Annotated in this window: 94 protein-coding genes, 1 tRNA gene and 1 pseudogene; 43 read left to right on the top strand and 53 right to left on the bottom strand. The window is 62.9% G+C overall.

Annotated features, from left to right (window positions below):
• Positions 1-257: pseudogene (locus tag AC19YT_RS02305) on the top strand (hypothetical protein); the annotation flags it as partial.
• Between the two features lie 213 nt (positions 258-470).
• On the opposite strand, the gene tyrS reads toward AC19YT_RS02305, so the two are convergent.
• Positions 471-1,670, bottom strand: coding sequence for a tyrosine--tRNA ligase (gene tyrS, locus AC19YT_RS02300; RefSeq protein ID WP_500609642.1), 1,200 nt, complete (start codon positions 1,668-1,670; stop codon positions 471-473).
• Positions 1,671-1,880: 210 nt separating this feature from the next.
• Here tyrS and AC19YT_RS02295 point away from each other — a divergent pair, with 210 nt between their 5' ends.
• Both AC19YT_RS02295 and AC19YT_RS02290 read left to right on the top strand, forming a co-directional pair.
• The gene (locus AC19YT_RS02295) at positions 1,881-3,302 is read left to right on the top strand and encodes a peptidoglycan DD-metalloendopeptidase family protein (protein ID WP_095108995.1); all 1,422 of its coding nucleotides are present in this window, start codon (positions 1,881-1,883) and stop codon (positions 3,300-3,302) included.
• Positions 3,303-3,305: 3 nt separating this feature from the next.
• Positions 3,306-4,397, top strand: coding sequence for an anhydro-N-acetylmuramic acid kinase (locus AC19YT_RS02290; protein WP_500609641.1), 1,092 nt, complete (start codon positions 3,306-3,308; stop codon positions 4,395-4,397).
• A 62-nt stretch (positions 4,398-4,459) separates the two neighbouring features.
• On the opposite strand, the gene erpA is transcribed toward AC19YT_RS02290, so the two are convergent.
• Together erpA and argC are read right to left on the bottom strand one after the other, a co-directional pair.
• Positions 4,460-4,810, bottom strand: coding sequence for an iron-sulfur cluster insertion protein ErpA (gene erpA, locus AC19YT_RS02285; RefSeq protein WP_095108993.1), 351 nt, complete (start codon positions 4,808-4,810; stop codon positions 4,460-4,462).
• A gap of 153 nt (positions 4,811-4,963) precedes the next feature.
• On the bottom strand, positions 4,964-5,998 hold the full coding sequence (gene argC / locus AC19YT_RS02280) for an N-acetyl-gamma-glutamyl-phosphate reductase (protein WP_095108992.1): 1,035 nt from the start codon (positions 5,996-5,998) through the stop codon (positions 4,964-4,966).
• 135 nt (positions 5,999-6,133) lie between these two features.
• On the opposite strand from argC, the gene hemJ reads away from it, so the two are divergent.
• The 6 genes from hemJ to coq7 all read left to right on the top strand — a co-directional run bounded on the left by hemJ (position 6,134) and on the right by coq7 (position 10,563).
• Complete coding sequence (hemJ, locus tag AC19YT_RS02275; protein ID WP_500597219.1) at positions 6,134-6,565, top strand: protoporphyrinogen oxidase HemJ; 432 nt, start codon at positions 6,134-6,136, stop codon at positions 6,563-6,565.
• A gap of 34 nt (positions 6,566-6,599) precedes the next feature.
• A complete protein-coding gene (locus AC19YT_RS02270) occupies positions 6,600-7,568 on the top strand; it encodes an NAD(P)H-dependent flavin oxidoreductase (protein ID WP_500609640.1) in 969 nt (322 codons plus the stop codon).
• 83 nt (positions 7,569-7,651) lie between these two features.
• On the top strand, positions 7,652-8,461 hold the full coding sequence (locus AC19YT_RS02265; RefSeq protein ID WP_500609639.1) for a DUF805 domain-containing protein: 810 nt from the start codon (positions 7,652-7,654) through the stop codon (positions 8,459-8,461).
• 130 nt (positions 8,462-8,591) lie between these two features.
• Entirely contained in the window at positions 8,592-9,380 is a 789-nt protein-coding gene (locus AC19YT_RS02260; protein ID WP_500609638.1) for an SDR family NAD(P)-dependent oxidoreductase, read from the top strand.
• Positions 9,381-9,445: 65 nt separating this feature from the next.
• A complete protein-coding gene (locus AC19YT_RS02255; RefSeq protein ID WP_017128660.1) occupies positions 9,446-9,784 on the top strand; it encodes a histidine triad nucleotide-binding protein in 339 nt (112 codons plus the stop codon).
• Between the two features lie 131 nt (positions 9,785-9,915).
• Positions 9,916-10,563, top strand: coding sequence for a 2-polyprenyl-3-methyl-6-methoxy-1,4-benzoquinone monooxygenase (gene coq7, locus AC19YT_RS02250; protein ID WP_095108987.1), 648 nt, complete (start codon positions 9,916-9,918; stop codon positions 10,561-10,563).
• A gap of 64 nt (positions 10,564-10,627) precedes the next feature.
• On the opposite strand, the gene speD is transcribed toward coq7, so the two are convergent.
• Both speD and AC19YT_RS02240 read right to left on the bottom strand, forming a co-directional pair.
• Positions 10,628-11,422 carry an adenosylmethionine decarboxylase gene (gene speD, locus AC19YT_RS02245; RefSeq protein ID WP_095108986.1) on the bottom strand — a complete coding sequence of 265 codons (795 nt, stop codon included), beginning with the start codon at positions 11,420-11,422 and terminating at the stop codon, positions 10,628-10,630.
• A gap of 241 nt (positions 11,423-11,663) precedes the next feature.
• Positions 11,664-12,086, bottom strand: coding sequence for an OsmC family protein (locus AC19YT_RS02240; RefSeq protein WP_095108985.1), 423 nt, complete (start codon positions 12,084-12,086; stop codon positions 11,664-11,666).
• A gap of 230 nt (positions 12,087-12,316) precedes the next feature.
• On the opposite strand from AC19YT_RS02240, the gene crp reads away from it, so the two are divergent.
• Positions 12,317-12,961, top strand: coding sequence for a cAMP-activated global transcriptional regulator CRP (crp, locus tag AC19YT_RS02235; protein ID WP_095108984.1), 645 nt, complete (start codon positions 12,317-12,319; stop codon positions 12,959-12,961).
• Here crp and AC19YT_RS02230 read toward each other — a convergent pair.
• The 4 genes from AC19YT_RS02230 to AC19YT_RS02215 form a co-directional block, all read right to left on the bottom strand.
• Entirely contained in the window at positions 12,958-13,659 is a 702-nt protein-coding gene (locus AC19YT_RS02230; protein WP_500609637.1) for a lipoate--protein ligase family protein, read from the bottom strand. The two genes, crp and AC19YT_RS02230, sit on opposite strands and share 4 nt — an antisense overlap.
• A gap of 64 nt (positions 13,660-13,723) precedes the next feature.
• Entirely contained in the window at positions 13,724-14,560 is an 837-nt protein-coding gene (gene trpC / locus AC19YT_RS02225; RefSeq protein ID WP_500609636.1) for an indole-3-glycerol phosphate synthase TrpC, read from the bottom strand.
• Positions 14,557-15,606: an anthranilate phosphoribosyltransferase gene (gene trpD / locus AC19YT_RS02220; protein WP_500609635.1), complete on the bottom strand. Its 1,050-nt coding sequence runs from the start codon at positions 15,604-15,606 to the stop codon at positions 14,557-14,559. Before trpD ends, trpC begins: the two co-directional genes overlap by 4 nt.
• A 9-nt stretch (positions 15,607-15,615) precedes the next feature.
• Complete coding sequence (locus tag AC19YT_RS02215; RefSeq protein WP_095108980.1) at positions 15,616-16,209, bottom strand: aminodeoxychorismate/anthranilate synthase component II; 594 nt, start codon at positions 16,207-16,209, stop codon at positions 15,616-15,618.
• Between the two features lie 409 nt (positions 16,210-16,618).
• Between AC19YT_RS02215 and estP the strand changes: the two genes are divergently transcribed.
• Positions 16,619-18,529 carry an esterase EstP gene (estP, locus tag AC19YT_RS02210; protein WP_500609634.1) on the top strand — a complete coding sequence of 637 codons (1,911 nt, stop codon included), beginning with the start codon at positions 16,619-16,621 and terminating at the stop codon, positions 18,527-18,529.
• 63 nt (positions 18,530-18,592) lie between these two features.
• On the opposite strand, the gene trpE is transcribed toward estP, so the two are convergent.
• The 9 genes from trpE to AC19YT_RS02165 form a co-directional block, all read right to left on the bottom strand.
• A complete protein-coding gene (gene trpE, locus AC19YT_RS02205; protein WP_095108978.1) occupies positions 18,593-20,074 on the bottom strand; it encodes an anthranilate synthase component I in 1,482 nt (493 codons plus the stop codon).
• Positions 20,075-20,145: 71 nt separating this feature from the next.
• Complete coding sequence (locus tag AC19YT_RS02200) at positions 20,146-20,964, bottom strand: phosphoglycolate phosphatase (RefSeq protein WP_095108977.1); 819 nt, start codon at positions 20,962-20,964, stop codon at positions 20,146-20,148.
• A complete protein-coding gene (gene rpe / locus AC19YT_RS02195) occupies positions 20,961-21,635 on the bottom strand; it encodes a ribulose-phosphate 3-epimerase (protein ID WP_095108976.1) in 675 nt (224 codons plus the stop codon). Before rpe ends, AC19YT_RS02200 begins: the two co-directional genes overlap by 4 nt.
• Before the next feature lie 317 nt (positions 21,636-21,952).
• Entirely contained in the window at positions 21,953-22,777 is an 825-nt protein-coding gene (locus tag AC19YT_RS02190) for an ABC transporter permease (RefSeq protein ID WP_095108975.1), read from the bottom strand.
• Between the two features lie 16 nt (positions 22,778-22,793).
• A complete protein-coding gene (locus AC19YT_RS02185) occupies positions 22,794-24,041 on the bottom strand; it encodes an ABC transporter permease (protein WP_095108974.1) in 1,248 nt (415 codons plus the stop codon).
• A 120-nt stretch (positions 24,042-24,161) separates the two neighbouring features.
• On the bottom strand, positions 24,162-25,205 hold the full coding sequence (locus AC19YT_RS02180) for an ABC transporter substrate-binding protein (RefSeq protein ID WP_095108973.1): 1,044 nt from the start codon (positions 25,203-25,205) through the stop codon (positions 24,162-24,164).
• 47 nt (positions 25,206-25,252) lie between these two features.
• On the bottom strand, positions 25,253-26,377 hold the full coding sequence (locus AC19YT_RS02175) for an ABC transporter ATP-binding protein (RefSeq protein WP_500597231.1): 1,125 nt from the start codon (positions 26,375-26,377) through the stop codon (positions 25,253-25,255).
• 281 nt (positions 26,378-26,658) lie between these two features.
• Positions 26,659-27,288, bottom strand: coding sequence for a response regulator (locus tag AC19YT_RS02170; protein ID WP_003210977.1), 630 nt, complete (start codon positions 27,286-27,288; stop codon positions 26,659-26,661).
• Positions 27,289-27,357: 69 nt separating this feature from the next.
• A complete protein-coding gene (locus AC19YT_RS02165; protein ID WP_095108971.1) occupies positions 27,358-29,751 on the bottom strand; it encodes a PAS domain-containing sensor histidine kinase in 2,394 nt (797 codons plus the stop codon).
• A gap of 74 nt (positions 29,752-29,825) precedes the next feature.
• Between AC19YT_RS02165 and AC19YT_RS02160 the strand changes: the two genes are divergently transcribed.
• Complete coding sequence (locus AC19YT_RS02160; RefSeq protein WP_500609633.1) at positions 29,826-30,812, top strand: alpha/beta hydrolase family protein; 987 nt, start codon at positions 29,826-29,828, stop codon at positions 30,810-30,812.
• 189 nt (positions 30,813-31,001) lie between these two features.
• Here the strand turns inward: AC19YT_RS02160 and AC19YT_RS02155 are convergent, their stop codons facing one another.
• The 3 genes from AC19YT_RS02155 to AC19YT_RS02145 are packed head-to-tail and all read right to left on the bottom strand — an operon-like array spanning position 31,002 to position 33,461.
• Entirely contained in the window at positions 31,002-31,769 is a 768-nt protein-coding gene (locus AC19YT_RS02155) for a TerB family tellurite resistance protein (RefSeq protein ID WP_500609632.1), read from the bottom strand.
• Between the two features lies 1 nt (position 31,770).
• Positions 31,771-32,445, bottom strand: a complete 675-nt coding sequence (gene murU, locus AC19YT_RS02150) for an N-acetylmuramate alpha-1-phosphate uridylyltransferase MurU (RefSeq protein WP_500597237.1) — start codon at positions 32,443-32,445, stop codon at positions 31,771-31,773.
• A complete protein-coding gene (locus AC19YT_RS02145) occupies positions 32,442-33,461 on the bottom strand; it encodes an aminoglycoside phosphotransferase family protein (RefSeq protein WP_500609631.1) in 1,020 nt (339 codons plus the stop codon). The genes murU and AC19YT_RS02145 overlap by 4 nt, the downstream gene beginning before the upstream one ends.
• Positions 33,462-33,591: 130 nt before the next feature.
• Here AC19YT_RS02145 and AC19YT_RS02140 point away from each other — a divergent pair, with 130 nt between their 5' ends.
• The 11 genes from AC19YT_RS02140 (at position 33,592) to AC19YT_RS02090 (ending at position 47,703) form a co-directional block, all read left to right on the top strand.
• The gene (locus AC19YT_RS02140) at positions 33,592-36,417 is read left to right on the top strand and encodes an LPS-assembly protein LptD (RefSeq protein ID WP_500609630.1); all 2,826 of its coding nucleotides are present in this window, start codon (positions 33,592-33,594) and stop codon (positions 36,415-36,417) included.
• Positions 36,398-37,714 (top strand): peptidylprolyl isomerase SurA, encoded by a 1,317-nt coding sequence (surA, locus tag AC19YT_RS02135; RefSeq protein ID WP_141233976.1) that lies wholly within the window; start codon positions 36,398-36,400, stop codon positions 37,712-37,714. Before AC19YT_RS02140 ends, surA begins: the two co-directional genes overlap by 20 nt.
• Complete coding sequence (gene pdxA / locus AC19YT_RS02130) at positions 37,711-38,700, top strand: 4-hydroxythreonine-4-phosphate dehydrogenase PdxA (RefSeq protein WP_095108965.1); 990 nt, start codon at positions 37,711-37,713, stop codon at positions 38,698-38,700. Before surA ends, pdxA begins: the two co-directional genes overlap by 4 nt.
• Positions 38,697-39,515, top strand: a complete 819-nt coding sequence (gene rsmA, locus AC19YT_RS02125) for a 16S rRNA (adenine(1518)-N(6)/adenine(1519)-N(6))-dimethyltransferase RsmA (RefSeq protein ID WP_500609629.1) — start codon at positions 38,697-38,699, stop codon at positions 39,513-39,515. Before pdxA ends, rsmA begins: the two co-directional genes overlap by 4 nt.
• A 123-nt stretch (positions 39,516-39,638) precedes the next feature.
• A complete protein-coding gene (apaG, locus tag AC19YT_RS02120; RefSeq protein WP_500609628.1) occupies positions 39,639-40,019 on the top strand; it encodes a Co2+/Mg2+ efflux facilitator ApaG/CorD in 381 nt (126 codons plus the stop codon).
• On the top strand, positions 40,019-40,891 hold the full coding sequence (locus tag AC19YT_RS02115) for a symmetrical bis(5'-nucleosyl)-tetraphosphatase (RefSeq protein WP_095108962.1): 873 nt from the start codon (positions 40,019-40,021) through the stop codon (positions 40,889-40,891). Before apaG ends, AC19YT_RS02115 begins: the two co-directional genes overlap by 1 nt.
• A 31-nt stretch (positions 40,892-40,922) precedes the next feature.
• On the top strand, positions 40,923-41,252 hold the full coding sequence (glpE, locus tag AC19YT_RS02110; protein ID WP_095108961.1) for a thiosulfate sulfurtransferase GlpE: 330 nt from the start codon (positions 40,923-40,925) through the stop codon (positions 41,250-41,252).
• 286 nt (positions 41,253-41,538) lie between these two features.
• The gene (locus AC19YT_RS02105) at positions 41,539-43,461 is read left to right on the top strand and encodes a PrkA family serine protein kinase (RefSeq protein WP_095108960.1); all 1,923 of its coding nucleotides are present in this window, start codon (positions 41,539-41,541) and stop codon (positions 43,459-43,461) included.
• Positions 43,462-43,578: 117 nt separating this feature from the next.
• Complete coding sequence (locus AC19YT_RS02100; RefSeq protein WP_095108959.1) at positions 43,579-44,850, top strand: YeaH/YhbH family protein; 1,272 nt, start codon at positions 43,579-43,581, stop codon at positions 44,848-44,850.
• A complete protein-coding gene (locus AC19YT_RS02095; RefSeq protein ID WP_095108958.1) occupies positions 44,847-46,409 on the top strand; it encodes a SpoVR family protein in 1,563 nt (520 codons plus the stop codon). Before AC19YT_RS02100 ends, AC19YT_RS02095 begins: the two co-directional genes overlap by 4 nt.
• Before the next feature lie 64 nt (positions 46,410-46,473).
• Complete coding sequence (locus AC19YT_RS02090) at positions 46,474-47,703, top strand: multifunctional CCA addition/repair protein (protein WP_500609627.1); 1,230 nt, start codon at positions 46,474-46,476, stop codon at positions 47,701-47,703.
• Between the two features lie 41 nt (positions 47,704-47,744).
• On the opposite strand, the gene folK is transcribed toward AC19YT_RS02090, so the two are convergent.
• Both folK and folB read right to left on the bottom strand, forming a co-directional pair.
• Positions 47,745-48,263, bottom strand: a complete 519-nt coding sequence (gene folK / locus AC19YT_RS02085) for a 2-amino-4-hydroxy-6-hydroxymethyldihydropteridine diphosphokinase (RefSeq protein ID WP_095108956.1) — start codon at positions 48,261-48,263, stop codon at positions 47,745-47,747.
• Positions 48,254-48,607 (bottom strand): dihydroneopterin aldolase, encoded by a 354-nt coding sequence (gene folB, locus AC19YT_RS02080; RefSeq protein ID WP_095108955.1) that lies wholly within the window; start codon positions 48,605-48,607, stop codon positions 48,254-48,256. Before folB ends, folK begins: the two co-directional genes overlap by 10 nt.
• Positions 48,608-48,681: 74 nt before the next feature.
• Here folB and plsY point away from each other — a divergent pair, with 74 nt between their 5' ends.
• Complete coding sequence (gene plsY, locus AC19YT_RS02075) at positions 48,682-49,251, top strand: glycerol-3-phosphate 1-O-acyltransferase PlsY (RefSeq protein ID WP_095108954.1); 570 nt, start codon at positions 48,682-48,684, stop codon at positions 49,249-49,251.
• A 43-nt stretch (positions 49,252-49,294) separates the two neighbouring features.
• Here plsY and tsaD read toward each other — a convergent pair whose 3' ends face one another.
• Entirely contained in the window at positions 49,295-50,320 is a 1,026-nt protein-coding gene (tsaD, locus tag AC19YT_RS02070) for a tRNA (adenosine(37)-N6)-threonylcarbamoyltransferase complex transferase subunit TsaD (protein ID WP_095108953.1), read from the bottom strand.
• Positions 50,321-50,519: 199 nt separating this feature from the next.
• Between tsaD and rpsU the strand changes: the two genes are divergently transcribed.
• The 13 genes from rpsU (at position 50,520) to AC19YT_RS02005 (ending at position 68,816) form a co-directional block, all read left to right on the top strand.
• Complete coding sequence (rpsU, locus tag AC19YT_RS02065) at positions 50,520-50,735, top strand: 30S ribosomal protein S21 (protein ID WP_002551877.1); 216 nt, start codon at positions 50,520-50,522, stop codon at positions 50,733-50,735.
• 481 nt (positions 50,736-51,216) lie between these two features.
• Positions 51,217-53,178, top strand: a complete 1,962-nt coding sequence (gene dnaG / locus AC19YT_RS02060; protein WP_095108952.1) for a DNA primase — start codon at positions 51,217-51,219, stop codon at positions 53,176-53,178.
• A gap of 67 nt (positions 53,179-53,245) precedes the next feature.
• Complete coding sequence (gene rpoD, locus AC19YT_RS02055) at positions 53,246-55,096, top strand: RNA polymerase sigma factor RpoD (protein ID WP_095108951.1); 1,851 nt, start codon at positions 53,246-53,248, stop codon at positions 55,094-55,096.
• A gap of 110 nt (positions 55,097-55,206) precedes the next feature.
• Positions 55,207-58,950: a bifunctional diguanylate cyclase/phosphodiesterase gene (locus AC19YT_RS02050; protein WP_500609626.1), complete on the top strand. Its 3,744-nt coding sequence runs from the start codon at positions 55,207-55,209 to the stop codon at positions 58,948-58,950.
• Between the two features lie 15 nt (positions 58,951-58,965).
• Positions 58,966-59,042 (top strand) — tRNA-Ile (locus AC19YT_RS02045).
• A 111-nt stretch (positions 59,043-59,153) separates the two neighbouring features.
• The gene (locus AC19YT_RS02040; protein ID WP_095108949.1) at positions 59,154-59,615 is read left to right on the top strand and encodes an Lrp/AsnC family transcriptional regulator; all 462 of its coding nucleotides are present in this window, start codon (positions 59,154-59,156) and stop codon (positions 59,613-59,615) included.
• Positions 59,616-59,783: 168 nt separating this feature from the next.
• Positions 59,784-61,475, top strand: coding sequence for a flavin monoamine oxidase family protein (locus AC19YT_RS02035; protein ID WP_095108948.1), 1,692 nt, complete (start codon positions 59,784-59,786; stop codon positions 61,473-61,475).
• Positions 61,476-61,487: 12 nt separating this feature from the next.
• Positions 61,488-62,282, top strand: coding sequence for a carbon-nitrogen hydrolase family protein (locus tag AC19YT_RS02030; protein WP_095108947.1), 795 nt, complete (start codon positions 61,488-61,490; stop codon positions 62,280-62,282).
• A 38-nt stretch (positions 62,283-62,320) separates the two neighbouring features.
• Positions 62,321-64,753 carry a pyrroloquinoline quinone biosynthesis protein PqqF gene (gene pqqF, locus AC19YT_RS02025; RefSeq protein ID WP_500609625.1) on the top strand — a complete coding sequence of 811 codons (2,433 nt, stop codon included), beginning with the start codon at positions 62,321-62,323 and terminating at the stop codon, positions 64,751-64,753.
• Between the two features lie 114 nt (positions 64,754-64,867).
• Entirely contained in the window at positions 64,868-65,620 is a 753-nt protein-coding gene (gene pqqC, locus AC19YT_RS02020; protein WP_095108945.1) for a pyrroloquinoline-quinone synthase PqqC, read from the top strand.
• Positions 65,617-65,892 (top strand): pyrroloquinoline quinone biosynthesis peptide chaperone PqqD, encoded by a 276-nt coding sequence (gene pqqD, locus AC19YT_RS02015; RefSeq protein WP_095108944.1) that lies wholly within the window; start codon positions 65,617-65,619, stop codon positions 65,890-65,892. The genes pqqC and pqqD overlap by 4 nt, the downstream gene beginning before the upstream one ends.
• Before the next feature lie 4 nt (positions 65,893-65,896).
• Positions 65,897-67,027, top strand: a complete 1,131-nt coding sequence (gene pqqE / locus AC19YT_RS02010; RefSeq protein WP_371856234.1) for a pyrroloquinoline quinone biosynthesis protein PqqE — start codon at positions 65,897-65,899, stop codon at positions 67,025-67,027.
• The gene (locus tag AC19YT_RS02005) at positions 66,993-68,816 is read left to right on the top strand and encodes a S9 family peptidase (RefSeq protein ID WP_500609624.1); all 1,824 of its coding nucleotides are present in this window, start codon (positions 66,993-66,995) and stop codon (positions 68,814-68,816) included. Before pqqE ends, AC19YT_RS02005 begins: the two co-directional genes overlap by 35 nt.
• A gap of 31 nt (positions 68,817-68,847) precedes the next feature.
• Here the strand turns inward: AC19YT_RS02005 and AC19YT_RS02000 are convergent, their stop codons facing one another.
• From AC19YT_RS02000 to AC19YT_RS01980, 5 genes are all read right to left on the bottom strand, one after another.
• On the bottom strand, positions 68,848-69,006 hold the full coding sequence (locus tag AC19YT_RS02000; protein ID WP_095108941.1) for a YqaE/Pmp3 family membrane protein: 159 nt from the start codon (positions 69,004-69,006) through the stop codon (positions 68,848-68,850).
• An 86-nt stretch (positions 69,007-69,092) separates the two neighbouring features.
• Positions 69,093-69,413, bottom strand: a complete 321-nt coding sequence (locus tag AC19YT_RS01995) for a helix-turn-helix domain-containing protein (protein WP_095108940.1) — start codon at positions 69,411-69,413, stop codon at positions 69,093-69,095.
• A complete protein-coding gene (locus AC19YT_RS01990; RefSeq protein WP_095108939.1) occupies positions 69,406-69,762 on the bottom strand; it encodes a type II toxin-antitoxin system RelE/ParE family toxin in 357 nt (118 codons plus the stop codon). The genes AC19YT_RS01995 and AC19YT_RS01990 overlap by 8 nt, the downstream gene beginning before the upstream one ends.
• Before the next feature lie 238 nt (positions 69,763-70,000).
• Positions 70,001-71,200, bottom strand: a complete 1,200-nt coding sequence (locus AC19YT_RS01985; RefSeq protein ID WP_095108938.1) for an aminotransferase class III-fold pyridoxal phosphate-dependent enzyme — start codon at positions 71,198-71,200, stop codon at positions 70,001-70,003.
• Positions 71,197-71,895, bottom strand: coding sequence for an MOSC domain-containing protein (locus AC19YT_RS01980; protein ID WP_095108937.1), 699 nt, complete (start codon positions 71,893-71,895; stop codon positions 71,197-71,199). The genes AC19YT_RS01985 and AC19YT_RS01980 overlap by 4 nt, the downstream gene beginning before the upstream one ends.
• 102 nt (positions 71,896-71,997) lie before the next feature.
• Between AC19YT_RS01980 and AC19YT_RS01975 the strand changes: the two genes are divergently transcribed.
• Positions 71,998-72,924 carry a LysR family transcriptional regulator gene (locus AC19YT_RS01975; RefSeq protein WP_500597262.1) on the top strand — a complete coding sequence of 309 codons (927 nt, stop codon included), beginning with the start codon at positions 71,998-72,000 and terminating at the stop codon, positions 72,922-72,924.
• Positions 72,925-73,156: 232 nt separating this feature from the next.
• Here the strand turns inward: AC19YT_RS01975 and AC19YT_RS01970 are convergent, their stop codons facing one another.
• From AC19YT_RS01970 to bioB, 10 genes are all read right to left on the bottom strand, one after another.
• The gene (locus tag AC19YT_RS01970) at positions 73,157-74,935 is read right to left on the bottom strand and encodes an acyl-CoA dehydrogenase C-terminal domain-containing protein (RefSeq protein WP_500597264.1); all 1,779 of its coding nucleotides are present in this window, start codon (positions 74,933-74,935) and stop codon (positions 73,157-73,159) included.
• A gap of 373 nt (positions 74,936-75,308) precedes the next feature.
• Entirely contained in the window at positions 75,309-77,105 is a 1,797-nt protein-coding gene (locus AC19YT_RS01965; RefSeq protein WP_500609623.1) for an acyl-CoA dehydrogenase C-terminal domain-containing protein, read from the bottom strand.
• 90 nt (positions 77,106-77,195) lie between these two features.
• Positions 77,196-78,485 carry a GGDEF domain-containing protein gene (locus AC19YT_RS01960; RefSeq protein ID WP_095108933.1) on the bottom strand — a complete coding sequence of 430 codons (1,290 nt, stop codon included), beginning with the start codon at positions 78,483-78,485 and terminating at the stop codon, positions 77,196-77,198.
• A 300-nt stretch (positions 78,486-78,785) separates the two neighbouring features.
• Entirely contained in the window at positions 78,786-80,591 is a 1,806-nt protein-coding gene (locus tag AC19YT_RS01955; RefSeq protein WP_095108932.1) for a phenylacyl-CoA dehydrogenase, read from the bottom strand.
• Positions 80,592-80,842: 251 nt separating this feature from the next.
• Positions 80,843-81,109, bottom strand: a complete 267-nt coding sequence (locus tag AC19YT_RS01950; RefSeq protein WP_095108931.1) for a pyrroloquinoline quinone biosynthesis protein PqqE — start codon at positions 81,107-81,109, stop codon at positions 80,843-80,845.
• Between the two features lie 118 nt (positions 81,110-81,227).
• Entirely contained in the window at positions 81,228-81,908 is a 681-nt protein-coding gene (gene bioD / locus AC19YT_RS01945; RefSeq protein WP_095108930.1) for a dethiobiotin synthase, read from the bottom strand.
• A complete protein-coding gene (bioC, locus tag AC19YT_RS01940; protein ID WP_500597268.1) occupies positions 81,905-82,717 on the bottom strand; it encodes a malonyl-ACP O-methyltransferase BioC in 813 nt (270 codons plus the stop codon). The genes bioD and bioC overlap by 4 nt, the downstream gene beginning before the upstream one ends.
• Positions 82,710-83,441, bottom strand: a complete 732-nt coding sequence (locus AC19YT_RS01935; protein ID WP_500609622.1) for an alpha/beta fold hydrolase — start codon at positions 83,439-83,441, stop codon at positions 82,710-82,712. The genes bioC and AC19YT_RS01935 overlap by 8 nt, the downstream gene beginning before the upstream one ends.
• Complete coding sequence (bioF, locus tag AC19YT_RS01930) at positions 83,434-84,612, bottom strand: 8-amino-7-oxononanoate synthase (RefSeq protein WP_095108927.1); 1,179 nt, start codon at positions 84,610-84,612, stop codon at positions 83,434-83,436. Before bioF ends, AC19YT_RS01935 begins: the two co-directional genes overlap by 8 nt.
• Before the next feature lie 79 nt (positions 84,613-84,691).
• Entirely contained in the window at positions 84,692-85,747 is a 1,056-nt protein-coding gene (gene bioB / locus AC19YT_RS01925; protein WP_095108926.1) for a biotin synthase BioB, read from the bottom strand.
• A gap of 90 nt (positions 85,748-85,837) precedes the next feature.
• Here bioB and AC19YT_RS01920 point away from each other — a divergent pair, with 90 nt between their 5' ends.
• The 4 genes from AC19YT_RS01920 (at position 85,838) to trxC (ending at position 89,842) form a co-directional block, all read left to right on the top strand.
• Positions 85,838-86,578 carry a ComFC family protein gene (locus AC19YT_RS01920; RefSeq protein ID WP_500609621.1) on the top strand — a complete coding sequence of 247 codons (741 nt, stop codon included), beginning with the start codon at positions 85,838-85,840 and terminating at the stop codon, positions 86,576-86,578.
• A 62-nt stretch (positions 86,579-86,640) separates the two neighbouring features.
• Positions 86,641-87,405 (top strand): TOBE domain-containing protein, encoded by a 765-nt coding sequence (locus AC19YT_RS01915; protein WP_500609620.1) that lies wholly within the window; start codon positions 86,641-86,643, stop codon positions 87,403-87,405.
• A 147-nt stretch (positions 87,406-87,552) separates the two neighbouring features.
• Positions 87,553-89,337: an SLC13 family permease gene (locus AC19YT_RS01910; protein ID WP_500609619.1), complete on the top strand. Its 1,785-nt coding sequence runs from the start codon at positions 87,553-87,555 to the stop codon at positions 89,335-89,337.
• Positions 89,338-89,404: 67 nt separating this feature from the next.
• Complete coding sequence (gene trxC / locus AC19YT_RS01905) at positions 89,405-89,842, top strand: thioredoxin TrxC (protein WP_095108922.1); 438 nt, start codon at positions 89,405-89,407, stop codon at positions 89,840-89,842.
• Positions 89,843-89,861: 19 nt separating this feature from the next.
• Here the strand turns inward: trxC and AC19YT_RS01900 are convergent, their stop codons facing one another.
• Together AC19YT_RS01900 and AC19YT_RS01895 are read right to left on the bottom strand one after the other, a co-directional pair.
• Positions 89,862-90,632: a ParA family protein gene (locus AC19YT_RS01900; protein ID WP_095108921.1), complete on the bottom strand. Its 771-nt coding sequence runs from the start codon at positions 90,630-90,632 to the stop codon at positions 89,862-89,864.
• A gap of 301 nt (positions 90,633-90,933) precedes the next feature.
• Positions 90,934-91,827 (bottom strand): LysR family transcriptional regulator, encoded by an 894-nt coding sequence (locus tag AC19YT_RS01895; protein WP_095108920.1) that lies wholly within the window; start codon positions 91,825-91,827, stop codon positions 90,934-90,936.
• A 120-nt stretch (positions 91,828-91,947) separates the two neighbouring features.
• Here AC19YT_RS01895 and AC19YT_RS01890 point away from each other — a divergent pair, with 120 nt between their 5' ends.
• Positions 91,948-93,222, top strand: coding sequence for an MFS transporter (locus AC19YT_RS01890; RefSeq protein WP_500609618.1), 1,275 nt, complete (start codon positions 91,948-91,950; stop codon positions 93,220-93,222).
• Here AC19YT_RS01890 and AC19YT_RS01885 read toward each other — a convergent pair.
• The 12 genes from AC19YT_RS01885 to gbpA are packed head-to-tail and all read right to left on the bottom strand — an operon-like array spanning position 93,215 to position 104,073.
• Positions 93,215-93,655 (bottom strand): type II secretion system protein M, encoded by a 441-nt coding sequence (locus tag AC19YT_RS01885; RefSeq protein ID WP_095108918.1) that lies wholly within the window; start codon positions 93,653-93,655, stop codon positions 93,215-93,217. The two genes, AC19YT_RS01890 and AC19YT_RS01885, sit on opposite strands and share 8 nt — an antisense overlap.
• On the bottom strand, positions 93,652-94,737 hold the full coding sequence (gene gspL, locus AC19YT_RS01880) for a type II secretion system protein GspL (RefSeq protein ID WP_500609617.1): 1,086 nt from the start codon (positions 94,735-94,737) through the stop codon (positions 93,652-93,654). Before gspL ends, AC19YT_RS01885 begins: the two co-directional genes overlap by 4 nt.
• Positions 94,734-95,582, bottom strand: a complete 849-nt coding sequence (locus tag AC19YT_RS01875) for a type II secretion system minor pseudopilin (RefSeq protein WP_500609616.1) — start codon at positions 95,580-95,582, stop codon at positions 94,734-94,736. The genes gspL and AC19YT_RS01875 overlap by 4 nt, the downstream gene beginning before the upstream one ends.
• Positions 95,579-96,121, bottom strand: coding sequence for a type II secretion system minor pseudopilin GspJ (gene gspJ / locus AC19YT_RS01870; protein WP_500597278.1), 543 nt, complete (start codon positions 96,119-96,121; stop codon positions 95,579-95,581). The genes AC19YT_RS01875 and gspJ overlap by 4 nt, the downstream gene beginning before the upstream one ends.
• The gene (gene gspI / locus AC19YT_RS01865) at positions 96,118-96,483 is read right to left on the bottom strand and encodes a type II secretion system minor pseudopilin GspI (RefSeq protein WP_500609615.1); all 366 of its coding nucleotides are present in this window, start codon (positions 96,481-96,483) and stop codon (positions 96,118-96,120) included. Before gspI ends, gspJ begins: the two co-directional genes overlap by 4 nt.
• The gene (gspH, locus tag AC19YT_RS01860) at positions 96,476-96,943 is read right to left on the bottom strand and encodes a type II secretion system minor pseudopilin GspH (RefSeq protein ID WP_500597280.1); all 468 of its coding nucleotides are present in this window, start codon (positions 96,941-96,943) and stop codon (positions 96,476-96,478) included. Before gspH ends, gspI begins: the two co-directional genes overlap by 8 nt.
• A gap of 3 nt (positions 96,944-96,946) precedes the next feature.
• A complete protein-coding gene (gspG, locus tag AC19YT_RS01855) occupies positions 96,947-97,402 on the bottom strand; it encodes a type II secretion system major pseudopilin GspG (protein ID WP_095108913.1) in 456 nt (151 codons plus the stop codon).
• Positions 97,403-97,405: 3 nt separating this feature from the next.
• Positions 97,406-98,614, bottom strand: a complete 1,209-nt coding sequence (gene gspF / locus AC19YT_RS01850; RefSeq protein WP_500597282.1) for a type II secretion system inner membrane protein GspF — start codon at positions 98,612-98,614, stop codon at positions 97,406-97,408.
• A complete protein-coding gene (gspE, locus tag AC19YT_RS01845) occupies positions 98,614-100,080 on the bottom strand; it encodes a type II secretion system ATPase GspE (protein ID WP_095108911.1) in 1,467 nt (488 codons plus the stop codon). The genes gspF and gspE overlap by 1 nt, the downstream gene beginning before the upstream one ends.
• Complete coding sequence (gene gspD, locus AC19YT_RS01840; protein WP_500609614.1) at positions 100,077-101,996, bottom strand: type II secretion system secretin GspD; 1,920 nt, start codon at positions 101,994-101,996, stop codon at positions 100,077-100,079. Before gspD ends, gspE begins: the two co-directional genes overlap by 4 nt.
• Positions 101,989-102,585, bottom strand: a complete 597-nt coding sequence (locus tag AC19YT_RS01835) for a type II secretion system protein N (protein WP_500609613.1) — start codon at positions 102,583-102,585, stop codon at positions 101,989-101,991. The genes gspD and AC19YT_RS01835 overlap by 8 nt, the downstream gene beginning before the upstream one ends.
• 24 nt (positions 102,586-102,609) lie before the next feature.
• Positions 102,610-104,073, bottom strand: coding sequence for an N-acetylglucosamine-binding protein GbpA (gbpA, locus tag AC19YT_RS01830; RefSeq protein ID WP_500597289.1), 1,464 nt, complete (start codon positions 104,071-104,073; stop codon positions 102,610-102,612).
• Between the last annotated feature and the right edge of the window lie 88 nt (positions 104,074-104,161).

Raw genomic sequence — 104,161 nt, 5'->3', positions numbered from 1 at the left:
CTCAGCAATCGTTGGTTACATCTTTGATTTCTCGCGGAGTAACTTGTGATGCTGATAATCTTGTTGACTATCAGTCTGACTCCACAAGCACCCACACGAATTGCTTGATTCAGTTGTTAAAGAGCGGGTGGTTAAGATCTTTCGTCTCAACCGAGGCGCGCATTCTACAGCAGCCTCTGTTGCTGTCAAGCGGTTATTTTAAGAAGCTTTCAAAGTTTCGCTGGGAAATCTTTAACAACTTCAACCACTTGCGCTGACGATCACTCGTTAGCGGGAGGCGAATTCTACAGCGTTACTCGCTGCTGTCAACACCTCTTTTTCAACTCCTTTCGGGCTTCGATGACCTGAAGCTCTGCGCTGTCGAAACCTGCATAACTCTTTGTTTACCAAGGAGTTTTCCGTTTCGACTGCGCCGGAAGTGGGGCGAATTATAGACAGATATAAATCGCCGTCAACCGTTAATTCAGGGTTTATTCAGCTTTAAGCGTAATACGCGCAAATGCCTTCTTCCCCGCCTGGCAAACATAGGTAGCGCCCAGCTCGCATATAAAGGTGCGATCCACGACCTCACCATCAATACGCACACCACCAGACCCCAAGAGGTCACGCGCCACTGCCGAGTTTTTCACCATGCCTGCTTTATTAAGAACAGCAGCGATCGGCATCGCTTCGGCAGCCGTCAACTCGATTTCCGGCAGATCATCCGGCAGTTCGCCATCCTTCATGCGATTACCTGCCGCACGATGCGCGCTTGCGGCTGCCTCTTCGCCATGGAAGCGCGCGACGATTTCTTCCGCCAACTTGATCTTGACGTCACGAGGATTGGCGCCCGCCTCGACATCTGCCCGCAGCGCATTGATCTCATCCATGGAGCGAAAGCTGAGCAATTCAAAGTAGCGCCACATCAGCGCATCGGGGATCGACACCAACTTGCCGTACATCACACCCGGCGCTTCCTGGATCCCAACATAGTTACCCAGGGATTTGGACATCTTCTTGACGCCATCCAACCCTTCCAGCAAAGGCATAGTCAGAATGCATTGAGCCTCCTGACCGTAGGCACGCTGCAACTCACGCCCCATTAATAGGTTGAACTTCTGATCGGTGCCACCGAGCTCAATATCCGCGCGCAGGGCAACCGAGTCGTAGCCCTGAACCAATGGATAGAGGAACTCGTGGATAGCGATAGGTTGATTGGTGGAGTAACGCTTATCGAAGTCGTCGCGCTCGAGCATGCGAGCAACGGTGTACTGGGAGGTCAGGCGAATGAAGTCCGCAGGCCCCATCTTGTCCATCCAAGTGGAGTTGAAGGCAACCTCCGTCTTGGCCGGATCCAGGATTTTGAACACCTGAGTTTTGTAGGTCTCGGCGTTGTCGAGCACTTGCTCGCGAGTCAAGGGCGGGCGCGTGGTGCTTTTGCCGCTCGGATCACCGATCATGCCGGTGAAGTCGCCGATCAGAAAAATCACCTGATGGCCCAGATCTTGGAACTGGCGCAGCTTATTAATAAGCACGGTATGCCCCAGGTGCAGGTCCGGGGCGGTCGGATCGAAACCGGCCTTAATACGTAAAGGCTGGCCACGCTTGAGCTTCTCGATCAGCTCAGCCTCGACCAACAGTTCTTCCGCACCACGTTTGATCAGCGCTAGCTGCTCTTCAACCGACTTCATAACAGACCCGCAAGGCTCAGATTCAAAGGGAACCAACCATACAAGATCAGGGACTAATTACAAGTTTTGCCCGGCGCACAGAAGGCAATCCACGAAGTCGGCGTTCACGCGCTTGCGTCACAGATGATTTGGTTATATTTTATACAGTTATTTCGTCTTCATCATGTCATTCATCTTTTCCAATTCATCTTCTCAAAGTCAAAATTACCTATGACCACTGAACCGTCTAAAGCGCCGCCGCTTTATCCGAAGACCCACCTGCTCGCTGCAAGTGGCATCGCCGCCCTCCTCAGCCTGGCGCTCCTGGTATTTCCGTCCAGTGATGTAGAAGCTAAACGAACGACCTTGAGTCTTGAGTTGGATAGCCCTGCTGAGCAACTGACACAAGACCAAGACACTGCCGACGCCGCCCAAGCCACAACTGAAGTGTCAGCATCGCCATTCGCCCAGATCGAAAGCAGCGATCAAGACGCCTCGCAAACCGCTCAAGCGGCCCCGGCGCCAGTGGTCACCGAAGAGAAAGCAGCACCCAACCATAGAGAAGTAGTGGTCGCCAAGGGCGATACGCTTTCCACCCTATTCGCCAAGGTTGGCCTGCCCACCACTGCCGTGCATGAAGTACTGGCCAGCGGCAAGCAGGCCAAGCAGTTCACGCAGCTCAAGCACGGCCAGAAACTCGAATTCGAGCTGGGCGCAGACGGTCAGTTGAATAACCTGCACAGCAAGATCAGCGACCTGGAAAGCATCACGCTGACAAAGGGCGCCAACGGATATGCGTTCAATCGCATCACCGCCAAACCCACCGTGCGCTCAGCCTACGTCCACGGCGTAATCAACAGCTCTCTCTCGCAATCGGCCGCTCGCGCCGGCCTCTCGCACAAGCTGACCATGGATATGGCCAGCGTATTTGGCTACGACGTCGACTTCGCCCAGGATATTCGCCAGGGCGACGAGTTCGATGTGATCTATGAGCAGAAAGTCGTCAACGGCAAGACCGTCGGCACCGGCCCTATCCTCTCCGCACGCTTCACCAACCGCGGCAAGACCTACACCGCCGTGCGCTACACCAACAAGCAAGGTTCCAGCAGCTATTACACCGCCGATGGCAATAGCATGCGCAAAGCCTTTATCCGCACCCCTGTGGATTTCGCCCGTATCAGCTCCCGCTTCTCCATGGGCCGCAAACACCCGATCCTGAACAAAATCCGCGCCCACAAGGGCGTAGACTACGCCGCACCCCGTGGCACCCCGATCAAGGCCGCCGGCGATGGTAAGGTCCTGCTGGCCGGGCGTCGCGGTGGCTACGGCAACACAGTCATCATCCAGCACGGTAACGCCTACCGTACGCTGTACGGCCACATGCAGGGCTTCGCCAAAGGCGTCAAGACCGGCGGCAACGTCAAGCAAGGCCAGGTGATTGGTTATATCGGCACAACCGGCCTGTCCACCGGCCCGCATTTGCACTATGAGTTCCAGGTCAACGGCGTCCACGTCGATCCGCTGGGCCAGAAGCTGCCCATGGCCGACCCCATCGCCAAAGCCGAGCGCGGCCGTTTCCTGCAACAGAGCCAACCGCTGATGGCACGCATGGACCAAGAGAAAGCCACTATGCTGGCTTCGAGCAAGCGCTAAGCCATGTCGCTCTATATAGGCGTGATGTCCGGGACCAGCCTCGATGGCCTGGACATCGCGCTGATCGAGCAAGCCCCCGCGATCAAGCTGGTCGCCACCCACTACATCCCCATGCCCGAGGCCATGCGCAGCGAGTTGCTGGGCCTATGCACCAGCGGCCCTGACGAGATCGCTCGCTCCGCCATCGCCCAGCAGCATTGGGTGGAGTTGGCCGCGCAAGGCATTCATCGCCTCCTCGAGCAGCAAAAACTTAACCCCCAAGATATTCGGGCGATTGGCAGCCATGGGCAAACCATCCGCCATGAACCTGCCCGTGGTTTCACGGTGCAGATCGGTAACCCCGCGCTGCTGACTGAACTGACGGGCATCACGGTCGTCAGCGATTTCCGCAGCCGCGACGTGGCCGCTGGCGGCCAGGGCGCGCCGTTGGTGCCAGCCTTCCACGAAGCTCTGTTTGAACGCAGCGCAGGCAATCGGGCGGTATTGAATGTCGGCGGTTTCAGTAACCTGAGCCTGATTGAAGCGGGCAAACCCGTCGCCGGGTTCGATTGCGGCCCGGGAAATGTCTTGCTGGATGCGTGGATTCATCACCAACGCGGCGAGCATTTCGACCGCGACGGCCAGTGGGCCGCCAGTGGCTTGGTGGATCCGCACCTGCTGAACGCGCTGCTCAGCGACCCGTTCTTCCAAGGGACCGGCCCCAAGAGCACCGGCCGCGAGGTGTTCAACCTCGTTTGGCTACAGGCACACCTGGCGCGGTTACCGTTACTGCCCAGTGAAAACGTGCAAGCGACCCTGCTGGAGCTGACCGCACGCACCATCGTCGAGTCGCTGCAGACCGCTCAAAGCGATACCCAAGAACTGCTGGTCTGCGGTGGTGGCGCCCACAATGGGGCACTAATGGCACGCCTTGCAGGCCTGCTGCCTGGCGCGAAAGTCAGCAGCACCGCCGCTTACGGCGTTGACCCCGACTGGGTCGAAGCCATGGCCTTTGCCTGGCTGGCACATTGCTGCCTGGAAGGCATCGCCGCCAACCGCCCCAGCGTCACCGGCGCTCGCGGACTACGGGTGCTCGGCGCCATCTACCCCGCCTGAACGCCACATAGCAAAACGCCGCAAGCCCTGACGGGAGTGCGGCGTTGAGTAGACGCTGTGGATCAGATCGAGAATGAAGAGCCACAACCGCAAGTAGTCGTGGCATTCGGGTTCTTAATCACGAAACGCGAGCCTTCCAAACCTTCCTGGTAATCCACCTCGGCACCTGCCAGGTACTGAAAACTCATCGGATCAACCACCAGGCTGACGCCCTCGCGCTCGATGATGGTGTCGTCATCGGCCACGTCTTCATCGAAAGTAAAACCGTATTGAAACCCTGAACAACCGCCGCCCGTAACGAATACGCGCAGCTTCAAGCGATCATTACCCTCTTCATCGACCAGGCTCTTCACCTTGTGCGCTGCACCGTGGGTGAATTGCAAAGCCGTGGGGGTGAAGGATTCGACGCTCATGCTGATATCTCCCGGCGTTACGCCGCCATATTGCGTGATGGCGCGTATTATCCGCTTCTCCCAGAAAAACGGTCAACTATTATGGCCGCAGTGGCAAGCTTCAAGCCGCGAGCCTCAGGCTTGCAACGTGAAGCTCGCGGCTTGCATCTACTGTTAGGGCAACATGCCTGCGTGGGACAGGCCCAGCTTCTCGTCCAGGCCAAACAGGATGTTCATGTTCTGCACGGCCTGCCCCGAAGCACCCTTGACCAGGTTATCAATCACCGACAACACCACCACCAAGTCACCGTCCTGCGGGCGATGCACCGCGATACGGCAGACGTTGGCGCCACGCACACTGCGGGTTTCCGGGTGGCTGCCGGCCGGCATCACATCGACGAACGGCTCATTGGCATAACGCTTCTCGAACAGCGCTTGCAGGTCGACGGAACGGTCCACCACCGTCGCGTAGAGGGTGGAGTGAATGCCGCGGATCATCGGTGTCAGGTGCGGCACGAAGGTCAGCCCGACCTCTTTGCCTGCTGCACGGCGCAGGCCCTGGCGGATTTCCGGCAGGTGACGGTGGCCTTTGACCGCATAGGCTTTCATGCTTTCCGACGTTTCAGAGTACAGCGAGCCGACACTGGCACCACGCCCTGCACCGCTGACGCCCGACTTACAGTCGGCGATCAGGCGGGTGGTATCCGCCAACCCCGCCTCCAACAACGGCAGGAAACCCAGCTGGGTGGCGGTCGGATAGCAGCCCGGCACAGCGATCAGGCGCGCTTGCTTGATTTGCTCGCGGTTGACCTCCGGCAAGCCGTACACCGCTTCTTCCAGCAACTGCGGGGCGCCGTGGGGCTGGTTGTACCACTTGGCCCACTCATCGGCGTCCTGCAGGCGGAAGTCGGCAGACAGGTCGATCACCTTAGTGCCCGCGGCCAGCAGCTCGCCCGCCAGGGCATGGGCGACGCCGTGCGGGGTGGCGAAAAACACCACATCGCAAGCCGCCAGGGTCTTGGTGTCCGGCACGCTGAATGCCAGGCCATCGTAGTGGCCGCGCAGGTTCGGGTACATGTCGGCAACGGCCAGGCCTGCCTCGGATCGCGAAGTGATGACCACCACTTGCGCCTGCGGATGCTGCGCCAACAGACGCAGCAGTTCGACACCGGTGTAACCCGTGCCGCCGACGATACCGACCTTGACCATAAACCTGCCCTCAACGAACCCACTGGAAAGCCGTCGATAATAGGGGCCGCGCCGTTCGGCCACAACCGCCAAGGTGACGGGCACACGCCCAAGCCTCTACTATCGCGCCTACCGTGAACCTGGGAATAACTAAAAATGCTTTATCTATGGCTCAAAGCCTTTCACATCGTCAGTGTCGTCTGTTGGTTTGCCGGCCTGTTCTACTTGCCGCGCCTGTTCGTGTATCACGCGCAAAGTGAGGACGCCGTTAGCAAGGAACGCTTCAGCATCATGGAGCGCAAGCTGTACCGCGGCATCATGGGGCCCGCCATGGTGGCGACGCTGATCTTCGGCGGCTGGCTGATTAGCCTCAACCCCAGCGCCTACTTTGGCCAGGGTGGCTGGATGCACGCCAAGCTGACCCTGGTCGTGCTGCTGATCGGCTACCACCACATGTGCGGCGCGCAGGTAAAACGTTTCGCCCGTGGCGAAAACACCCGCAGCCATGTCTTTTATCGCTGGTTCAATGAGGTCCCGGTTCTGATATTGCTGGCTATCGTCATTTTGGTCGTTGTACGGCCGTTCTAATACCTATCAGTCACAATCACTTGGGGTACTTCCAATGTCGCTGCCCGCTCTGCTCGAACAACGCTTGCGCCTGCCTGTGGTGGCCGCACCTATGTTCCTGATTTCCAACCCGCAACTGGTGCTCGCCTGCTGCCGTAATGGCGTGGTGGGCAGTTTCCCGGCGTTGAACCAACGCGAAAGCAGCGGTTTCAAGGCCTGGCTGGAGGAAATCGAAGCCGGGTTGGCGCAGATGGAGAACCCCGCCCCCTACGCCGTCAACTTGATCGTGCACCACAGCAACCCGCGCCTGGAGGCCGACCTGGCGATCTGCATCGAGCACAAGGTGCCGATCATCATCACCAGCCTGGGGGCGGTGAAGGAGTTGGTAGACGCGGTACACAGCTACGGCGGCTTGGTGTTCCACGACGTCACTACCCGGCGCCACGCCGAGAAAGCCGCGCAAGCAGGCGTCGATGGCTTGATCGCCGTTGCCGCCGGGGCGGGTGGACATGCGGGCACCTGGAGCCCGTTTTCGTTGATTGCCGAGATCCGTCAGTTCTTCGACAAGACCTTGCTGCTGGCCGGGTGCCTGAACCACGGCCACGAAATTCTCGCCGCTCAAGTCCTGGGGGCGGACCTAGCCTACTTCGGCACGCGGTTTATCGGCACCACCGAAAGCCACGCGCCGGATGCCTACAAGGAGATGCTGCTCAGCTCAAAAGCTGCCGACATCGTGCACACCGCCGCCGTGTCTGGCGTGCCGGCCAGTTTCATGCGCCAGAGCCTGGAAAACGCCGGGTTCGACATGGCGGCCTTGCAGGGCAAGGGCGAGGTCAACTTCGGCTCTAAGCTCAAGCCCCTGAGCGATGAAGCCAAGGCTTGGAAAACCGTGTGGTCAGCAGGCCAGGGCGTGGGCGAAATCACCGACCTGCCCAGCGTCGATCAACTGGTTGCACGCCTGGACCAGGAATACCGCACCGCCCAGGCCCTGGCGGCCAAACTGCCGGAACGCTGGCCGCAGTAATCTGAAATGATTTTTCGGCCAGCCCAACTCGGCTGGCCTTAAACTCTGCGGCCCTTTCCTATCCCCAGACAAGGATGCCCTGCATGAGTGAAACCCGTTACCGGATCGTCTTCGATGGCAAACTGCTGAACGGCGTCGAGCCCACCACCGCCAAACTCAACCTGGCGCAGCTATTCAAAAGTGACCTCGCCGCCGTCGAAGACCTGTTCAACGGCACCCCGGTGGCACTCAAACGCGACCTCAGCCACGTGGATGCACTCTCCTACCTGGATGCGCTGCACAAAACCGGCATCGACCCGCGCATCGAAGCGCAAGAGCCGGAAGTTGAGGCGCCCATCGTTCCCGCCGCTGCGCTAACGCTCGCTACGGCACCTGCGCCAGTGGCAGACCCAGTACCGCCCTATGCGCCACCGCAACCGAGCATCGCCCCACGCACCGGCAAATACGATGAGCTCAAGGTATTCACCGTCCAGGGACGTATCGGGCGCCTGCGTTATCTGGCCTGGACCATGGCCGCGCTGCTGGTGGGTGTGCTTCCGCTACTCATCACCTCGTTCCTGTTCTCCACGGATCGCTTGATCGTGGGGACGCTGTTCGGCCTGCTGGTGCTCATCCCCTATGTCTTTGCGAACATCGCCATCAGCGTGAAACGCCTGCACGACCTCGGTTGGTCAGGGTGGCTGTGGCTGCTGAACTTTGTACCCGTTGTGGGCAGTTTTTTTCCGCTGGTGATTGCCGTGTTGCCGGGCAACGAAGGCGATAACCGCTACGGCCCACCACCGCCGGCGAACACGACATCGGTCAAAGTGCTCTGCCTGCTGTGGCTGGTGTTGCTCGCGCTGTTCATCCTGGTGGCCGTCACCGGCATTCTCGCCACGCTGCTGACGCTATAAAGCTGACCCTCGTTGCCACAGCAATCCGGCAATACACACCGGCGAACCTGTAGACTCTGCGCAGAATGAACACCCGCGGCCCCGCTGACATCACCGTCATCGGGGCCGCGCCGTTGCGATGGAGAATTGCATGACCCGTTACGCTCTGATCTCTGGCGCCTCCAGCGGCATAGGTCTGGCCATGGCCGAAGCGCTGGCAAGGCGCGGCCGTAACCTGCTTCTGGTGGCCCGCCAGCGTGACCCGTTGGAAGCCATCGCCACCGAGCTGACCCAGCGCTTTGGCGTGGAAGTGCTGTTCCGCGCCTGCGACCTGGGCGAGCCGCTGCGCTTGTCCGGTTTTTTGCTGGAGCTCGAAGAAGGCGACCGACAGATAGACCTGCTGGTCAATTGCGCCGGCATGGCCACCTGCGGCCCATTCCTGGCACAGGACTGGATGACCGAGCAAGACCTGATCGAAGTGAACATCCTGGCCACCACACGCATGTGCCACGCCCTCGGCAACGCCATGGCCCTGCAGGGCGGCGGGCAGATCCTCAATGTCGCCTCGCTGGCCGCGTTCGCGCCTGGGCCATGGATGAGCAGCTACAGCGCCAGCAAGGCGTATGTGCTGAGTTTTTCCGAAGGCCTGCGCGAAGAACTGAAAAAGTGCGCGGTAAAGGTTTCGGTACTGTGCCCCGGCCCTACCCGCACGGCGTTTTTTTGCAACGCGCAACTCGATGCCAGCAGGCTGGAAAGCCGCAATCGCCTGATGAGCCCCGAGGAAGTCGCGCTGTACACCGTGCGCGCCCTGGACAAGAACCGCGCCATCATCATCCCCGGGCGGCGCAACCGCTGGCTGGCGTTCCTGCCACGCCTCGGCCCGCGCTGGCTGACCCGCATCCTCACCGGCGCCGCCAACAAAGCCTGTTGCCCGCGGTAACAGGCTGGGCGCACGCCGGGCGCGTGGGTACACTCAACCCCGACTTTCACCATGGAGAGATAGCTGTGGATACTCTGTTCACCAAAATCATCAACCGGGAAATACCCGCGAAGATCATCTACGAAGACGACCAGGTCCTGGCCTTCCACGATATCGCGCCCCAGGCACCGGTCCACTTCCTGGTGATCCCGAAAAAACCGGTACGCACCCTCAACGACCTGACCGAAGACGATAAGGCCCTGGCCGGCCATATTCTGTTCACAGCTCAGCGCCTGGCCCTGGAATTGGGCTGCGAGGAAGGTTTTCGCGTCGTGATGAACTGCAACGAGCTAGGCGGCCAGACCGTGTACCACATCCATATGCACGTCCTCGGCCAGCGCCAGATGAACTGGCCACCGGGCTGATCCTCACCGCCCAAGCTCCCCGAGCCTGCCCTCACCGGCAGGCTCCCGCTCCTCAACGGCAATGACCCAGCGCAAACCTTCCCACGCCTACTGGGTTAAACTGCCCGCCGTGTTTCTTCCCGGAGGTCAGCATGACTACCCAACGTCACTACTCGCCCATTGACCGTCTCCTGCTCCAAGCCGATACCGCGATGCGCACCCTGCTGCCGTTCAGCGGCCAGCCGTACCGCCCATCGCCCGCCCTGTTGCAACCAGACGCCGCGATGAGCGACGAGGACACCCGCCACGTCGCCGGCCTGATGCGCATCAACCACACCGGCGAGGTCTGCGCCCAGGCGCTGTACCAAGGCCAGGCCCTCACCGCGAAACTGCCGCAGGTGCGTGCCGCCATGGAGCATGCCGCCGAGGAAGAGATCGATCACCTGGTCTGGTGCGAACAGCGCATCCGCCAACTGGGCAGCCATACCAGCATCCTCAACCCGCTGTTCTACGGCATGTCGTTCGGTATTGGCGCGGTGGCGGGGCTGATTAGCGACAAAGTCAGCCTGGGCTTCGTGGCCGCCACCGAGCACCAGGTGTGCAAGCACTTGAACGAACACCTGGAGCAATTACCGGCCGAAGATGAAAAATCCCGGGCCATCCTCGAACAGATGCGCATCGACGAAGAACACCACGCCGAAAGCGCCCTGGAGGCTGGCGGTTTCCGCTTCCCGGCACCGGTCAAGTTCGGCATGAGCCTGCTGGCCAAGGTCATGACCAAAAGCACCTATCGGATCTGATCCAGCGCTTTTACAGGCAAAAAAAGGGGCGCCACCAGGGCGCCCTTCTTTTTGCCTGGAGAAATCAGCTCGGCATATTGCGCGCGTAGAAGATTTCCAGCATTTCGTGCTTGACCCGCTCAGTCACCTGGGCGCGTTGTTCGGTGGACAAGTTGCTGGTGGCGTCGCCGAACAGGTAGTTGTCCAGCTCGAAGTCCTTGAGCAGCATCTTGGTGTGGAACATGTTCTCTTGATAAACATTCACGTCGGTCATCTGGTAGCCGTCGCGGGTGTCTTCGGAAAGGTAGTTCTGGATCGAGTTGATCTCGTGGTCGATGAAGTGCTTGCAACCTTCGACATCACGGGTAAAACCGCGCACGCGGTAGTCCACGGTGACAATGTCTGACTCGAACTGGTGAATCAGGAAGTTGAGCGCCTTAAGCGGTGAAATGACACCACAGGTCGACACGTCGATATCCACGCGGAACGTCGCGATACCGTCTACCGGGTGGATTTCCGGGTAGGTGTGAACCGTGATGTGGCTCTTGTCGAGGTGGGCCAGGATGATTTCTGGGATTGGCCCCGGAGACTCTTCAATCTGACTCTCGGTCGGGGTCACCGGCTCTTCGGAAATCAGGATGGTCACACTGGCGCCTTGGGGATCGTAATCCTGACGGGCGATGTTCAGGATGTTGGCACCAATGATATCGACAACTTCCGTGAGGATCTGCGTGAGGCGTTCTGCGTCGTACATCTGGTTGATGTATTCAACGTATGCCTGCTGGTCTTGCGGGGTTTCCGCATAGCAGATGTCATAGATGTTGAAGCTCAAGGTCTTTGTGAGGTTGTTGAACCCATGGAGCTTGAGTTTGCTTTTCACCGTTTAAAAACTCTCTATATGAACTGCGGCCCGGCCGCGTTATCAAGCATGCCCGTCAGATACTTGCGCAGTACCTGCGTAGGACGGTTAACACCTCTTCGCGATGGCGATTTTGGTTGTCTGTTCGGACCAGCGGCTTGCCCTGCGGCAATCACGGCCCTGAAAAAAGTGGCGCATTATGCAGACCTCAGCAAGTGACCGCCAGAGTCTGCACCGCATTTATGAAGCCTTGAGTGTCGATTCAGCCCAACTCGACGATCTCGTAGTCATGGCTGATGGCAACGCCGGCGGCCCCCAGCATGATCGACGCCGAGCAATACTTCTCGGCCGACAGCTCGATGGCACGCTTAACTTGGGCTTCCTTCAGCCCACGGCCCTTGACCACGAAATGCAGATGGATCTTGGTGAACACTTTCGGGTCTTCGCTCGCACGCTCGGCCTCGAGAAAGGCTTCGCAGCTTTCCACGGCTTGGCGGGATTTCTTGAGGATGCTAACCACGTCGAAGTTGCTGCAACCGCCCAGGCCCAGCAGCAGCATTTCCATGGGCCGCACGCCCAGGTTGCGGCCACCGCTTTCGGGCGGGCCGTCCATGACCACCACATGGCCACTGCCCGATTCGCCCAGGAACATGGCTTCCCCAGCCCATTGAATACGTGCCTTCATGGCCAAGACTCCACTGTAAAAAAAGGGTCGCCAGCTTAGCACAGGGCCCTGGAACGGCTGTGTTTTGCACCCGGCAGGAAGTTGCGGCGACGATAGATAAAATCCGATTCTTCTCAGAATGTGTCTGTTAAGCTGGCGCCAAATGAATGGCGCGCTTTCGACAACCTGTAATCTCTCGCCCTCAACAAAAAACAATTGAAACCACCGTGCAGTCTTTTCGGGATACAACCATGGTTGCTATTGCCCCAACCCCCAAGATTAAGAACCTCGACAAGCTGTTGATGCACTGTCAGCGCAAACGCTACCCGGCCAAGAGCAACATCATTTGCGCGGGCGATCGCTCGGACACCCTGTTCTTCCTTATAAAGGGCTCGGTAACGATCCTGATCGAAGACGAAGATGGCCGGGAGATGATTATTTCCTACCTCAACCCGGGGGATTTCTTCGGCGAGTTGGGTCTTTTTGAAGAGGCCGGCCATGAACAGACACGCAGCGCCTGGGTTCGGGCCAAGGTCGAGTGCGATGTGGCGGAAATCAGCTACAACAAGTTCCGCGAACTGTCGCAGCAAGACCCGGACATTCTCTATGTGCTCAGCGGCCAGATCGCCCAGCGCCTGCGCAACACCACGCGCAAGGTGGGCGACCTGGCTTTTTTCGACGTGACCGGGCGCGTGGCCCGTTGCCTGCTGGAGCTGTGCAAACAGCCCGACGCCATGACCCACCCTGACGGGATGCAGATCAAGGTGACCCGTCAGGAAATCGGGCGGATTGTCGGGTGCTCGCGGGAAATGGTCGGTCGCGTCCTCAAGGATCTGGAAGAGCGCAACCTGGTCAGCGTCAAAGGCAAAACCATGGTGGTGTTCGGTACCCGCTAGGCGGCCATCACCTGGGCCAGCATTTGCTGATAGAGCACCGCCAACCGCGCAAAGGCGTGGGGCGCGGCGAAGCGTTCGTGCAAGGCGATATGGCTTTGGGCGCGCACCCGTTGCTCTAGGCCACAGGCCTCATTGAAATCGTTGACCGCTGCTACCATCGCCTCGCGCTCGTCATCGAGCAACAACGCCCCATGCACCAACCCCACTGGACGTTGGCCGCCCTTGCTTTGGCGCCAGCGCTGCGCGGTGCCGACCATTTTCCGGCCTTCAAGGTTGACGTTGAAACGCCCGTCGCAAAAGGCCCCCTCGATCTCCCCCAACGACGCATCGCCGCCCAACTCCGCCAGCAGTTCGCAGATAGGGTCGCACAGGCGCCGATAAGCGGTTTCGATCCGCCCGTGGTCGCCTTCGCTGCGCGGCGGCGCGTAGACCAAAGCGATGTTGACCGTCGCCGCCGACTGCGGCACCGGCTCACCACCGGTTTCGCGCAGCAGCACCGGCCAGCCGTTGGCCGCCGATACCTCGCTGGCCGCTGCGAACCCGGGCAGGCGACTCAGCCGCCGGGGCATGACCAACGCCCGGTCGCTGGGCTGCCAGAACAACAGGCCACACGCCTGTTCGCCAGCGCACACGGCGGCCAATAGGTCCTGTTCAGCGAGCAGGCCGGCTTCGACGGTCAGGGCAAGGGGCTGGGTCATGGCGGTAAGTCCTGGGCAAGATGCAAAAAAACCGGCGGGGCCGGTTTTTTTGAAGGGTCGTCGATCAGTCGAGGGTGGAGCCGGTCACCGGCACGCCGCGTTCAGGGAAAAACAAACGCTGCAATTCGGCCCCCGGGCTTTGCGCGCGCATGAACGCCTCGCCCACCAGGAATGAGTACACATTACTGATTTCCATCAGTTCCACATCGGCGCGGTTGAGAATACCGCTCTCGGTAATTACCAGGCGATCACGGGGGATGCGCGGCAGCAAATCGAGGGTGGTTTCCAGGTTGACCTCAAAAGTGTGCAGGTTACGGTTGTTAACCCCCACCAGCGGCGTATCGAGGGTCTTGAGCGCACGCTCAAGCTCATCACCGTCGTGTACCTCGACCAGCACGTCGAGGCCGACGCTTTTGGCCACGGCCGCCAACTCAGCCATTTTCACGTCATCCAGGGCGGAAACGATCAACAGCACACAATCGGCGCCCAAGGCCCGGGCTTCGACGATCTGGTAAGGGTCGATCATGAAGTCCTTGCGGATCACTGGTAGGCTGCACGCGGCGCGCGCCTGTTGCAGGTACGCATCGGTGCCTTGGAAGTAATCCACGTCGGTCAGCACCGACAAGCAGGTCGCCCCACCCTTCTCATAGCTTTTAGCGATATCGGCCGGCACGAAGTCTTCGCGGATCACGCCCTTGCTGGGCGAGGCCTTCTTGATTTCGGCAATCACTGCCGGTTGCTTGAGCTTGGCTTGTTCCATCAAGGCCTTGGCGAAACCACGTGGGGCATCAGCGGCTTTTGCCAGGGTCTCCAACTCGGCCAGAGTGACGCGAGCACTGCGCTCGGCGACTTCCTCAACCTTGCGTGCGAGTATCTTTTCCAGAACCGTCGGCACACTCATCCTTCATTCTCCATGCGAAATACGGCGGTGAACGCGCCCAACTCTTCGAGCTTCTCCCGGGCCAGGCCGGTGTGCAGCGCATCATGAGCCAGGGCGACGCCCTCTCTGAGGCTGCTGGCATGGTCGGCGGCATAGAGCGCGGCACCGGCATTGAGCACGATCATTTCCGCGGCTTTCTGGCCGTTCTCGGTTTTACGACGCCCCAGGGCATCGCGGATCAGCTCCAGCGACGCCGCCGGGCTCTCCACCACCAGGCCGAACAGACTCTGGCTTTTTATACCCAGGTCCTCGGGCTGCACCCAGTATTCAGTTATGACGTCATCTTTCAGCTCGGCCACGAAGGTGGGCGCGGCGAGGCTGAATTCGTCCAGGCCATCCTGGGAGTGCACCACCAGCACATGCTTGCTGCCCAGGCGTTGCAAGACTTCAGCCAACGGCCGGCACAAAGCCTGGGTGAACACCCCGACCACCTGATGTTTCACGCCAGCCGGATTCGTAAGCGGGCCAAGCATGTTGAACAGGGTGCGCAGGCCCAAGTCGCGGCGCGGCGCGGCGGCGTGCTTCATTGCGCCATGATGGCATTGGGCGAACATGAAGCCGATGCCCACGTTATCGATGCAGCGTGCCACCTGCACCTGCGTCAGGTTCAGGTAGATCCCGGCCGCTTCCAGCAGGTCGGCGCTGCCGCTCTTGCCCGACACCGCACGGTTGCCGTGCTTGGCCACGGTGCAGCCAGCGGCCGCCACCACAAAGGAGGAGGCCGTGGACACGTTGAAGATGTTCGCACCGTCACCGCCGGTGCCCACCACATCGACCACACCGTCGAGGGTCTTGAGTTCGACCTTGTCCGCCAACTCGCGCATCACCGAGACCGCGCCGACGATTTCGTCGATGCTCTCGCTCTTCATGCGCATGGCCATCATAAAAGCGCCGATCTGGGCGTCGGAGCATTGCCCGGTCATGATTTCGCGCATCACATCGCGCATCTCATCGGTGCTCAGGTCCAGGTGGCCGACGATACGGCTCAGGGCAGTCTTGATATCCATGGAAAGTCCTTAGCGCGTGCCGCCGCTTTGCTTCAAAAAGTTGGCGAACAGTTCGTGGCCCTGCTCGGTAAGAATCGACTCGGGGTGAAATTGCACACCCTCGATGTTCAGCGTTTTGTGGCGCAAGCCCATGATCTCGTCGACGGTGCCGTCGTCGTGCTGGGTCCACGCGGTCACTTCCAGGCAATCAGGCAAGCTTTCGCGCTTGACGATCAGGGAGTGGTAACGGGTAACCGTCAGCGGATGGTTCAGGCCGGCGAACACACCCTTGTCCTCGTGAAATACCGGGCTAGTCTTACCGTGCATCACCTGTCGGGCACGGACTACATCGCCGCCAAAGGCCTGGCCAATAGACTGATGGCCCAGGCACACACCCAGTATTGGCAACTTGCCAGCAAAGTGCTTGATAGCTTCGATGGACACGCCCGCTTCGGTCGGGGTGCAGGGGCCCGGGGAGACAACGATGCGTTCAGGGTTGAGGGCTTGGATTTGAGCGATGGTCAGCTCGTCGTTGCGCACGACTTTTACCTCGGCACCCAATTCGCCCAGGTACTGCACAACGTTGTAGGTAAAGGAGTCGTAGTTGTCGATCATCAGCAACATGAAAATTTCAACCTCTTGAATTCACTGACTTTTAATACGGCCTTCGAAGGTTTGACCAGGTTGCGCAGCGCATTGGCGCCCGCTAGGACGGCATCAGCACAAGCGGCAGGTTCCACAGGTCAAGAAGGCAAATCGGTACAGGTCCGGCCAGGCCGGCAGAGAAAAGTTAGGCGCGCCAACGCCAGCGGGCGTGAGCCTTGACGATGAGCATCAAGAGGTTGTTGATGATTAACACGGAGGAAGTCTCGTTCATACGTTCCGGCACAGTAGCTTAGCTTGGCAGAGGGCGCAATAAGCCACAGGCCCGGCAGGGACAAACATCAATAGCAGCCATTAGCCATAGCTAAAACACAAACGCTTTTGGTACTGTCGTTTCGCTTACAACAACAATAAATAAACGGACTTGAACATGATTAAACAGACGTTGTTCGTACCCGTCGCGGGCGTCCTGCTCAGCATCGCTTGCGCCCAAGCCCTTGCCGCGCCCTCCCCTTATTCCAACTTCATTGTGTTTGGCGACAGCCTCAACGACGCCGGCCAGTTCGCCGACCCGGACGGCCCCGCCGGCTCGACCCAGCGCTACACCAACCGCGTCGGCCCGACCTATAAGGACGGCAGCGGTGAAGAGCGCAGCGCCAACTCGACGCAAATCCTGGGGGGCAAACTGGGGTTTTCCGCCGATGAACTGGCCGCCTCAACCTCCGCCATCCGCGCCAGCCAAGGCCAGGTAGATGGCAACAACTGGGCGGTAGGCGGCTACCGCACCGACCAGATTCTCGACTCGATCACCACCGTGTCCGACACCGGTGACAGAAGCCGCCCCGGCTACCTGGCGGGCAACAACCTGCGTGCCGACCCCAAGGCCCTGTACTACCTTTCCGGCGGCGGTAACGACTTTCTCCAGGGTCGCATCCTCAATGAGGAACAGGCCTACGCTGCGGCCGGGCGCCTGGCCGACAGCGCTCAAGCCCTGCAAACGGCCGGGGCCAAGTATGTGATGGTGTGGCTGCTGCCCGACCTGGGGCTGACCCCCGCCCTCAACGGCAGCGGCCTACAAGACTTCGGCACGCGCCTGAGCGGCGCCTTCAACCAGGAACTGGTGCAGCGCCTGACCAGTATCGATGCGCAAATCATCCCGCTTAACGTGCCGCTGATGCTCAAGGAAACCTTCGCCGACCCCGCACGCTTTGGCCTGGCCGCCGACCAGAACCTCAGCGCCACTTGCTTCAGCGGCAAGAGCTGCACCGAAAACGCGGTGTACGGCATCAACAGCGCCACGCCCGACCCAACGAAACTGATCTACAACGACTCGGTGCACCCCACCGAGGCCGGCCAACGCCTGATCGCCGACTACGCCTACTCGCTGCTGTCCGCACCGTGGGAAATCACTCTGCTACCGGAAATGGCCCAAGGCACGCTCCGCGCCCACCAGGACGAGTTGCGCAACCAATGGCAGGCCGACTGGGAAAACTGGCAAGGCGTGGGCCAATGGCGGGCGATGGTCGCCGCCGGTGGCCAGCATCTGGACATCGACAGCCAGAGCAGCGCCGCCAGCGCCGACGGCAGTGGTTACAACCTGACGGTGGGCGGCAGCTACCGCCTCAACGACGCCTGGCGCGTGGGCCTGGCCACCGGGTTCTACCGCCAGAGCCTGGAGGCGGGCAACCGCGATTCGGATTACAAACTCAACAGCTACCTGGGTACCGCGTTCGCGCAATTCCAGCAGAACCGCTGGTGGGCCGATGCCGCGCTGACCGCCGGGCACCTGGATTACGACAACCTCAAGCGCAAGTTCGACCTGGGCGTTGCCGCCGGCGGCGAGAAAGGCGACACCAAGGGCGACCTGTGGGCTTTCAGCACCCGCGCCGGTTATGACATCGCCCAGTCCGCCGCGAGCCCTTGGCATCTGTCGCCGTTCGTCAGCGCCGACTATGCGCGGGTGGAGGTGGACGGTTACTCGGAGAACGGCGCCAGCGCCACGGCCCTGACCTTCGATGACCAGACCCGCACCTCCAAGCGCCTGGGCGTTGGCTTGCAGGGTAAGTACCAGCTCACGCCACAAACCCTGGTATTTGGCGAAGTGGCCCACGAGCGGGAGTTCGAGGACGACACCCAGCACCTGAAAATCGCCCTCAACAGCCTGCCCGCCAACGACTTCACGCTCGAGGGCTACACCCCGCAAAGCGACTTGAACCGTTTGAGCCTGGGCGTCAGCCACAAACTGACCGCCGACCTGGCTCTGCGCGGCAGCTACAACCTGCGTAAGGACGATGACTTCACCCAACAGGGTGTGAGTGTGGGCGTAAGCCTGGATTTCTAAACGCCACTGCACACTCACTGTGGGAGCGGGCTTGCCCGCTCCCACACAAACGACGGCGAACCCTCACCCCTGCGGCGTTTGCTCGGCCAGGGCGACGGCGCGGAACATCGCGCGGCGTTTGTTCAGGGTTTCTTCCCATTCCAGCGCGGGCACCGAGTCGGCGACGATGCCGCCGCCGGCCTGCACATGCAGTTCACCGTCCTTGATAACCGCCGTGCGGATGGCGATGGCAGTGTCCATGTTGCCGTTCCAGGCGAAATACCCCACCGCTCCGCCGTACACGCCACGCTTGACCGGCTCCAGTTCGTCGATGATTTCCATCGCGCGGATTTTCGGCGCACCCGACAAGGTGCCTGCCGGCAGGATCGCCCGCAGCGCGTCCATCGCGCTCAGGCCTGCCTTGAGCTCGCCGGTGACGTTGGAGACGATGTGCATCACGTTGGAATAACGCTCGATGACCATTTTCTCGGTGAGTTTCACCGAGCCGATTTCCGAGACGCGCCCGGTGTCGTTACGGCCCAGGTCGATCAGCATCAGGTGTTCGGCGATTTCCTTGTCGTCGGACAGCAGGTCCTGTTCCAGCGCCAGGTCCGCTTCCTCGGTGGCGCCCCGTGGCCGGGTGCCGGCGATGGGGCGCACGGTAATCAGGTTGTCTTCGACCCGCACCAGCACTTCCGGGGAACTGCCGACCACATGGAAGTCGCCGAAGTTGAAAAAGTACATATAAGGCGTCGGGTTGAAGCAGCGCAGCGCCCGGTACAGGTCGATGGGCGCGGCCTTGAAGTCGATGGACATGCGTTGCGACGGCACCACCTGCATGCAGTCACCGGCCAGGATGTATTGCTTGATGGTCTCGACCGCGCGCTCGTAATCACCCTGGGTGAAACTGGAGCGGAACACCGGGTCTGCGGCGGGCGGGCGGCTCAGGTCCAAGCCCCGGCGCGGGGTGATGGGCTGGCGCAGTTTTTCCAGCAACGCGGCCAGGCTCGCCTGGCCCTGCTCGAAGGCGTTTTCCTGGGCCGGGTCGGCCAGCACGATGGCGTGCATCTTGCCCGCCAGGTTGTCGAACACCACCACCGCGTCGGACACCATCAGCAGAATGTCTGGCACGCCCAGCGGGTCCGGGTTCGGGCACTTGCCCAGGCGTTCTTCCACATAGCGCACGCAGTCGTAGCCGAAGTAACCCACCAAACCGCCATTGAAACGCGGCAGCCCGGCGATGGTCGGCACGTTGTAGCGCGCCTTGAACTGCTCGACGAAGGCCAGCGGATCGGCAACGTCGTGGCTTTCGACCTCGACGCCGTCCAGGGTCACGCTGACGTGGTGGTCGTGCACCCGTAACACCGTGCGGCAGGGCAGGCCGATGATCGAGTAGCGCCCCCATTTCTCGCCGCCCTGCACCGACTCCAGCAGGTAGGAGTTGGGCTGGTCGGCCAGTTTCAGGTAGATCGACAACGGCGTGTCGAAGTCAGCGAGGGTTTCGCAGGCAAGCGGGATACGGTTGTAGCCGGCAGCGGCCAAACGCAGGAATTCTTCGCGGATCATGGGGTGCCTCGTGGCAGGAGGGTCTAACGGTCAGGTGTGCAAAACGGGCCGGATGAACGGCCAGGCTCGAGTCAGGCGCGCCAACGCCAGCGGGCCAGGGCCTTGATAACTTTCATCCAGAGTTTGCGAGTGACCACCACGATGGGGTTTCCAGAACAGGGTTGGGCGACGTCGGGCAACGTTACCCCGGCGCCCGAGTCCAGGCAACCGGGAATTAGCCGGCGCAAGTCGTCGATCACCAGAGTCGGCGACTCTTCGGCAATCGGCCGCCCGTGGTTGTAGCCGTAGCTCAAGGCCACACACTTGACCCCCGCCGCTTTCGCCGCCAGCACGTCGCTGCGCGAATCGCCGACGAACAACGATTGCGAAGCAGGGACGTTGGCCATTTTCATCACGAAAAACAACGCCGCCGGGTCGGGCTTTTTTTGCGCCAGGGTGTCGCCGCCGATGATCCAGCGGAAGTACCGGCCGATCTTCATCTCGTCCAGCAACGGCGCGACGAAGCGCTCGGGCTTGTTGGTAATCAGGGCCATTTCCACGCCCTGCTTGTGCAGCCACTTGAGGGTGTCGCGCACGCCGGGGTAGACCACCGTCAGCTCATGGCCGTCGGCGTAGGCCTCCATGAAAATCTCCAGGGCATGCTCGGCTTCGACATCATCAACCTCACCATGCTCGATGCCCCCCGCCAACGCCCGGCGCACCAGCACCGGCGCACCGTTGCCGACCCACTGGCGCACCGCGTCGAGGCCGGCCGGGGCGCGGCCCATCTTGAGCAGCATGTGATCCACCGCCACCGCCAGGTCCGGGACCGAATCGATCAACGTGCCATCCAGATCGAACATCACCAGGCGCGGCAGGCTGCCGGGGAACAGCTGCTCAAAGCCGCTCATGGGCGGGCCAGAGCCAGTTCGGCGCGCATCTTGGCGATCACTTCACGGTAGTCCGGGGCATTGAAAATCGCCGAGCCGGCGACGAAGGTGTCGGCGCCCGCCGCAGCGATTTCACGGATGTTGCCGACGTTCACGCCGCCGTCGATTTCCAGGCGGATATCGCGCCCCGACGCATCGATCAGGGCGCGCGCCTCGCGCAGTTTATCCAGGGTCGCGGGGATGAACTTCTGCCCGCCGAAGCCTGGGTTGACGCTCATCAGCAAGATCATGTCGACCTTGTCCATCACGTATTTGAGCGAGTCGAGCGACGCCGCCGGGTTGAACACCAGCCCCGCCTTGCAGCCGCCTTCGCGGATCATTTGCAGGGAGCGGTCAACGTGGATGGTGGCATCCGGGTGGAAGGTGATGTAGGTCGCGCCAGCTTCGATGAAGTCGCCGATGATGCGGTCTACCGGCGAGACCATCAGGTGCGCGTCGATGGGCGCGGTGATGCCGTACTTGCGCAGCGCGGCGCACACCATCGGGCCGATGGTCAGGTTGGGGACGTAATGGTTGTCCATGACATCGAAGTGCACGATGTCGGCGCCAGCGGCGAGAATGTTGTCCACTTCCTCGCCCAGGCGAGCGAAATCGGCGGAGAGAATCGACGGAGCAATAGCGAAGGGCTGCATGACGCACCTTTTTTGAGCAGGATCACGGTGGCGCGCATTGTATACCTCATGCTTTGGCGTGCGCACGGCGATGATCGGTCCATGTGGGGGTGGACGATAGCTTGCCTGCCCGGGGTGTCCAGTGTGTTGTTCCAGATCATGGTCGAGGGATCACCGCAGGTTCCCTCTGTGGGAGCAACTGTCTTATCCCTACCCTTCGTCACCGCCACTGCGTGCCGCCATCGCGAGCAGGCGCGCTCCCACAGAGGAAAAATGAAAATCCCACCCGTACCACAGTTGAACTGTGGGAGCTGGCCTGCCCGCTCCTAAAGGGGCAACTACACCTGCGCCGTACGCAATTTCTCGCTGCGCCCACGCAGCCATTCCAGGGTCAGCAGCAGGATCACCGAGAAGGCGATCAGCATCGTCGCGGCGGCGGCGATGGTAGGGCTGAGGTTTTCGCGGATGCCACTGAACATCTGCCGCGGCAGGGTCGCTTGCTCGGGGCCAGCGAGGAACAGGGTCACCACCACTTCATCGAAGGAGGTGGCAAAGGCGAACAGCGCCCCGGAAATCACCCCCGGCGCGATCAGCGGCAGGGTCACCCGGCGGAACGCGGTGAGCGGCGAGGCGCCCAGGCTGGCCGCCGCTCGCACCAGGTTGTGGTTAAACCCCTGCAAGGTCGCCGACACGGTGATGATGACAAAGGGCACACCCAGCACCGCATGCACCACGATCAACGAGAAGAAGCTGTTGCCCAGGCCCAGCGGGGCGAAGAACAGGTAACTCGCCACGCCGATAATCACCACCGGCACCACCATCGGCGAAATCACCAGGGCCATCACCAGTGCCTTGCCGGGGAAGTCGCCACGGGTCAGGCCAATCGCCGCCAACGTGCCGAAGATCATGGCCAGCACCGTCGCCGCCGGGGCGACGATGATGCTGTTTTTCAGGGCGCGCATCCATTCGGCCGAGGCGAAGAAGTCCTGGTACCAGTGCAGGGAGAAACCCTGCAACGGGTACACCAGGAAACTGCCGGAGTTGAACGACAGCGGAATAATCACCAGCACCGGCAGGATCAGGAACAACAGGATCAGCCCGCAAAGAATGCGCAAGCTGTAGAACCACACCCGTTCGATGGGCGACATGTAGGGGCTCAGCATTTCATTCTCCTCAGGTTCAGCTCAGGCGCAGGCGACTGGCGCCCACCAACCAGCTGTAGATCAGGTACAACACGATGGTCGCCAGCAGCAACAGGCCGCCGAGCGCGGTCGCCATGCCCCAGTTGATGCTGGTGTTGGTGTAGAACGCGACGAAGTAGCTGACCATCTGATCGTTGGGGCTGCCCAGCAGCGCCGGGGTGATGTAGTAGCCGATAGCCAAGATGAACACCAACAGGCACCCGGCGCCCACACCGGCGTAGGTCTGTGGGAAGTACACCCGCCAGAAACTGGCGAACGGATGGCAACCCAGGGAAATCGCCGCGCGCATGTAGGTCGGGGAGATACCCTTCATCACGCTGTAGATCGGCAAAATCATGAACGGCAGCAGGATGTGCACCATCGAGATGTACACGCCGACCCGGTTGAACACCAACTCCAGGGGTTTATCGATCACCCCCATGGCCATCAATGCGCCATTTATCAGCCCGCCCGATTGCAGCAGCACGATCCACGCTGCCACTCGCACCAACACGGAGGTCCAGAACGGCAGCAGCACCAGGATCATCAACAGGTTGCTCTGGCGTGCCGGCAAGTTGGCCAGCAGGTAGGCCAGCGGATAGGCCAGCACCAGGCAGATGGCGGTAATCACCAGGCCCATCCAGAAGGTGCGCGCGAAGATATCCAGGTAAATCGCCTGGTCGGGCGTGGCCGGGGCCACTTCGCCGAGGTCGTCGATGCGGTGGTCCACCGCCGCCAACAGGTAGTACGGGGTCAGGCTGCTGGTGTTGCGGCGGATCGCCTGCCAGTAGGCCGGGTCGCCCCAGCGCTCATCCAGGGCTTCCATCGCATCTTTATACGAGGCCGGTGGCGTGGCGAACGGCAACGCCCGGGCGGTTTTGGTCAGCAGGCTGCGGTAGCCGGCCAACTCCATGTTCAGGCGCTTGGACAGATCGCCCAGGGTTTGATTCTTGCGTGCTTGCGCCAGGTCTTCGCTGGCAGCCTGGTACACCGCCTCGCCGGGCAAGCCACGGCCATCCCAACCGGCCACTGCCACCACGGTACGCGGTAAGCCGGCGACCACTTCCGGGTTGCCGACGCTTTTGTAGAGCAGCGCCACGATCGGCACCAGGAACACCAGCAACAGAAACAGCACCAATGGCGCGATCAGGGCCTGGGCCTTCCAGCGGTTAAGCCGCTCGGCCCGGGCCAGGCGCTGCTTGAGGTTGGGGCTGGTGACCTCGTTCAAGGGAACGGCGATGGCCATGGCGAACTCCACAAATCTTTGATCGTTGCCCAGGCGGACCGCCCGGGTATGGTTGGCTGCTTCGTCCCACTGTGGGCGCGAGCAGGGCTCGCTCCCACAGCAACACCCAAGCTTTAAGCGTTACTTAGCCGCCCAGGAGTTGAAGCGTTGCTCCAGTTGCTCGCCGTTGTCGGCCCAGAAGCTGACGTCGATCTGCACCTGGTTGGCGATGTTTTCCGGGGTGGTAGGCATGTCCTTGAGGATGTCCTTGTCCAGCAGCGGCACAGCCTGGGTGTTCGCCGGGCCGTAGGCGATGTTCTGCGAGTAGGTCTTCTGCTGCTGAGGCTGCACGGAGAAGGCGATGAATTTCTTCGCCGCGTCGGCGCGTTCCTTGCTCAGGCCACGGGGGATGGCCCAGGCGTCGAAGTCGTAGATGCCGCCGTTCCACACCACTTTCAGGTTGCTTTCCTTCTGTACCGCAGCGATCCGGCCGTTGTAGGCCGAGCTCATCACCACGTCACCGGAGGCCAGGTACTGCGGCGGCTGGGCGCCCGCTTCCCACCACTGGATGCTGGGCTTGAGTTCGTCGAGTTTCTTGAAGGCGCGGTCCTGGCCATCCTTGCCGGCCAGTACTTTGTAGACGTCCTTGGGCGCGACGCCGTCGGCCATCAGCGCGAATTCCAGGGTGTACTTAGCGCCTTTGCGCAGGCCACGTTTGCCCGGGAACTGCTTGGTGTCCCAGAAATCCGCCCAACTGGTGGGCGCGGTTTTCAGCTTGTCGGCGTTGTACGCCATCACCGTCGACCACACGAAGAAGCCCACGCCGCAAGGCTGGATCGCGCCTTTGACGAAGTCTTCGGCCTTGCCCGCCAGTGCTGGGTCCAGGGGCTCGAACATGTCTTCATCGCAACCGCGCGACAGCTCCGGCGACTCGACTTCCACTAGGTCCCACGACACGCTCTTGGTATCGACCATGGCCTTGACCTTGGCCATTTCGCCGTTGTACTCGCCGGCCACAATCTTGCCGTGGCCCGCCGCTTCCCAGGGTGCGTAGAAGGCTTTGACCTGCGCTGCCTTGTTCGCCCCGCCAAAGGACACCACGGTCAGGTCCGGGCCTGCCGCCATCGCGTGTGCCGCACCGATCATGCCCATGACCAGGGCGCTGAATTTCAGGGATCTCAACATTTATTGTTCTCTCCACGTGCAGGGTTGGGGGTAAAGCCTGTGGGCGATCAGTTCGCCTCTAGAAGTGGGTCGAGCGCGCGAACGTGCTCCACCTGCCAGCCAAGCGGAACCACATCGCCGACTGCCAGCGTCGGGTCCAGTTCGGCAATCGGTTGTTTCACGAAGAAGTCGGTCTTGCCGCAGACTTCCAAGCGAACGCGGACGTGGTCGCCCAAGTAGATGAACTCGGCCACCCGCCCGGAAAAACGGTTGGTGCAGCTGGCGCTGGCGCCGTTGAGGCTGACCCGCTCCGGGCGCACCGACAGGGTCACCGGCTCGCCAGGCTTGCCGACGTTCACCGCCAGCGCCTCGACCTTCTCGCCACGGCCCAGTTCGACCACGCAGCGCTCGCCGTCCTGGCTGTGCAAGCGGCCATTGAGGCGGTTGTTTTCGCCGATGAAGTTGGCGACGAAGGTGTTCTTGGGCTCTTCGTAGAGGGTGCGCGGGGCGGCGATCTGTTGGATTTCGCCCTGGTGGAACACCGCTACCCGGTCCGACATGGTCAGGGCTTCGCCCTGGTCGTGGGTCACGTACACCACGGTCAGGCCGAGGCGCTCGTGCAGGTGCTTGATTTCCATCTGCATGTGTTCGCGCAGTTGTTTGTCCAACGCGCCGAGGGGTTCGTCCATCAGCACCAGTTGCGGCTCGAACACCAACGCCCGGGCCAGTGCAACCCGCTGCTGCTGGCCACCGGAGAGTTGCGCCGGGTAGCGCTGGGCGAAGGCATCGAGTTGCACCATGCTCAGCACCCGTTTGACCCGCTCGCTGGTGTCGGTCTTGTTGAAACCGCGCACCGACAGTGGGAACGCCAGGTTCTCGGCCACGGTCATGTGGGGGAACAGCGCGTAGTTCTGGAACACCATGCCGATATCGCGCTTGTGCGGCGGCACGTTGTTGATGGCGCGCCCGGCGAGCTGGATCTCGCCGCTGGTGGGCGTCTCGAACCCGGCCAACATCATCAGGCTGGTGGTTTTGCCCGACCCCGAAGGCCCGAGCAGGGTGAGGAACTCGCCCTTGCGGATTTCCAGGTTGAGGTCTTTGACGATCAGGTTCTCGCCGTCATAGCTCTTTTGCACGCCACGAAAGCTGACCAGCACGTCATTGGCCACAGCGCTTGAATCGACCTCGCTCATACCCGCACCTTTTGTTCTTGATCGTTGGGACTGCCATGGACCCAGACTAGAGGAGGCGCAAACACCGGCAAATCGGGGCGTAGGAGAGATTCGCCTAGGCCCTATGGAAATTTCAGTGTAGGGAACGCCCTACACGGATGGCGGGATTAGGTAAGAGCAGACGCACGTATTGAGCGGCAAGCTGCAAGCGCGGGGGGTTGGGGGATGTCGCAAATGGATAACTGAGAGATTTTTTGTGGGAGCGAGCCTGCTGGCGATGGCGTCCTCAGCCCACCTGCTATCTACAGCAGCTTGTGTTCCATGGCGTACTTCACCAGTTCGGCCAGGGAGGTGATGTTGAGTTTCTGCATCAACCGCGCCTTGTGGGTACTGATGGTCTTGCTGCTCAGGGCCAGTTGCTGGGCGATGTCGTTGACGTTGGCGCCCTGGGCCAGGCGCTCGAACACCGAGAATTCGCGCTCGGACAACAACGAATGCAGGGGCCGCGAGTCCGTCAGGCCCACCTCGAAAACCATGCGGTCGGCCAGATCCGGGTCGATGTAGCGCCCGCCCGCCGCCACCTTGCGGATGGCCGTGAGCAGCAGCGCCGGGTCGCTGTCCTTGGTGGCGTACCCGGCCGCGCCCACCTTCAACGCCCGCGCGGCCATTTGCGCTTCGTCGTGCATGGACAACACCAGGATCGCCGGCGGGTTGTTCAGCGCACGGATCCGCGGGATCGCCTCCAAGCCATTGACGCCGGGCATGGAGATATCCAGCAGCACCACTTCGCAGGGCACGTGGCGTAGGGTTTCGAGCAACTGCTCGCCATTGCTCGCCTCCCCCACCACCAGCAAGTCCTTGGCCAGGCCAATCAACTGCTTGATGCCCTCACGCACGATGGTGTGGTCTTCGGCTACCAGTACACGGATCACAGGGGTTTCCTTTTATTGGTCTGATGGCGAGTACCGCTTCGTAGGGGAGATGAGCGGCTGTGGGGGCACCTACCCATCCACCGGCACCCGCACACTCAAGGTCGTACCCTCCCCCGGTTCGCTGTCCAGGTTCAGGCTACCGCCCATAATCAGCACCCGTTCGCGCATACCTACCACACCAAAAGATGTTGGCCTACCGAGAGGGGCGATGAATCCTACGCCGTCATCGCTGACGCAGAGGCACAAATCACCACCCTCCAGGGTCAATGTCAATTCGACAGTATGCGCTTGAGCGTGGCGCATGACGTTGGTCAATGCCTCCTGAAGGATGCGGAACAAGCCAATGGCCTTGGCGTCGCTGAGGGCCGGCAGGTTGTCCGGCACCTGCACCAGGCACGGGATCTGGGTGCGCGCCTCGAACCGGCGCGCCTGCCATTCAATGGCCGAAGCGATCCCGGCATCGAGGATCGGTGGGCGCAGCGCCGTGGCCACGTCGCGCACCAGTTGGAAGAGCTGGGCGATCAGGCGTTTCATGCTGTTGAGGCGTTCGTGTAGCCCCGGGTCGAGCTGGGCGTAGGCCAGTTCGCACATGGAGGTTTCCAGCTTCAGCACGGTGAGCATCTGCCCCAGTTCGTCGTGCACTTCCCGGGCGATCCGGGCTTTTTCTTCTTCGCGCACGCTCTCCAGGTGCGCCGACAACTCGCGCAATTGCTCGCGGGAGCTGGCCAGCTCCAGCTCGATGCGCTTGCTCTCGCTGATGTCCCAGACGATGCCGTCCCACACCACCGCGCCATCCTCCAGGCGCCGGGTGATGGCCTTGATCTCGGCCCAGCGCTGGCCGCCCTGGCGGGTGACGATACGGCCCTGCCACGACCAGTCGCTGTCGGTGTCCAGGGCCTGGTCCTGGGTGCGGTGATAACTGGCCTTGTCGTCGGGGTGGACGAGGCTGCGCAAGCCCATGTCGCGATGGCGCAGCACGGCCGGCGAGTAACCCACCAGGCTCTCGCTGCCTTCGCTGATGTAGGCAAAGTCGATCTGGCCGGTCACCGGCGCCCGCTCCAGGCGGAACACCAACCCCGGCACGTTCGCCGCGATGCCTTGCAGCCGCGCGTCGCTCTCCTGCAACGCGGCGAGGGCGCGGCGGCGCTCGGTGACGTCGTTGAGGTACACCACCAGGTATTCGCCGCCGCCAAAGCGCAAGAAACTCAGGGAAACGTCCGCCGGCAGAATGCTGCCATCGGCGCGCACGCAGTTGCTCTCAAAGGTTTGCGGCCCGTCCTCGCTGGCGCGGGCGCGCTTCCACAGGGTCAACCAGCGGTCCATGTGCAGGCCCGGCTCAAAGTCGATCAGCGGCCGGTCGATCACACCGCCGTCGGGGTAGCCGAGCATGGTTTGCGCCGCCCGGTTGGCGTAGCGCACGTGGCTGTCCCAATTGACCCAGAGGATGCCCACGGTGCTTTGGTCGATGGAAAACTGGGTCAGGCGCAGCGCTTCTTCGCTGGCCTCGCGCTGGGCAATATCGGCCTTGGCCGCCAGCAGGCGTTGCTCCAGGCTGTGCTGCTGGCGCCGCTGCCACGTCACGATGGCCATGCAGCTGAGCAGCAACGCCCCCAGCAACAGGCACAGGTTCTGCCAAAACCCGCGGGATTCGGTCAGGCGCGGGTACTTGGGTTGCAGCCAGCGGTTGTGCAGTTGCTCCAGGTTGCGCGCAGGGATGGCGTGCAGTGCGCTTTCGACAACCGCCGAGAGCTGCGGCCAGTCGCGGCGCGTGGCGATACGCAGCAACTGCGGCAAACCGATATCACCGACCACCGCCAACCCGGCGAACTCCGGCTCCACCGACAGGCGGCTGAGCTGCGCCTCGTCCACCACCGCGTAGCGCGCCTGCTGGCTAAGCAGCAGTTGCAGGGCCTGGCGCTCCAGCGGCACGCCTTGCAGGTTGAGGTGGCTGTAGGTGGTGCGCAAATAGTCGGCCACGGTGCTGGGCATGCGCACGGCGACGCGGGCCTGGTTGTCGAGTTTCTCCAGCTCCACCGCGCCGGCGCCCTTGCCCTCGCTGACGATCAACTGCGCCACACGCATGTAGGGGTCGGAAAAATGCCACAAACGCAGGCCCGCCGGGGTCTGGCTTAGGCCCGGGGCGAGGTCGATTTCGCCGTTGCGCACCGCCGCGTCCAGTTGCGCCTGGTCGTTGAAGTTGCGCCAGGTAAGTTCCACCTCCAGGGACTTGGCCAGCCACTGCATCAGTTCCACGTTGGCCCCGGACAGGCGTTGCAGGCGCCGGTCGAATTGCGCGTAAGGCGCTTGCAGCACCACGCCCACGCGCAGCTCGCGGTGCTCGGCCAGCCATTGGCGCTGCTCGGCATTCAACGGCGCCAACGCCACGGGTGGCTCGGGCGCGGCCCACGCCATCAAGGGAAAAACAAAACAGCCGATAACCCAAAGGCAGCAATAACGCATCATCTGAACGCTCGCACACTGACAAATACTGACCAACCCATTAGGCTGCCGGGAATATTTCTGGCCTGGAAAATCCGATGCCCCCTGTCTACCGCTCGGCACTGCCAGCATTGTGCCTGTCGCTGATCCTGCCCTGTGCCTTTTCCGTGCAGGCCGCCGACCCAGCGCCCGCCGCCACGGAAAAACCCGTCGAAGAACCAGCCCCCCAGCGCCAGCCGCTGCTAGAGCGTAGTCAGGAAGATGCCGCCGCACTTGAGCGAATTATTCCCGCCCAGGAGCAGCAACAGCTACAAACCGGTAGCGATACTTTCCTGGCCCTGTGGAAACCGGCCAACGCCGGCGAGCCCAAGGGCGCGGTGATTATCGTCCCAGGCGCGGGCGAAACGGCTGACTGGCCGCAAGTTATCGGCCCTTTGCGCACCAAATTGCCCGATGCCGCGTGGAGCAGCCTGAGCCTGACCCTGCCTGACCTGTTGAGCAACGCCAGCCAAGCCCGGGTGGTAGAAGCCGCCCCGCCCGCCGTAAGCGCCGACACCAGCAGCAAGGACGCTGCCACCGCGCCGCCCATCGAACAGGCTGCCGGCGGTGAAGCGCCCCTGGCTGACAGCCCCGAACCGGTCACCGACACGATCAAGGCCGACGCCGAGCGCATCTTCGCCCGCATCGACGCCGCCATCGCCTACGCCGAGCAGCAAAACGCCCGCAGCATCGTGCTACTGGGCCACGGCACCGGCGCCTATTGGGCGGCCCGCTACCTGAGCGAAAAACAACCGCCGCAAATCGAAAAACTGCTGATGATCGCCGCCAAGGCCCCGATCAACGCCCAGCCGCCTCTGGTCGAGCTGACCCCAACCCTGAAAGTAGCCATCGCCGATATTTTCTACAAAGACACCGAGCTGGCGCGCAGCGCCGCCCGGGAACGCGCCCAGGCCAGCAAGCGCAGCAAGTCCGCGAACTTCAAGCAGATCACCCTCAAGACCCTGCCCGGCAACAGCACCGCCGAACAGGAACAACTGTTCCGCCGGGTGCGGGGTTGGTTGAGCCCGCAGCCAACGCAAGGTTGATTCAAAACACGGTGGGAAACTGTCTTGCCACTGCCAGTGCCGCTATCGCGAGCAGGCTCGTTCCCACAGAGGAAAATGAACATCCCATCTACACGTGGGAGCCGGCCTTGCCCGCGATAAGGCCGGCACAGCCAAGCCCAACCACCGCTATCGCGAGCGGGCTCCCACACACACTCGCGCGCACCTGACCTACCGAAAATCCCGGCGCTGGCGAATCATCGTATAGGCGCTGTGCAAGTCGCGGGTTTTCTCCGTCGCCTCGCGCACTTGCTGCGCCGTGGCGCCGGTGCCGGCGACCTTGTCCGGGTGATGGCGGCTGAGCAGGCGCCGGTAGGCGCGTTTGATCTGCGCAGGCTCAGTGGTGGAGGTTACGCCCAGCAGGCGCAACGCCTCCTGATAAGTCCCGGTACTGTGGGTAAGCGGTTTGCGCTGCGGGTCGTATTCACTGGCCAGCGCCTGCACCTGCTGCGGCGTCCAGCCCAGCCACTTGCCCCACGCCGCGATCAACTCACGCTCGGCGGCGCCCACCCGGCCATCGGCCCAAACCATGCGCCAACACGCGCGCAACACGCCCTCGGCCGCGTGGGGCTGGGCCCGCAAGTGGCGCAGATAGCCTCGCAGGCGATCCCCTCCAGCCTTGCCGCGATTGAACGCCGCAATAGCACGCTTCTGCGCCGGCTCGCTCAGGCTCAGGGCGCGCATTTCCTGGCGTGCCTGCTGGATATGGCCATCGACGACCTGGCCGTCACTCTTGGCCAAACGCCCCAGCAACACGAACAACAATTCGTCATTGCGCAGCGCCGGGCGCCCGCCCAACCGCTCGCGCACATGGGCCCAACTGTGCAGTTGCAGGCGCCGGTCCAGCGCCTGCCCCAATAAAGCGCCCAACATGGCCCCCGGAATGCTGGCAATGGCAAAACCCGCTCCGGCTCCAATCAGAGTCCCTGGCCACAACATCTCAGCGCCTCGCTTGCAGCAGGAGTTCAGCCTGGGCCAAACGTTCAGGCGTGCCCACATCCACCCATTGGCCTTGCAGGTGTTCGCCACTCACCAGGCCCTGGGCCATGGCGCTGCGCAACAGCGGCGCCAGCTTGAACGGCCCAGCCTCGCAACCGGCGAACAAGCGCGGGTGGAGCACCGAAATGCCGCTGAAGGTCAGCGCGGTCGAGCCCGGTGTAGCGTCGTGGATGCGGCCGTTTTCCAGGCAGAAGTCACCGCCGCTGGGGTGATGGGGCGGGTTGTCCACCATCACCAAGTGCGCCAACCCTTGCAGCGGCCGACGCAGGGCGCGCAAGTCGTAGTCGGTCCAGATATCGCCGTTGACCACCGCGAACGGCTCATCGCCCAACAGCGCCAAGGCGCGGAAAATCCCACCGCCGGTTTCCAGCGGCTCACCTTCGGGGGAATAGCGGATGCTCAAGCCCAAGCGCTGGCCATCGCCCAGGTAGTCTTCGATTTGCTGGCCGAGCCAGGCGTGGTTAATCACGATTTCGCGAAAGCCCGCCGCCGCCAGCGCCCGCAGGTGATGCTCGATCAACGGCACGCCGCCCAACGGGATCAGCGGCTTGGGCGTGGTCAGGGTCAAGGGCCGCATGCGCTCGCCCTTGCCCGCCGCCAGGATCATCGCCTTCATCGCGCCGCTCCAGCGCGCAGGCTCGCGAGCAACTCACCCAGTTGCGCCAGCTCCGGCCGGCGGGCCAGCACCGCTTCTATATAAGAGAAGAAGCGCGGCACATCCGCCAGGTAGCGCGGCTTGCCGTCGCGGTGGCAGATGCGGGCAAAAATGCCGATCACTTTCAAATGGCGTTGCACGCCCATCAGGTCGCTGGCCCGCAGGAAATCATCAAACTGCGCCTGCACCGCAATGCCCAGGTTGGCGGCCTGCTGCCAGTAATCCTTGAGCCAGCCTTCCACCCGCGCCTGGGGCCAACTGAGAAAGGCGTCCTTGAACAGGCACGTCACGTCGTAAGTCACCGGGCCGTAGACCGCGTCCTGAAAATCCAGCACCCCCGGGTTGGGTTCGCTCAGCATCAGGTTGCGCGGCATAAAGTCGCGGTGCACCAGAACCTTGGGCTGGGCCAGGGCGCTGTCGATCAGCAGGTCACTGGCCTCTTGCCACAAGGCCTGCTGACGCGCATCGAACACCACGCCCAGCTCGCGCTTGACGTACCACTCGGGGAATAACTCCAACTCCCGGCGCAACAACGCCACGTCGTAACTGGGCAGCGGCTCGTCCATCGGCAACTGCTGCAAGGCCAGCAACGCCTGCAAGGCATCCTTGAACAGCGCATCGGCATTTTCGCCGTCGATCACATCCAGGTAGGTCTGGTTGCCCAGGTCATTGAGCAAAAGAAAACCGCGCGCCAGGTCTTGGGCGTAAATTTTCGGCACGTTAATGCCCGATTTCGCCAACATCGCGGCGATATCCACGAAGGGTTTGCAGTTTTCCTGGGGCGGCGGCGCGTCCATGACCACAAAGCTGCGGCCCTCGCCTTGCCAACGGAAATAACGGCGAAAACTCGCGTCGCTGCTGGCCGCGGTCAACGTGGCCGGGGGCACGGCACCCCAACCTTGGGCGCTGAACAACATTGCCAACTGCTCATCGAGCCAAACTTTCAGGTGTTGCAAGCGTACATCTTGGTCAGGCATTACAAGGGTCTCCGACGGCGCTAGCCGTCAAGCGGGTCATGCTTTATTATCCAGCATCTTTTTCAGACCATCGAGAGGCGTGCGGCCCACACCGCGGGCAGATGGCACGCAGGAAGCCCGGACTAATAAGATGGCATTGAAATCCCCCGCGTTTCGTAAAAAATTTCCGTTGTTGGTTACCGGCAGTCTGCTGGCCCTGCAACCTCTAGCCACTTCGTTCGTGGTCGCCGCGGAACAGTATGACTGCTCAGTCTCTGCTTCGGGTGCCTGGGACTGCGCGCCTAAAGCTCCAGCGGCTCAACTGCCGCCGCGCCCCGTGCATGACGGTGCCGCGCTCAGTTCGGGCGGCGACAGCCCGGCCGGCACCAGCAGCGGTGGCGAAACCGCCGCCCAAACTACGCTGGTTACCGAAGCCAAAGGCCGCGGCCTTAAGTCGCGCAGTGCCGACTACAGCCACCTGGACTGGGTCCCGCGTGAACAACTGACCGCCGCGCAACTGGCCGAGACCGGTCCTTATTGCTCTGGTTCCTATATCGAACCGATTCGTCCTGGCATGAATGACAAGACGAATAAAAGTGATGCCCCGACCTTCATCGGCGCCAAGGCATCGCGTTACGAGCAGGAACAACAGGTCGCGACCCTGGCCGGTGACGTCGTCATGCGCCAGGGCAGCATGCAGGTGGAGGCCGACGAGGCCAACCTGTATCAGGCCGAAAACCGTGGTGAACTCAACGGCAACGTGCGCGTCCGTGACAACGGTGCCCTGCTGGTGGGCGACCACGCCGACATCCAGCTCGACACCGGCGAAGCCAAGGTCGACAACGCCGAGTACGTGCTGCACAAGTCGCGTATCCGCGGCAGCGCGCTGTACGCCAAGCGTGCCGAGAACGCGATCATCCGCCTCAAGGATGGTACGTACACCTCGTGCGAACCCAACAGCAACGCCTGGCAGCTCAAAGGCAACAACATCACCCTGAACCCGGCCACTGGCTTCGGCACCGCGACCAACGTCACGCTGCGCGTCAAGGACATCCCGGTTCTGTACACCCCGTACATCTACTTCCCGATCGATGACCGTCGCCAGTCCGGCTTCCTGCCGCCGACCATCGGCAGCGGCAGCGACACGGGCTTTATGCTCGTCACGCCGTACTACTTCAACATCGCGCCCAACTACGATGCCACGTTGTACCCGCGCTACATGAGCAAACGCGGCCTGTTGATGGAAGGCGAATTCCGCTACCTGACCAAAAGCAGCGAAGGTCAGTTCGGCGCCGCGTACCTCAACGACGACAACGACGACCGCAAGAAGCAGTCCGACTCCGAGAAGACCCGCTACCTGCTCAACTGGCAGCACAAGGGTGGTCTTGATTCGCGCGTCATGACCGAGGTCGATTACACCAAGATCAGCGACCCGTACTACTTCCAGGACCTGCAAAGCGATCAGATCGGCGTAGACAGCCGTACCTTTATCAACCAGCAAGGCGCCGTGACCTACCGTGGCGACAATTACGCCGCCCGGATCAACGCCCAGGCCTACGAGTTGGCGACGGTTTCCAACATCACGCCGTACAACCGCTTGCCGCAGATCACCTTCAATGGTGCGCTGCCCTATCACCCGAGCGGGTTGAACTTTGCCTACAACACGGAAATCGTGCGGTTTGATCGTGATCTTCAGAACGGCACTTACTTTGATGAAAACGGCGGCCCATTTAACGCTGTAACTGGCGAAGCCATTGGCGCACCGCGTATCGATCGAAACGTGCGCGGCTTGGCACGCGCCAACGGCACACGTCTGGACCTGGAGCCGACCGTCAGCCTGCCGCTGAACTGGTCCTATGGCTTCATCAAACCTGCACTCAAGTACAAGTACACCCAGTACGACCTGGATCTAGACGGCACCGGCAAAGGCCAGGTTGCAGCACAAAATGCTGAAGGCGACCGCCTCAACGGCACCTACAGCAGCAACCAGAACCGTGGCGTACCTATCGCCAGTGTGGACAGCGGCCTGTACTTCGACCGCAGCACCCAGTGGTTCGGCAAGAACTATCGCCAAACCCTAGAGCCTCGCCTGTTCTACCTCTATGTGCCTGAGGAAGACCAAAGCGACATACCTGTCTTCGACACCAGCGAAAGCACCTTCAACTACGCCTCGCTGTTCCGTGACAACCGTTTCACCGGTTCCGACCGTGTGGGCGATGAGAACAAGCTGTCCCTGGGCGTAACCAACCGCTGGATCGAAGACAACGGCTTTGAGCGCCAGCGCATCAGCATCGGCCAGGCCCTGTACTTCAAGGACCGCGAAGTTCAATTGCCAGGTGTCGATTTCAAGGATCGTGCCGACGCACAGTCCAACGTCTCGCCTTACGCACTGGAATACGAGTTCCGCTTCAACCGCGACTGGCGCACCACCGCCGACTACAACTGGGACCCGGATAGCGGCAGCCCACGTTCCGGCAGCGCGATGTTCCACTACCAGCCGGAAGACAACCCGAACAAGGTCATCAACGCCGGTTATCGCTATCGCAACGACCAGATCCGCTATGACCAGAACAGCGGTACCTGGAAGTTTGGCGGCGACTACGGCACACCTGGCACTGCAGGCTATGTGAAGGACTACTACAAGATCCAACAGCACGACTTCTCGGTGATCTGGCCGATCGTGCCGCAGTGGAACGCCATCAGCCGCTGGCAGTATGACTACAACCGCAACCGTACCCTGGAAGCCTTCGGTGGTTTCGAGTACGACAACTGCTGCTGGAAACTGCGCCTGATTAGCCGTTACTGGGTCAAGTACGACGAATTCAGCCAGGAAGCCCCGGAAAACGAACGTGGCGACCATGGCATCTTCCTCCAAATTGTTCTCAAGGGACTCGGCGGCGTGACCGGCGCCAAAGTAGAGAGCTTCCTCGACCAAGGCATCCAAGGTTATCGTGAACGTGAAGACCAAGCTTTCTGATTCTCTGCGCCCGCTGATGCTGGGCGCGCTGTTCCTGGGCACGGCCGCCAACGCCGCCGTGCAGTCCATCGACAGAGTCGTGGCCATCGTCGACAACGACGTGGTGATGCAGAGCCAACTGGACCAGCGTGTCCACGAAGTGCAGCAAACCATCGCCAAGCGCGGTGCCGGCCTGCCGCCTCCGGGCGTGTTGGACCAGCAAGTGCTGGAGCGCCTGATCGTCGAAAACCTGCAACTGCAGATCGGCGAACGCTCCGGCATCCGCATCACCGACGAAGAACTGAACCAGGCCATCGGCACCATCGCTCAGCGCAACAACATGAGCGTCGAGCAGTTCCGCGCCGCACTGGCCCGCGACGGTCTGTCTTATGAAGACGCCCGCGACCAGGTGCGCCGCGAGATGATTATCAGCCGTGTGCGCCAGCGCCGCGTGGCTGAGCGTGTGCAGGTCACCGAACAGGAAGTGAAGAACTTCCTCGCCTCGGACCTGGGCAAGATGCAGCTCTCCGAAGAGTTCCGCCTGGCCAACATCCTCATCCCGACACCAGAAAGCGCCAACTCCGAAGCCATTCAGGCCGCAGCACGCCAGGCTGGCGACGTGTATCAGCAACTCAAGCAAGGCGCTGACTTTGGTCAGTTGGCCATTGCTAAGTCCGCCAGTGAAACCGCGCTGGAAGGCGGCGATATGGGCTGGCGCAAGGCCGCACAATTGCCACCGCCGTTCGACCGCATGCTCAGCACCATGGCCGTGGGCGACGTGACCGAGCCGATGCGCACACCGGGCGGTTTCATCATCCTGAAGATCCTCGACAAGCGTGGCGGTGAAGCTCAGGTCCGTGACGAAGTGCATGTGCGCCACATCCTGATTAAACCGAGCGAAATCCGCAGCGAAGAAGAAACCAAGCGCCTGACGCAGAAGCTCTACGACCGCATCGTAGCGGGCGAAGACTTCACCGAACTGGCGAAGAACTTCTCCGAAGACCCGGGTTCTGCGTTGCACGGCGGCGATCTCAACTGGATCGACCCCAACGCCCTGGTGCCCGAGTTCCGCGAAGTGATGGCCAAGACCCCGCAAGGTCAGCTGTCCAAGCCGTTCAAGAGCCCTTATGGCTGGCACGTCCTGGAAGTCCTTGGCCGCCGCGCCACCGACAGCACCAACCAGGCCCGCGAGCAGCAAGCGATGACCGTGCTGCGTAACCGCAAATACGACGAAGAGCTGCAAACCTGGCTGCGCCAGATCCGCGACGAAGCCTACGTTGAAATCAAACTGCCTGGCGCCGACCAGGCGCAGCAGTGAAACCCAAGCGTTTCGCGCTGACACCCGGCGAGCCGGCGGGCATTGGTCCAGACCTGTGCCTGTTGCTCGCCTCGCAACCCCAGCCACATCCCCTGATCGCCATCACCAGCCGCGACCTGCTCCTTGAGCGGGCCGCGCAACTGGGCGTGGTTGTCGATTTACTGCCCGTCGCACCGGGCAACTGGCCCGACAGCCCTGCCCCCGCCAACAGCCTCTATGTGTGGGACACCCCGCTACAGGCCAAGGTCGTGGCCGGACAGCTGAACCAAGCCAACGCAGCGTTCGTCCTCGAAACCCTGACACGTGCAGCCCAAGGCTGCGTCGATGGGTATTTCGCAGCGATGATTACGGCGCCCGTGCACAAAGGCGTTATTAATGAAGCGGGCATCCCGTTTTCCGGCCACACAGAGTTCCTCGCCGACCTGACCCACACTGAGCAAGTGGTGATGATGCTGGCGACCCACGGTTTGCGTGTGGCGCTGGTGACCACTCACCTGCCCCTGCGCCAGGTGGCCGATGCGATCACCGCGCAGCGCCTGGAGCGGGTCACGCGGATTCTGCACACCGACCTGCAACAAAAATTCGGCATTGCCCGGCCACGTATCCTGGTCTGCGGGCTCAACCCCCATGCCGGTGAAGGTGGACACCTGGGCCATGAAGAAATCGACATCATCGAACCCACCCTGGAGCGTCTGCGCACCGAAGGTATGGACCTGCGCGGTCCCCTGCCCGCCGACACTCTGTTTACCCCCAAATATCTGGAGCACTGCGACGCAGTGCTGGCGATGTACCACGACCAGGGCCTGCCCGTACTGAAATACAAAGGTTTCGGCGCGGCAGTCAACGTGACCCTCGGCCTGCCGATCATCCGCACCTCAGTCGACCACGGCACTGCCCTGGATCTGGCCGGCAGCGGCAAAATCGACACCGGCAGCCTGAAAGTCGCCCTGCAAACCGCCTACCAGATGGCCGAGACTTGTTTATGACCGAGCACTACCAACACCGGGCGCGCAAGCGCTTTGGCCAGAACTTCCTGCACGATGCCGGCGTTATCGACCGCATTTTGCGGGCCATCAACGCCAAACCCGACAATCGCCTGCTGGAAATCGGCCCGGGCCAGGGTGCCTTGACCGAAGGCCTGCTCAACAGCGGCGGCCAGCTTGATGTGGTGGAACTGGACAAAGACCTGATCCCGATCCTCAACCAGCAGTTCGCCGGCAAAAGCAATTTCAACCTGCACCAGGGCGATGCGCTGAAGTTCGACTTCACCAGCCTCAACGCCGCGCCCGGCAGCCTGCGGGTGGTGGGCAACCTGCCGTACAACATCTCCACGCCGCTGATTTTTCACCTGCTGAATAACGCCAGCCTGATCCGCGACATGCACTTCATGCTGCAAAAGGAAGTGGTCGAACGCCTCGCGGCCGGGCCTGGCGGCGGTGACTGGGGTCGTTTGTCGATCATGGTTCAGTACCACTGCAAGGTCGAACACCTGTTCAACGTCGGCCCAGGGGCGTTCAACCCGCCGCCTAAAGTCGACTCGGCCATCGTGCGCCTGGTGCCCCACGCCGTGCTGCCGCATCCGGCCAAGGACCACCGCATGCTCGAACGGGTCGTTCGCGAAGCCTTCAACCAGCGCCGCAAAACCTTGCGCAACACCCTGAAAAACCTGCTCAGCACCGACGAGATCCAAGCCTGCGGCGTTGACGGCAGCCTACGCCCGGAGCAACTGGACCTCGCGGCGTTCGTGCGCCTGGCCGATGCCCTGAGCGATCAACTCGCTGCAGCCCCGCGCGCCGACTGACAAGGCGCCCGCGTGATCGGGTAAGACACCAGGCCTCATGTCTGGTTTACTACCCGATACTTGGCCTAGACTGACTCAACCAGTCCTGTCCCGCGCTCCGCTTTGCTTCCTAAGGCCTTTTGCATGTCCGATCCTCGTTATCAGGTCGACGTCAGCGTCGTCACCCGCTTTCTGGCAGAACAATCGCAACCCGAGCAAAACCGCTTTGCCTTCGCCTACACCATCACCGTGCACAACAATGGCCAACTCCCGGCCAAATTGCTGTCGCGGCATTGGGTCATTACCGACGGCGACGGTCATGTCGAAGAAGTTCGTGGCGCTGGCGTGGTGGGTCAGCAACCGCTGATCGCCGCCGGCCAAAGCCACACCTACAGCAGCGGCACGGTAATGACTACCCGCGTGGGCAACATGCAGGGCAGTTACCAGATGCTCGCCGAAGACGGCAAACACTTCGACGCCATCATCGCGCCCTTTCGCCTGGTGGTGCCCGGAGCCCTGCATTAATGGCGACCTACGCTGTCGGTGACCTGCAAGGATGCCTGGAACCTCTCAAATGCCTACTCGACCAAGTCAGCTTCGACCCAGCCAAGGATCGCTTGTGGCTGGTCGGTGACCTGGTCAACCGCGGCCCTGAGTCGCTGCAAACCCTGCGTTTCCTGTACAGCATCCGCCAGTCCCTGGTGTGTGTGCTGGGCAACCATGACCTGCACCTGCTGGCGGTCGGCCATAACATCGAGCGCCTGAAAAAGGGCGATACCCTGCGCGAAATCCTCGAAGCCCCGGATCGCCCTGAACTGCTGGAATGGCTGCGCCAACAAAAACTGATGCACTACGACGAGCAGCGCAACATCGCCCTCGTACATGCCGGCATCGCGCCACAGTGGAGCCTGAAAAAGGCCCTCAAGTGCGCAGCGGAAGTCGAGCAAGCCCTGCGCGACGACAGTCTCGTCGCCCCCTACCTCGACGGCATGTATGGCAACGAGCCAAGCAAATGGGACAACGACCTCAAGGGCGTGACCCGCCTGCGGGTTATCACCAACTACTTCACCCGCATGCGCTTTTGCACCGCCGAAGGCAAGCTCGACCTCAAGGGCAAGGAAGGCGCCGACACCGCGCCGCCGGGTTACGCGCCATGGTTTCGCCATAAAGACCGCAAGACCCAAGACGTGAAAATCATCTTCGGCCATTGGGCGGCGCTCGAAGGCCAATGCAACGAGCCCGGCATCTTCGCCCTCGACACCGGGTGCGTGTGGGGCGGCGCCATGACCCTGCTCAATATCGACACTGGCGAGCGCCTGAGCTGCGACTGCGACGCCGAAGGCCATGCCAAGGCCGCCCAACCCACCCCTCACGTCCAGGCTGCGGTAAAACGCTGACCGCGCCCCCACCCGAACCTAGGAGCCCGCCATGAGCGAATTCAAACGCATCCCTCCCGAACAAGCCCAGACTCTGCGCGCGCAAGGCGCGGTCGTGGTCGATATCCGCGACCCGCAAATCTATGCAGCGGACCACATCAACGGTGCCAAGCACCTGGATAATCACTCCATCAGCGACTTCATCCGCGGCGCCGACCTCGACGCCCCCACGGTGGTTGTCTGCTATCACGGCAACTCCAGCCAAAGTGCTGCGGCCTATCTGGTCAGCCAGGGTTTCTCGGACGTCTACAGCCTGGATGGCGGTTTTGAACTGTGGCGTGCGACTTATCCGACAGAAACCGAGCCAAGCCCCCAGGAATAATTTTTTACAGCGCTGCAGCCCACGCCCGCCGTGGGCTGACGAACGGTAGGCGCGAACTAATTGTGTATTCGCCCTTGACCTCCCGGATTCCGAACTATCCTTAGCCACAGGCCATCCAAAACAGGGGAGAGCCGGTACACCGGCGTGTGGGTCATCGGGATTAGCTTTCCAGATCGAAAGCTTTGAAGGTGTTCTGGGGGGATAAGCAGCCACTGCGTTTGCGGGGGCTCACCAGCATCGACTGACTGATCCGACGTCGGCTCCACGTATCGAGCGAGGTGACGTCATGAGTATTTTTAGCCACTTCCAACAACGCTTCGAGTCCACACGCCAGGAAGAATTCTCCCTTCAGGAGTACCTGGAACTGTGCAAGAAGGATCGCAGCGCCTACGCCTCTGCCGCCGAACGCCTGCTACTGGCCATCGGCGAACCGGAGTTGCTGGACACCTCGACCAACTCACGGTTGTCGCGGATCTTCTCCAACAAAGTGATCCGGCGCTACCCGGCGTTTGAAGACTTCCACGGCATGGAAGAGTGCATCGACCAAATCGTTTCCTACTTCCGCCACGCGGCCCAGGGCCTGGAAGAGAAAAAGCAAATCCTCTACCTGCTGGGCCCTGTCGGGGGCGGCAAGTCTTCCCTGGCGGAAAAACTCAAGCAACTGATCGAAAAAGTACCCTTCTATGCCATCAAGGGCTCACCGGTTTTCGAGTCTCCGCTGGGGCTGTTCAACGCCACCGAAGATGGCCAGATCCTCGAAGAGGACTTCGGCATCCCACGACGCTACGTAAACACCATCATGTCGCCCTGGGCTACCAAGCGCCTGGCCGAGTTCGGCGGCGACATCAGCCAATTCCGCGTGGTCAAGCTGTACCCTTCGGTCCTCAACCAGATCGCCGTCGCCAAAACCGAACCGGGCGATGAAAACAACCAGGACATTTCCGCCCTGGTGGGTAAGGTGGACATTCGCAAACTGGAGGAATACCCACAGAACGACGCCGACGCCTACAGCTACTCGGGCGCGCTGTGCCGGGCCAACCAGGGCCTGATGGAATTCGTCGAGATGTTCAAGGCGCCGATCAAGGTGTTGCACCCCCTACTCACCGCCACCCAGGAAGGCAACTACAACAGTACCGAAGGCCTGGGGGCGATTCCGTTCACCGGCATCCTGCTGGCCCACTCCAACGAATCGGAGTGGCACACCTTCCGCAACAACAAGAACAACGAAGCCTTCATCGACCGTATCTACATCGTCAAAGTCCCTTACTGCCTGCGGGTCAGCGACGAAGTGAAGATCTACGACAAGTTGCTCTTCAACAGCTCCCTGTCCAAAGCCCATTGCGCCCCCGACACCTTGAAGATGCTCGCGCAGTTCACCGTGCTGTCACGCCTCAAGGAGCCGGAAAACTCCAACATCTACTCCAAAATGCGCGTCTACGACGGAGAGAACCTCAAGGACACCGACCCGAAAGCCAAGTCCATCCAGGAGTACCGCGACAGCGCCGGCGTTGACGAAGGCATGAACGGCCTCTCGACCCGGTTCGCGTTCAAGATCCTGTCCAAAGTCTTCAACTTCGACCCCCACGAAATCGCCGCCAACCCGGTTCATTTGCTGTACGTGCTGGAACAACAGATCGAACAGGAACAATTCCAGGCAGAAACCCGCGAACGCTATCTGCGCTTCCTCAAGGAGTACCTGGCGCCGCGCTACATCGAATTCATTGGCAAAGAGATCCAGACCGCGTACCTGGAGTCCTACAGCGAATATGGGCAAAACATCTTCGACCGCTACGTGCTCTATGCCGATTTCTGGATTCAGGACCAGGAGTACCGCGACCCGGAAACCGGCGAGATCCTCAACCGCGTCGCACTGAACGAAGAACTGGAAAAAATCGAAAAGCCGGCCGGCATCAGCAATCCGAAGGATTTCCGCAACGAAATCGTCAACTTCGTCCTACGCGCACGGGCCAACAACAACGGCAAAAACCCAACCTGGCTCAGCTACGAAAAACTGCGGGTGGTGATCGAGAAGAAAATGTTCTCCAACACCGAGGATCTGCTGCCGGTCATCAGTTTCAACGCCAAGGCCAGCAAAGAGGACCAACAAAAACACAACGACTTCGTCACACGCATGGTCGAGCGCGGTTATACCGACAAACAGGTGCGGCTGCTTTCTGAGTGGTATCTGCGGGTCAGAAAATCGCAGTGAAGCAGTTGCAAGCTCCAAGCCACAAGTTGCAAGGAAACAGGCTGTAGCCCAGACATGCGGGCATTTGCTTCACCTTGCAACTTGCAGCTCACAACTTGAAGCTGCCCGGAGGGCCCTATGAGCTATGTGATCGACCGACGCCTCAATGGCAAGAACAAGAGCACGGTTAACCGCCAGCGCTTCTTGCGGCGCTACCGTGACCACATCAAAAAAGCCGTCGAAGAAGCCGTCAGCCGTCGCTCCATCACCGACATGGAACACGGCGAGCAAATCAGCATCCCTGGCCGCGACATTGATGAGCCAGTGCTTCATCACGGCCGCGGCGGCAAGCAGACCGTGGTTCACCCTGGCAACAAGGAATTCACTAGCGGCGAGCACATCCCACGCCCACCAGGCGGAGGAAGTGGCAAAGGGCCTGGCAAGGCCGGCAACTCCGGCGAAGGCATGGACGAGTTCGTCTTCCAGATCACCCAGGAAGAGTTCCTCGAATTCATGTTCGAGGACCTGGAATTGCCCAACCTGGTCAAACGCAACCTGACCGGCACCGACACCTTCAAGACCGTGCGCGCCGGCATTAGCAACGAAGGCAACCCTTCGCGCATCAACATCATCCGTACCCTGCGCTCAGCCCATGCACGGCGTATTGCCCTGTCCGGCAGCAGCCGGGCCAAACTCAAGGACGCCAAAGTCGAGCTTGAGCGTCTGAAGCGTGAAGAGCCCGATAATTTCGGCGATATTCAAGAGCTGGAGACGGAGATCGAGCGCCTGAGCGCCCGCATCCATCGCGTGCCCTTCCTCGACACCTTCGACCTCAAGTACAACCTCCTGATAAAGCAACCCAACCCAAGTTCCAAGGCGGTGATGTTCTGCCTGATGGACGTTTCGGGCTCGATGACACAAGCGACCAAGGATATCGCCAAGCGCTTCTTCATCCTGCTGTACCTGTTCCTCAAGCGGAACTACGACAAGATCGACGTGGTATTCATTCGCCATCACACCAGCGCCCGCGAAGTGGACGAAGAGGAGTTCTTCTACTCACGGGAAACCGGCGGCACCATCGTTTCCAGCGCCTTGAAGCTGATGCAGGAAATAATGGCCGCACGCTACCCCAGCAATGAATGGAACATCTACGCCGCACAGGCCTCGGACGGCGATAACTGGAATGACGATTCGCCGATCTGCCGCGACATCCTGATTAACCAGATCATGCCGTTCGTGCAGTACTACACTTACGTCGAAATCACCCCGCGCGAACATCAAGCCCTGTGGTTTGAGTACGAACGCATCGCTGAAGCCTTCTCTGACACCTTTGCCCAGCAACAACTGGTCTCGGCCGGCGATATCTACCCGGTCTTCCGTGAACTCTTCCAGCGCAGGTTAGTGACATGACCGCCAAAGAGCAGAAACGCCAACCCATTTCCACCGGCTCGGAATGGACGTTCGAGCTGATCCAGGCCTACGACCGCGAAATCAGCCGCATCGCGGATCGTTATGCCCTCGACACCTACCCCAACCAGATCGAAGTTATTACCGCCGAACAAATGATGGACGCCTACGCCTCCGTAGGCATGCCGTTGGGCTATCACCATTGGTCCTATGGCAAGCACTTTCTTAGCACCGAAAAATCCTACAGCCGCGGACAGATGGGGCTGGCCTACGAAATCGTCATCAACTCCGACCCCTGCATCGCTTACCTGATGGAGGAAAACACCATCTGCATGCAGGCCCTGGTGGTGGCCCACGCCTGTTATGGCCACAACAGTTTTTTCAAGGGCAATTACCTGTTCCGCACGTGGACGGACGCCAGTTCCATCATCGATTACCTGGTGTTCGCCAAGCAGTACATCATGCAATGCGAGGAGCGCCACGGCATCGATGCGGTGGAAGATCTGCTGGACTCCTGCCACGCCCTGATGAACTACGGCGTCGATCGCTACAAACGTCCTTACCCCATCTCCGCCGAGGAAGAACGGCGCCGGCAGAAGGATCGTGAAGAGCACCTACAAAAGCAGATCAACGATCTGTGGCGCACTATCCCCAAGGGCGCGGACAAGTACAGCGATAAAGACAATGCACGCTTCCCCGCCGAACCTCAGGAAAACATCCTGTATTTCATCGAAAAACACGCACCGTTGCTGGAGCCATGGCAACGGGAGATCGTGCGTATCGTGCGCAAGATCGCCCAATATTTTTATCCACAGCGCCAAACCCAGGTCATGAACGAAGGCTGGGCGACCTTCTGGCACTACACCTTGATGAACGATCTGTACGACGAGGGGCTGGTCACCGACGGCTTCATGATGGAGTTCCTCACTTCCCATACAAGCGTGGTCATGCAGCCGGGTTTCGACAGCCCCTACTACAGCGGCATCAACCCCTATGCGCTGGGGTTTGCCATGTACCGGGACATTCGTCGCATGTGCGAGGAGCCGACCGAAGAAGACCGCCACTGGTTCCCGGAGCTGGCCGGAACCGATTGGCTATCGAGCATCAAGTTCGCCATGAGCAGCTTCAAGGATGAGAGCTTCATACTTCAGTACCTGTCGCCCAAGGTGATCCGCGACCTCAAACTGTTCAGCATCCTCGATGACGACCAGAAAGATGACCTGCTAGTGCCTGCCATCCACGACGAACCCGGCTACCGCACTATTCGCGAAACCCTGGCGGCCCAATACAACCTGGGCAACCGCGAACCCAACGTGCAGATCTACAGCATCGATGTGCGCGGTGACCGCTCCCTGACCCTGCGCCACCAGCAACACGACCGTAAACCCCTGGGAGAATCCACCGAGGAAGTGCTCAAACACCTGCATCGGCTGTGGGGCTTCGATATCCACCTCGAAACCCTGCAAGGCGAACAAGTGATGAAAACCCACCATGTGCCACCCCGCAACGAACACAGTGAGAACGATTACGGGCGTCTGGACCTCGCCGTCATCCACCTCTGACCCTCTACCAAGCCTCCGCAAATGCGGCACAAGGGTTATCCTGTCGCGCTAACGGAGGTTTTTCATGCAGATTTATAAAGTTGGCGGTGCTGTGCGTGACCGCTTGCTCGGCCAGCCTGTCACCGATATCGATTGGGTTGTAGTGGGCGCGACCACCGAAGAAATGCTCGCCAAAGGCTTTCGCCCAGTCGGCGCTGATTTTCCGGTGTTCCTGCACCCCAAAAGCGGCGAGGAATATGCCCTGGCCCGCACGGAACGCAAGAGCGGGCGCGGCTACGGCGGGTTCACCTTTCATGCCAGCCCCGAAGTCACCCTCGAAGAAGACCTGATTCGCCGCGACCTCACCATCAACGCAATGGCCGAGGACGATCACGGTAATCTGACCGATCCCTATAATGGCCAACAAGATCTGGCCGACCGGGTTTTACGTCACGTTTCCCCCGCATTCGCCGAGGATCCCCTCAGAGTTCTGCGCGTCGCTCGTTTTGCCGCCCGCTATGCCGGGCTCGGTTTCACCGTGGCCCGGGAGACCATGGAATTGATGCGTCGGCTCAGCGAGTCCGGCGAACTGCAAGCCCTGACCCCGGAGCGCAGCTGGAAAGAAATTTCCCGCGCATTGATGGAAGAACAACCACAGGTATTTATCCAGGTTCTGCGCGATTGCGGAGCCTTGAAGGTCTTGCTACCTGAGGTGGACGCTCTGTTTGGCGTACCGCAACCCGAGGTCCACCACCCGGAAATCGACAGCGGCGTGCACACCCTGAGCGTTCTGGAGCAAGCCGCCCAGCACCAACAACCGCTGACAGTACGCTGGGCCTGCTTGCTGCACGATTTAGGCAAAGGCCTCACGCCCCAAAGCGAATGGCCAAGGCACATTGCCCACGAACACAAAGGCCTGAAGCTGATAAAAACCGTCAACGAACGCTTCAAGGCCCCACGGGACTGCCAGGAATTGGCGCTTTTAGTCGGCCAATATCACACCCACGGTCACCGCGCCCTAGAGCTGAAGCCCTCAACCCTGCTGGAGCTGCTGCAAAGTTTTGACGTCTACCGCCGGCCGCAACGCTTCGAGGAATTCATCGTCGCCTGCGAAATGGACGCCCGTGGGCGCAAGGGCTTTGAGCAGCGCAGTTATCCACAGGCCGATTACCTGCGCGGCGCGGCCAGTGCGGCGCGCGGTGTGGCAGTGCAGCCCTTGCTGGAGAAAGGATTCAAGGGCCCCGAACTGGGGGAGGCCCTGAAGCAGGAGCGCCTCAACGCCCTGAAGGCTTACAAGGAAGCGGCGTCAGCCTGAAACCAACGCCGGGTGAGTGCTCGGCTGCGAGGCCGAGCCGGTCACAACAAATGAGCAGCGGTCAGAGGCTGGCCGCGCCACTCAAACGCGACCGGCGCCAGCACCTGGTCGATCTGCGCGTCACGCCACAATGCAGCGAAGCTCAGGCCAGCACCAGGGTGCAGCCGATCCGGAGCGATCAACGACAGCGGCCACAGGACAAAGGCATTCTTGAGGATTTCCGCACGCGGCAGGATCAAACCGTCGAAGTTGCCCACCAAGTCGCCGTACAGCAGTACGTCAATATCCAGCGGCAAACCTCTACGATCAGGGGCGTAACGGCCGTTATCCGCCTCGATATGCTTCAAACGGCGATCCAACTCCATCAACGGCAGGTCGGTAAGCGCCGACACCACGAAATTGAAGAACGGCCCGCTTTTGATCCCCACTGGCTGGCTCTCGAATACCGCCGAGCAGCGGAGATCCACCAGAAAACTGTCCAGAGCGTCCAGGCCGGCCCGCAAGTGGCGCTCACGCTCGACATTGCTGCCCAGCCCTAAAAACACCTGAGTCAGCGACATCCGCGCTCGATCTCCACGCCCACTCCGGTAGCGGCAGCCACTGCGCCGGGCTTGGTCACTTTGAGGCGCAACCAAGTGATACCGAACTCGCTCATCAACACCTGCGCCAAACGCTCGGCAAAGGTCTCGACCAATTGGAACTGCGCCTGCTCGGCAAACGCCTGGATGCGTGACGACACGCTGGCATAGTCGAGCGCCAGTGTCAGGTCATCACCTGCGGCGGCCGGGCGATTATCCCAGGCGAAAGCCAGATCAAGGCGCAAGCACTGTCGGATGCCTCGCTCCCAGTCGTAGGCACCAATCACGGTGTCGACTTCCAGGCCTTCGATAAACACTCTGTCCAAGCACTCTTCTCCGCAGCACGACAAGGGCGCAATGCGCCGTTAGACTCAGGGCGTCCCCGCCCGGAATAGTTAGCATGTTTTGGTTACTGGCGATCCTCGCCTACCTGCTCGGCTCTCTGTCCTTTGCCATCCTGCTCAGTCGCCTGACCGGAACCCCCGATCCGCGGATGAGCGGTTCAGGCAACGCCGGCGCCACCAATATGCTGCGCGTGGCCGGCAAGAAGCTGGCGATTCTGACCCTGCTTGGCGACCTGTGCAAAGGCTTGCTGCCCGTACTGATTGCCAACCTCGCCGGCCTGTCACTGCAACAACAGGCCTGGGTAGGGCTGTATGCGGTTATCGGCCATCTGTTCCCGCTGTACTTCCGCTTTCACGGCGGCAAGGGCGTGGCGACCGCGGCCGGAATGCTGCTGGGGCTCTACCCACCAGCGGCGCTGCTGGCCATCGGCGCCTGGCTGCTGACCTTCTATCTCACCCGCACCAGCTCACTGGCCGCCCTGATCGCCACGCCACTTACCCTGCCATTACTGGCCTGGCAAGAGCCGGCGGCGTTGCTACCGATGAGCGTGCTCACGGTGCTGATCGTCTGGCGCCATCGCGGCAATTTACGCGACCTGTTTGCCGGGCGCGAACGGCATTTCTGAATACGAAAGATGAACGCCGCTCAGGATGACCGGTAACAGCGTCTTAAAGCGGCGAAAGCTGCTCCATCGGCCAGCGCGCCTGCACGGTAATTGCCAGGCTTTCATGCTGGCCGGCCTGCAAGCGCTGACAGCCTGCAAAAGCAATCATCGCGCCGTTATCGGTGCAGAACTCCGGCCTGGCGTAGTAAACGTCGCCCTTCATGTCACCGAGCATTTTTTCCAGCGACAGGCGCAATGCCTTGTTTGCACTCACGCCACCGGCAATCACCAAACGCTTGAGGCCGGCCTGCTTGAGCGCGCGCTTGCACTTGATGGTCAAAGTCTCCACCACCGCCTGCTGGAACGCCAGAGCGATGTCGCAGCGGGTTTGTTCACTGTCGTCTCCAGCGCTGACAGCCTGCTGCCACGTGTTGAGGGCAAAGGTTTTCAAGCCACTGAAGCTGAAATCAAGCCCAGGGCGATCACACATTGGTCGCGGAAACACAAAACGCCCGACAGTACCCTGGGTGGCCAGGCGCGCAATCTCCGGGCCGCCCGGATAGTGGAGGCCCATCATTTTCGCGGTTTTGTCGAAGGCTTCCCCGGCAGCATCATCCAAGGTCTCCCCCAGCAGCTCGTATTGGCCAATGCCATCGACCCGAACCAACTGGGTATGGCCGCCGGAAACCAACAAAGCGACGAACGGAAACTCGGGCGGTTGCGGCTCCAGCATTGGCGCCAGCAAGTGGCCTTCCATATGGTGCACGCCCAGCGCCGGAATACCCCAGGCAAATGCCAGCGCCTGGGCGCAGGAGGCACCCACCAGCAACGCGCCGACAAGCCCGGGGCCTGCGGTGTAGGCAATGGCATCGATCTCGGTAGGCACGCAGTCTGCCTCAGCCAACACTTGGCGGATCAAGGGGAGCATGCGTTTGACGTGATCTCTCGAGGCCAGTTCTGGCACCACGCCACCATAGGCGCGATGCAGGTCGATCTGGCTGAACAGTGCGTCGGCCAGCAGGCCCCGCTCACTGTCGTAAAGTGCAACGCCGGTTTCGTCGCAGGAGGTTTCTAATCCCAGTACTAGCATGGGTTGGCGCCTTGTAGAGGCTAAATTCGAAGGCGCGCATAATAGTCGCCACTTTGCGCCCCGACCAGCGCTTTTCGATCAGAGGCTTTGCATTCCGGGCGATGAGGGGTTAACATCCGCAACCCTTAAAAACCGACGTCTTCAAGTGCATTTTTGCCGCGAGGATGTTGACCCCGGTAATGAATGAAGGTAGCTCTGGATGCCAGCCGTCAAAGTTAAAGAGAACGAACCCTTCGACGTAGCTCTGCGTCGTTTCAAGCGCTCCTGCGAAAAAGCCGGTGTTCTGGCTGAAGTTCGTAGCCGCGAATTTTACGAGAAGCCGACTTCCGAGCGTAAGCGTAAAGCAGCAGCCGCTGTTAAGCGTCACGCGAAGAAAGTTCAGCGCGAGCAGCGCCGCGCCGTTCGTCTGTACTAATACACAGACGTTCGTAGCAAGCTTCTGCCAAGCCCGGCCCTCAGCCGGGCTATTGGCATTTGCGGATATCGTTGGATGCTTTACCGTCAACGCCGCCGACGCGACCGAGACAAAATCGCTTCACCACGTCAGACCTGGCTCTTTTGCCAGCGGTGCACGTCTTTTCTGACGAGCCTTACAAAGGCTACTGACGAGCACACCCCACTGTTTCCCAAGCAGACGATCAGCCCAAGGCACGATCTCCTGTGCCCGCTTTTTGAGCTATCCGAGGCCCGTCACTGGCCATTGCCGGATTCAGCGCAGCACTTTCAACTGGTCGAATACTGATCGGCGCTAACGCCAGTGAATTTTCGACAGATACACTCCCCTAGAGCGAATACGCACACGACATCCGGTCGAGCCGCCTACCATTGCGCCTCGGATCAACCCGACATCGACCGCGTGCGCTGGGTCTAATTTTCGCAGTGATGACGAGAACGCCATGGCCGGGCTAATTCCCCAGAGCTTTATTGACGACCTTCTGAACCGCACCGACATCGTCGACGTGGTCAGCTCGCGCCTGCAAATGAAGAAGGCCGGCAAGAACTACACGGCCTGCTGCCCATTCCACAAAGAGAAAACCCCGTCTTTTAGCGTGAGTCCCGACAAGCAGTTCTACTACTGCTTCGGCTGCGGCGCCGGCGGCAATGCCCTTGGCTTCATCATGGACCACGACAACCTGGACTTTCCCCAGGCCGTCGAAGAGCTGGCCAAAGCCGCCGGCATGGAAATCCCCCGTGAAGAAAGCGGTCGCCCACACAAGCCACGGCAACCCACCGACTCGCCGCTCTACCCCCTTCTGACCGCCGCCGCGGAATTCTACCGTCAGGCCCTCAAGAGTCATCCCGCACGCAAAGCTGCCGTGGACTACCTCAAGGGCCGCGGACTGACCGGCGAGATCGCCCGCGATTTTGGCTTGGGCTTTGCCCCGCCAGGTTGGGACAACCTGTTCAAGCACTTGAGCAGCGACACCTTGCAGCAAAAGGCCATGATCGACGCCGGCCTGCTGGTCGAAAACGCCGAGACCGGCAAGCGCTACGACCGTTTTCGTGATCGGGTGATGTTCCCGATCCGCGACAGCCGTGGCCGGATCATCGCGTTCGGTGGCCGCGTGCTGGGCGACGACAAGCCCAAGTACCTGAACTCACCGGAAACCCCGGTGTTTCACAAGGGCCAGGAACTGTATGGCCTGTTCGAGGCACGCAAGAACAACCGCAACCTTGACGAAATCATCGTCGTCGAAGGCTATATGGATGTCATCGCCTTGGCGCAGCAAGGCCTACGCAATGCGGTGGCGACCCTGGGCACCGCCACCAGCGAAGAGCACCTCAAGCGCCTGTTCCGCGTGGTGCCCAGCGTGCTGTTCTGCTTTGACGGTGACCAGGCCGGCCGCAACGCCGCATGGCGGGCTCTGGAAGCAACACTGCCCAGCCTGCAAGACGGGCGGCGCGCGCGATTCCTGTTCCTGCCCGAAGGCGAAGACCCCGATACCTTGGTGCGCTCCGAGGGCACTGATGCGTTCCGCGCACGGATCAACCAGCACGCCCAGCCGCTGGCCGATTATTTCTTCCAGCAACTGACCGAAGAGGCCGACCCGCGCTCCCTCGAAGGCAAGGCCCACATGGCCACCCTCGCCGCGCCGCTGATCGACAAAGTCCCGGGAGCCAACCTGCGCACCCTGATGCGCCAGCGCCTGAGCGAAATCACCGGCCTCAACAGCGAAGCCGTTAGCCAGCTAGTGCACAGCGCGCCACAAGAGGCACCACCCGCTTACGACCCTGGCATCAACTACGACGCGGTGCCCGATTACGCCGACTACCACCAGCCCCATGAGGCGTATGCCCCCCAGCAGGAGTGGAGCCCGAAAAAACCAGGGGCCGGCGGTAAAAAGTGGGAGAACAAGCCCTGGGATAAAAAGGGCAAGCGCGGTGGTGATCGTGACCAGCCCAGAGCACCGCGCATCCCGGCAGCCGTGGAGCCGCCGACCTTGGCCGCCCTGCGCACTTTGCTGCATCACCCGCAACTGGCAAAAAAAGTCGAGGACGCCGGGCACTTTGCTGCCGAAGACCACACCAACACACAGTTGCTGGTGGCACTGCTCGAGGCCGTACAGAAGAATCCTAAGCTAAACTCATTTCAACTGATTGCACGCTGGCACGGCACCGAACAAGGTCGCCTGCTCAGAGCGCTGGCAGAAAAGGAGTGGCTGATTGATGGCGATAACCTTGAACAACAGTTTTTCGACACCATAACTAGCTTGTCAGCTCGCCAACGTGAGCGAAATCTGGAACAACTTCTGAGAAAAGCACGCCAAAGTGAATTGAGTGCCGAAGAGAAAAACCAATTGCGCGACCTTCTCAGTCGCACTGTTTCCACATCAAACCCGACCTCAACTGGCGCGTGAGGTCATAGCTCAGGTATAATCCTCGGCTTGTTTTTTGCCCGCCAAGACCTTCAGTGGATAGGGTGTTATGTCCGGAAAAGCGCAACAGCAGTCTCGTATCAAAGAGTTGATCACCCTGGGTCGTGAGCAGAAGTATCTGACTTACGCAGAGGTCAACGACCACCTGCCGGAGGATATTTCAGATCCGGAACAGGTGGAAGACATCATCCGCATGATTAATGACATGGGGATTCCCGTACACGAGAGTGCTCCGGATGCGGACGCCCTTATGTTGGCCGACGCCGATACCGACGAGGCAGCCGCTGAAGAAGCAGCCGCCGCGTTGGCAGCGGTCGAGACCGACATTGGCCGCACCACTGACCCTGTGCGCATGTATATGCGTGAAATGGGTACGGTAGAGCTCCTCACACGTGAAGGCGAAATTGAAATCGCCAAGCGTATCGAAGAAGGCATCCGTGAAGTGATGGGCGCAATCGCGCACTTCCCTGGCACAGTTGACCATATTCTCTCCGAGTACACTCGCGTCACCACCGAAGGTGGCCGCCTGTCCGACGTCCTGAGCGGTTATATCGACCCGGACGACGGCATTGCGCCGCCTGCTGCTGAAGTGCCTCCGCCTGTCGACCCGAAAACCGCGAAAGCGGATGACGAGACCGAAGACGAAGAAGCTGAAGCCAGCACCGACGACGAAGAAGAAGTTGAAAGCGGTCCCGACCCGATTGTCGCCGCACAGCGTTTTGGCGCTGTCTCCGACCAGATGGAAGTGACCCGCAAGGCCCTGAAAAAGCACGGTCGCGACCACAAGCAGACTATCGTCGAGCTGTTGCTGCTGGCTGAGCTGTTCATGCCGATCAAACTGGTGCCTAAGCAGTTCGAAGGCCTTGTAGAGCGCGTTCGTAGCGCCCTGGATCGCCTGCGCCAGCAAGAGCGCGCCATCATGCAACTGTGCGTTCGTGATGCACGGATGCCGCGTGCCGACTTCCTGCGCCAGTTCCCCGGCAATGAAGTTGACGAAAGCTGGACCGACGCACTGGCCAAGGGTAAGAGCAAATACGCCGAAGCCATTGCGCGCCTGCAGCCGGACATCGTTCGCTGCCAGCAGAAGCTGAGCGCGCTGGAAGCTGAAACCGGCCTGAAGATTTCCGAGATCAAGGACATCAACCGTCGCATGTCGATCGGTGAGGCCAAGGCCCGCCGCGCGAAGAAAGAGATGGTGGAAGCGAACTTGCGTCTGGTGATCTCCATCGCCAAGAAGTACACCAACCGTGGCCTGCAATTCCTCGACCTGATCCAGGAAGGCAACATCGGCTTGATGAAAGCGGTAGACAAGTTTGAATACCGTCGCGGCTACAAATTCTCGACTTATGCCACCTGGTGGATCCGTCAGGCGATCACTCGCTCGATCGCCGACCAGGCCCGCACCATCCGTATTCCGGTGCACATGATCGAGACGATCAACAAGCTCAACCGTATTTCCCGCCAGATGCTGCAGGAAATGGGTCGCGAACCGACCCCGGAAGAGCTGGGCGAGCGCATGGAAATGCCTGAGGACAAAATCCGCAAGGTACTGAAGATCGCCAAAGAGCCGATCTCCATGGAAACCCCGATCGGTGATGACGAAGACTCCCACCTGGGTGACTTCATCGAAGACTCGACCATGCAGTCGCCAATCGATGTCGCCACCGTTGAGAGCCTTAAAGAAGCAACGCGCGAAGTCCTCTCCGGCCTCACTGCCCGTGAAGCCAAGGTTTTGCGGATGCGCTTCGGCATCGACATGAATACCGACCACACCCTTGAGGAAGTCGGTAAGCAGTTCGACGTTACCCGTGAGCGGATTCGCCAGATCGAAGCCAAGGCGCTGCGCAAGCTGCGCCACCCGACGAGAAGCGAGCATTTGCGCTCCTTCCTCGACGAGTGATGACAAAACCCCCAGCCTGGCTGGGGGTTTTGCTATATGCCGATAAAATCCCCGCATGCCATTGCCCGTCTACACTCGAACCATTCCCTCCCAAGCCCTCCGAGAGTGTGATGCCCAGACTGTCGACTGTGCTTTTGCTGTCGCTGCTGACCTGGACCGCAACAGCTGGCGCGTTGACTCTCACCAATGAAGAGCGTGGCTGGCTTTCCTCCCACCCGCAATTGCGCCTGGGTGTTGATGCTTCGTGGCCGCCGTTCGAGTACCGCGACGAAGAAGGCCGCTACCAGGGCTTGGCCGCCGACTACATCAGCCTGATCGAAAAACGCCTCGGTGTCGCCGTCACGCCAGTGGAACCCGTGAGCTGGAGCCAGGTGCTGGAACAGGCCCGGCAAAACAAGCTGGACTTGCTGCCCGGCATCATGTCCACGCCGGAGCGCCAGGGCTATCTGGCGTTCACTCGTCCGTACCTGGATTTCCCCATCGTCATCCTCGCCCACGAAGGCGGGCCCCAGCCGCGCAAACTCCAGGACCTGTATGGCCTGAAAGTGGCGGTGGTGGAGAACTACGCCCCCCACGAACTGCTGCGCACCCAACATCCGGACCTGAACCTGGTAGCGTTGCCCAACGTCAGCTCGGCCCTGCAAGCCCTGGCCACCGACCAAGTGGACGCCGTGGTCGGCGACCTCGCGTCCAGCGTCTGGAGCCTGCGCCAGCTCAAGCTCGAAGGCATGTACGTCAGTGGCGAAACACCGTATCGCTATCAACTGGCCATGGCTGTGCCCCAGGACAGCAAAATCCTCGTCGGTATCCTCGATAAAGTGCTGGCCGACCTGAGCCCGGAGGAAGTCAGCAACATCCATGAGCGCTGGGTCGGCAATGTCCTTGACCACCGTGCTTTCTGGTCCGACCTGCTGATCTACGGCCTCCCCGGTCTGACCCTGGTGTTCACTATTTTGGCCGTGGTCATTCGCATCAATCGCCGACTCAGCTCGGAAATCGCCCGGCGCGTGGCCCTGGAACAGGAACTGCGCAGCAGCGAGTACCACTACCGCGGCCTGGTGGAGAGCCTTTCGGCCATTGCCTGGGAAGCGCGTATCAGCGATTTCACCTACAGCTACGTCTCGCCCCATGCCGAAGCCCTGCTCGGCTATCCGCTGTCCAACTGGCTGGTCCCGGGCTTCTGGCGCAACATCATCCACCCCGCCGACCTGACCCGCGCCCAGACGTTCTGCGACCGGGAAGTATTGGCCGGGCGCGACCACAGCATCGACTACCGCGTCATCACCGCCGACGGTCGCTGCCTGTGGGTGCGCGACATCGTCAGCCTGATCGAACACGGCCACGAGCCAGTCCTGCGCGGCCTGATGATCGACATCAGCGAAGCCAAGCACACCGAAGAGGCCTTGCGCCTGTCCGAGCAGAAATTCGCCTCGGTGTTCCAGCAATGCCCGGACATTCTGGTGATCGCGCGGCTGAGCGACGGCTGCCTGCTGGAGGTTAACAACGCCTTTGAAGAACAGATCGGCCTCAGTGCGGCAGAGGTCATCGGCAAAACCGCTACCGACCTGAACATCTGGGGCATCCCCGGGGTCGGCCCGGGCCTGCTGCAACGCTTGCAGGGCGGTAGCATCCGCAACCTCGAAATGCCCTTTCGCCGCAGTAACGGGCAACTGTTCACCGGCCTGATCTCTGCCGAGCCCTTCGACCTCGATACCACCCCCGCCCTGGTGGTCGTGGTACGTGATATCAGCCAGCTCAAGGAAACCCAACGGCAATTGCAAACCTCGGAAGAGAAGTTCGCCAAGGCTTTCCACGCCTCGCCCGACGGTTTGCTCCTGAGCCGCCAGCGCGATGGCCTGCTGATCGAAGTCAACGAAGGCTTTAGCCGCATCACCGGGTTCAACAGCGCCCTGTCTCTGGACCGCTCGACCCTGGACCTGGGCATCTGGGTCAACCTCAATGAGCGCAAGCAGATGCTCGATATGCTGCAACGGGATGGCTTCGTGCGCGACTTCCGCTGCCATATACGCCGCAACGACGGCCAGATCCGCCTCTGCGAAATGTCCAGCCGCCCACTGCCCATCGGCGACGACAACTGCATGCTGACCATCGCCCGCGACATCACCGAACGCCACCTGATGCAGGAGAAACTGCAACAGGCCGCCACCGTGTTCGAAAGCACCGCCGAAGGCGTGCTGATAACCGACACCCAGCAGCACATCAGCGCCGTCAACCGCGCCTTCACCGAAATCACCGGCTACAGCGAGACCGAAGCCCTAGGCCACACACCGCGATTACTGGCCTCTGGCCTGCACGACAGCGCCTTCTATGCGGCCATGTGGCATCAACTGACGGCCGAAGGCCACTGGCAAGGGGAAATCTCCAACCGCCGTAAAAACGGCGAGCTGTACCCCAGTTGGCTGACCATCAGCGCCGTGCGCAACCGCGACAAGTTCATCACCCACTTCGTCGCGGTATTTGCCGACATCTCCAGCCTCAAGCACGCCCAGGCGCGGCTCGATTACCAGGCCCACCACGACCCTCTCACCGGCCTGCCCAACCGCACCCTGTTCGAGAGCCGCCTACTCAGCGCCCTCAACCATCAACAGGAAAACGGCGGCCACGGCGCCGTGCTGTTTCTCGACCTGGACCGCTTCAAGCACATCAACGACAGCCTCGGCCACCCGGTCGGCGACCTGCTGCTCAAGGGCATCGCCGTGCGCCTCAAGGAGCAACTGCGCGACATCGACACCGTGGCACGCCTGGGCGGCGACGAATTCATCATCCTGCTGCCGGGCCTGCAACACGCCAGCGACGCGCAAACCGTCGCCAACAAACTGCTCTGCTGCTTTGGCGCACCGTTCCAGGCCGGCGAGCACGAGTTCTTCATCAGCGCCAGCATCGGCACCAGCCTCTACCCCCAGGACGGCTGCGACGTCGCCACCCTGGTAAAAAACGCCGACGCGGCCATGTACCGCTCCAAATCCAAGGGCCGTAACCGCGTCGAAAGCTACACCTGCGACCTCACCGCCCAGGCCAGCGAACGCATCGCCCTGGAACACGAGCTGCGCCGCGCCATCGAGCGCAACGAACTGTCGCTGTACTACCAACCAAAATTCAGCCTGCGCGACCAATGCCTGGTGGGCGCCGAAGCACTGCTGCGCTGGCACCACCCCACCTTCGGCGAAGTGCCACCCGAACACTTCATCGCCCTGGCCGAAGAAAACGGCATGATCCTGCAAATCGGCGACTGGGTGCTGGAGCAAGCCTGCCAGCAGATGCACACCTGGCACCTGTGCTACGACAGCTTCGGCCCACTGTCGGTGAACCTCGCCGGGGCCCAGCTGCGCCAGCCCAACCTGCTGGCACGTATTGAACAACTGCTGCACGACAACCGCCTCAAACCCGAACTGCTGCAACTGGAAATCACTGAAAACTTCATCATGAGCCAGGCCGAAGAAGCCCTGGCCGTGCTGCACCAGCTCAAACACCTGGGGGTACAACTGGCCATCGACGACTTCGGCACCGGCTATTCATCCCTGAGCTACCTCAAGCGCCTGCCCCTGGACTTCTTGAAGATCGACCAGTCCTTCGTCCGCGGCCTGCCCGACGACACCCACGACGGCGCCATCGTGCGCGCCATCATCGCCCTGGGCCGCAGCATGCAACTGACCGTCATCGCCGAAGGCGTGGAAACCCACGCCCAACAAGCCTTCCTCGCCGCCGAAGGCTGCGAACAGATCCAGGGCTACATCATCAGCCTGCCCCTGCCCGCCGAGGAATTCGCCGCAGCCTTTCTTCGCAGCACCCTTTCAGACTTTTCGGATAGCACAGCCGAGAAACCATCGTTATAATCCGCGGCCTACTGAGGGCCTATAGCTCAGTTGGTTAGAGCAGAGGACTCATAATCCTTTGGTCCACGGTTCAAGTCCGTGTGGGCCCACCAACTCCGAAGCCGCGCATTGCGCGGCTTTTGTGTTTTCGCAGGTTGCCCCTACGGGCCAAGCGTTCACGCGCTAAGATGCACGCCCATTGCCGTCCGCCGCTGGAGAGCACCTTGCCTGATTCGCGCCCCGTCGTTCTTGATGAAATCGACCGTCAGTTGATCGCCGCACTGCAAATCAATGCCCGCGAAAGCGTGGCCATGCTTGCGCGGCAGTTGGGTATTGCGCGCACCACGGTGACGTCGCGGTTGGCGCGGCTGGAGAAGAGCAAGGTCATCACCGGTTATGGCGTGCGCCTGGGCACGCGGTTGGCCGATGGCGGGTTGCAGGCGTATGTCGGCATCAAAGTGCAGCCGCGCAGTGGCAAGGACGTGCTGCGCCGCCTCAGTGCCATGGCCCAGGTGCAGCAGTTGTGCGCGGTGAGTGGCGAGTTCGATTACGTGGCGTGGCTGCGCACCGAATCGCCGGAGCAACTGGACCAATTGCTGGACCAGATCGGCAGTGTCGAAGGGGTGGAAAAAACCACCACCTCGATCATCCTCAGCCACAAGATCGACCGCGGCCAGCCGATTTGAAGGGCGACACTGGTCGAAATGCCCGCCAACTTCGTCATATCGCCTGAAAACAAACCAATACGACAGCACTCTGCGTCTTATTAACGGGCGCAACGCTGCCTAGAATGGCCGGCATCTTTCCTATACTCAGCGGGTCGTGCCCCGTTCGAGTCGCCAGCCAGGTCCGCCATGAACCCTTCCAATAAGAACAATCGCCACCCTGCAGACGGTAAAAAACCAATCACCATTTTTGGCCCGGATTTCCCTTTCGCCTTTGACGACTGGATCGAGCACCCGGCCGGCCTGGGCAGTATTCCCGCCGCCCAGCACGGCACCGAGGTGGCGATTGTCGGCGCCGGCATCGCCGGGTTGGTGGCGGCCTACGAGTTGATGAAGCTGGGCCTCAAGCCTGTGGTGTACGAGGCTTCGAAAATGGGCGGGCGCTTGCGCTCCCAGGCGTTTGAAGGCGCCGAGGGCGTGATCGCCGAGCTGGGCGGTATGCGGTTTCCGGTGTCATCCACGGCGTTCTACCACTACGTCGACAAGCTCGGCCTTGAGACCAAGCCCTTCCCCAACCCGTTGACGCCCGCCTCCGGCAGTACCGTGATCGACCTCGAAGGCGAAACCTACTACGCGCAAAAACTCGCCGACCTGCCGGCGCTGTTCCAGGAAGTGGCCGACGCCTGGGCCGATGCCCTGGAGGACGGCTCGCGCTTCGGTGACATCCAGCAAGCCATCCGCGAGCGCGATGTACCGCGCCTCAAAGAGCTGTGGAACACCCTGGTGCCGCTGTGGGATGACCGCACGTTCTACGACTTTGTCGCCACGTCCAAGGCGTTCGCCAAGCTGTCGTTCCAGCACCGCGAGGTGTTTGGCCAGGTCGGTTTCGGCACGGGCGGCTGGGATTCGGATTTCCCAAATTCCATGCTGGAAATCTTCCGCGTGGTAATGACCAATTGCGACGATCACCAGCACCTGGTGGTCGGCGGTGTAGAGCAGGTGCCGCTGGGCATCTGGCGCCACGTGCCCGAGCGCTGCGCCCACTGGCCCGCCGGCACCAGCCTGAGCACGTTGCACCACGGCGCGCCGCGTACCGGGGTCAAGCGTATCGCCCGCGCCGCCGATGGCCGTTTCAGCGTCACCGATAACTGGGGCGATACCCGCGAATACGCCGCCGTGCTGACCACCTGCCAGAGCTGGTTGCTGACCACCCAGATCGAGTGCGAAGAGTCGCTGTTCTCGCAAAAAATGTGGATGGCCCTGGACCGCACGCGCTACATGCAGTCGTCCAAGACCTTCGTCATGGTCGACCGGCCATTTTGGAAAGACAAAGACCCAGAGACCGGCCGCGACCTGATGAGCATGACCCTCACTGATCGCCTGACCCGCGGCACCTACCTGTTTGATAACGGCGACGACAAGCCAGGGGTGATCTGCCTGTCGTACTCGTGGATGAGCGACGCCCTGAAAATGCTCCCCCAACCCATCGACAAGCGGGTGAAGCTGGCCCTCGACGCCCTGAAGAAGATCTACCCCAAGGTCGACATCGCCGCGCGCATCATCGGCGACCCGATCACCGTGTCCTGGGAGGCCGACCCGCATTTCCTCGGTGCCTTCAAGGGCGCGCTGCCGGGCCATTACCGCTACAACCAGCGCATGTACGCGCACTTCATGCAGCAAGACATGCCCGCCGCGCAGAAGGGCATTTTCATCGCTGGCGACGATGTGTCCTGGACCCCGGCCTGGGTCGAAGGCGCGGTGCAGACCTCGCTCAACGCGGTGTGGGGCATCATGACCCACTTCGGCGGCAAGACCCACGCCGAAAACCCCGGCCCCGGCGATGTGTTCGCCGATATCGGGCCGATTGCCCTGGCCGACTGAGGAGCCCCCGCCATGCGCCTAGCCCTGTACCAATGCCCGCCGCAGCCGCTGGAGGTGGCGGGCAACCTGCAACGCCTGCAGCGCTTCGCCCACGAGGCGGCAGGGGCCGACCTGCTGGTGCTGCCGGAGATGTTCCTCACCGGCTACAACATCGGCAGCGACGCGGTCAGCACCCTGGCCGAGGCCCGCGACGGCGCCAGCGCCCAGCGCATTGCGCAGATCGCTCAGGCCAGCGGCGTGGCCATCCTCTATGGCTACCCGGAGCGCGCCGCGGACGGCCACATCTACAACGCAGTGCAGTTGATCGACGCCAACGGCCACAGCCTGTGCAACTACCGCAAAAGCCATTTGTTCGGCGAACTCGACCACGGCATGTTCAGCGCCGGCAACGCTGACTTGCCGGTGATCGAGTTCAAGGGCTGGCAGTTGGGCTTGCTGATTTGCTACGACCTGGAGTTCCCGGAAAACACCCGGCGCCTGGCCCTGGCCGGGGCCGAGTTGATCCTGGTGCCGACCGCCAACATGGTGCCCTACGACTTTGTCGCCGACGTCACCGTGCGCGCCCGCGCCTATGAAAACCAGTGCTATGTGGCCTACGCCAACTACTGCGGTGAGGAAGGCGCGATCCGCTACTGTGGGCAAAGCAGCATCGCCGCCCCCAACGGCAGCCGCATCGCCCACGCCGGGTTGGGCGAGGAACTGATCGTCGCCACCCTGGAGCGCCAACTGCTCCTGGATTCACGGGCCGCCACGCCGTATCTGGCCGACCGCCGCCCCGAGCTTTATGGCGAGCTCAACCGGCGCTGATCCGCTAGCATGGGCGCTTCACCGTTCTGGAAGCGCCCATGCCCGTGCCCACTCTGCCCCCTCCCCACTGCGAAACCCTGGCCAACGGGCTGCGAATTTCCCTGCACCGCGCCCCGCACCTCACGCGGTGCGCGGCCACGCTGCGGGTCGCGGCGGGCAGCCACGACGCGCCACAGGCCTGGCCGGGGCTGGCGCACTTTCTTGAGCATCTGCTGTTTTTGGGCACCGAGCGCTTTCCGATCGCCCAGGGCTTGATGGCCTTTGTGCAGGCCCAAAACGGCCTGCTCAACGCCAGCACCCAGGCGCGCACCACCGACTTCTTTATCGAGCTGGTGCCCCACGCCTTCCCCGCCGCCCTCGAACGCCTGAGCGACATGCTCGCCCACGCGCGCCTGAGCCTGGCCGACCAGTTGCGCGAGCGCGAGGTGCTGCACGCCGAGTTCATTGCCTGGGCCCGGGATGAGCAATCCCAGGGTGAAACGCTGCTGCTCAATGGCCTGAATGCGGCCCATCCGCTGCGCGCCTTTCACTCGGGCAACCGCTTCAGCCTGCCGGTGCCCAACCCGGCTTTCCAGCAGGCGTTACGCGGTTTCTACGAACAGTTTTATCGCAGCGCTCAAATGACCCTCAGCCTGGCCGGGCCCCAGCCCCTGGACGAACTCAAGGCCCTGGTGCTGCGCTTTGCCGCCGAACAGAACAGCGGCGCCCATCAACCGCAAACGCCGCCACCGCCGCTGATGGCGGCGGGGCAACACGTCCACCCACACATCACCCCGGGGCGCCTCAACCTGCTGTTCGCCGGCCACGCCGCCCCGGCAGTGGCGGCCCAGGCCCTGGATTTTCTCTGTACCTGGCTTAACAACCCGAAACCCGGCGGCGTGATGGCGCAACTGCAGCAACGCGGTTGGGCGACCACCCTGAGCGCTGCGCCGCAGTACCAGTTCGGCGGGCAGGTTTTGCTGCACGTCGGTTGTGAGCTACCGGCCCAAGTCGATCAGCACACCGAGATCCGCACCTTGCTGCTCGATTGGCTGGCCTTCTTGCGCGATGCCGACTGGGCGCCGCTGTGCGAGGAATACGCCTTGCTGCAACAGTGCAAACGTGAAACCGCCGGTGCCCTGGCGCTGTCGCGCTTGGGGGTAGAACCGCTGCAAGCCCACATGAGCGAAGCGGCCATCGCCGCCCTCAAGGGCCTGCTGCGCCAATGGCTACCGGGCACAACGGCGACCGAGACGTGGCACCTGCCCGCGCCGAACCCTTTCCTGCAACCCCCCAGCGAGGCACCGCGCGCCGGCCTGATTCGCGGCCAGACCAGCGCCCACCGTGGCCTGCGCACGTTTGCCCAGGACCGCACACGGGGCCGGCGCGAACATTCCAGCCTGAACATCAGCCAAGCCCTGCCCAGCGATGGCCGCGACGGCGCGCTCTACCTGCGCTGGCGCCTGCCTGCGGCCCTGGCAGAGCAGCGCACCAGCGCCCTGAACCAGCGCCTCGAACCGCTTGCGCGCGAAGCCGGGCAAGCGGGGGTCCGTTTGGAACTGGGCATCCATGGCGAGTACTGCCTGCTTACCCTGAGCGGCCGCCATCACGCCTTCGCTGCCGTGCTGGAGCAGGCCATACGCTGCCTCGACGAACCCCAAGCCGCGCTCGCCCCCACCCCACACGCCACGCCGATGCCGCTTCACCACTTGGCCTGCCTGCTGGCGCGGCATTGCCGGCCCATGGCGCCGCCAAGCGACGGCGACCTGCACAGCCTGTGGCGCGAGGCCCGCCGCGATGGCTTGGCCGTGGCCCTGCCGGCCAGTGTGCTAACGGCCATCAGCGCAGTCCTCGGCAGTGCCCCGGGCATCCCCGACAGCCAACTCGACACGCCGCCCTCCCTTATGGGCGAGCAGCGCTGGAGCACCGTTGCCAACGCATCCGGCGAACACGCCTTGCTGCTGTTCTGCCCCGCGCCCACCCAAGACCTCGCCGACGAAGCCGCATGGCGCGCGCTGGCGCAGCTGTGCCACAGCGCTTTCTACCAACGCCTGCGGGTCGAGTTGCAACTGGGCTACGGGGTGTTCTGTGGCCTGCGCCCGTTCAACGGCCAGCTCGGCATCGTGTTCGGTGTGCAATCGCCGCACACGCCGGTGGCGGGCATCCTGGCGCACATCGAAGCCTTCCTCGCCCAGTTGCCCAGCCGCATCGCTGCCCTCGACGACGCGGCCCTGCACCAGCAGTTGCAGGACGTGGCCGGCCATTACGACACCCGAGCCATGACCCTGCCCATCACCGCCGATTTGCTCTGGCACGCTCGGTTGGCCGGCCATGGGCCGCAGTACCTGGGGCAACTGCAAACGGCCATCCTGGCGCTGGACCGCCACAGCCTGCTGGCCGCGGCCCGGCGCCTGAACGAGCGTGTCGGCGGCTGGCGCTGCCTGGCCAGCGGCCAGAGCCCCGGTGCGCCGTGGCAAACGGTGGCGGTCTAGGCCAAAAGGCGTAGGCGCTCTACGACGCAAAGACTATTGAGCGCCGCGCACACCCGTTCCACGATCTGGTGAAGCCTGGGGTTGCCTCCCCACAGCCCTCACCGGAGCCCCGCGATGACCGACACCCCGCTGTCCCCCGCCGAGTTCGAGCACGCACTGCGTGCCAAGGGCGCCTACTACCACGTGCACCACCCCTATCACGTGGCGATGTACGAGGGCCGGGCCAGCCGCGAACAGATCCAGGGCTGGGTCGCCAATCGCTTCTACTACCAGGTGAACATCCCGCTCAAAGACGCCGCGATCTTGGCCAATTGCCCCGACCGCGACGTGCGCCGCCAATGGCTGCAACGCCTGCTCGACCACGACGGCGCCCCCGGCCAAGAGGGCGGCATCGAAGCCTGGCTGCGCCTGGGCCAAGCCGTGGGGCTGGACCCGGAGCAACTGCGCTCCCAGGAATTGGTACTGCCTGGCGTGCGCTTCGCGGTGGACGCCTATGTCAACTTCGCTCGCCGCGCCTGCTGGCAAGAAGCCGCCAGCAGCTCCCTGACCGAACTCTTCGCCCCCCACATCCACCAATCGCGCCTGGACGCCTGGCCCCGGCACTACCCCTGGATCGACCCGGCCGGCTACCAATACTTTCGCAATCGCCTGAGCCAGGCGCGGCGCGATGTGGAGCACGGTTTGGCGATCACCCTGCAGCACTACCGCACCCGCGAGGGCCAGGAGCGCATGCTGGACATCCTGCAATTCAAGCTCGACATCCTCTGGACCATGCTCGACGCCATGACCATGGCCTACGAGCTCGACCGCCCGCCCTACCACAGCGTCACCACGCAGCGCGCCTGGCACCGGGGAGTCACGCCATGAGCCTGGACCGTCGCCACACCCCGCGCTGGCGCCGCGGCTACCGCTTCCAGTACGAACCGGCACAGCGTGGCCATGTGCTGCTGTACCCCGAAGGCATGATTAAGCTCAACGACAGCGCCGCCCTGATCGGTGGCCTGATCGATGGCCGCCGCGATGTGGCGGCGATCATCGGCGAACTGGCCCGGCAGTTCCCGGATGTAGCCGAACTCGGTGACGACATCGAGCAATTCATGGAGGTCGCCCGTGCCCAGCACTGGATCGAACTGGCCTGAACACCTGCCGCCCAAACCCGCCGTCGGCTTGCCGCTGTGGCTGCTCGCCGAGCTGACCTACCGCTGCCCGCTGCAATGCCCCTATTGCTCCAACCCGCTGGATTTCGCCGCTCAGGGCCAGGAGCTGAGCACCGCGCAGTGGTTCCAAGTGATGGCGCAAGCGCGGGAGATGGGCGCGGCGCAACTGGGCTTTTCCGGCGGCGAGCCGCTGGTGCGCCAGGACCTTGCCGAGCTGATCGGCGAAGCCCGCAGGCTGGGCTTCTACACCAACCTGATTACCTCCGGCATCGGCTTGACCGAGGCGAAAATCCGCGATTTCAAAGAGGCCGGGCTGGACCATATCCAGATCAGCTTCCAGGCCAGCGACGAGCAGGTGAACAACCTGCTGGCCGGCTCGAAAAAAGCCTTCGCGCAGAAACTGGCCATGGCCCGCGCCGTGAAGGCCCATGGCTACCCGATGGTGCTCAACTTCGTCACCCACCGGCACAACATCGACCAGATCGAACGCATCATCGAGCTGTGCCTGGCCCTGGAGGCCGACTTCGTCGAACTCGCCACCTGCCAGTTCTACGGCTGGGCCCAGCTCAACCGCGCCGGGCTGTTGCCAACCCGCGAGCAACTGGTGCGCGCCGAACGGGTGACCAACGACTACCGCGCCCAACTGGAGGCCCAAGGCCACCCTTGCAAATTGATCTTCGTCACCCCGGACTACTACGAAGAACGCCCCAAGGCCTGTATGAACGGCTGGGGCAACCTGTTCCTGACCGTCACCCCGGACGGCACCGCGCTGCCCTGCCACGGCGCGCGGCAAATGCCGGTGCAGTTCCCCAACGTGCGCGAGCACAGCCTGCAGCACATCTGGTACGACTCGTTCGGCTTCAACCGTTATCGCGGCTACGACTGGATGCCCGAACCCTGCCGCTCGTGCGATGAAAAGGAACAGGACTTCGGCGGCTGCCGCTGCCAGGCCTTCATGCTCACGGGCGACGCCAGCCACGCCGACCCGGTGTGCAGCAAATCCCCCCACCACCCCATGATCCTTGCCGCCCGCGCCGAAGCCGAGCAGGCTGGCCAATCCATCTCGCAACTGGCCTTTCGCAATGAACGGAACTCACGCCTTATCGCCAAAATTTGAGCCCCTGAGCGCGACCGCCGCGGTGGCCGCCGGCACGGACTTCGCCGAGCTGTGCGCCGACGCCCGAGGGCTGTTCTGGAACCAGTACAACCCCGGCGACGGCGCCAGCCGTATCTGGCACTGGCAGGGCGGCGCGGCCCGTTGCCTGACGCCCGAGGGGTTCAGCGTGCGCAGCCGTGTCTACGAATACGGCGGCGGCGCGTTCTGCCTGAGCGATCAAGGCCTGGTGTTCGTCAATGAGGCCGACCAGCAGCTGTACCGCCAAGCCCTCGACGGCAGCGCGCCGGCGCCACTGACCCTGGGCACGCGCCGCTACGGCGACCTGCACTGGGCGGCTGGCCAGGTTTTGGCCTTGGAAGAAGATGGCAACCAGCATCGGTTGGTGAGTTTCAGCCTGCAAGACGGCACGCGCCAGGTGCTGGCGCAAGGGGCCGATTTCTACGCCGCGCCCACCCTCAGCCCCGATGGCCTGCGCCTGGCCTGGATCGAATGGAGCCGCCCGCACCAGCCTTGGACCGCCACACGCCTGATGCTCGCCGAACGCCAGCAAGGCCAGCCATGGGCCGCGCCGCGCTGCGTGGCCGGCGACGCTGCCGAGGAGTCTTTGCAGCAACCGCGCTTCGACGCCGCCTCGCGGCTCCATTGCCTGACCGACCGCGCCGGGTTCTGGCAGCCGTGGGTGGAGTGTGTATCCGGCCTGCGCCCGTTGCCTGCGGCAGCGGCGGACCACGGCCCGGCGCCGTGGCAACTGGGCGCCAGCACCTGGCAGCCCTTGGCCGATGGCGGTTACCTGGCGAGTTGGTGCGAAGCGGGTTTCGGCCGCCTCGGCATCCGCAACGGCGCAGGTGAGTGGAGGGACTTTACCGGCGCCTACAGCCGTTTTCGTAGCCTGGCCCTGGACGAAGAACGACTCTACGCGGTCGCCGCCTCGCCCTTGGCCCCGGCCGCCGTGATCGCTATCGACCGCCAGGGCGGCAGCGTACACATCCTCGCCGGCGGCAGCGCGCCCCTGCCCGCCGAGCGCATCAGCCAACCCCAGCCGCTGCGCTACCCCAGCGGCAACGGCGAGGCCCACGGCTTCTTCTACCCGCCCAGCGACGGCGCGACGAAACCACCGCTGCTGGTGTTCGTCCACGGCGGCCCAACGTCAGCTTGCTACCCGGTGTTCGACCCACGCATCCAGTTCTGGACCCAACGCGGCTTCGCCGTGGCCGACCTCAACTACCGCGGCAGCAGCGGTTACGGCCGCGCCTATCGCCAGGCGCTGCACTTGAGTTGGGGCGAAGTGGATGTGGAAGATGCTTGCGCCGTGGTCAGCCACTTGGCCGGGGAAGGCTTGATCGATGGCGAACGGGCGTTCATTCGCGGCGCCAGTGCGGGCGGCTACACCACCCTGTGCGCCTTGGCGTTCACCGAGGTGTTCCGTGGCGGCGCGAGCCTGTACGGCGTCAGCGACCCACAGGCCCTGACCCGTACCACCCACAAATTCGAGAGCGATTACCTGGATTGGTTGATCGGCGACCCCGAGCAGGATGCCCAACGTTACGCGGCCCGCACGCCGCTGCTCCATGCGGGGAACATCTGCGTGCCGGTGATTTTCTTCCAGGGCGAACTGGACGCCGTGGTCGTGCCACAACAGACCCGCGACATGCTCGCGGCCCTGCAAGCCAACGGCATTCGCACCCAAGCCCACTATTACCCGGACGAACGCCACGGCTTTCGCAAAGCCCACAACCAGGCCCATGCGCTGGAACAGGAGTGGTTGTTTTATTGCGAGGTGCTGTTGTAGTAAGCGGGCCAGCCCGCTTCCTACAACAACGTCAGCGCTTGGCGATGATGTACACCGCATGGATGATGCCGGGGATGTAGCCGCACAAGGTCAAGAGGATGTTCAGCCAGAACGCGCCGGCGAAACCCACTTGCAGGAACACACCCAGCGGCGGCAACAGAATGGCGATGATGATGCGGATAAAGTCCATGGGGCAGCTCCTGAAAAAATCGGCTCATGGGAGCCGGACAATCAATCGACCGCCCCCCAACGCCAGGGTTCAGTGCCGCGCCCTTCTCAGGCCAATATCTCAAGGCCATGTTTTTGCACGATGCTCAGTAACTTGAGCGCCATACCGCTGGGGTGCTTGTCCCCCGCTTCCCACTGTTTGACCGTGGACGCGCTGGTGTTGAGGTAACGGGCAAACACCGGTTGGCTGACATTGTTGCGCTCGCGCAGTTGCTGGATTTGCTGCGGGGAAATCTGCGCCGGCACCGGCGCCAAGCACGCCGCGTCGAACTGGCGCATGGTGGTCTTGCTGATCGCCCCCACGGCCAGCAACGCGCTGGCCGATTCGTGGACCGATTCGAGGGCCTCACTCTTGAATTTCTTACTCATCGTCTAACTCCATAAATTCGTTCATCGCCAACAACGCCTCGACCTGCGCTTCGCTCAACCCTTCGTAGGCCTTGGCCAACTCGCGAAACGCCAACAGCTCATCAGGGCTGATATTGCTCTGGTCCTGCTTGGCGAACAGACATTGATAAACCCAGTAGCGCCCGCCGCTGGCCAGCACAATCGAGCGATGGCGATTGCTGTTGAGGCGTTTTTTCCACACCCCGCCACCGAGGTTGTCCACGCGCCCCTGCAGGATTTCCCTGAAGGCCTGGCGCAGGTCCGCGTCAGAAATCCAGGCCTTGCGGGCTTGGGTAGCAAAGCGTTTGGTCTTGAACAGTCTTAACGTCATGGACATCCATTCCCACAACCATACCACCAAGTGGTATGTAATCAAGTGATGAATCGCAACCCGTCAGGTGCCGCGAGCGGGCAATCCCTGCCAGCCCCGCTAAAAAACCACTGCCACAGGCCGGTTCCAAGCCGCACGTGGCCCGGTGCAAAACCCGGTAAAAAAAACGCCCCCTGCCGAAAAAATCAGGCAGGAGGCGTGCGTTATTACCGCGAGACGGTTCGGGAATTGCGTGGGTTCAGACGGCGATGCCCTTGCGGCATTGCAATTGCGCGGTGCGCACCCGGGCGAAGGCGCGGGCCAGGCGTAGGAGCATTTCGTCGATGTTGCCTTTGCTGACGGTCAGGGCCGGGGTGAAGCTCAGGCTGTCCGGAGCGCAAGCCTTGAGCAGCAGGCCTTCGTAGCGCGCGGCCTTGACCACCGCATCCGCCGAGTCGTCGGCCAGTTGCACGCTCCATAGCAGCCCGCAGCCTTGCACCTGTTTTTGCGCATAGCGGTTGGCCAGCCGCGCCAGGCCTTCGCCCAGGTAATGGCCGCTCTCGCGTACATGGGCCAGGAAGCCGTTGTCCAGCACGCTGTTGAGCACCGCCAGGCCTGCGGCCATCGTCAGCGCGTTGCCGTGGTGCTGTTCGCCCACCTCGCCCACTTCAAAGCAGCAGGCCTGGCCCCGCGCCAGCAGGGCGGCCAGGGGCACGCCGCCGCCCAGGCCTTGGCCGAGGATGACGATATCGGCCAGCACACCGTAGGCCTGTTCCGCCAGCAACGTGCCGCAACGGCCCATGCCGGTGTGGGTTTCGTCCAGGATCAGCAAGATGCCCAATTCCCGGCACAGCCGCTCCACACCCTTGAGGTAATGCTCGCTGGCCGCCTCTACCTGGGGGGTGCTTTGCAGCGGTTCGAGCAGGATCGCCACGGTTTGCGCGTCGACATCGGCGTGCAGGGCGGGCAAGTCGTTGAAGGCTGGCGCGTAGTCCTGGCCGACCCGGATAACCCGCGCCGCGCCGCCACGGTGCAAGCGGCCCCACTTGCGCGCCAGTTGAATGGCCGCATCGCGGGCTTCGCTGTCGCTGCCCAGCAGGTAGGCCTGGTCGCTGCCGGTGCTGTGGCACAGGCGTTCGGCCAGGTTAAGCAGGCCACGGTTGTAGAAACCCGCGCCGGGGTTAATCAGCGCCTGGGCCTGGGCGGTCATGGCCTTGACCAGTGCCGAAGGGCTATGGCCAAGGGTGTTGGCCGCCGCGCCCTGGATGAAATCCAGGTAGGCGCGGTCTTCGCTGTCCCACAGCCAGGACCCCTGGCCACGCACGAATATTTGCTGGGGCCGTTCCACACTGGGCATCAGGCACTCACTTGAAAGGTTGTCGCGGGGCGACGATTGCCAGGGACTGGTCACCAGGTCATCCAGGCTCGGGGGGTTGCGACGCAAGTTGAACAGGTTCATGCGCGCAGGCCTTCCAGGGGCAGCCCCAACAGGCGCGCGGTCCAGTCTTCGACGCGGCCGCTGCGCATGCGCTTAATGGCAATGTCGCGCCAGCGTGAGGACAGCGCCGGGCAGTCCACCAGTTTTTTCAGCCCGGCGTGTTCCAGCGGCTCCTGATAAAAGCTGCGCAGGGCCCAGGCCACGGTCAAGCCGGGGTAGCTGCGCTGGATCAGCTCGAAAGGCTGGTCGGCGCTGACAAAACCGGGCTTGAGCACGCGGTAGAACCAGCCGCAGCGGCCGCTGTCCTGGGCTTGTTGCGGCAAGTCGAGCAGGCCCCAGCGGTGGCTCAGGCGATAGCACGGCGAGCGCGGCTGGCTGACTTGCAGCAAGGCACCGCCCCAGCGGAACAGGTCACCCAGGCACACGTGTTCTTCGCTCAGGCCACGGGAGGAGAGGTTTTCGCCGAAAGCTGGCGCGCACCAGTCGATCTGTGGATAACGTTTGCGCCAGTAGGCGTAGTGCTCGGCGGGGTAGTGATGCAGCGCCCGTTCGGGGCCGGTATGGAAGCGCGGGTCGCCGTGTTCGTCGCTGCCCAGGCCCTGTGGCCACAACCAGAGCCGGTTTGCAACCCGGTGTTTATCCGTGTCACTGACCAAACCCTGCCCGAGGTTTTTTGCCTTGCCTATGTAAACCCCTTCCACGCACACGCTGTTCATCTTGCTTTATGGCCCTGTAAGCCCTGTGAATAGGGGTTAGACTAGGCGCCTTGGCGGCAAACGGCCATTTCGTTTTTTCAGCATTTTCGATAAGTAAAACTTATGGATTTTAAGCAACTGCGTTATTTCGTCGCGGTGTATGAAGAAGGCCACGTGGGCCGGGCCGCCGAGCGCCTGTCGATCTCCCAACCGGCGCTCTCGCAGCAGATCCGCCAACTGGAGCAGAACCTTGACGTGAGCCTGTTCGAGCGCAGCAGCAAACGCCTGCTGCCGACCCTCGCCGCACACACTCTGTACAACCACGCCCTGCCTTTGCTCGACGGCATGCAACGCGCCCGCGAGGCCCTGCGCAACTTCCAGGGCCAGGCCCTGCGCACCCTGGCCATTGGCGTGCTGCAAACCGTGCACACCAGCCTGGTGCCGCAAATGCTCGAACGGGTGCGCCAGGCCCAACCGCACTTGGTGGTGCAGATCTACGAACTCACGGGGCTGGAGATCGAACGGCGCTTGCTCAATGGCTCGCTGGACATCGGCATCAGTTATCTACCGCCGCGCCAGCCCGGTTTACACGGCGTGTTGTTGTACGAAGATGAACTGACGCTGGTCATCCCCGAGGATCATCCGCTGCGCGAATTCAAGAAAGTTTCCATGAGCCAAGCCGCGGAATTGCCGATGTTGCTGCTGGGGGAGGAGTTCCAGGTGCGACAAATCTGGCAGGCGCAACTGGCCAGCCTCGGCCGCCGCCCGCAGGTGCAGGCTGAGTTGAACAACATGGCGGGGATTCTCGACAGCCTGCCCCACACACGCTTGGCCACGGTGTTGCCCGGGCGCTCGCAACAGGCCCACGGTAATCAGGCGCTGCTGTGGAAACCGCTGAGCGAGCCACGGGTGCTGCTCAAGGTGGGCTTGGTGTGCCGCGACATGCAGCGCCAGCAAGTGTCATTAGCGTTGCTGCGCAACCTGCTGGAAGAGGTGATGAACGGCCCGGACGGGCGCTTGAACGGGCCGACGACCCTGGACGTGTTGTAGCCGCGACTTTTTCGCGGGCAAAAGAAAACCCCGCCGAAGCGGGGCTTTGCAGACTGTTTCCCTGACATCCATTTCACTCCGCCGTCCTGGCAGAATCCTACGTGTCCGTGTTGTTACTTGTGCGCTTCCTGCGCGACGTCCATGAACAGTAGATTAGCTGTGGATCCAATCTGCCGATATGGGAGAACGGCAGCACGCCACGTAAGAGAATGCTTACATGGCGTTACAAACATCAGAACTGCGCCGCATCCAACAGGAACAACGATTCGCTGCCGGCCTTGACCGAAGCACTCAGCGAATGGATACGCGGCAGCAGGCGGGCGAAGTAGAAGCGCGCCGTGCCCAGTTTGCTGGCGTAGAAGTCGTCCTGGGTTTCCTTGCCCAATGCCGCCTTCGCCATCAGTGCCCACATGTAGCCGTAAGCCATGTAGCCGAAGGCTTGCAGGTACTCCACCGACGCGGCGCCGATTTCATTCGGGTTGCCCTTGGCGCGGTCCAGCAGCCATGCCGTCAGGTCGTCGAGGTTGTCCACCGCGTCGTTCAACGGCTTGGTGAATTCGCCCAGGTCGGCACTGGCGGTGGCGGTGAAATGGCGCACTTCGTCAGCGAACAATTTATAGAACGCGCCGCCGCTGCCGACGATCTTGCGCCCCACCAGGTCCAGCGCCTGGATACCGTTGGTGCCTTCGTAGATCTGGGTGATGCGTACGTCACGCACCAGTTGCTCCTGGCCCCATTCGCGGATATAGCCGTGGCCGCCGAAAATCTGCTGGCCGTGCACGGTGGTTTCCAGGCCCAGGTCGGTCAAGAAGGCCTTGGCCACGGGGGTCAGCAGCGCCACGAGGTCGTCGGCGCGTTTGCGTGTGGCAGCATCTTCGCTGAACTTGGCGGTATCGAGCTGCATGGCCACGTAAGTGGAGAACGCACGGCCGCCTTCGTTCGCCGCTTTCATGGTCAGCAGCATGCGCCGCACGTCCGGGTGGACAATGATCGGGTCGGCGACTTTGTCCTTGGCTTGCGGGCCGGTCGGCGAACGGCTTTGCAGGCGATCGCGGGCGTATTCGATGGCGTTCTGGTACGAGCGCTCGCCGGAGGCCAGGCCCTGGATACCCACGCCCAGACGCTCGTAGTTCATCATGGTGAACATCGCCGCGAGGCCTTTGTTCGGCTCGCCCACCAGATAGCCGATGGCTTCGTCGAAGTTCATCACACAGGTGGCGGATGCCTGGATGCCCATCTTGTGTTCGATGGAGCCGCAGGTCACCGGGTTGCGCGCACCCAGGCTGCCGTCGGCATTGACCATGAATTTGGGCACCAGGAACAGCGAGATGCCTTTGGGCCCGGCCGGGGCGTCCGGCAGCTTGGCCAGCACCAGGTGGATGATGTTTTCGGTGAGGTCGTGTTCGCCGCCAGTGATGAAGATCTTGGTGCCGCTGACCTTGTAGGAACCGTCGGCCTGCGGCTCGGCCTTGGTGCGGATAATGCCCAGGTCGGTGCCGGCATGGGGCTCGGTCAGGCACATGGAGCCGGCCCAAACGCCGGCGTACATGTTCGGCAGGTACGCGGCCTTGAGCTCTTCGCTGGCGTGGGCGTTGATCGAAACGCAGGCGCCGGAGGTCAACATCGGGTACAGGCCAAAGGCCAGGCTGGAGGAGTTAATCATCTCTTCGACCTGGGCCGACACGGCTTTGGGCATGCCCATGCCGCCGAACGCCGGGTCGCCGCCCACGCCTACCCAGCCGCCTTCGGCGTAGGTCTGGTAAGCCTGGGGGAAGCCTTGCGGGGTGGTAACCACGCCATCGTTCCAGCGGCAGCCTTCTTCGTCGGCGCTGCGGCTCAGGGGGGCGATGCTTTTGCTGGTGACCTTGCCAGCCTCTTCGAGAATCGCCTCGACCGTTTCAGCGTCAACGCTGTCGGCCAGTGCAGGCAGCTCGGCCCAGAGTTTGGCGACCTCGAAAACTTCATTGAGGACGAAGCGCATATCGCGCAGGGGCGCTTTGTAGTCAGCCATGGCAAACCTCGTGGGAACGTGAAAAGTGATTCGTGGGATCGGGTGTCAACAAGGCCCCGAGTGTACCCGAACAACTTTTGCGACACATAGGGTCGCCTCGTGACTTATTTGTTATTTTTGGTCACCAAAAAGAAGGGGAACCGCGCTGTGGGAGCAACTGTGTTACCCCTACCACTCATCACCGCCACTGCGTGCCGCCATCGCGAGCAGGCTCGCTCCCACAGAGAAAAAATGAAAACCTCACCCACACCACAGTTCAACGGTGGGAGCGGGCTCGCCCGCGATGGCGGCGGCATATCCAACATCAGTGCTGGTTGAGCCAATGCTATCGCGGGCGAGCGGAGCGCCGCGCGGCCCGCTCACACCGTTCCTCTTACAGCGCAAACAACCCCGCCGGCAGTTTCATCAGGCAATCGCTGCCCGCTTCGATGGCGGCGCGATGGGCGGCGGTGCGTGGCAGCAGGCGCTTGAAGTAGAACTCGCACGTTGCCAGTTTGCCCTGGCAGTAATCGCCGTCACCGCTGCCCTCGCTCAATTGCGCCTGGGCCACCAGGGCCATGCGCAGCCACAGGTAGGCGAGGATGATGTAGCCGCTGTACATCAGGTAATCCAGGGCGGCGGCGCCCACTTCGTCAGGGTTTTTCATCGCGGCCATGCCGACCTTCGTGGTCAATTCGCCCCACTGCTGGTTCAGGCCATTGAGCTGAGCGACATAGGCACCCAACTGCGGGTGGCCGCTGTTGGCTTCGCAGAACTTATGCACGATTTTGGTGAAGCCGCGCAGCAATTTGCCCTGGCTGCCCAGCACCTTGCGCCCCAGCAAGTCCAGGGCCTGGATGCCGTTGGTGCCTTCGTAGATCGGCGCGATACGGCAATCGCGCACCAGTTGCTCCATGCCCCATTCGCGGATGAAACCGTGGCCGCCAAACACCTGCATGCCGTGGTTGGTCACTTCCAGCCCGGTTTCGGTCATGAACGCCTTGCAGATCGGCGTGAGAAACGCCAGCAGGTCTTCGGCGTCCTGGCGTTGTGCCTCGTCCGCGCCCAGGTGGGCCACGTCCAGCAGTTGCGCGGTGAAGTAGGTCAGGGCGCGGTTGCCTTCGTTGAAGGCTTTCATGGTCAGCAGCATGCGCCGCACGTCGGGGTGGACGATGATCGGGTCGGCGCTCTTATCTGGCGCCTTGGGGCCGGTCAGCGCGCGCATTTGCAGGCGCTCGTTGGCGTACTTGATCGCACCCTGGAAGCTCGCTTCCCCCAGGCACAAGCCCTGCATGCCGGTGCCCAGGCGAGCGTGATTCATCATGGTGAACATGCAGTTGAGGCCCTTGTTGGCCTCGCCGATCAGAAAGCCCTGGGCCTCGTCGAAGTTCAGCACGCAGGTGGCCGAAGCCTTGATGCCCATTTTGTGTTCGATCGAGCCGCAGCTCACGCCATTGCGCGCCCCCGCCTCGCCCGCCGCATCGGGCAGGAACTTGGGCACGATGAACAGGGAAATACCCTTGGTGCCGGCCGGCGCGTCCGGCAGCTTGGCCAGCACCAGGTGGATGATGTTGTCGCTCAGGTCGTGCTCACCGGCAGAGATGAAAATCTTGCTGCCGGACACCGCGTAGCTGCCGTCGGCCTGGGGCACGGCGCGGGTCTTGATGATGCCCAGGTCGGTGCCGCAATGGGCTTCGGTCAGGCACATGGTGCCGGTCCATTGGCCGGCGGTGAGTTTGTTCAGGTACAGCTGTTTTTGCGCCTCGGTGCCGTGGGCGTGGATCGCCGACATCGCGCCGTGGGTCAGGCCCGGGTACATGCCCCAGGAGGTGTTGCTGGAGCCGACCATTTCGCTGATGACCAGCCCCAAGGAATGGGGCAAGCCCTGGCCGCCGTAGGCCGGGTCCGCCGCCAGGCCATGCCAGCCGCCCTCGACGTACTGGGCGAACGCCTGTTTGAAGCCCTGGGGCGTGGTGACGACGCCGTTGTCGAAGTGGCAGCCCTCTTCGTCGCCGCTGCGGTTGAGCGGCGCCAGCACGTTTTCGCAGAACTTGGCGCCCTCTTCGAGGATTGCATCGACCATGTCCGGGCTGGCGTCCGTGGCCCCCAACGCGGCGTAGTTGGCGTGGAAATCAAACACGTGGTCGATCAGAAAGCGCATGTCGCGCAGGGGAGCTTTGTACTCGGGCATGGTGGTTTCTCCGGCGGCAGATCGCTCCAACCTACTGCCGCCTACCGCCCCCGACAATCACCGTGCGGGCGCTGAATGCGCAATCATCACTCAACCCGCAGCTTCGTCCATGCGCACCGCGCCGCGCCGCGCCTGGCCGAACGCCATGACGCAATTGCGGCCCGCGCCCTTGGCGCTGTACAGCGCCTGGTCGGCGGATTTGAGCACCTCTTCGGGGGTGCGTTGCTCCTGGCGCTCGGCGGCACCGATGCTGACCGTCACGGCCACGGTGGTCGCCGCCGCACCGGCGCGGCGCTGGCGGCCCTGTTGGTCGTCCTGGGGGCGGCTGTCGGGGTTGCGCAGGTGGATGTTGTAGGTGGCGATGGCTTCGCGGATCACCTCCAGGTGCGGCAGGCATTCCTCCAGGGTCTTGCCGGCGAACACCAGGGCGAACTCTTCGCCGCCATAGCGGTACGCGCGCCCGCCGCCACCGATCTTCGACAGTTTGCTGGCCACCAGGCGCAGCACCTGGTCGCCAACGTCGTGGCCGTGGGTGTCGTTGAATTTCTTGAAGTGGTCGACGTCGCTCATCGCCAGCACGTAGTTGCGGCCCAAGCGCTGCAAACGCTCGTTGAGGGCGCGCCGCCCCGGCAGGCCGGTCAGCTCATCGCGAAAGGCCATTTGGTAGGCCTCGTGGGCCACAGCGGCGGCGATCATCAACATCACCTGGCTGCACAGGATGTTCAGGGTGAACGGCAGGATGAAGGTTTTGGGCAGCATCCAAAACAACCCCAACAGGCCCACCAATTGCGCCGCGTGCAACGGCCGCGGATGGCGCCAATACTGCACGCCTAGCAACACGAATGCGGCGAGGAACACCGGGTACGACAACTGGATCAGGCTCATCCACGCGCCGTGCAGCGCCGGCCAACGGATCTCCGCCAGCCAATTGAGCAACGCCTCGGGGTAACTCTGCTCCAGGCTCAGGGCCACGCTGCCGAACACCAGCAACACCGCGAACCGCGCCACCATGTCCTGGAACAGGTGCGTGCGCTCCTGCCATGCGGCGAACAGGCCATACAACAGCGGCAGCAACAGGCAACACAGGTGGAACACCACCGCCGCATCCGCACGTACCACGCCGTTATCGCGGAAGTAGTCGGTCTGGGTGTCCAGCAGGAAGTAGGCGATGTACACCGTGACCATCAGAAACAGTTCGCGCTGGCGTCGGTAAACCGCGCAGTACGCACCGCCGAGCAACAGCACCAGGGTCGGCAACACGTTGAACAGCGAGGTGAAGAAGACGTTGAGTTCCTTGACGTAGGCGGCCGCAAGCCCGGTCAGCAGCAGTACTAAAGAAGGGACGAAATGACTCAAACGTACAGCGGAAGAACGCGGCAAGGGTAAAGCTCCGACTCGTCGGTTAGATAGATGGCATTGTGCCTGCTTCTTTGGCAGTTAAGCACAGGCAATGTGACACACAGCACATTGCCATCACGTTAACGGCCGCCGTGGCGAATCCCTGAGTGTTTAGGTCAAGTTTTTTTGGGGCACATGGCGGGCGCCAAAAAACGCGGTGGCGAGCCGCTGCCCGAGCCTGACCGCGCCGCAAAAAAAACACCCCGCGAAAGCCAGGCTCTCGCGGGGTGCAGGCCGCCGCTCCCGAGGGGGCGGCGGCGCTAGAGGTGAATTCGCCGGGGCTTAGTAGCCCAGTGCGAAGTCCTCTTCTTTCATGTCCATCAGGTTGTTGGCGCCCGACAGCATGGTGGCCACGTGGGTACGGGTACGCGGCAGGATGCGCTGGAAGTAGAAGCGCGCGGTTTGCAGCTTGGCGGTGTAGAACGCCTCTTCGCTGGTGCCGGCCGCCAGTTTTTCCGCCGCCAGGCGTGCCATGTCGGCCCAGAAGTAGGCCAGGCAGGCGTAACCGGAGTACATCAGGTAATCCACCGAGGCGGCACCGACTTCTTCGCGGTCTTTCATCGCGGCCATGCCGACCTTCATGGTCAACTCGCCCCACTCTTTGTTCAGTGCAGCCAGCGGCGTGACGAATTCCTGGACGGCTTCGTTGCCTTCGTTGGTCTGGCAGAACTTGTGCACGATCTTGGTGAAGCCTTTGAGCGCTTCGCCCTGGGTCATCAGCACTTTGCGGCCCAGCAGGTCGAGTGCCTGGATGCCGGTGGTGCCTTCGTACAGCATGGAAATGCGGCTGTCGCGAACGTTCTGCTCCATGCCCCATTCGGCGATAAAGCCGTGGCCGCCATAGATCTGCACGCCGTGGTTGGCGGACTCAAAACCGACTTCGGTCATGAAGGCCTTGGCGATCGGAGTCATGAAAGCCAGCAGTGCGTCGGCTTTCTTCTTCTCTTCTTCGTCGACGCCGTATTTGACGATGTCCACTTGCTTGGCGGTGAAGTACACCATCGCGCGGTTGCCTTCGGCGAATGCCTTCATGGTCAACAGCATGCGGCGCACATCGGGGTGCACGATGATCGGGTCAGCGGCTTTGTCCGGCGCTTTAGGGCCGGTCAGGGAGCGCATTTGCAGGCGATCGCGGGCGTATTTCAGGCCGCCCTGGAAGCCGATTTCGGCGTGGGCCAGGCCTTGCAGCGCGGTGCCCAGGCGTGCGGTGTTCATGAAGGTGAACATGCAGTTCAGGCCTTTGTTCGCCGGGCCGATGAGGAAACCGGTGGCCGCGTCGAAGTTCATCACGCAGGTGGCGTTGCCGTGGATGCCCATCTTGTGTTCCAGGGAACCGCAGGTGACTGCGTTGCGCGCACCGATGCTGCCATCGGCGTTAGGCATGAACTTGGGAACGATGAACAGGGAAATGCCTTTGGTGCCGGCCGGTGCATCGGGCAGGCGAGCCAGGACGATGTGGACGATGTTGTCGGCCATGTCGTGTTCGCCGGCCGAGATGAAGATCTTGGTGCCGGTGACTTTGTAGGAGCCGTCGGCCTGAGGTTCGGCCTTGGTGCGCAGCATGCCCAGGTCGGTGCCGCAGTGCGGTTCGGTCAAGCACATGGTGCCGGTCCATTCGCCGGAAACCAGCTTGGTCAGGTAGGCCTCTTGCTGCTCAGGCGTACCGTGCTCGGAGATGGTGTTCATCGCGCCGTGGGACAGGCCTGGGTACATGCCCCACGACCAGTTCGACTCGCCGACCATTTCGCTGACCGCCAGGCCCAGGGACTCAGGCAGACCCTGGCCACCGTGCTCGACGTCATGGGCCAGGCTCGGCCAGCCGCCTTCGACGAATTGCTTGTAGGCTTCCTTGAAGCCGGTCGGCGTCTTCACGCCCGACTCGCTCCAGGTGCAACCTTCCAGGTCGCCCACGCGGTTCAGCGGTGCCAGCACCTGTTCACAAAACTTGGCGCCTTCCTCGAGGATGGCGTTAACCATGTCGGGGGTAGCGTCCTGGCAAGCCGGAAGGCTCTGATAATGCGCTTCGTAGCCGAGCAGTTCGTCACGAACGAAGCGAATATCACGCAAGGGGGCCTTGTAGTCAGGCATAGCGATAAACCTCTGCTTATGTAACCGGGGATGAACGACCGTATGGATTTGTTGTAACGGTCAAACAGTTGTTTGAAACATACGTTTACGACCAAACCTTGTCAAGCATCGTGGATGCGCCATTCGTCTAGGCTCGCCGCACACACGGGCACACAGTTGCCTGCAGCGAATGCCGCAAAATATTTCAGAGGGATAAAGGCGAAGCTAAACGCCTGACACGGGCAACGCCGCGTCAGGGTCGGGGGAAGGGCTTAAGCGTAAGTATCGATCAGGGTGCCGAGCACTTCGTCGGAGGCCTTGGCGACTTTTACGCCCAGTTCTGCCTGGATCTTGCCTTGGGCCATGTCCACCAGGTCGCTGGCCATGTCTGATTGCTGCGCGCGATCGACCTGAAAGCCAGCAGGCGTGCGGTCGACGCTTTGGCCGGCGATCTGGCCGGCCGCCTGATCGACGCGGTTCAAGCCGGTCTGGATGGCGCTGACGCCGGAATAAAACGCGGTATTCCCGGAGATATTCATGGGAGCACTCAATCCTTAAAAGGGCAAACAGCCATCATTGAAGCAGAGTCACCGGCAAAAGGCCCGTCAATAACACTAATGGCACGGGGCGCCACCATAGGCAAAATCTTCCCCGTGGCTAATCCAGCAGGTCCAGTTGCAGGTGTTCGGCCACGGCTTGGGCACTGGCCACCTTGAGGGTCGGCACCCGCCCAAGGCACGGCGCCGGTAGGCGTTCGGCCAGGGTGGCGAGGTTTTCTTCCAGCCGCGAGGTATTGGGGTCGATGATGTTGGCCACCCAACCGGCCAGTTGCAGGCCATCGCGGGCGATGGCTTCGGCGCTGAGCAGGGCATGGCTGATGCAGCCCAGGCGCACGCCCACCACCAAAATCACCGGCAAGCCTAGGGCCATGGCCAGGTCCGACAGGTTGTCCTGGCCCGCCAACGGCACGCGCCAACCACCGGCGCCTTCGATCAGGGTGAAATCGGCCTGCAGGGCGAGGATGTCGCGCATCGGCCCCAGCAGCGATTGCACCGTCAACGCCACGCCGGCTTCGCGCGCCGCCAGGTGCGGGGCGATGGCCGGCGCAAACGCCACCGGGTTCACCTGCTCGTAGGCAAGCGCCAGCGTGCATTCGGCCAGCAGCGCCAGGGCATCGGCGTTGCGCAGGCCCTTGGCCGTCACCTCGCACCCGGAGGCCACCGGTTTGCCCGCCGCGGTGCTCAGCCCCGCCGACCGCGCGGCGTACAGCAGGCCGGCGGCGATGGTGGTCTTGCCGACATCGGTGTCGGTGCCGGTGATGAAGTAAGCGGCGCTCATAAGGGGTTCTCCAGCACGGCGTAGACCACTTGGTAAGTCGCGGGCAAGCCCTGGGGCTGGCGGAACTGCTCATAGGCCTGGATCAAGCCGAGCAGGCGCGCCCGCCCGGTCAGCCCGCCCGGGCGCCCCGGGTTGAGGTTGTGGGCACCGAGGGCCTTGAGTTCGTGGGTCAGGCTGCGCACGTGGGGGTAATGCAGCACCTGCGCCCGCACCTGCAGGCTGACGACCCGCAAGCCACTGGCCGCGCACAGGCGTTGGTAGTCGCCCCGTTCGCGGAAGCGGTTGACGTGCACCTGGCCGTCTACCGCCGCCCAACTGTCACGCAACTCGGCCAAGGTGCCGCTACACAGGCTGGCGAAGGCCAGCACGCCGCCCGGCTTCAGTACCCGCCGCGCTTCGCTGAGCACCGTGGCGAAGTCGGCGCACCATTGCACCGCCAGGCTAGAGAACACCAGGTCGCAGCTCCCGGCCTGCAACGGCAAGCGCTCAGCATCCCCGGCGACAAAATGCGCCGCGCCGCCCAAAGGCCGCGCGTGGTTGAGCATGCCTTCGGCGATATCCAGTGCCACCCCTTCGCTGCCGGTAAAACGCCGGGCCAGGGCGCGGCTGAAATGGCCGGTGCCGCAGCCCAAGTCGAGCCAGCGCCCCGGGCGCAAGCCCTGGGGCAGGCGTTGCAGTAAGGCGTCGCCCACCCCGCGTTGCAACTGGGCGACGCTGTCGTAAGTGGCCGCCGCCCGGGAAAACGAGGCCGCCACCTGACGTTTGTCGGGCAACACGGCGCTCAGGCGCGGCAAGGCTAAATCAGTCATCGGCACACTCATGCAAAAACGCTTGGATCGCACCCGCCACTCCATGGGGGTCTTCCAGCAAAAAACTGTGGCTGGCCTGTTCGATCAGACCCACCTCTATATCCGGCAGCAACGCCAGCAGGTCACCGGCGGCTTCGGCGGGCACCAACGCGTCGAGGCCGGCGAACAGGTGCAACTGCGGGCCGCGATAGGCTTGCAGGGCTTGGCGGGTATCCAGTTGCGCCAACAACTCCAGGCCTGCCAACAACACGTCCGGCGCGGTGGCCGGCGCGGCCGCCAGCATCAGCCGCGCCAGGCCTCGGGCGTCTTCGGCGCCTTGCGCGCACAGCAGGCTGAAGCGTTTGAGGGTCTGGCGCGGGTCGCTGGCGCAACCGCTGAGGAAGGCGTCGAAGGTTTCGCCCGGCATGGCGCTGGGCCAGTGCTCGTGGGCGACAAAACTCGGGTTGCTGGCCAGGGTCAGCAAGCCGCAGCAGCGCTCGCCACGGCGCGCCGCCAGGGCCGAGGCAAGCATGCCGCCCAGGGACCAGCCGCCGAGCCAGGCATCATCGGGCAGGCTGGCGTCAAGTTCGTCGAGCCACTCCTCGGGGTCGCCGGACAACAGCGCCGGCAGCGGCTCGATCTCCACCCGCAGGTGTTCGTCCAGGCCCCGCAGCGCCGCCGCCAAGGGTTCCAGCGGCGAGACGCCCAGGCCCCAGCCCGGCAGCAGAATCAGTCGATCACGCATCAGTAGGCTCCGGTCCAGGTTCGGCAAAGCAGTCGGCCAGTGCATTTAACAGTAGCTGTACCTGCGCCTCGCTGTGGGCGGCGGTCAGGGTCACGCGCAACCGGGCGCTGCCGGCCGGCACGGTGGGCGGGCGGATCGCGGTGACCATCAGGCCTCGCTCGCGCAAGCGCTGAGACAGGCGCACGGCACGGGCGCTGTCGCCCACCAGGATCGGCTGGATCGGCGTGAAGCTGTCCATCAGTTGCAGGCCGATCTGCTCGGCGCCCCGGCGGAACTGGCGGATCAGGCCGTTCAAGTGCTCGCGCCGCCAATGTTCGCTGCGCAGCAGCTCCAGGCTCTTGAGGGTGGCACAGGCCAAGGCCGGCGGTTGGCTGGTGGTATAGATGTAAGGCCGGGCAAACTGGATCAGGCTTTCGATCAGGTCATCGCTGCCGGCAACGAACGCCCCGGCGGTGCCGAACGCCTTGCCCAGGGTGCCGACCAGCACCGGCACCTCTTCCGCGCCCAGGCCAAAATGCTCGACGATACCGCCGCCCGTGGCGCCCAACGGGCCGAAGCCATGGGCGTCGTCCACCATCAGCCACGCGCCCTTGGCCCGGGCTTCGCGGGCCAGGGCCGGCAGGTCGGCCAAATTGCCGTCCATGCTGAATACGCCATCGGTGACCACCAGGGTATTGCCCGTGGCGCGCTCCAGGCGCTTGGCCAGGCTGGCCGCGTCGTTGTGCAGATAGCGGTTGAAACGCGCCCCGGACAGCAACCCGGCATCCAGTAGGGAGGCGTGGTTGAGGCGGTCTTCCAGCACCGTGTCGCCCTGCCCCACTAGCGCAGTCACCGCCCCGAGGTTGGCCATGTAGCCGGTGGTGAACAGCAGCGCCCGCGCCCGCCCGGTGAATTCGGCCAGGGCTTCTTCCAGCGCGTGGTGCGGGCCCGCATGGCCGACCACCAGATGCGACGCTGCGCCGCCCACGCCCCAGCGCTCGGCCCCGGCGCGCCAGGCTTGGATCACTTGCGGGTGATTGGCCAGGCCCAGGTAGTCGTTATTGCAGAACGCCAGTAAGGGCTGGCCATCGACCACCACCTGTGGCCCTTGCGGGCTGTCCAGCAGCGGACGCTGGCGGTAGAGGTTAGCGGCGCGCCGAGCGGCCAGGCGTGCGGGAAGATCGAAGGGCATGGGGGCCTCGAAAGGGGATCAAAGCAGGAAGCAATCAAGCGGTGGGCGCCGGTTCGCGCCCACCGTTGTTTCGGGCCGGTCAGAGCGCCGCGTTGTAGAACAGCTCACTGCTCTTTTGCTCCACCAGCGCTTGTTCGATGGCAGCTTGGTGCACTTCGTCGGCGTGCTCTTCGCGGGCTTCGGGGGCGATGCCCAGGCGCGCGAACAGTTGCATGTCCTTGTCGGCCTGGGGGTTGGCGGTGGTGAGCAGTTTGTCGCCGTAGAAAATCGAGTTGGCGCCCGCAAAAAACGCCAGGGCCTGCATCTGATCGTTCATCGCCTCGCGCCCGGCCGACAGGCGCACGTGGGATTGGGGCATGAGGATGCGCGCCACGGCCAGCATGCGGATGAAGTCGAACGGGTCGACATCCTCGGCGTTTTCCAGGGGCGTGCCTGCAACCTTGACCAGCATGTTGATCGGCACCGATTCCGGGTGCTGTGGCAGGTTGGCCAGTTGGATCAGCAGGTTGGCGCGGTCGTCCAGCGACTCGCCCATGCCCAGGATGCCGCCGGAGCAGATTTTCATGCCCGAATCACGCACGTAGGCCAGGGTTTGCAGGCGCTCGCTGTAGGTGCGAGTGGTGATGATGTTGGCGTAGAAATCCGGCGAGGTGTCGAGGTTGTGGTTGTAGTAATCCAGCCCGGCCTGGGCCAGCGCCTCGGTCTGTTCCTGGTCGAGGCGGCCCAGGGTCATGCAGGTTTCCAGGCCCATGGCCTTGACGCCCTGGACCATTTGCAGCACGTAGGGCATGTCCTTGGCGGACGGGTGCTTCCACGCCGCGCCCATGCAAAAACGCGTCGAGCCGATGGCCTTGGCCCGGGCCGCTTCTTCGAGGACCTGCTGCACTTGCATCAGCTTTTCTTTTTCCAGCCCGGTGTTGTAGTGGCCGGACTGTGGGCAGTACTTGCAGTCTTCCGGGCAGGCGCCGGTTTTGATCGACAGCAGGGTGGAAACCTGCACGCGGTTGGCGTCGAAATGCGCGCGATGCACCGTTTGCGCCTGGAACAAGAGGTCGTTGAAGGGCTGAACGAACAGCGCCTTGACTTCGGCCAAAGACCAATCGTGACGCAGTTTGGCGGTGATGCTGGCGCTCATCGGCGGATTTCCTTGTTTATGCTGGGCAGACGACCGGGCGGCGATACCCACAGTCGTGACACGGATGTTCGGCATAGTTAAGGAAGAGCCATGCACTGTCAACCACGCGGCAAACACCAGGTTTACATCTGGTTAAAAAGCAACCAATCCTGTTTGCTTTGCGATGAATCCACCGGTACGCCTCAAGCCATTTGCACGCCGTGCGAGAGCGAACTGCCGTGGTTGGGCGATCACTGCCTGCGCTGCGCCCTGCCATTAGCCATGGCGGGCCTGACCTGCGGCCAATGCCTGAAGCGACCTCCCGCATTCCAACAAGTCGTTGCGCCTTGGGCCTACGGCTTCCCGGTGGACAGCCTGGTGAGCCGTTTCAAGCACCAGGCAAACTGGCCATATGGCCGCATGATGGCCGAACTTCTCAGCCAACTCCTGCGCTATCGCTTCGATGAAGGCCTGCCCCGCCCCGACCTGCTGCTACCCGTGCCGCTGGCCGCCCAGCGCCTGCGCGAGCGCGGCTTCAACCAGTCAGCCCTGCTGGCGCGATGGTTGAGCGAACGCCTGCACATCCCCGAGCAGCCGCACTGGCTCCTGCGCCCGCTGGAGACGCCCACCCAGCAAGGGCTGTCGGCCAAGGCCCGGCAACGTAACCTGCGCCGCGCCTTTGCCCTGGCGCCCGAGGCCCAGGTGCACGGCCGCCACTTGGCCCTAGTGGACGACGTGTTGACCACCGGCGCCACCGCCCACAACCTGGCGCGCCTGCTGCGGGCGGGCGGCGCGGCGCGGGTCGATGTGTATTGCCTGGCCCGCACGCCCAAGCCCGAAGGCCCGCGCTGACTTGACTCTCAAGCGCCAAGCGGCCAACGTCCCCTCACTCCAGCCGTTAGTAGCACGCCGCCATGCCCGTACCGTCACCGCTGTCCCAACATTTCGTCCGCCGCCCGCAGCGCATTGCCCTGTTGCAGCACATCGCCGACCAGGGCTCGATCACCCGCGCCGCGAAAAGCGCCGGCCTGAGCTACAAGGCGGCTTGGGACGCCATCGACGAACTCAACAACCTGGCCCACAAGCCCCTGGTGGAACGCAGCGTCGGCGGCAAGGGCGGCGGCGGTGCGCGGTTGTCCGAAGAAGGGCTGCGGGTGCTGCGCCTGTATCAGCGTTTGCAGGCCTTGCAGGCTCAGGTGCTGGAAGCGGCCGAGGACGCCAGCGACCTCGACCTGCTCGGGCGCCTGATGCTGCGCACCAGCGCGCGCAACCAGTTGCATGGCAAGGTCCAGCGCATCGACAGCCAGGGCCGCAACGACCTGATTAGCCTGGAACTGGCTGCCGGCTTGACCATCCAGGCGCAGATCACCCGCGACAGCACCCAACGCCTGGAACTGCACGTTGGCACCCAGGTGGTGGCCCTCATCAAGGCCGGGTGGCTGCAATTGCTGGGCGCCGACCAGGCCCCCATCGCTGGGCACAACTGCCTGCTGGGCCTGATCGATGAGATCCTCGACGCCGAGGGCGGCCCCAGCGAAGTGCGCATCGCCCTGCCCAACGGCCAAACCCTCTGTGCCCTGGCCGAAGCCGAGCAATTGCGCGAGCTGGCCCTGATGGCGGGCAAACCGGTGCAAGTGCAATTCGCCCCTTCCCTTGTGTTGCTGGGCACGCCGCTGTAAACCTTGGCGGCACTCAATAACCAAATTGCATATCAACCAATCCAATCAGTCTTAGACTCTCTAAGCGCGGCTCTCTAAGGTGTCGCCCGCGGCCGCCCCGAGCGCGCCCGATACCTCATACGAGATTCGTCCGCCAAAGGAAGCCCGATGTCCTGGGACTCGCTACCCCTGTTGTTTGTCGCCGCCCTGTTGCTTTGGCTGCTGGTGTCCTTCGTGCGCGAAAAATGGAGCGCCGATGTGGTCGCCGCCATTGGTGTCGCGGCCCTGCTGGTGACCCAGATCCTCAGCCCCGGCGAAGTGCTCGGCGTGCTGAGCAACTCGGCGCCGGTGACCATCGCCTGCATGTTCGTGCTCTCGGCGGCGCTGGAGCGCACCGGTTGCATCGACGCCCTAGGCAACTGGCTGGGCAACCTGGTGGGCGACCGGCCACTGCGGGTGCTGGGCGGGTTGATGATTACCGCATTGGTGATTTCCGCGTTCCTCAACAACACCCCGGTGGTGGCGATCCTCACCCCGGTGGCCATTGCCCTGGCCAAGCGCTCGAGCACCTCGCCGTCGAAACTGCTGATCCCGCTGTCCTATGCCACGGTGCTGGGCGGCATGCTGACCATGATCGGCACCTCGACCAACATTCTCGTCGACGGCGTGGCGCGCAAGGCCGGGCTGGCGCCGTTCGGCATGTTCGAGATCACCCCGGCGGCGCTAATGTTCGCCGCCGTGGGCTTTGTCTACTTGATGCTGTTCAGCAATCGCCTGCTGCCCGACCGCGACAGCCTGTCCAAGCAATTGCGCCCGGACCTGGCCCGCACCTTCATGAGCGAGTTGCTGGTGCCCCACGACTCACCGGTGATCGGCAAGACCCTGGCCGAGGCCAACCTCAACGGCGGCAGCGGCCTGCAAGTGCTGAAAATCTTTCGCGAAGAGCAGGAACTGAGCACGCCCTGCTCCACCACCCAACTGGCCAGCGGCGACCGCCTCGTGCTGCACGGGCAAGTCCAGGATGTGGTCGAGTTGCGCGAAAGCGGGCGCCTGAGCTTCAACCGTGGCGAAGCCTTCGAGACCATCAGCAGCCACGACGTGATCCTCGCCGAAGCCATCGTGGGGCGCAGTTCGCGCTACAGCCACCGGCCCATGCGCGACCTCGACCTGACCGCGCGCTACGGCATTAACGTGCTGGCCGTGCACCGCCAGGACGAAAACATCCAAGGCAACCTCGACGACCTGCACCTGCAATTCGGCGACGTCATGCTGGTGGAGGGCACGCCCTCGCAAATCCGCCGTTTCGCCGACAATGGCGACCTGATTAGCCTCAATACCGTGCAGGAGCGCGCTTATCGCCGCGACAAGGCGCCCATCGCCATCATCGCCACCCTGGCGGTGATGTTGCTGGCCGCGTTCGAGCTCATGCCGATCGAAGGCCTGGCGCTGATCGCGGCCGTGGTCGTGATCGCCACCCGGTGCCTGGACGTGGAAGACGCCTACAAAGCGGTGGACTGGAAAATCCTCAGCCTGATTTTCGGCATGCTGGCCATCAGCATCGCCATGGACAAGGTCGGCCTGATCGACCTGGTAGTCAGCTCCACCATGGCTGCGATCCCTAACCCGGGGCCGCTGCTGATGCTCGGTTTCATCTACCTGCTGACCACCACCCTCACCGAAATCCTCTCCAACAACGCGGTGGCGGTGCTGCTGACCCCCATAGCCATCGGCGTGGCGCAACAACTGGGCGTCGACCCACGGCCGTTCGTGGTGGCCGTGATGTTCGCCGCCAGCGTCAGCTTCGCCACGCCCATCGGCTACCAGACCAATACCTTTGTATATAACGCCGGCGGCTATAAGTTCAGCGACTTCCTGCGCATCGGCATCCCGCTCAACATCCTGATGATGCTGGTGGCGATGCTGGTGATCCCGTGGTTCTGGCCGCTGCAATAGCCCCCCTTGATTAGCGCAGGCTTTGGCTCCAAATAGCTGTCTACCGCCACTGCCCTGGAGCCGCGCCATGACCGACCCTTTGCTGATCCCCTGCCCCCACTGCAACGGGCTCAACCGCATCCCCGCCCAACGCCTGGGGGACGCGCCCAAGTGCGGGCGCTGCAAGGCCGGCGTGCTGCTGAGCACACCGTTCGACCTGACCCAGGGCGACTACGCCAGCCAGATCAAGGGCGACCTGCCGCTATTGGTAGATGTGTGGGCCGACTGGTGCGGGCCGTGCAAGTCGTTCGCACCGACCTTTGCCCAGGCCGCCGCGCAACTGAGCGGCAAATGCCGCTTCGCCAAACTCGACAGCGAAGCCAACCCGCAGTTGTCGGGGCAATTGGCGATTCGTTCGATCCCCAGCCTGATTCTCTTCAAGAATGGCCGCGAAGTGGCGCGCCAGAGCGGCGCGTTGCCGTTGCAGCAGCTCCTGGGCTGGCTGCGCGGGCACGGTATCGCCTAAGCATTGGCGCCGGGAGGCGTCAGGCGTTTTCCAGCAGGTTGTGCAACTCGATGAACTGCTGTGTGAGTTTGTGCCGCGGGTCGAGGTGGATCAGCGGCAGGTTGGCCTGGTGGGATTCGCGCATGCGCACCGAACTGCCCAGGTACACCGGCAACACCGGCAGGCCCTCGGCGATCAGTTCGTCGAGCATCTGCTGGGGCAGGCTGGCCCGGGCCTGGAACTGATTGACCACAATGCCTTCCACTTCCAGGCCTTCGTTGTGGTCTTCCTTGAGTTCTTCGATCTCGCGCAGCAGGCCATACAGGGCTTGGCGGGAGAAGCTGTCGCAATCGAAGGGGATCAACACACGATCAGCGGCAATCAACGCCGACACCGCGTAGAAGTTCAGGGCTGGCGGGGTGTCCAGGTAGATGCGGTCGTAATCTTCTGACAGCTCATCGAGCAACTTACGCAGCTTGTTGATCTTGTGCTTGGCCTCCAGCTTGGGCTGCAAGTCGGCCAGTTCCGCCGTGGCGGTAATCACATGGAGGTTATCGAACGGCGTTTCGTAGATATCCACCTTGTTTTTCTTGGCAAACGGCCCGGACGACAGGGTTTGCTTGAAAAAGTCGGCGATGCCCATGGGAATGTCCTCGCCGGTCAGCCCGGTGAGGTATTGGGTGGAGTTGGCCTGGGCATCGAGATCCACCAGCAGGGTTCGATAGCCTTCACTGGCGCTCACCGCCGCCAGGTTGCAGGCAATACTGGACTTGCCCACGCCACCTTTCTGATTGAACACCACGCGCCGCATGACAAACCTCCGTGTACTAAAGAATTCCCGAGTGTAGTAGGCCGCGTCGCTGCTTCGCTACCTCGCTGGCATTTGTCTGACCTTTGTGCCGCCTCATATCCCAGTGGGAGCAACTGTGACCCCCCTGCCATTCGTCACCGCCACTGCGTGCCGCCATCGCCAGCAGGCTCGCTCCCACAGAGGAAAAATGAACACGTTCAACTGTGGGGGCGGGCCTAGCCCGCGATAGGGGTGGGTCTGACCATGTACATGGTGGTTGGCAGACCGCCATCTCGGGCAAGGCCCCACACAGGGCGGCGCCTTAGTTTTCAGCCTTACGGGTCAATAACTCCACGAATGCCTTGGCCATGGGCGAGCGCTGGTTCTTGCGTTGCACCAGCCACACCGCCGATATCGCCTTGGGGTCCAGCAGCGGGCGGTAGACCACGCCGTCGATGCGGATGCGCCGGTAGGACGCCGGCAGCACCGACACCCCCAACCCCGCCGCCACCAGCCCGATGATGGTCATCGCCTCGCCCGCTTCCTGGGCGAAATGGGGGCTGAACCCGGCGTCGCGGGCCAGGCTCAGCAACTGGGTGTACAGGCCGCTGCCGTAGCTGCGCGGGAAAAACACAAAGGGCTCCTGGGCCAGCGCCGCGAGGAACAGGCCCTCGTCGCTGCCCTGCACCAGCGGATGGGTAGCGCTGAGCACCGCCACCAGGGGCTCGCGCATCAGCTCGACAACATCCAGGGAATCGGCCAACGGCAACGGCCGCATCAGCCCCACATCGATGGTTTCGTCCACCAGGGCTTGCGCCACTTGGGTACTGCTCATCTCCCGCAGGTGCAGGTGCACCGCCGGGAAGCGCTGGCGAAAGGCAAAAATGGCCTGGGGAATGGTGGAATTGAACGGCGCCGAGGAGGTGAACCCGACCTTCAGTTCGCCCAACTCCCCCAGTTGCGCGCGCCGGGCCACGTCAGCGGCCTTGTCCACTTGCGCCAGCACCAGCCGCGCCTCCTCCAAAAACAGCCGCCCCGCTTCGCTGAGTTCCACCCGGCGGTTAGTGCGCTCGAACAACCGCGCCCCCACTTCCTGCTCCAGGGCCTGGATCTGCTGGCTCAGCGGCGGCTGGGAGATGCCCAGCACTTGGGCTGCACGGCCGAAATGCAGCTCTTCGGCCACCGCGATGAAGTAGCGCAAATGGCGCAATTCCATAAAGCCTCCATTGAGTCGTTAAACCTATCAAACAGGTCGAACAATATATTGGATTGAATCATTCGCCGCCTATATGCTTTTTCCATCGCCTGACCGCTTGCCCCTCCCGCGAGGCCCTCCGTGAAAACTGCTGCCGCTCCCCTGGCCCACGAAATCCCGCCCGCGCCCTTGGGCGATGCGGTGGCCGAACTCAACGACCTCTACATCGAAAAAGGCACGCCCCTGTTCATGCGCACGGTGTTGGCGTTGTTCGCCGGCGGTTTCGCCACGTTCGCCGTGCTCTATTGCGTGCAACCGATGATGCCGCTGCTGTCGGCTGAATATGGGATCAACGCGGCGCGCAGCAGCCTGATCCTGTCCGTGGCCACCGGCATGCTGGCCATCGGTTTGTTGGTAACCGGGCCGATTTCCGACCGCATTGGGCGCAAGCCGATGATGGTGGCGGCGCTGTTCGCCTCCACCCTGTGCACCCTGGCCAGCGCCCTGATGCCCACCTGGGAAGGCGTGCTGCTGATGCGCGCCCTCACCGGGCTGTCGTTGAGCGGTTTGGCGGCGGTGGCCATGACCTACCTGAGCGAGGAGATCCACCCGCAGCACCTGGGCCTGGCCATGGGCCTGTACATCGGCGGCAATGCCATTGGCGGCATGAGCGGGCGCTTGGTCGCCGGGGTGTTGATCGATTTCGTCAGTTGGCACACGGCCATGCTGGTGATCGCCGTGCTAGCCCTGGCGGCCTCGGTGATTTTCTGGAAGTTGCTCCCCGATTCGCGCAATTTCCGCGCCCGCTCGCTGCAACCGCGCAGTTTGCTCGAAGGCTTCACCCTGCAATTCAAAGACGCCGGCCTGCCGTGGTTGTTTCTCGAAGGCTTTTTGGTGATGGGCGCGTTCGTCACCCTGTTCAACTACATCGGCTATCGCCTGCTGGCCGAGCCGTACCACTTGAGCCAGGCGTTCGTCGGCCTGCTGTCGGTGGTGTACCTCTCGGGGATTTATAGCTCGGCCCAGGTCGGTGCCCTGGCCGACACCTACGGGCGGCGCAAGATGCTGTGGGGCACCATCGTGCTGATGCTGGGCGGCATCGGGCTGACGATGTTCGCGCCGCTGAGCCTGGTGCTGATCGGCATGGTGGTGTTCACCTTCGGCTTCTTCGGCGCCCATTCGGTGGCCAGCAGTTGGATCGGCCGCCGCGCCACCCACGCCAAGGGCCAGGCCTCGTCGCTGTATGTGTTCAGCTACTACGCCGGCTCCAGCATCGCTGGCACGGCGGGCGGGGTGTTCTGGCATTGGGGCGGCTGGAATGGCATTGGCCTGTTCATCGCCACCCTGCTGGTGCTGGCCCTGCTGGTGGCGTTGAAACTGGCGCGCCTGGCGCCGTTGCCGGGGGCCGCTACCTGAGCTGCAACCGCGCTTGCAGCAGGTCTTCGCGTTTTTCCAGGGTCAGGCCGTGTAACGTGGCGCCCTCACGCTCAACCTGAGCCAACCACTGCAACACGGCCCGGGCCTCGCCCGCCAGGGTCAGTTCCAGGCCTTCGTCGTCCACCTCCATCTGCTCCACGTGCAGCCCCGCCGCGCTGGCGCTCTCGCTAATGCGCAGCGACAAGGGCCGGCCGTCGGCGGCCGATTCGGCCCGGGCTGGCTGCGCCCCTGCCAGTTGCGCCGCCAGCACGCGTTGTTGCTGATACTGGCGTTCGGCGGTGTGCAGGCGTTGGCGGGTCGGTTGCCCGATCAGGCTGTAGGCCAGCACCGCGCCGATAAACAGCGCCAAACCCAGCAGCAACCCTTGCTCGCGGCGCGACAAACGCCGCCAATGCTGCATTAATGCCCTCATGCGCCCGCCTCCACCACCAGGGTGGCCTGCACCCGGTCGCCGTCCTTGCTCGCGCTGTCCAGGCGCAACGCCTGGCCCTGTTCGCGGCCTCGTTCGCGCAGTTGTTCCAGTTCGGCGAAGCTGCTGGCGTCGAGTTGGATTTTCCAACCCTCGCCCGGACGCAACTCAATGCGCCGCACCTGCACCGTGCTGGCGCCGATCACTTGTTCGGTGAGGCGGACCAACTCGGCCATGCGCCCACCCTGGGGCTGCGCGCCCCGGTTCTGCTGGGCCTGCAACTGCGCGGCCAAATCGACGATACGGCTTTGCTGCGGGTACAGCGCCTTGAAGCGCGCTTCGTTGCGGGCCTGGAGCTGGCGGGTTTCGCTGTGTAAAAAGCTCAAGCGCACTTCGGCCGCTGCCCAGGCCAGCAGCGCCAAGCCCAGCAAAGTCGCCGCGCCCAGGCGCCAGGGCAGCGGCCGGCGACGCGGGGCGAATTCACCATGGCGCAGGTTGATGGCCGTGGCCGCGCCTTGAAACGGCCAGGGCGCCAGGTCCCCGTCGTCGCGCCACTGTAAGGTCGCGGGCAGGCTCGGGCGCAGCAGCGCCAGCGCCTCATCCGTCAGCGCCAGGCGTGCCGGCAACGCCCCGCCCAGCAACCAGCGACCCGCCCAACGCACACCCCACGCCTGATCCGTGGGCAGCAGGTCGGCATCGACGTACACCCCGCGCACCTCCACGCCTGCCTCGGCCAGCAACGCGAGCACGTGGGCAAAGCGCTCGCGGCCCACCACCAGCACCGGGTAGCAGCCCTCGCTATCGCGCGCGCCAACGCTCAGGTGCAATGTCTCCAGGCTTTCGCCCAACTGTTCTTCCACCGCGAAGGCGACCGCTTGTACGGCGGGCCGGCGCTTGCCCGGCCAAGGCTCGCTGCGCAGCCAGCTGCACGCTTCCATGGGCAGCAGCAGGTTTACCGCCTGCCCATCCAGGGCCTGGGCAGCGTCGCGCAAAGGCTGCCACTGGCCGCTGGCCGGCAGGTAGCAGGGCCAGTCGAGCGAAGGCTCGTGCAGGCCAGTGGCATTCAGGTAGAGCCAGGGGTTCATGGCAGCCTCGGGTCGATGGAAGGAAGCAGGCGGCGTTGCAGGACGTTCAGTTGGCCGGTCTTGGCGTCGCGCTCCACGTCGCTGCTCAGGCGCAAGTGGCCATCACCGTCGCTCACCGAAACCTCGATACGCAGCCAGCGGCTGTCCACGCCCAAGCCATGGCCATTGACCTCAAGCCCCGCCAAAAGCGGGTCGCGGGTGAAGGCCTGGGCCGTCGCCCAAGGGTCGGCCTCGCGCTGGCGGGCCAAGGCCTGGGCAGTGGCGTCGTCAAGGTCGCCGAGGGTGCGCAGCAGCAGCGCCGGCGCGGTGTTGACGTTGAATGCCGCATCCGCGGGCAACAGGGCCACCCAAGGCTCCAGTTGCTGCAGGAAGAGGCCGTCGATACCCGCCAGCAAGCGCAATTGGCTCAGCTCGTGCAGCGCGCCGGCCTGCGGCAACACCAGTGGCGGCAGGTCGAGCAGCGCCAACAATCGCGCCCAACGCTCCAGTGTGACCTGATCGACCCGCCCCCCGGCCAGCAGCCGATTGAGGTTCAAGCGCCCGGCCAAGTCGTGGATTTCGATCTGTACCTGGGCCTGGTTCGTGTCGAACCCCGGCACCGCACGAGCCCATTCCTGGCTCAGGTCCAAGGTCGGGTTGGCGCCGCGCGGGGAATCCTGCAACAGGCGCAAGGCCCAGGCTTCGCCGGCCGTGGCGAGTTGGCGCAGGTGCAGTTGCTGCAACTGTTGCGCACTGCTTTTGACCAGCAGGCGGTGGCTGTGCAGCACCGCGCCGAGGATCAGCAGCGCCAGGCTCATCACCAGCAACACACTAATCAGCGCCACGCCGGTTTGCCGACGGTTCATGGCAGCGCCGCCGGCAGCAGCAAGACCCGGCGGATACCCTCGAAGCGCCCGCTCGACAACTGCACTTCCAACGCCAGCGGCGCCTTGGGCCCGGGCGGCCATTCGTTGCGCCAGCCCTGCTGCGCGTCATACAGGCGCCAGCGCAGGTGGCGCACATCGTCGAGAAGTTTTTGCCGTTGCACCCGGTCATCGCCCTCGGCGCGGCTGTCGCGCCAGAGCACGCCGTTGTCCAGGCGATAGCTCAGGGCCTGGCGCTCACTGCGCGGCAAGTCCAGCGGGTTGCGCCAATTGCCGCGCTGCAAGTGCAACCCGGTGGCGCTCAGCACCACCGGTTGCTCGGCGATGATGTGCAGCACGTCGCGCTCAATCACCGCCACCGCCCGTTGCAGGCCGCGCAGCGCCTGTTCGTGGCTCTGGGTGGCCTGCTGCACGCGCACCACGGCGTCGAACAGGCGCCAGCCGCCGAGCCCGAGCAAGGCGAAGATCGTCAGGGCGATCAGCAGCTCCAGCAGGGTGAAACCGCCCTGGCGCCGGGTCATGGCGCGGGAATCCAGCCAGTGGTGCGGTATACGACGTGTTCCTGGCCAACCAGGCTGATGGCCACCTCGGCCTTGAGCAAGCGCCTATCCGCCGTGGCACTGAGGTGTTGCTGTACGTGCCAGTCACGGCGATCCAGACTGACTTGACGGGTGTGCTGGCCGAGCGCCAGGTTTTTTCCCAGACGCAACTCGTTCAAGCGGTTGTCTGCCAGCCACGCGGCGAAGAGGCGCTGTTCCACACCCCGCCCCTGGCCGATGACAGCGTGGCTGGCGGAGAACACCGCCGCCGCTAAGGTGGCGAACACCGCCAGAGCGACCATGATTTCCAGCAAGGTGAAACCGCCCACGGTGCGCCTAGCCATCGACCACCACATCGCCCACGCCATCGCTGTAAAGGCTCGCCAGGACCTTGCCATCGTGTTCCAGGGTCAGGCGAAAGGGGCTGATTTCGTCACTGCTGAGGATCAGCAATTGCGGCGTGTCCGTCTCCTGGCCCAGGTGCAGGGGCCGATCCTCTTGCACCAGGTACGGGCGCACATTGGCGGGCCAGCGCTTTAGCGGCCCACGCGGTTCCCAGCCCAACGTCTCGTAGCGCAGCAACTGGTAGCCTTCGGCACCCACCCGCAAACCGTATTCGCGGCCATCGAGCACTGCCCGCTCGCGCAATTGCTCGATCAGGCCGGCCATGGCGTGGGCCTGCTGGCGGGCCTGGCGCGCCGGGCCATTGCCCAAGGCCAGGCTGGCCACACCCAGCAACACCCCGGCCAACACCACCACCAGCATCAGTTCCAGCAAGGTGAAACCCTGGCAAGAGGCACGCATGGCTCACTCCCCCCAATTGCCGAGGTCGGCCGCCGGGCCGTCGCCGCCGACTCCGCCATCGGCGCCCAGGGAATACAGGTCGTAGCCGCCATCGAGCACCCGCACCCCGGGGTTGAGGTACTGGTAGGGCGTGCCCCAGGGGTCGGTCGGCAGGGTTTTCAGATAGCCCTGGGGGTTCCAACCGCGGGCCACGGGCGTGCCAGTGGGGCGTTTTTTCAGCGCCTCCAGGCCTTGCTGGGTGGAGGGGTAGTGGCCGTTGTCCAGGCGATAGATTTCCAGTGCCGTGGAAATCGCCTGGATATCCACCCGGGCGGCCGTGGCCTTGGCCTGGTCCGGGCGGCTCATGAACTGCGGCACCACTATGGCCCCCAGGATGCCGATGATGACCACCACCACCATGATTTCGATCAGGGTAAAACCGCGTTGGGCGCGGCGAGAAACTGTGCGTTGGGTTTGCATGGGTCAGTTCACCAATTGGTTGAGGCTGAGGATTGGAAGCAGGATCGCCAGGACGATCAGCAGCACGACGGCGCCCATCAGCACCAGCATCGCCGGCTCGAACAAACTCACCACCAAGGCGATGCGCGCCGCCAGGCTGGCTTCCTGCTGCTGCGCGGCGCGTTCGAGCATGGCGTCGAGTTCACCGGCCCGTTCACCGCTGGCGATCAGGTGCAGCATCATCGGCGGGATGTCGCCGCTGCGTTCCAGGCCCCGGGTCAGGGTGGTGCCTTCACGCACCGCGCGGGCAACGGCGAGCATGCGAGCGCGGATGGTCAGGTTGCCCACCACTGCGGCGGCGATTTCCAGGGCATCCACCAGGGGTACAGCGCTTTTGCCGAGGATCGCCAGGGTGCTGGCAAACCGCGCCGCCTCCATCGCCCGCCACAGGCCACCCAGCACAGGCATGTCGAGCAACACCTGATGCCAGCGCAGGCGCCAACCCGGGCGGCGTAGGTTCCAGCGCCCAAGCATCAACGCCAGCGCCAGGGCGCCTAGCAGCCACAGGCCATGGCTACGCACGCCGTCGCTCAGGGCGATCAGGCTACGGGTCAGCCACGGCAGCGGTTGGCCGCTATCGACGAAAATCTTCACCACATCCGGCACCACGTACCCCAGTAGGAAGCTGACGATGGCCACACTGGCGAGCATCAGGATCAGCGGGTACACCAACGCCATCTGGATTTTCTGCCGCGAGGCCTGGCGCGCCTGGGTGTAGCTGGCCAGTTGCTCCAGCACTTGGCCCAGGTGCCCGGAGCGCTCGCCCGCCGCCACCGTAGCGCGGAACAGTTCGGGGAAGGCGCGGGGGAAATACCCCAACGCGGTGGCCAGAGCATGGCCCTCCGTCACCCGGGCCCGCACCGCCGCGAGCAAGGCCGCGACCCGGCGCTTGGCACTCTGCTTGGCCACTGCGTGCAGGGCTTCTTCCAACGGCAACCCGGCCTGCACCAGGGTGGACAGTTGCAGGGTCACCAAGGCCAGGTCGGCGGCGCTCAAGCGGCCGCCCTGGGGGGTGGCTTCCGTGCCGGGCGCGGCGCTGACTTCACTCACCGAATGGGGCCAGAAACCCTGCTCACGCAACCGTTGCCGGGCCTGGCGCGGATTGTCCGCCTCCAACTGCCCCTTGCAGCGCTGGCCTCGGGCGTCCTGGGCGCGGTAATCGAAGGTGGGCATCAGTTGGCCTCCTGGGTCACGCGCAGCAACTCATCGAGGCTGGTCAGGCCGTCAAGCACCCGTTGCCGGCCGTCCTGAAACAGGCTGCGCGAGTGCTGGCGCGCCACGTCGGCCAGGGCCTGTTCGCTGGCGCCCTGGTGGATCAGCGCGGCCAGCGGCCCGCCGATGCTTATCAGTTCATAGATACCGATACGCCCGCGATAACCGTGCTGGCATTGCTCGCACCCCACGGCGCGGAACAATTGCGGCGCTACCGCCAGGCCCAGGCGCTGGCACTCGGCGGCGTCGGCCAGGTACGGCGCCTTGCAGTGCGGGCACAGCGTGCGCAGCAGGCGCTGGGCGAGGATGCCCACCAGGGACGAGGCCAGCAGGTAGGCATCCACGCCCATGTCGAGCAACCGGGTGACCGCACCCACCGCGCTGTTGGTGTGCAGGGTCGACAGCACCAGGTGCCCGGTGAGCGAGGCTTGCACGGCGATTTGCGCCGTCTCGCGGTCGCGGATTTCACCGACCATCACCACATCCGGGTCCTGGCGCAGAATCGCCCGCAGGCCTCGGGCGAAGGTCATGTCCACTTTCGGGTTGACCGGCATCTGGCCGATGCCCGGCAAGTGGTATTCGATAGGGTCTTCCACGGTGAGGATGTTGCGCGTCTGGTCGTTGAGGCTGCTCAGGGCGGCGTACAGGCTGGTGGTTTTGCCCGAACCCGTGGGGCCGGTCACCAGGACGATGCCGTGGGGCTTGCCGAGCAACTGGCGCAGCGCCGCCAGGGTGTCGGCGGGCATACCCAGGCGTGGCAATTCAAGGCGCCCGGCCTGTTTATCGAGCAAGCGCAGCACCACCCGCTCACCGTGGGCCGACGGCAGGGTCGAAACCCGCACGTCCACCTCATGCCCGGCCAGGCGCAGGGCCATGCGGCCATCCTGGGGCACGCGTTTTTCGGCGATATCCAGGCGCGCCATGACCTTGAGCCGTGACACCAACAAGGGCGCCAGCTCACGCCGCGGGCGGAAGATCTCGCGCAACTGGCCATCGACCCGCAGGCGCACCGACAGGTAGTGCTCGAAGGTTTCCAGGTGCACATCGGACGCCTGCTCGCGCATCGCCTCGCTGAGCAGGGCATTGATGAGACGGATGATCGGCGCGTCGCCCTGTTGCTCCAACAGGTCGGCGGTCTGCGGCACTTGCTCGACCAGACTGAGGAGGTCGAGTTCTTCGTCCAGGCCCTGGGCTACCTGCTCGGCCGCGCTCTGGCCTTCACGATAGGTGGCAGCCAGGCGCGCAGCGAACGCGTCCGCCGCCAGCACCCGCCACGGCAGGTCGCGCCCGCACACCCGCCGTGCCTCCGCCAACGCGGTGAGCGGAGCATCGTCGCGCAGGGCCAGGCAAGCCTCGGCACCGCTGTGGTCCAGCAGCACGCCAAAACGCCGGGCGAAGCCGAAGGGCAACTCGCTGGGCAAGCTCATCGCGCGCCCTTGCGCAGGTCAAATACGGGCGCCTGGGCGGGCGGCTCGAACAGCTCCCGGGCGTCGGCCGGCAACAACAGCGAGTTGCTTTCCCGCGCGCCGGGTTGGCTCAGTTCGCGCAGCGCGTTGTAGCGCTGCTGGCTAACCTCGGCCAAATCACTTTTGCTGCGCACGATGGTCGGCCGCAGGAACACCATCAGGTTGCTTTTGGTCTGGGTGTCGCGGCTCCAGCGAAACAGCGCGCCCAGGTAGGGGATGTCGCGCAACAGCGGCACGCCGCTTTTCTGGGTGCGCACGCTGTCGCGGATCAGCCCGCCAATGACGATGATCTCGCCGTCATCGGCGAGGATCGTGCTTTTAAGCGCACGTTTGTTGGTTATCAGGTCCGAGGAATCGATGCCCGAAACCGCCGGGGCGATGTCCGACACTTCCTGCTCGACCTCCAGGCGCAGGGTCGAACCTTCATTGATATACGGCTTGATCTTCAGGCTGATGCCCACGTCCTTGCGCTCAACCGTGGTGAAGGGGTTGTCCGCACCGTTGCTGTTGGTGGCGTAGGAGCCGGTTTTGAACGGCACGTTCTGGCCGACGATGATGTGCGCTTCCTGGTTGTCCAGGGTCAGGAGGCTGGGCGTGGACAGCAGGTTGCTGCGGGTGTTGCTGGCCAGGGCGGAAATCAGCGCGCCGAAGCGGTCGCTGCCCAGGTGCAATAGCGCGCCTTCGGGGGCCGCTTGCTTATCGTCGAAGGTCAACCCACCGACGATCGGGATGTTGGTGCCGGGAAAGTTGATAAAGCCCTGAGCACCCCCGGTGTTGACGCCCCATTGCACGCCGACCGCTTCGGCAATGTCCCCGGATATCTCGACGATGGCGGCGTGGATCAGTACCTGGGCGCGGGGCTGATCGAGTTCGCGCACGATGTTTTCGATGGTACGGAGCTGCGCGGGCTCGGCGAGCAACACCAGAGCATTCTGACTTTCGTCGGCCTTGATGATGAAGCTGCCCTCGGTCGACGGGTCCTTGGCGCCGCCGCTGGCCTGGGCGGATCTACGCCCCTGGCCCATGGTTTCCAGCACTTGCGCCAATTGCCCGGCGTCGCTGTGGCGCAGACGAATCACCCGAGCGTTGCCCTGGCTGGCGGCGGCAGGGACGTCGAGGCCGCGCACCAGTTCGATCAAGCGCTGGCGTACCGTGGCCGGGCCGATCACCACCAAACGGTTGCCACGCAGGTCGGCCAGCACCTGGACCGCCGTCTCGGCGTTGCGCTTGCCCAAGGATGCCTCAACCACCGGCGCCACTTCGCCGGCCAGGGCATGGCGCAATTGCACCACGGTGTGGCGGTTGTTCTGCCCCGAGTCGAGTTGCTGCACCACGCCGGCCAGGCGCTGCACGTTGGCCGCCGTGTCGGTAATCACCAGGGCATTGGCCGATACCGACGGGCCGACGTAGCCGTTGGCTGACACCAGTGGGCGCAGCAACCCGGTGAGGTCGGCAGCGCTGGCGCTGCCCAGGGCGATGACCCGGGTGACGAATTGCGCCGCGCTGGCCGGGTTCGCCCCGCCCTGCCCCGCACGGGTCTTGGCTTCGCTGACCGGGGTAATCAGGATGCGGTCGCCTTCGTCGATCACCGTGAAGTTGTGGGCATCGAGCACCGAATAGAACAGGCGCCGCACACCTTCGCGGTCAAGGGGCTGGTGCGACATCACCGTGACCCGGCCGGACACGCGCGGGTCGAGTACCACGGTGGTACCCAGGATGGTCGAGATTTCTTCGACGATATCTCGAAGTTCGGCGTTGTTCATCGCCAACTGCCATTGCGCGGGGGCAGCCTTGAGCGCGCCGTGAAAGAGCACCATGGCCAGGGCGCAAAGAAACATGAGTTGGCGCAAAGCGGGCACGCCGGTGAAGTTATTCATCAGTGGTATTACTCGGACGGCCCGGAAACGGGCGCAGAAAACGCTCGGAAGCGGTAACGGGTGACACGCGGTGGGCCGGGTCGAGCCGGCGCAGGAAAGGCTCGGCGCTTGACGCCAAGGCCAACCGCTCTTCGCGGCCCTTGTTCCACAGCACCACATAAGTAGAGGCCACGCGGCGCAGGACGCTACCGCCCGGCAGGCGTTCGCCCTCCAGGTAAAACCGCGCTCCCTGGGCATGGGCGAGCAAGGCTTTGGACGGGCCAGGGCTGACCAGCACACTGGCGTGCAAGGTCAGCGGCTCGGCAGTAGGCCGGGGCGCGGTGGCGGCGGCAAAGCCCAGGACGCTGGCCAGCGCCGTGCTGTCAAACGCGACGCTGGGCGTGGCGGGTGTAACCGCTACCGGCAGCGGCACACGCAGGTCCTGGCGGAACAGCCATTCGCGCCAGGCCAGGAACAGACCACCGCCGAGCAGCAGCACCAGCAGCAGCAACCCATTGCCCAGGCGCCTGCCGGCGCAGTGTTTGGCCAATCCCGAGAGCATTTTTTTCACGTCGACATTCACAGAAGGATCAGGTTGCGGACGGCCCATTGCGGGCCGCCCGCCCTGTTAGCGTCAGAGTTTGTCCCAGGCCATGTGCGAGTGTTCGCCGACACCTGGCTCGAAGCCTGTGGCAGTCGGGCTGTACTGCTTGCAGTAGCCAGACGCAGGGAACGGCTTGCACTCGAAGACTTCGTTGGTCTTGGCTTGCAGCACCTTGGTCCCAGCGGTGTACTGGTCGATGCCTTGTGGGAACACAAAGTCATGCTCGATGCCAAGGCCTTCGCCGGTCAGGTTAACGGACTGGGTATCCTGGCGCGTGGTACGGCCATCGGCGGTGGTGCCGACCAGAGTAAGGGTGTGTACACCCGGGTTGCTGCGCACATCCATCGCCAGCATCGTCGAGCCATCGAGCAGCGCGGTGGTCACGCCAACAGGCTTGTTGCTGGCGTCGAACAGAGTCGCTTCGACGTTCATCTTGCGGTTGCTCAGCGCGCCGAAATCCATCCGCACGCGGCCTTTGTCCAGCACATACTCAGCTTGTTGCGAAGATACCGCCAGGCGCGCGCCGGCATCTTCAACCATCTGCAGTTGCACCTCAAAGCGGGTCACGCCGCTATCCTTTTGCGCGTACAGGCTGTTGGTGCCTTTGGCCGGTTCAACATTACCGCTTTCGTCACGCACACCGGCGCGCACGAGGCTGTGGGTGGCATTGATTTTTTCCGCCAGTTTGAAGCCCCAGTTTTCCGGGGCGCCGTCTTCGGCGCTGTCAATGCTGATTTCGACGCTGTAGGCCGGGCTCTCACCCTCGGCGGAAAACGCCCGGGCCTTGACCTTGTCGCCGACCAGCAAGCGGGTTGCCGGGGCGATGCTGCCCACCGCCGACCAGCCGCCCGGCAGTGCCGTTTCAGCGAGGATGTTCACATCGGCGACGTTGTAGAACGCGGCGTCGGTGTCGCCCACTGTCCAGATGGCCAGAACGATGTGGGGGCCAGCCTTGTCGTCGGGCAGCACGCAACTGTGGCGGGCACCGGAAACCGGTTTCTGGTTGCCGCCGTCGACGGTGCAGAACGGGGTGCTTTCAAACGAAGCACGGGTGAGGGCTGCATTGGGGTTCCAGCCGTTACGGGTGATGAAGTATTCGTGCTTGGTGGCCGGGTGGACCGCGGTGTAACGCCACTGGAAATCGATGTTGCGATCCTTGATTTCGCTCTGGTACCAGCGCGAAGCGGACTGGGCGTCCAGCGCGGAGAACAGCGAGGCACCGCCGCTGGCGATCTTGCCATCAACCGGCCCTTGCAAGGGCGCACCGCCCACACCCGCCGGGAAGCCCTTGAAGGTTTCGCCAACGCTTTGCGGTTCGTATTGCGCGCCGCCACAGTTGGTATTCAGGCCCTTCTGGCAAGCCAGCGCCCGCGAGGGCGGTACTTCCAGGTAACCGTGGGCCTGGGCGCCTTGCGACGCTAACAGGGCCGAGAAAAAGATCATGGATGACGTGCAGGCAGAAAAAATGCCGCACTTGCGGACAGTTCTAATCATGGGATGGATTCCAGACAACTTATAGAAAAGCAGGCATCGTGCCGACACCTAGGCTCGCAACCTTGCTCGGACGGCGCCCAGCAAGGGC

It is taken from the genome of Pseudomonas sp. MF08875 (assembly GCF_059862525.1).
Note: the sequence above shows the minus strand (reverse complement) of the source record. Positions and strands in the feature narration are given on the sequence as shown.

Excerpts from the sequence above, each read along its gene's own strand:
- tyrS (WP_500609642.1), bottom strand. The coding sequence starts at position 1,670 with ATGAAGTCGGTTGAAGAGCAGCTAGCGCTGATCAAACGTGGTGCGGAA.
- AC19YT_RS02295 (WP_095108995.1), top strand. The coding sequence starts at position 1,881 with ATGACCACTGAACCGTCTAAAGCGCCGCCGCTTTATCCGAAGACCCAC.
- AC19YT_RS02290 (WP_500609641.1), top strand. The coding sequence starts at position 3,306 with ATGTCGCTCTATATAGGCGTGATGTCCGGGACCAGCCTCGATGGCCTG.
- erpA (WP_095108993.1), bottom strand. The coding sequence starts at position 4,810 with ATGAGCGTCGAATCCTTCACCCCCACGGCTTTGCAATTCACCCACGGT.
- argC (WP_095108992.1), bottom strand. The coding sequence starts at position 5,998 with ATGGTCAAGGTCGGTATCGTCGGCGGCACGGGTTACACCGGTGTCGAA.
- hemJ (WP_500597219.1), top strand. The coding sequence starts at position 6,134 with ATGCTTTATCTATGGCTCAAAGCCTTTCACATCGTCAGTGTCGTCTGT.
- AC19YT_RS02270 (WP_500609640.1), top strand. The coding sequence starts at position 6,600 with ATGTCGCTGCCCGCTCTGCTCGAACAACGCTTGCGCCTGCCTGTGGTG.
- AC19YT_RS02265 (WP_500609639.1), top strand. The coding sequence starts at position 7,652 with ATGAGTGAAACCCGTTACCGGATCGTCTTCGATGGCAAACTGCTGAAC.
- AC19YT_RS02260 (WP_500609638.1), top strand. The coding sequence starts at position 8,592 with ATGACCCGTTACGCTCTGATCTCTGGCGCCTCCAGCGGCATAGGTCTG.
- coq7 (WP_095108987.1), top strand. The coding sequence starts at position 9,916 with ATGACTACCCAACGTCACTACTCGCCCATTGACCGTCTCCTGCTCCAA.
- AC19YT_RS02240 (WP_095108985.1), bottom strand. The coding sequence starts at position 12,086 with ATGAAGGCACGTATTCAATGGGCTGGGGAAGCCATGTTCCTGGGCGAA.
- crp (WP_095108984.1), top strand. The coding sequence starts at position 12,317 with ATGGTTGCTATTGCCCCAACCCCCAAGATTAAGAACCTCGACAAGCTG.
- AC19YT_RS02230 (WP_500609637.1), bottom strand. The coding sequence starts at position 13,659 with ATGACCCAGCCCCTTGCCCTGACCGTCGAAGCCGGCCTGCTCGCTGAA.
- trpC (WP_500609636.1), bottom strand. The coding sequence starts at position 14,560 with ATGAGTGTGCCGACGGTTCTGGAAAAGATACTCGCACGCAAGGTTGAG.
- trpD (WP_500609635.1), bottom strand. The coding sequence starts at position 15,606 with ATGGATATCAAGACTGCCCTGAGCCGTATCGTCGGCCACCTGGACCTG.
- AC19YT_RS02215 (WP_095108980.1), bottom strand. The coding sequence starts at position 16,209 with ATGTTGCTGATGATCGACAACTACGACTCCTTTACCTACAACGTTGTG.
- estP (WP_500609634.1), top strand. The coding sequence starts at position 16,619 with ATGATTAAACAGACGTTGTTCGTACCCGTCGCGGGCGTCCTGCTCAGC.
- trpE (WP_095108978.1), bottom strand. The coding sequence starts at position 20,074 with ATGATCCGCGAAGAATTCCTGCGTTTGGCCGCTGCCGGCTACAACCGT.
- AC19YT_RS02200 (WP_095108977.1), bottom strand. The coding sequence starts at position 20,964 with ATGAGCGGCTTTGAGCAGCTGTTCCCCGGCAGCCTGCCGCGCCTGGTG.
- rpe (WP_095108976.1), bottom strand. The coding sequence starts at position 21,635 with ATGCAGCCCTTCGCTATTGCTCCGTCGATTCTCTCCGCCGATTTCGCT.
- AC19YT_RS02190 (WP_095108975.1), bottom strand. The coding sequence starts at position 22,777 with ATGCTGAGCCCCTACATGTCGCCCATCGAACGGGTGTGGTTCTACAGC.
- AC19YT_RS02185 (WP_095108974.1), bottom strand. The coding sequence starts at position 24,041 with ATGGCCATCGCCGTTCCCTTGAACGAGGTCACCAGCCCCAACCTCAAG.
- AC19YT_RS02180 (WP_095108973.1), bottom strand. The coding sequence starts at position 25,205 with ATGTTGAGATCCCTGAAATTCAGCGCCCTGGTCATGGGCATGATCGGT.
- AC19YT_RS02175 (WP_500597231.1), bottom strand. The coding sequence starts at position 26,377 with ATGAGCGAGGTCGATTCAAGCGCTGTGGCCAATGACGTGCTGGTCAGC.
- AC19YT_RS02165 (WP_095108971.1), bottom strand. The coding sequence starts at position 29,751 with ATGATGCGTTATTGCTGCCTTTGGGTTATCGGCTGTTTTGTTTTTCCC.
- AC19YT_RS02160 (WP_500609633.1), top strand. The coding sequence starts at position 29,826 with ATGCCCCCTGTCTACCGCTCGGCACTGCCAGCATTGTGCCTGTCGCTG.
- AC19YT_RS02155 (WP_500609632.1), bottom strand. The coding sequence starts at position 31,769 with ATGTTGTGGCCAGGGACTCTGATTGGAGCCGGAGCGGGTTTTGCCATT.
- murU (WP_500597237.1), bottom strand. The coding sequence starts at position 32,445 with ATGAAGGCGATGATCCTGGCGGCGGGCAAGGGCGAGCGCATGCGGCCC.
- AC19YT_RS02145 (WP_500609631.1), bottom strand. The coding sequence starts at position 33,461 with ATGCCTGACCAAGATGTACGCTTGCAACACCTGAAAGTTTGGCTCGAT.
- AC19YT_RS02140 (WP_500609630.1), top strand. The coding sequence starts at position 33,592 with ATGGCATTGAAATCCCCCGCGTTTCGTAAAAAATTTCCGTTGTTGGTT.
- rsmA (WP_500609629.1), top strand. The coding sequence starts at position 38,697 with ATGACCGAGCACTACCAACACCGGGCGCGCAAGCGCTTTGGCCAGAAC.
- apaG (WP_500609628.1), top strand. The coding sequence starts at position 39,639 with ATGTCCGATCCTCGTTATCAGGTCGACGTCAGCGTCGTCACCCGCTTT.
- AC19YT_RS02115 (WP_095108962.1), top strand. The coding sequence starts at position 40,019 with ATGGCGACCTACGCTGTCGGTGACCTGCAAGGATGCCTGGAACCTCTC.
- glpE (WP_095108961.1), top strand. The coding sequence starts at position 40,923 with ATGAGCGAATTCAAACGCATCCCTCCCGAACAAGCCCAGACTCTGCGC.
- AC19YT_RS02105 (WP_095108960.1), top strand. The coding sequence starts at position 41,539 with ATGAGTATTTTTAGCCACTTCCAACAACGCTTCGAGTCCACACGCCAG.
- AC19YT_RS02100 (WP_095108959.1), top strand. The coding sequence starts at position 43,579 with ATGAGCTATGTGATCGACCGACGCCTCAATGGCAAGAACAAGAGCACG.
- AC19YT_RS02095 (WP_095108958.1), top strand. The coding sequence starts at position 44,847 with ATGACCGCCAAAGAGCAGAAACGCCAACCCATTTCCACCGGCTCGGAA.
- AC19YT_RS02090 (WP_500609627.1), top strand. The coding sequence starts at position 46,474 with ATGCAGATTTATAAAGTTGGCGGTGCTGTGCGTGACCGCTTGCTCGGC.
- folK (WP_095108956.1), bottom strand. The coding sequence starts at position 48,263 with ATGTCGCTGACTCAGGTGTTTTTAGGGCTGGGCAGCAATGTCGAGCGT.
- plsY (WP_095108954.1), top strand. The coding sequence starts at position 48,682 with ATGTTTTGGTTACTGGCGATCCTCGCCTACCTGCTCGGCTCTCTGTCC.
- tsaD (WP_095108953.1), bottom strand. The coding sequence starts at position 50,320 with ATGCTAGTACTGGGATTAGAAACCTCCTGCGACGAAACCGGCGTTGCA.
- rpsU (WP_002551877.1), top strand. The coding sequence starts at position 50,520 with ATGCCAGCCGTCAAAGTTAAAGAGAACGAACCCTTCGACGTAGCTCTG.
- dnaG (WP_095108952.1), top strand. The coding sequence starts at position 51,217 with ATGGCCGGGCTAATTCCCCAGAGCTTTATTGACGACCTTCTGAACCGC.
- rpoD (WP_095108951.1), top strand. The coding sequence starts at position 53,246 with ATGTCCGGAAAAGCGCAACAGCAGTCTCGTATCAAAGAGTTGATCACC.
- AC19YT_RS02050 (WP_500609626.1), top strand. The coding sequence starts at position 55,207 with ATGCCCAGACTGTCGACTGTGCTTTTGCTGTCGCTGCTGACCTGGACC.
- AC19YT_RS02035 (WP_095108948.1), top strand. The coding sequence starts at position 59,784 with ATGAACCCTTCCAATAAGAACAATCGCCACCCTGCAGACGGTAAAAAA.
- AC19YT_RS02030 (WP_095108947.1), top strand. The coding sequence starts at position 61,488 with ATGCGCCTAGCCCTGTACCAATGCCCGCCGCAGCCGCTGGAGGTGGCG.
- pqqF (WP_500609625.1), top strand. The coding sequence starts at position 62,321 with ATGCCCGTGCCCACTCTGCCCCCTCCCCACTGCGAAACCCTGGCCAAC.
- pqqC (WP_095108945.1), top strand. The coding sequence starts at position 64,868 with ATGACCGACACCCCGCTGTCCCCCGCCGAGTTCGAGCACGCACTGCGT.
- pqqD (WP_095108944.1), top strand. The coding sequence starts at position 65,617 with ATGAGCCTGGACCGTCGCCACACCCCGCGCTGGCGCCGCGGCTACCGC.
- AC19YT_RS02005 (WP_500609624.1), top strand. The coding sequence starts at position 66,993 with ATGAACGGAACTCACGCCTTATCGCCAAAATTTGAGCCCCTGAGCGCG.
- AC19YT_RS02000 (WP_095108941.1), bottom strand. The coding sequence starts at position 69,006 with ATGGACTTTATCCGCATCATCATCGCCATTCTGTTGCCGCCGCTGGGT.
- AC19YT_RS01995 (WP_095108940.1), bottom strand. The coding sequence starts at position 69,413 with ATGAGTAAGAAATTCAAGAGTGAGGCCCTCGAATCGGTCCACGAATCG.
- AC19YT_RS01990 (WP_095108939.1), bottom strand. The coding sequence starts at position 69,762 with ATGACGTTAAGACTGTTCAAGACCAAACGCTTTGCTACCCAAGCCCGC.
- AC19YT_RS01985 (WP_095108938.1), bottom strand. The coding sequence starts at position 71,200 with ATGAACCTGTTCAACTTGCGTCGCAACCCCCCGAGCCTGGATGACCTG.
- AC19YT_RS01980 (WP_095108937.1), bottom strand. The coding sequence starts at position 71,895 with ATGAACAGCGTGTGCGTGGAAGGGGTTTACATAGGCAAGGCAAAAAAC.
- AC19YT_RS01975 (WP_500597262.1), top strand. The coding sequence starts at position 71,998 with ATGGATTTTAAGCAACTGCGTTATTTCGTCGCGGTGTATGAAGAAGGC.
- AC19YT_RS01970 (WP_500597264.1), bottom strand. The coding sequence starts at position 74,935 with ATGGCTGACTACAAAGCGCCCCTGCGCGATATGCGCTTCGTCCTCAAT.
- AC19YT_RS01965 (WP_500609623.1), bottom strand. The coding sequence starts at position 77,105 with ATGCCCGAGTACAAAGCTCCCCTGCGCGACATGCGCTTTCTGATCGAC.
- AC19YT_RS01955 (WP_095108932.1), bottom strand. The coding sequence starts at position 80,591 with ATGCCTGACTACAAGGCCCCCTTGCGTGATATTCGCTTCGTTCGTGAC.
- AC19YT_RS01950 (WP_095108931.1), bottom strand. The coding sequence starts at position 81,109 with ATGAATATCTCCGGGAATACCGCGTTTTATTCCGGCGTCAGCGCCATC.
- bioD (WP_095108930.1), bottom strand. The coding sequence starts at position 81,908 with ATGAGCGCCGCTTACTTCATCACCGGCACCGACACCGATGTCGGCAAG.
- bioC (WP_500597268.1), bottom strand. The coding sequence starts at position 82,717 with ATGACTGATTTAGCCTTGCCGCGCCTGAGCGCCGTGTTGCCCGACAAA.
- AC19YT_RS01935 (WP_500609622.1), bottom strand. The coding sequence starts at position 83,441 with ATGCGTGATCGACTGATTCTGCTGCCGGGCTGGGGCCTGGGCGTCTCG.
- bioF (WP_095108927.1), bottom strand. The coding sequence starts at position 84,612 with ATGCCCTTCGATCTTCCCGCACGCCTGGCCGCTCGGCGCGCCGCTAAC.
- bioB (WP_095108926.1), bottom strand. The coding sequence starts at position 85,747 with ATGAGCGCCAGCATCACCGCCAAACTGCGTCACGATTGGTCTTTGGCC.
- AC19YT_RS01920 (WP_500609621.1), top strand. The coding sequence starts at position 85,838 with ATGCACTGTCAACCACGCGGCAAACACCAGGTTTACATCTGGTTAAAA.
- AC19YT_RS01915 (WP_500609620.1), top strand. The coding sequence starts at position 86,641 with ATGCCCGTACCGTCACCGCTGTCCCAACATTTCGTCCGCCGCCCGCAG.
- AC19YT_RS01910 (WP_500609619.1), top strand. The coding sequence starts at position 87,553 with ATGTCCTGGGACTCGCTACCCCTGTTGTTTGTCGCCGCCCTGTTGCTT.
- trxC (WP_095108922.1), top strand. The coding sequence starts at position 89,405 with ATGACCGACCCTTTGCTGATCCCCTGCCCCCACTGCAACGGGCTCAAC.
- AC19YT_RS01900 (WP_095108921.1), bottom strand. The coding sequence starts at position 90,632 with ATGCGGCGCGTGGTGTTCAATCAGAAAGGTGGCGTGGGCAAGTCCAGT.
- AC19YT_RS01895 (WP_095108920.1), bottom strand. The coding sequence starts at position 91,827 with ATGGAATTGCGCCATTTGCGCTACTTCATCGCGGTGGCCGAAGAGCTG.
- AC19YT_RS01885 (WP_095108918.1), bottom strand. The coding sequence starts at position 93,655 with ATGAGGGCATTAATGCAGCATTGGCGGCGTTTGTCGCGCCGCGAGCAA.
- gspL (WP_500609617.1), bottom strand. The coding sequence starts at position 94,737 with ATGAACCCCTGGCTCTACCTGAATGCCACTGGCCTGCACGAGCCTTCG.
- AC19YT_RS01875 (WP_500609616.1), bottom strand. The coding sequence starts at position 95,582 with ATGAACCGTCGGCAAACCGGCGTGGCGCTGATTAGTGTGTTGCTGGTG.
- gspJ (WP_500597278.1), bottom strand. The coding sequence starts at position 96,121 with ATGACCCGGCGCCAGGGCGGTTTCACCCTGCTGGAGCTGCTGATCGCC.
- gspI (WP_500609615.1), bottom strand. The coding sequence starts at position 96,483 with ATGGCTAGGCGCACCGTGGGCGGTTTCACCTTGCTGGAAATCATGGTC.
- gspH (WP_500597280.1), bottom strand. The coding sequence starts at position 96,943 with ATGCGTGCCTCTTGCCAGGGTTTCACCTTGCTGGAACTGATGCTGGTG.
- gspG (WP_095108913.1), bottom strand. The coding sequence starts at position 97,402 with ATGCAAACCCAACGCACAGTTTCTCGCCGCGCCCAACGCGGTTTTACC.
- gspF (WP_500597282.1), bottom strand. The coding sequence starts at position 98,614 with ATGCCCACCTTCGATTACCGCGCCCAGGACGCCCGAGGCCAGCGCTGC.
- gspE (WP_095108911.1), bottom strand. The coding sequence starts at position 100,080 with ATGAGCTTGCCCAGCGAGTTGCCCTTCGGCTTCGCCCGGCGTTTTGGC.
- gspD (WP_500609614.1), bottom strand. The coding sequence starts at position 101,996 with ATGAATAACTTCACCGGCGTGCCCGCTTTGCGCCAACTCATGTTTCTT.
- AC19YT_RS01835 (WP_500609613.1), bottom strand. The coding sequence starts at position 102,585 with ATGGGCCGTCCGCAACCTGATCCTTCTGTGAATGTCGACGTGAAAAAA.
- gbpA (WP_500597289.1), bottom strand. The coding sequence starts at position 104,073 with ATGATTAGAACTGTCCGCAAGTGCGGCATTTTTTCTGCCTGCACGTCA.